Source organism: Acinetobacter sp. ANC 5600, from assembly GCF_002018395.1.
Classification (GTDB): domain Bacteria; phylum Pseudomonadota; class Gammaproteobacteria; order Pseudomonadales; family Moraxellaceae; genus Acinetobacter; species Acinetobacter amyesii.
The window spans coordinates 1-85,728 of record NZ_MVKW01000010.1 but is presented as its reverse complement, the minus strand read 5'-3'; the positions used below and the strand labels follow the sequence as shown (position 1 = coordinate 85,728).

Below are 85,728 nucleotides of genomic sequence, written 5' to 3'. Positions count from 1 at the left end.
CTCAAGAAAAGTATGCCGAGTCGTAAAGCTCAGAAAGTTGTTATTGAACAAAGAAATTTAAATCCTGTACTTGACTCTTGTAGTTAAAAACAGGACATTTTAAATGGTTTATCGCACAGACATTTTAATTGGTGAATAACAGCGCTCATGAAATTGAATTAAATCAATGCATTGATATCCACTAAAAAGCTCAGGTTGAACAAACTGGTTTTTTTAGTAGATTATTCACGTTTCACGCCTATTCTTAGAACAGTGCCCCCACCCTTTTGATTAGCTCAGTTGAATAATATTATTAGCCATTAGGCAAGAAAAAAATACTTAGGAAGTCCCTATTTTTTCATAATCTCTGAGTCAGGAATACGCTTATCTTTTGTTTCTAACAAAATATTCAATCATTCATCTTTAGGCTTTTATTAAAAGTCCTCAAATAGCAACTTATATGTCTCAAGACGCAAGCTATTTTAAGTCAAAGAATTATGTATCCTTAGAGGATACTCTAAAGATACATTAAAGCTTATAAAATACGATAAGTGACTTTTGCAAGATATCTTGTATTCGAATCAGTCATCTTAAAAATGGGTTTGCCTTATGTCTAGAATTTTGGTGGCTATTCACTTTTTAGTTGGAAAAAACTTTGATGTAATTGAATAATGTAAAGATTTACAAGTAAATATCTAATAAAATATGGTTAGCTTTTATCTTATGTATTCCAATGAAATTTTCTAAAAAAGATGTTGTTCGCGCAGGGAAAAATTTAATAGATGATGATCTATTAAATGATCAAGAAAAATTCAACTCAACAATGGGTATCCTTACATATTGGAGAGATAGCCATCTAGTACCTTTAGAAAAATCCAATCAATTACTTAATCGATATATTCACAATATAGATAAAAATGCATTTATAGCGAAAAGAATTAAGCGTTTTGACTCCATTAAAAGAAAGTTAAAACGTTTTGATAAAATGGAACTAAAAAACATGCAAGATATTGGAGGGATTCGAGTAGTCGTATCTTCCCAAAAACAAGTAGACTCAATTTTAAAAATTTTAACCAATGAAATATGTTTTTATAATAAAAATAATGAGTTAATTAAAATTAATAACTATATCAAAAATCCAAAATTTGATGGTTACAGATCAGTCCACATTGTTGGCATTTTCAAGAATAGCGAAGGCGAAGATAGAAAAATAGAATTTCAACTAAGGACTAAACTGCAACATAGTTGGGCTACAACTCTAGAAATTATAGATATCTTTACTCGACAAAATTTAAAAAGTGATAGTGGTTTTCAAAACTATAAAAACTTTTTCAAATATGTCAGTGACTTATTTCAATTGATTGAGAGCTTCAAAAGTTTTCAAAAAAATAATATTGAAGAGTTACGAAAAGATCTCTTAAATCACTTAGAAAAAAATGACGTACTTTTTCAAGAAGCCTATGGAATAATGTCTTTTTTAAGACAAGGTACTAGCAAGACTACTATTAAAGATCAATTACAGTTGTACTGCTTATCACTAAAAGAACTAAATCAAAAGCTAAGTAAAAGTGATAAAAATAGTTTTATTTTAATACGATTAAATATTGCAGCTAGAAAGCTAGAACATGAAAATTTTTCTAAAAAAGAGAGTAAAGAAGCTTTAGAACGTTATTCTTTATATGAGCAAACTCTTTCTCAAAATCCTAATATTATTGTGGCATTACTATCCACAGATGCTATTGGTGGTTTACAAGAAGCTTACCCAAACTACTTTGCAGATTCAGAAATGTTTCTTAAATATATAAATATTATCGAAGCTACAGTACAACTAATAATGATTAAGAAACATCTGAATCATATTAGCTCTCAATCTCAGAGTGTTAAGGATCAACCCGAGATCGTTTAAGTATAAAAGAGACTATAGCTAATTCTATAGGCTCTTCTATACTTTGATTAATATTCTGTAATAGCCCCCAATTAAAACGGACACTTCTGAATTAAGACCTAGTCATAGCACTAGGGTTAGGGAGTGTTTTATGGAACGTATTGAAGTGATTACATCAGTTCAGCGTCGTCGACGTTATTCAGGTCAGGAAAAAGCCCAATTTGTTGCCATGACCATGCAACCAGGCTCATCCGTTTCTTCTGTTGCCAGGCAGTATGGCATCTCGCCAAGTTTGCTGTTTAAATGGAAAAGACTTATGCAGAATGGTGGAGTCACTGCCGTGGAAGCCAATGATCAAGTTGTTAGTGTATCTGACTATAACTCACTGTTAAAAAAGGTCAAACAGCTGGAGCAAATGCTGGGTCGTAAAACTGTAGAGGCTGAAATTCTCAAAGATGCCCTAGAGATTGCCCAGGCAAAAAAGTACATATCGCACATGCCCTTATTACCACCCGACGATACCCAACACAACAAATAGCGCATACCTTGGGGGTGTCGAGATCTAATCTTTATTGGCGATTGAAGCAGCCAGAAGCTGCTTCTCGTTTACGATACTGTAAGACTGATGATAGGGTTTTATTGCCCATCATTCGGGAGATCTGTGATCAACGGCCGAGTAATGGCTATCGGCGTGTGACTGCTCATTTAAACCGTTATCTGAAACAGCATGTGATGAAACTTGCCCGGGTCAACCCTAAACGTATTTACCGGATTATGAAGCAGAATCAGTTGCTTCTCACGCGAGCTGAACCATTAAAGAATGATCGGACGCATGATGGGAAAGTTGCAGTATCTGTTTCAAACAGCCGCTGGTGTTCAGATGGCTTTGAGATCAAGTGCTGGAATGGCGAAAAAGTACGGGTAATCTTTAGCCTGAATTGCTGCGATCGGGAAATCATGAGTTATCTTGCAACCACCACGGGCATCAGTAGTGACATGGTGTGTGATGTACTTGTACAGAGCATGGAAAAACGCTTTGGTGCAGTCAGTTATTTGCCTCAGCCAGTTGAATGGCTGACAGATAATGGCAGTTGTTATATTGCGAAATCGACACGGCAATTTGCACATGCACTTGGCTTTCAGATCTGTACCACACCGATTAGAAGTCCACAGAGCAACGGGATGGCGGAAGCATTTGTGAAGACATTCAAACGGGATTACGTTTATGTGAATGATGTTCCAGATGCTGCAACTGTGCTTAACGCTTTGCCATTATGGATAGAAGATTACAATTGCAATCATCCACATAGTGGATTAAAAATGAAATCCCCTCGGGAATTTCTGTCGCTAAAATTAGCGAGTTAACTGTCCGTTTTTACGGGGGCTAATACATTTACTTTATCAAATACCTTAACTTTTAGATCATAGAGCTGATTTCCTATAATACTTTTATCCACCGATTCGCCAGATTTAAAAGCATGCTGTCCAGCTTTAGACTCATTAATACCACTAGTTTTAGAATAAATTCCTGTATCTTTTATACTGATTTGAGAGCTCCCACCCGTAATCACGACTTCTGTCGGACTTGTAATGTAAACCTTTCCTTCTGTCGATTTAATTGTTAAGTCTTTTCTCGAAATAATATTTAAAGCATTAGAAATTGATTTAATTAAAATTTTACCCACACCTGTGATTAAACTTGCATCTTCTCTTGCTGCAAAGAGACTAATTTTTTTACTCGCTTGAGCAATTAGGCTATTTTGAGTAGAAATATTGATGCTTTCACCTGCACTATGAACCATAAAGCCTTTCGCCACAGTATGGATATTTTCTTCACTATTTATTCCTATACTCTTTGGTGAAGCTAGAACCATCACAGCCGATTTGAATGCATTCGCTTTTTCTAAATCTTCAGTTGAAAGCTGTTCAATAAATTCTTGGAACTTGCTTAAAATTTCTAGCGATGTACTTTCCAACTCTACAGCCGTCTTATTCAATGCTGTTGCTTGGTTCAAGCTCTCTAAAAACTGCTCTTGAGTCATTTTTAGCTGTAGATGATCTTTAGATGCTTTAATTTGCTGATAAGTACTTAGTAGTAAACCTTGTCCAGCTCGTACTGCCCCCCATTGATCGGTACGTAATTCAAAACCTTCACCTCGATCTTCACTTTCAGGCTTGCCTTTCGGATGACTGAGCTTACCCAGATTCAGTTGGCTCGTGCCGTGGCTGCTTTGTAGCTGTGTACTGATTTGCCCTGTGGTGTCATCAAAGCGAAGTTGACCAAAGCCTTCACCCGCCACTTCTTTGGAGCGAATCCCTGAAAGCTTCTTGGTATAGGGAAGTTGTCCTTTTTAATCAAACTTAGTTGGACTACGATGTGCTTCATGAATGCGACCAACGACATATGGTCGGTCGATATTGCCATCAAAGAAATTAATCACCACGATCTCACCAATACGCGGTAAGAACCGTGAACCATAACCTTCTCCTGCCCAAGGGGTGAGTACATCTACCCACGCTGAGTCAGTGTCATTATTATTCGCGCCTGAACCATTGTCATGCATATGGTCATCTGTTCGAGTAAACAGAAAACGGACTTTAATCCGTCCCCATTCATCGACATGAATTTCTTCATCCTCGACGCCTACGACTTTGGCACGTTGTGGGTGGGTCTTAGGGCGATCTTCAAGTGGCCTGTAAGGTGGAACAATGTCAATGTTTCGACGTTGTAAAATAAGGTTATTGGCTTGGCGCTCATCTTGATTGTTGGTATGAATTTCGGGCTGTTGCCAATGGCTTTCTTTGAGTAAGGCGGTGACTTGGTTAGTTAGATCTTTAGGCAAATTATTTTGGTTAGGGTCTGTTGACATTTCATAATGGTAACTAGATAAAGATACAGACTAAAGCAACGGAGTTTTCATAGTTCTTCATTAGCCTGTCATACCGATTGGCTGTTCCTCGTAAATATTTTTAATCTTGTTAATGCATTTTCCATAAAATACCTGTTTTTATATAAACACCAATCCATATGTTTATTACTAGATTCAGACTTACATTTCTTTAATATATTTGCTTTGTTTCGGTTTTCTCAATTTTTCTCTAAATAATTCTGAATCATAACTCCTATCTGCACACAATATTCCTGTTTCTTTTTAATCCAAAACATCAAAAAAATCAGGTGCACTTTCACATCATGGGTCTTGCTATCATTAATAATAAATTCAGTAGGATTTCCATCCGCATCCACAACAAAATAGATTTTAGAACTATTTCCACCAATGTTATTAGAAATTGCTTTGTCTTTCACTCCGAACGTACGTTGATGCTCTCGCATATGAGAGGCATCGATAGAAACCTATTCTGGATTTGCATCATTTGATAATAATTTAAAGACTTAGATCATTGATTATGGGCCAGCATTGTTGGAATGCATAACGAGAAGTAATGTGGTTTGTCGATTGAGTTTTACTTTCTCACTATTTTTTTTATACAGCAAATATCAACAGCACCTAACTTTTATAAATATATATTATAAAAAATTGTTTTTAATTATGATTAATTTTATTACTAGGTATCACAAAGATTATACTATCAGACATATTTTAAAGAAAGGAAGTGTAGCAACTTGCTACACTTCTTGATTTTTCTCTACCAACTCTTTCAATATATTTTCTAATTTTTCTAAACTAGCATCATCAAAATGAGAAATTTTTAGAGAAACCTTTAATAACTTATCATTAAATTTAATATTCCCAGCAACTTTCCCAGCATATTCAATTTTTTTTACAAGCGATGTTGATGGAGAATCGTTATTATCTTGAACTAGATATTTCGTAGCTTGTGTAACAGCCTTAGTTTGCTCAAGTTGGCCATTCTTTACTTTTGTCCAAACAGTTAACAAGGCTTTTTCAGCACGTTGTTTTATTTCATCGTGATCTGCAAGAAATTTTTTAAAAGCTGTTGCAGCAGTTCGACCTAATAATTGGGGTTCATTTACCAAATCATTCAAGATGGCTTTAGGCAACTTTTCAAAAGATAAATATTTATACATGTCTTCGCGATTTAAGCCTAAAGACTTCGCTAAACGTTGTTTATTTTTCTTTAAATTTTCATCCAAGCCTACCAGACCAATATAGATTTCGAAGTCTGTTAAATCCTGGCGTTTTAAATTTTCAGCTAGTGTAAGTAGTGAAGCTTCTTCATTATTTGCATCAATAATAATGGCTTCAATGGTCGATTTTTTTAGAATTTCATGCGCACGTAATCGACGTTCACCTGCAATCAGTTCAAATTTTAAATTTTCAAGTTTACGAACAGTGATGGGTTGCAACAAACCAACTTCATCGATCGATTCAGCCAGTTCTTTGATTTCCTGCTCATCAAATTTTCTACGCGGTTGATAAGGACTCCGTGAAATGTCTTCAATGGGGACATTTCGTCTAAATTCCTTTAATTCCTTGATATTATCTTTTTGAGCTAATTGATGCTTTTGAGTATTTTGTTTCAGCTTTTGAGCTAAAAGTTCTTTTGCAGTTGCCATAAAATTCTCAATCAGTTAACTTTAGCCAAAACTTCTTTAGCTAAACTTTCAAAAGCCTTTCGGACCTTTCCACTTTTGTCTAGCTTAAGTAAAGACTGCTGCATAATTGCGGCTTGATTTACTTTTGTACTTTGTGGAATAGTCGTTTCCATAATATAGCCCACTTGCTTAAATGCTTCATCACGAATGAGTTTACAAACATTTTGTCTCTCATCGTGCTTAATAAGTAGTGCACCTAATAATTGTAGCTCCGGATTGATTCGCTTTATTTTTTCTAAATGATTAAGTAAGTCTGTAACACCATATAAACCATATTGTGAGCCAGATTCAATCGGGATAATTACATGTGTTGAAGATGCTAAAGCATTACTAGTCAATAGTTTTAAACTTGGAGGGCAGTCAATTAAAATAAAATCATAAAGATCTTTTAAAAGTTCTAATTTTGTAGTGAGTTCTTCTGATGGTCTTGGCGCATCTTCTTTTAATTGGTCCTCAGTTTTTCCTAAATTGAGAGAACCATAAATTAGTGAAACATTATCAAAATTAGTATCTTCTTCTAAAGCGTCGGTAAGTAATGAGACATCACCCACTAATAACTCAGCGGTTGTTACTCCAACTTCACTTGGATGTTTTAAACCAATATGCAAGCTAGCATTTGCTTGAGGATCTAAATCGATCACAAGCACTTTTTTTCCTAAGTTTGCTAGCTCAGAGGCTAAATGAACCACTGTTGTTGTTTTACCACAACCACCCTTGTGATTCGCAACAGCAATAATTTTTGCAGACATACTTGTCAAATCATTCTATATTTACAATTACTATTAATATAAATAACTTTGGGCTAAGTTACTACACCTTTTAAATTTAAAACATTCATTTGTATAACGCTAAAGCAATTTTAAATTTAAAGTTTTATATAGCTAGCTTAATTAATAATTAATAGTAATTAATAATTAAGTTAATTAATAATTAAGCTAATATTTTACATTTAAAAACAATATGATATGGAATTTAAGGTGGAGGGTTTGTCATCTTAAAGTGGAAGAGTTGTCTTCTATAAGTGGAAAGATGATCACTTAAAAGTGGAATGTATGTCACCATAAAGTGGAGTAAATGTCACTTAAAAGTGGAGTAAATGTCACTATGGTGGAATGTTTTTCACTGTTAATTATAAAATATATGTATTATCATTTAAAATACATATAAAACAATTATTTATAATGTTGATAACTTATTTAATTTATGTGCAAGAGTGGAAAAAAAATCACTTACAAAAATAATATTGTGGATAAAGTTGCAAGGCTTTTTTTTACTACACCATTTTTTGATATATTCATTGATCTAAGAGTGGAAAGAATTTCACGCACTCACCCTAGAATGCAGATATTTTGTTCTTATGACTAAACTGGATATTTTTTTTCAGTGATCTGCGTTTTTAAAGGTGGAAAACTTGTCATATCGAAATAGGTTAATTGATTATTTAAAATCCATTATGGGTATTTATTCAGCAATCCGTATTTCTATAAAGAATCAAAAAGATCTAAAAGTGGAGTATTTGTCATCTTTGGGTGGAATTTAAAAATATGTTTCCACTTTAATTGATTTTTACCTAAATTTGGTGACAAGTATTCCACCTTAGGTTTTTTAGGTGAAAGAGTTGAATCTTTTTCCACTTTTTTATATAACATGCATAATCAACTTAAGCACATTTAAAATAGTTAATACACCTTATGTCAGAACTAAGCCATAACAAAGAAGAGTTGGATTCAATCCCGTACTGCATAGGTAATATTCGTCACAATGGGGTTGTAAGTACTAGCAATCGTTTGATACGACCTATTGAATTGTCAGCGAATGAATATAAAGCACTTTTATATGCGATGGCTGTTGCCAATTACGGTGAGAAGAATCATATCGATAAAGAGATTAGTGAACAAACATACATCTATCTGTATAAAGATGATTTAGCTGAATTACTGGGATTAAGTAAGCGAAATTCAATTAATGTAGCCATTGATCGAATTTACAAAGAACTTTCATCCCGTGTGGCGCACTTTGTAATTGAAGAACCTGTAGATGATATAAAGAAAAAGACTAAAAGAGTTCACTCGGTTGTCCCTATTATCCGTGAGTTAAGATGGGAAGATGATTCAAAGAATGCACTTCAAATCAGATTTACCAGTGAAGTATTACCTTACTTTACTCAATTAGCTGGTGGTAATTTTACAACATACCAACTTAAACATTTATTTGCTCTAGATTCAGTTGCAAGTATGAGTCTTTATACCTATTTCATAAAAAACGAATTTAAATTTAAGACTCAGGAAATCTACGAAGTTCCATTATTATTAGAGAATCTCAAAGCCCTAATTGATATAAATGAAACTAAATATGACCGTTGGGTTGATTTTCGACGTTATGTATTAGATAAAATTGTAGCTGAAATTAATGAAAACACTGATTTACAATTAGAATATGAAACAATTAAAAAAGGACGGCCTATTGTAGGCGTAAAATTTAAATTACATCATCGTAGCTTTGAGAAACCTGTAATTGAAAATAAAAAGGCCGAAAAATTAAAGATCTACTTAGATGTTCCATTTGAAGATAATGCTGAGGTAAAAGATCTAGGTGCAAAATTCGATACCACTGTACGTTCATGGTATATTTTTAATGATGATGCAAATTACTTACAGCTTGAAAAGTGGTTTAAGACTGAAGGTTGCCTCACAGACTCTCAAGCAAACGTTGTTATTAATGATTCATTATTTCAAATGGATTTTGCTGAAGTAGGAATGAGCTTAAGTGATTTTAAGAGAAAAATGAAGAATAAATTGAAAACAGATAGTAAATTTGTGGAAAACATCAAGGATCGTCTAAATGAAATTTTCGGAAAGGATATTATCTAGGAGTGTAGCAACTTGCTACACTTTTATCGGCTATTCTTAGTTCAAGAAACCACTTATAACTTTTATTAGTTAAACAGTTATATTGAACGTTCATTTCAACTTCATATTATTCAACTTTAACTACTCGTGGATTGAAATCACAAGTGCGACACATTTGTAGTTAGTTGAAAAAGTTAGGTGTATTCATAGAATCATTAGACTTTTTCAACTCGCAATTGGAAAGGTAATCCCCCCTAAAAATAATAGGATCTAAAAGTAGAATTTTCTCTTAAGATACGAGCAGGAGATTCTGCATGAAAACATCTAAATTTACTGATAGCCAGATCATATCCATTTTGAAGCAGGCTGAATCTGGGACACCCGTAGCTGCCCTTTGTCGTGAACACGGTATGAGTAATGCTACTTTCTATAAATGGCGTGCCAAATAAGGCAGAGATCATCCAGGAAGCGATGTCAAAAAAGTGGTAAGCCATCTCACCGGCGTCAGATGGCACAACAGGCAGTAGCACTGCATGCTATTAGCATTCGCCTAGCTTGCCGTGCATTATTAAATATAATTTTGCAAACACCCCTTAAATTAATATTTAAATATATATAAAATACCAAATACATGAATATAGAAAGAAGAATAAATATAAAACCAAAAGCGAACAAGGCAAATATATGATCTGAAACCAATAAGTTGATAATTTTATTCATTTATACTTTCCACTTTATCATACATATATCCCGCACCAACGCCAGCAATTTCTGATGCACCTTTCGTAGCAAGTGCAGCCGATACTGCTACAATTCCAATAACAATTAATCCTGTGCCACCTGTAGCCAAACCGACAATTAATGCTGCTGTAAATGTGCCAGCAACAATTCCAGTTCCTAACTTTGCTGTCTCAACCACTGTTGTTCTTGCTTTATCCTCTAGTGCAGCTTCATACACTTTTATGCTCTAACCTACAATATCCGTAGCAATAGACACATAGCCTGCTATTTTAAGAAAAAAACCGAGACATTAACTCGGTTTGGCTGTGTTGCACAAAGATTTCATAACTATATGATTTTAAAAGTTTTGATTGTTTTTTGATCCAAAATTAAATTTATTTAAATCAGATGCTTACATATTTATGCAACAAAGCCCTCTACCGGTGATACAATTTGGTTGAGTTTTTAAATATATCTTTAGGGTTGTGATGTTATCTTAATGTCAGAGACTCAGCGTGTCTTGAGGAATTCCTCAACAGAGATTTCTTGCTCTACATAGAAAACACCATTTTGGTCTGCTTTCATTTTTTTAATAAAATTACCTTGGAGTTTGTTGATCTCTAGTAGATCTTTAAGTATTTGATCTGCAATTTTATTCTTCCAATTATTTTCTGGATCTAAAGGAATCGACATGAGGTTCTCCTAGTTCGGATGTGGTATGAATTTCATTATCAGTATCGCAGAAAATTTGAAATAAATTGAAGTAGCGGATAAACATGGTCGAATGTATATATGAGCATTTAAGCGTGGATAATGAGCTTTATTTATATGCAAGCTTTTGTAGTTCATCTTTATGTTGATGAATTACACGTTTTATATGATGTGAGACGATACGTTGCGTCGCTTGGCTGTTGTCAAATACCATAGGTATAACTTCAATTATGGGGCGTGATCTTTGCTCAACATTTTTAAAATCGATTAGTCTTTTCATTTTTCCATAAAACTTTAATGGCGTTATATAATTTTATACTAATGAGAAGCATGAGCCGAAGTTTAAAAGTCCTAATTTACTATTAAGTATCAAAAAACCATGTGTCGGTACTTATTTTAGGTTCTGATAGGGCTGATATTTCATCATTAATATGGCAAAAAAATTTAAAATTGAATTATCTGACGCTTTAAAAGGTTTCACAAAAATATGTCTATTTAAACTTCGATGATCAAATTTTCTCTAAAACCATTTTTACCTTGCTCTGGCGGATAACCCAAAGGATTGATCACTAATCTACATCCGTCGACTACAGTATCCACTGATGTATGCGTATGTCCTGCAATCCATAACTTAAAACCTTTTACATCTAGGCTATTAATAAAATAGGGATTGAGGGCCGATGCAACAGGATGCGTACCCCAATATGGATCAAGACAAGCTAAATGAGGCGGGAAGTGCGTAATGACAATCACATTATCTTGATTCTTAAATTGCATTATATTTTGATAATATTTATTAAATAGTTCAATGTAGTCATTAGCAGTTATAGTTCGATGATCATGGCCAATCATGATTTGATCAAAATCATAAATGGATTGTTCAGCATCTTTTTGAGACTGTAAAAGTGCACTAGGAAATGTAAGTGGAGAATTTGAACGAAAGTTCGTAAACAGAGTTCCACCTACAAATATTTTATCTTGTATCCTGATATGATTATCATCAATAAGGGCATTTTCAGGATAATTTTCTTTCAAGAAATCTACGACTAAATTGTAGTTAGAGCTGTAGTAATCATGATTACCTAAAACAAAGATAAATTTTTTATTCAGAGATTTACATTTTTCGGCAAACTCAATTGCACCACTTAAGCGATTAGAAAAATCACCAGCGTGGATAATGACGTCAGCTTGCTCTGATATTGAATATTTAGAATTGTGAGTATCCGATAAAATTTGCAGTTTCAATCTACTTCCTTTATTAAATTATGCTGTTTAAATATATAGAGTTTCATTGCGATCAGTTTACAGCAACTAAATATTGTAGAAATTATAAGATACTAGTCAGAATACTGTGAATATAGACCAAGGTCAGCGTGTAGAAAATTTAATGCTAAAACTTAGAGTTGTGCTGTGTCGTATCGCTACACCAGCAATTAGTATTCGGATTCCAAGTTTGGGCTTACACCCAAAACTATATTTTTATAAAGATCATCGTTTTCAAGTGACATCCTTTTTGGCTTGGTTCTCTATCGTCTGCGAAATTGAACAAGATTGTTTTGAAATACAGAATAAGAAGTTAGATTTTATTGGTTTTACCCGAGCACGCCGTGGTGTTGAAAGTTTAATTGAAAAAATTCCTGTGGCGATCAAAGAAACTGTCGGTAAGTTTGGTAGCGGGATCAGATCACATGAGCGATTGAAAAACGTCTATCAAGCATTTATCTGTATTGGACTCAATATGGATTTAGATTTCGAAGATGAAGTTTGTTTGAACACCGTCATTCTTTCGATGAGTCAATCATTTGATTATATTAATTTTAACGACTTTTACCTTGAACGTTTTGGTGGCGATTATGATGAGAGCATTGTTGATGATGTAGTAAGCTTTGTGAAATCAGTAAGATCATCAAAGAAGAAAAAACCTCTAAATTTTTCACTCGCGGCCAAAAGAAACCTGTATCAACGTGAGGAAAGGAAAACTTGGAGCTATTGCGAAGTATGTGATAGCGCTTTATACCTTGAATCGACTGAAGTAGATCATCGTGAATCGAAAGCAGAAGGTGGTTACGGTGTTTTAGAAAATGGAGCAATTATTCACCCGATATGTAATCGTTTTAAGTCAGATCGTGATTTAGATGAAGTAAGGGCTGATTTATTTTTTTGTTTTTTAGTAGACTGAGTTTAGTTTTTAGCCTAAGCAACCAATATGAAAACAATAGACTATTACAACCAATACGCAGATCAATTTTTACAAGCCACGTTGTATGTGGATATGGAAAGCCTATACCAACCATTTTTAGCTGAGTTGCCAGATTCAGCACGCATCTTGGATTTAGGCTGTGGCTCAGGGCGTGACACTTTGGCTTTTAAAAATAAAGGCTATCAAGTTGATGCTATCGACTATTCTGAAGTATTGGTCGAACGAGCGAGCCAACTGACTGGTATCGCTGTTCAGCAGCAAAGTTTTTATGAGCTTGATATGCACGATGTTTATGATGGGGTATGGGCATGTGCCTCTTTACTACATTGTGCTCGTAATAGACTCCCTGATGTTTTAAAACGTATTCATGCTGCATTACGCCGTGGCGGTGTGTGCTATATGTCTTTTAAATATGGAACAGCAGATAGAGTAAAAGGCGGTAGAGCATTTACTGACTTAAATGAAGAACAGGCTCAGGAATTGTTACATCGGTTGAATGGGGTTAGGGTATTAAAACAGTGGATTACAGTAGATCAGCGACCTGATCGACAAGAAAAATGGCTTAATCTTCTTTGGAAAAAACATGCCTGACTTTATTCCTACTGCACAAGAACAACTTAAATTTCTAAAAAATATTCAGCTGATTTTACAGTCGGGTAGTTTTAGTAGCACCTATAAATTTGCATTGCTGATTAGCCTAAGCCGATTAGCTATTGAAAAAGGTGAAGATTCAGGTGAGAGTCTATCACTCGAATATACGGATATCGCTGAGAAGTTTATCGAGCTGTATTGGAAGCAAGCGGTACCCTATACCTTTAATGATGAAGGGCAGCTGATTTTAAATCAGAACAATGGTAAACAAGCTGCCATTGTGAATCGCATTATACAGCTTCGGCAAAGCTACTCTTCTTTGGGGTTATTAAGACGAGATTCATTGGTGTGGTTGAAGCTAGTTAAAGATGTCGCTCGCACTGTAAAAGACATGCCAGTCCGCTACTTGCAAAACATCAATGGTCAAAATTTTGAGTTTTTATATCAGCTTGATCGGTGTGGAAAGCAGCTCATCCTTTTGCCTCAAGTCATGTTTTGCTTACGACAGTTCAGTGAAATCATCGAAGAGCTTTGCCAGAAACGTTGGATTGACTATATCCGTAAGAACAGCAGCAATGCACCTATTTTGAATCAGTTGCCGAATCTTGAACAATTCTTGTTTGAGCCGAGTCGGAACCAATTAAATGCTGTGGCTAATGTGTTGGTCGAGCTACAGGACTGTAAATGCTTCTACTGCAATAAACCGATGCGCAATGGCAATTACGCCGTTGATCATTTCATTCCATGGTCTATGTATCCATCAGATACAGGGCATAATTTCGTGTTGGCGGATTCAAGCTGTAATTCTAAGAAAAGTAATCTACTCGCATCAGATGAGTTTTTGTATAAGTGGCAGGAACGCAATGAAGAGCAGGATTTGATTATTGTGAATCGAATTTCTGTATTGGGATTTCTGACAGATAAAGAACGCTCACATAAGGTGGCTGAGTGGGCTTATGTACAGGGTAAAGAAAATAATTATTTGATGTGGACGGGTTAAATTTATAAGGAAGTGAAATGGCACGTTATCAATATGCAAAAAGTGAACATGGTGAAATTGTCAAAGCAGTTGATTTAGTCGGACAAGAAGAGAAATCTGAATACATTTGCCTGGGCTGTGATAATCCTTTAATTGCTAAGGTGAATGGCAAAATCAAGAAACCTCATTTTGCCCATAAAACTGTACTAGAGTGCAATGGTGAAACTTATTTACACCGTTTGGGTAAACGTGCTTTTTTTGAAACTTATCAAAGATGTTTAACTAAAAACGAACCATTTTATATTACGTTCTACGTGCCTAGGAGATGCCAAAAATTTAAAAGAACCATTCGAAAACATTGTGATCTTGGTTATACAGAGAAATGCTTTGATCTCACAAATTATTTTTCACAAATACAAGTTGAGAAGAGGCATGACCAGTTTATTCCAGACCTATTGTTAACCCGTCAAAATAATGCCGAAGATTGTATTTATATTGAAATTGCTGTGACTCATTTTTTGAGTGAAAAAAAGGAAAACTCAGGCAAGCGAATTATTGAAATACCATTGGATTGCGAAGAGGATGTCGAAAAAATATATAGGGCAGATTTGAAGCCAAGCGATGCTCTCTTTTTGGGATTCAATCAAGAAAGTGCTCCCATAGTTGATGCTGATTGTAAATGTATGCACAAACGGTATTTTTTATTTCTAGTTTGGGATTCAGGTAAGGCTTGGCTAGGTTTGGAATATTTAGCAGATATAAAAGCTAAGTTATCGAAGTATCAAGATAAAATTGAATATAGCAATATTATTGAAACTGATTTGGAATTTGAGAACTCAAATGTACTGATGGGTTATGCACATGGGGATATGTTTATTTCACAGTTAAAACTTGCGGTTGAAAAGAAAGTACCTGTGAAGAGTTGTTTTTTGTGTAAATATAGTGGTGATAATTATAATTATACAGAAGGTCTACCTATCTATTGCAAAGCGAAGAAGAAGGCCTGTAATTCTAATCAGGCAGCAGAGTGTGATTGGTATCGGCTGGCATAGGAAAAAAATAAATAAATGATGGTTGTTTAATTTTTAACCTAATTTGTTGGATTTTAGGCAAAATTGAGAAATTTCTTTCTTCATAATTCTTACATCGGTCTAGAAACGCCATGACATTCGTATATGTAAGGAGATAAAGATGAGTAAAGCAGGCTGGCCAAGTACCACAGGGAATCCTTCAGTCGGTGGTCGTGATAATAATCCACCACGTAAATAGGGAGCGCTACGAATGCACTTAAGATTGCAAGTATCAGGTTCAAAAGGAGTTGGACTTTTTTCACCTGAAACTGTTGATGAATTGGAAACAATGTTAGGACATAAAGTTGTTCTATTAAAAGAACCACGTTCAGAATTTGGACTCGGTAGTGTTGTGAATGTCTTTAAGACTGCACAGTCTTTGGATATGCATTTAGACATTGGTGATAAAGATGATTCATGGGATTTTCTTTTATTACCTTATAAACCTTTTGATAAATCAATTTTGAAAATTTATAAGAATGATGCGCTTTGGAAAATCAGACGTAGTTATGAAACTTTCCCAAGATGGTCACAAATTGATTATGAAGAAGCTGTGGAGTTCTTTAATGAGATTTCACAAGTAGCAGGCTGGCCTAGCACCACCGGAAATCCTTCAGGTGGTGGTCGTGATAATAATTCACCAGCTAAGTGAGAGATCATATGAAAATTAAATTATTGGTCTCTGAAGCAAATGGCAAATATTTGTACGAACCTAAAACTGTTGCTGAACTTGAGCATATCTTAGGTGCGCCAGTTGTGCTTTTAAAAAAGCCTATCTACGCATTAGGGCTTGGCTGTGTGATTAATGTGTTTAGAACAGTTCAAGCTTTAAACATTAGGCTTGAGGTTGGTACAGAAAAAGATGATTGGAACTTTATCATTCGTCCCGATCATAGCTTTAACCCTAGCATGGGGCGTGCTTTTGAAGACAATGCTTGGCGCCAGATTAGAAAATCACATGTTGACTATCCTTTATGGTCACAGATTGATTATGAAGACGCCGTAGCTTTCTTTGAGGAGTTCCACTTTGGAGGTGGTTGGCCAAGTAAAACAGGCAACCCCTCCGGTTCAGGTCGCTATAACAATATCTAAGTGATCTTAGCGATATCAGTAAACTGTCGAGGCCACTGAAAAGTGGCCTTTTTGCCATTAGGCACATAGAACATTTTCCATAAATCCATAAACTCACGAGTAGCGCTGAGTCCCTGTAAAACCTCAGGAGAATTTGTTTTCTGTGCTTCGTAGACTAGGAATTGGAAGTAGTAGATGAGCCACAGTGCGTTCATATCGTTGAAGGCTACGAAATCCTCATCGTTGATGGTTCTTGAAAGTAGAAAACGAGAATTAGACTCTGTGATTTTTTCATATAGATCATCAAATATTAGCTTAACTTGATCAAATGGTGTCGTAAAAAACTGGTCGATATCGGTTAAATAACAAAACCGATCTTCAGCTCTCATTTTTTTTAGTAATTGGCGCATTGTTTTAATTCGTGGGTGATCTTCATCGTCGTAGTTATTACTGTCATTATCAAGTAATTCCGTATTTAGATATTTATCAAATGAGCTGATTGAAGGAAGCTTTTCTAATGGTTTTTTATTTGCGTGTGAGGCTAGTGAGTAGATGATGAAATCGGAAAAACTACTGGATGGACCATAGGGTTTATTTTTCTTAAAACGAAACTTAAACAACTGCGTAAAGCACAATGGCTCCATATTACTGTCTGAGGTTAGGATTGCATCAAGATGAATGAAGAGCAACATAATCAGATGAATCGGTTGTTGCATTTTTTCTAATGAAAGATAGTTATGTTCATGTTCTGTAACCACAATACTTTGGATAAAGTGATGCAACTCAGTAACACTCTTTTCTGAAAAACCCGTCAATTCAGCTTGGTCGAATAGCGCAACATGCTTATTCCAATTTTGATACATCTCATTTTGCAAAGGGTAGAGCGATAGGCATTTCAAAATATACGCAAATGTGATCTGGATATTTTCACCCTGATCAACCACTTGACTGGAGTTGCTATCTAAAATATCTAACCCAAGAGCTTCACAAAGCATGCCCTTTAATTCAATAGGTGAGAGATCTTCTTCGATGGAATCTGCATTTTTAACCAATCGTTCTATATTGCTTTCAAGCGTTCGATCAAACTTTTTTAGTATTGAAAAATTAAATTGTGTTAAATCCATGAAATACCTTTGAATTAAGTGGTGATCTCAGCGACAAGCTTTGGCGTATTATCCTGAAGTTACCCATATATACACTGCCACAAGACTTTAAAATAGTGTTAAATACGGGCATTAAAATTTAATGCTTTATTTGGGTTCTCATGGATCATTCAGTACATAACAAATTGGTTTCATTTATCTGGTCGATTGCTGATGACTGTCTTCGAGATGTCTATGTACGTGGTAAATATCGTGATGTAATTTTGCCGATGGTGGTATTACGCCGTTTGGACACTTTATTAGAGCCGACTAAAGATGCAGTACTCGAAGAAGTTCGCTACCAACAAGTCGAAATGGAACTCACCGAGTTCGATGATGAGCCACTGAAAGAAGCATCAGGCTATGTGTTCTATAACACCTCTAAATGGACATTACGCTCACTATATACCGCCGCATCAAATAACTCTCAAATATTATTGGCAAACTTTGAAGAATATTTAGAAGGTTTTAGCGACAACGTTAAAGAAATCATTCAATGCTTTAACCTGTACGCTCAAATCCGCCACATGTCACATAAAAATGTGCTGTTAGATGTGGTCGAGAAATTCCTATCGCCGTACATTAACTTAACCCCTGATGATGCAGTCGACCCAGACGGCTATCGTTTACCTGCATTGACCAACTTAGGCATGGGTTATGTCTTTGAAGAATTGATTCGTAAATTTAACGAAGAAAATAACGAAGAGGCAGGTGAACACTTTACTCCACGTGAAGTGATTGAGTTAATGACGCACTTTGTTTTTGACCCAATTCAGGAAAAATTACCTTTAACCATTACGGTATACGACCCTGCATGTGGTTCGGGTGGGATGCTGACCGAAGCACAAAACTTTATTGAAGAGCGTTATAGCGTTGAAAATGGCAACCGTGACGTGATTTTGTATGGTAAAGAGATCAATGACGAGACTTATGCCATCTGTAAGTCAGACATGATGATCAAGGGCAATAACCCTGAAAATATTCGTGTCGGTTCAACACTGACCACTGATGAGTTTGTCGGCACGAAGTTCGACTTTATGCTCTCTAACCCGCCATATGGTAAGAGCTGGGCATCTGAGCAAAAGCATATTAAAGATGGTTCAGATGTAATTGATCCACGCTTTATCGTGAAGTTAAAAGACTATTGGGGCAATGAAGAGAGCTGTGATGCAACACCACGTTCAAGCGATGGTCAGCTTCTATTCCTGATGGAAATGGTTAATAAGATGAAATCGCCCGAGCATAACGGCATTGGTGGTCGTATTGCCTCAGTTCATAATGGTTCAAGCTTATTTACCGGTGATGCAGGTGGCGGTGAAAGTAATATTCGTCGTTATATCATCGAAAATGACTTACTCAATGCGATTGTGCAATTGCCAAACAACTTATTCTATAACACGGGCATTACTACGTATATTTGGTTGTTGTCGAATAACAAGCCACAACAGCGCAAAGGCAAAGTACAACTGATTGACGCAAGTTTGATGTTCCGCAAGTTGCGTAAAAACTTGGGCAATAAAAACTGTGAATTTGCGCCTGAGCATATTGCAGAAATTATGCAGACCTATCTTGCAGGTCAAGATGTAGAGCGTCAGCTTGATGAGCAAAATGATCCTATCGGTATCGCAAGTAAGATTTTTGATAACCAAGATTTTGGTTATTACAAAGTCAATATTGAGCGTCCAGATCGCCGTAGAGCGCAGTTTAGTGCAGAGCGTTTGCAAGGCTTACGTTTTGATAAGTCGTTGTCTGAGCCAATGGAATATATGTATAGCACCTATGGTGATGACATTTATACCGAAGCGAAGCTTGATGCTGTGAAAAAAGAGGTCTTGGCATGGTGTGAAGCGCAAGAGATTACGCTGAACAATAAAGCCCAAGCCAAGCTATTTGATGTAGAACATTGGAATGCTTTAAAAACAGCGTTGGACAGTGCGTTAAGCATCATGCAACAGGTAGGCACAGATGAGTTTTCAGACTTTAATCTGTTTAAGAAAAAAGTCGATGAAGCGATTAAAGCCTTAAAAATTAAGCTGTCGAATTCTGAAAAGAACAACATTTTCAATGCGGTAAGTTGGTATGACGAAAACGCAGAAAAAGTGGTGAAAAAAGTCGTTAAGCTGAATGACGCTGAGCTGGCTGATTTAGTTGCACACTTGGGCTGTACAGAAGCTGATTTGGCGGACTTTGGCTATTATGCAACAGCGAAAAAAGGCGAGTTCACTACTTATGAAAGCAATAGCGATTTGCGTGATAGTGAATCTGTACCGTTAAAAAAGCAGATTCATCAGTATTTCCTAGATGAAGTGAAACAGCATGTGGCTGAGGCGTGGATTAATCTGGATTCTGTGAAGATTGGTTATGAGATTAGCTTTAATAAGTATTTCTACCAGCATAAGCCTTTGCGTTCTTTAGAAGATGTGGCTCAGGATATTTTAAGTCTTGAGAAACAAGCCGATGGTTTGATTGCACAGGTTTTGGGTCTTTAAGGGGAAGCATGATGTTTGAAAAATATGATGCTTATAAAGATTCTGGTGTGGAATGGTTGGGTACGATACCAAGTAACTGGGATATTTTTTCATTAAAAAGATCAATTGATGGTTGTTTTAATGGTCTTTGGGGGAGTGATCCTAAAGAAAATAATGATGATATTGTTGTTTTACGTGTTGCTGATTTTGACAGAAATAAATTAGTTATCGATAACTCAAAACTGACACTTCGCAATATCAAAAAATCAGAAATTGGTAATCGCCTTTTGAAAAAAGGTGATTTACTAATTGAAAAATCAGGTGGTGGTGACAAAACATTAGTTGGTTGTGTGGTTCTTTTCAATGAAAACTATAAGGCACTTACATCTAATTTTGTTGCTAAAATGACACCAAAAAGTAATGTAAATAGTTATTTTTTAAATTACTTTTTTGCAGCCTTGTATGCAAATAATATTAATTACCAATCCATTAAGCAGACAACTGGTATACAAAATTTAGATACAAATTCGTATTTAAATGAAAAGCTTGCATTGCCTAGTTTGCATGAACAAGAAGCAATAGTAAGTTTTCTAAATCAAAAAACATCTGAAATCGACCAAGCGATTGCGATTAAAGAACAACAAATTGCTTTACTGAATGAACGTAAGCAAATTGTCATTCAAAAAGCAGTGACTCAAGGTTTAGATCCAAATGTACCGATGAAAAATTCGGGTGTGGAATGGATTGGTCAAATTCCTGAGTATTGGGAAATTAGTGCAAATAGAACCATATTCAAAGAACGTAATGAACAAGGTAAAGAAGGGTTGCCACTTTTATCTGTTTCAATTCATTCAGGTGTTTCGAACGAAGAAATTTCCGAAGAAGACAATGTACGTGGTCGTGTAAAAATTGAGGATAAATCTAAATATATTCTCGTTAAAAAAGGCGATATCGCTTTTAACATGATGCGAGCTTGGCAAGGTGGTATTGGTGCAGTTTCAGTAGATGGAATGGTTAGCCCTGCATATATTGTTGCCAAACCAAATGATTTGATCAATTCAGAGTTTTTTGAATATCAGTATCGTTGTCCTGAGTTTATTCAACAAATGGATCGTTATTCCAAAGGCATTACAGATTTCCGTAAACGCTTATATTGGGATGGCTTTAAACAATTAGTGACCGTTGTTCCTCCTTTAGAAGAGCAACTTAAAATAGTTGAACAGATTAAAGCCATTGAGCAACAAACAAATTTTGCGATTCAAATTAAGAATCAGCAAATAGAAAAGTTAAAAGAATATAAAACTATACTCATTAATGATGCCGTGACAGGCAAAATTAAAGTGGCATAAAAAATTTAAACCTAGCGAACTTCGATTGGCTAGGTTTTTTAATATTTCGGGGGGAATATGAGCTTATATACAGTAGACACAGCCAATAAAAAACTAAAACCACTAGACATCACACAATTGAAACAACATAACCTGACAGAGCGTTATGACTTACAAGAATGGTTGGTGAGCCATCCTGAAGCATTGGGTGAAGAACTACTGATTATTCAAAAAGAATTTGATGGCTTTGATGGTACAGGTGAACGCCTAGACCTGTTGGCATTAGACACCAAAGGACAACTTGTACTCATTGAAAACAAACGAGATGACAGTGGGCGTGACGCCGTGTGGCAGGCACTCAAATATGCCTCTTATGTTGCGCCATTTACAGCTGAAGATATTATTAATGTTTATGCCAATTACCTAAGTAAGTACAAACCAATTGATGCGGATTTAGATGTCGATGCTTATGAGCCTGAACATGTTCATCACACAGCACGTATATTGATTGAAAAATTCTTAGGTGGAAATGCTGATTTAGATTGGATGAGTCAGCTGAATCCCAAGGCAACTCAACGCATCATTCTCGTTGCAGGTGAATTTAGAAAAGAAGTCACAAATACTGCGCTTTGGCTAATTGAACGTGAGATCGATGTTAAGTGTGTAAAGGTATCGCCATATATATTGAATAGCCAGTTACTGGTCGATATACAGCAAATTATCCCTGTCCCCGAAGCATCTGAATATATGGTTCGCTTAAGCCGAAAGGATGCTGAAGTGAAAACACTCAAAGAAAAAGAGAACTCACTTGAGAAAATGAGGATAGCTTATTGGGCGCAGTTGTTAGAAGATTTTCAAAATAGAAATTTCGACCTTTTTCGCAATGTTAATCCCATTGGTGTTGGCTGGCGTAGTGCAGGGGCAACGATTGCACAATGTAACTACAATTTGATTTTTGCCCAAAAAGAATTACGAGTAGAGCTTGAGTTCGCGACGAGCAATACTGAACACAATAAAAAGCTCTTTGATTTCTTCTACGCACAGAAAGCACAAGTTGAGCAAAGTTATGGTCTACAGTTGACTTGGCTCAGATCAGAAAATCAAAAGCTATCTAAGATTGTCATAAGTACGGCTGTTGAGGGATACAACAAGGAAAAATGGTCAGAGTACATTCAATGGCATTATGAACATGTTCAAAAGTTTGAACAGGTATTTAAGCCTTATATGAAAGATGCGTATCAAGTAATTAAGTAAGAAAGTAAAGATTTAAAAATTGGGGGTAGGGTGGATACAGCAAATTTATTGGCACAGATTAGCCAACTGTTAGAGGATAAGCCTGACTTATCTGAAATTGCAGATGATCGATTAGGGCAACTCATTTCTTATTTAGAACAAAAAGAAAATTCATTGGAATTGAAAACCATTAATGAATTACAGAAGGCTAATTTTTTTGTTGATAGTTACCAACGAGGCTATAAGTGGAAAGAACAACAAGTTTGGGAACTGCTAAATGATATTGATGAGTTTGAACCAAAACTGGACAGTGATTTTTATTGCTTGCAACCTGTAGTCGTGAAAAGAAAGACCGAAGGGACACAACACTATTGGGAACTCATTGATGGTCAGCAACGGATGACCACAATTTTTATTATTTTGACTTATTTAACCAATGAGTCATATTTTACTCTTCGTTATGAGACTAGAGAATCAAGTACAGAGCATTTAAATAACTTAACTGGACTCACTGAAAATAACCTACCAACGATTGATGCTCATTACTTCTATACGGCTTATCAAGCTGTCAAAACGTGGTTTGAAAAAAAGGGCACAGAATTTAACAGGGAGCATTGGAAGGATAAGCTCTTACATCATACAAAAGTCATTTGGTATGCCGTACGTGTAGATCGGGATCAAGATTCAAAAAAACAATCTATTGAAATCTTTAGTCGATTAAACCAAGGCAAGATTCCACTCACTGATGCAGAACTGATAAAAGCTTTATTTTTACAAAAAATTGCGAATGCCTATGGAAATGATCATCTTGCAGTTCAGAAGCAAACTGAAATGGCGAATCAATGGGATGCGATTGAACAGGCCTTACAAAATGATGAATTTTGGGCATTCTTGAGTCCGGCACAACAAACCAATAAACACACACGGATTGAACTTATTTTTGATCTGATTGCGAATAAAAAGACGGATAAAAAAGTACTAAAACTGAAAGTAGATCATCAAACTTTTATCTATTACGCAAATGAGTTTAAAAAAGCTCATAATGTGAAAGATTTAATTGAAAAAGAGTGGCTAAAGGTTCTCACAGGATTTCAGTATTTAAATGAGTGGTATGAAAATGATCGTTTATACCATCTTATCGGCTATTTGGTAGGTCAAGAATATAAAACTATTCAGGATATCTGGACTATAGCTCAAGATTGTAAACGAGATGAATTTGAAGCGAAGCTAAAAAACTTTATCCAAATTGAATTAAGTCATCTTTTTAAGAAAGACAAAAATGCCAAAGAATTAGATTTTGAGCATGTCTTTTATGATGCAGATGACACTTCATGTCGATCAAAAATTAAATCAATACTCGTACTATTTAATATTTTTAGATATGAGCGACACAATACACGTTTTTCTTTTAAACGCTATAACCAAGTAAAGTGGGATATTGAGCATATCCATGCCCAGCAAAGTGAGGAGTTGTCTAGCAAGGATGATCAAATCAAGGTTTGGGTATCTGAGCAAAAGGCATTGTTGGAGGAAATAACAGATAGCATTTCTAAGGAAAAGCTTGGAGAAATATTAACTCAATATGAGACAGTCACAGATCCTACGCAAAAAGAGCATTTGTATAATCAATATAATGAAATTTTAGAAACGCTGATCGGCAGTTTCTCTGAAAATATTCAAACACTTGATAATTTATGCCTTTTACCAGAAAGTGATAATCGCTCTATAGGAAATGATCCATTTTTTATTAAGAGAAAGAAAGTTTTACAAGCCGAAAAAGAGCTTTATGAATTAGGTAAGACTGACAAAGCCAACTTTATTCCTTTAGCATCACAACAGGTATTTTCTAAGTATTTTAGTGACGATGTAAATCACATGCTGAAGTGGGATACTGCAGATAGGAAAAACTATAAACAAGCATTATTAGACTGCTTTAAACAATTTGGTATTGAATTTCACGATGAAAATGAGGGGTGATGAAAAATGGCTAAATTGACATTGTGGAAAGCATTGGAACAATATCATATTGTTATACCTACAATTCAGCGTGATTACGCACAGGGTCGAAAGAATGATCCAAAGATTGCACAAATCCGTAAAACATTTTTGCAAGCTTTAGTACAAAGTTTGACTGAAAATCAAGAGCTTGAACTAGATTTTGTTTATGGATCTTTAAATTACAAAACACTTGAATTATTAGATGGGCAACAACGTCTAACGACTTTGTTCCTTTTACATTGTTATCTTGTGAATAAAAATAAGGCAAATATAAATGAAATTGATTTAATTAAAAAACAATTACAGAAATTCAGCTATCAAACACGTACAAGTTCTAAGCTGTTCATCTCTCAATTAGTTGAGAAGTTAGTCGAAATGGAATGGAGTGATAAGCCTTCCGTGGCGATTGAAAACGAAGCGTGGTTTCTAGCAGTATGGCGTAAAGATCCAACCATTATTGCAATATTAACGATGTTAGATGAATTAGAAACATTGCTGGGATCCAAGCATACGGATGAGCTTGATGAATTATGGGTGAGATTGAGTAGTCATTCGATTCTGAATTTTTATCTGTTACCAATGAATGAATTTTCATTAACCGATGAGCTATATATCAAAATGAATGCCAGAGGTGTTCAACTAACAGAATTTGAAAACTTTAAAGCATGGCTTCAGGGTTTTCTTGAAAATAAAATTGATACCAGCAAGGCAAATACTTTTTTTCAGAGTATTGACACAAAGTGGACCGATTTAATTTGGACTACGAGTAAAGACTGGAATAAATCTTTTGATGCGAGTTTTATTCATTTCTTTAAAATTTGTTTGCTATGTGAGCATCAAAAGTATTTATCCAAAAATCAAAAATCTGATTACACGGATGAAAAAGATATTGAGAGTTTAGTGAGCCGTTTGAGACTTAATTTATTTATTTCGCAAAAGCAATATATGGATTTATTCTCAAATGAAGTTAGCAATACGATTGATAACTTAACAGCGCTATTAGATTTTGCTGTAGTGCATCAAAGCAAACACAATGTCTTCAAAATATTAAGTACAGATAAGCCTTCCTATGAAGAGCAAGCAAACTTCGCAACCGCTTATTATTTTACCAAGTATATTCAAAACATTGATCAATTTGAGGATTGGAAAAGAATCAGTGGTTGGTTGGTAAAAAATGCTAAGGGTTACTATAACTCTGAAAAGTTAATGCTTTCAGTACTCGAAGCACTGGAACAATTAGCGATGTATATTGGTCATGAAAGTGTCCTGTATAAAATTAGCACTTTGCACCAACATCAAAACATTATAGAACTTTGTAGTAAAACTGCTTTTGAAAAATCACATATTGAGCATGAAATTGAAAAAGCCAAGCTCATTCTTCAAGATCAAGCGTGGAAAGAGTTATTAAAGAAATACGAAGAGCATAATTATTTCTATGGGCGAGTTGATTTCTTACTTGATTATGCAAAGGCAGATGATCAGAGCATTTGCATTGAAAAGTTTACTTATTACGCTGAAACTGCAAAAAAATTATTTGACGATGTATTTATAAAAGACAAGGAATATCGACTCCATAGGTCATTATTAAGCTTAGGTGACAGCTTAAACAACTATTTCGTTAAACGCGGAAGAAATTTAAGTTTTTGTTCGGCTACCTATAACTCATATCGTGATAGAGCAGAAAATTGGCGAGATGTATTTGATCACAATAGAGTCTCTGCAAATAATAAATACCCTCAGCTTAAAATCCTATTAGATATGTTAGAGGGTGATGTTAGTTTTGAAAAACTGAATGCTATTAGGAATCAAAAGTTGGCTCAAATCTATGATTGGAGAAAATATTTTATTCTTGATGCAAAGATTTTTAAGTATTGTTCTGGTACGCAGATTAGAAAGGACAGTGATGATCTTATCTTTTTACTCAAAAAGTCAAAGCTTAGTGGGACACATGCTGAGTTAAGAAGTTATGTTTTATATCACACCTTGCAGACAGCAGAATACGGTTTAATAGATACAGACCTTGATTATTTATCTGTTTCTAGCAGAGAGATTATGCCAAGTTTAAAAGTTCAAAATAGGCTTAGAGTTACATTTAAAAATGGTGTATTTATCAATGAAATCATTGAAAAAAATGTAGAAGAGATTGACGTTTTTAGACCAATCACAAGTGAAGAAATGCAAGAGTTTAAAAATATCATAGAAGCACAACAGCAAGTATTAGATGAAATTAAATACCCAGAAATAGTAGAGGTTGCTTAATGGTCAGTTTAACCGATGAACGTGCTTTAGAAATGGCAATTGAAAAAGCGCTGACTGGAACATGCCTTGAAAATGTCAAAGCTGGGTTAACCGATATGGTGATACCTCATCATGGCTTTGTATCAGGTTCACCTTCAAATTTTGACATGCTGTATGCCTTAGATATCCAATATTTTTGGCAGTTTCTTGAACAAACACAAGCAGATGAACTAGCGAAAATTCAGAAATTCAACCCACACGATTGGCAACGAAAAATCTATGAGCGCTTTGATCGAATGATCAGAAAGCATGGGGTGGTTCATCTACTTAAAAAAGGTCTTGCCGTAGATCAAGCGCATTTTCAGTTGATGTACCCAGCGCCGTTGGCAAGTAGTTCTCAGAAGATTAAAGACCGCTTCAAGCAGAACATTTTCAGTGTGACTCGCCAATTACGTTACTCAAAAGCCAATCCATTACAAGAAATTGATATGGTGGTATTTGTAAATGGTATTCCCATTATTACCTTTGAATTAAAGAACGAATGGACAGGGCAGAATGCTCGTCATCATGGACAGAAGCAATATAAACAAGATCGAGATATTACTCAGCCCTTATTGAGCTTTGCTCGTTGTATCGTGCATATGGCTGTCGATACCGATGAAGTCTATATGACTACGAAGCTTGCTGGAGCGAATACCTTCTTCTTGCCTTTTAATAAAGGTCATAATGCAGGTGCAGGAAATCCGCCAAATGCAGAGGGGCATAAAACGGCATACCTTTGGAAAGAACTCCTTTCAAAAGAAAGTCTAGCGAATATCATTCAGCACTTCGTACGACTAGATGGTGATGAGAAAACCTTATTAGACAAAAGGAATCTCTATTTCCCTCGTTATCATCAGCTCAGTGTAGTTCGTCGTCTTATTCATGATGTTTCAACTAAAGGGGTGGGTCAAACTTACCTCATTCAGCATTCGGCAGGCTCAGGTAAGTCAAATTCAATTACATGGGCGGCATTTCAGTTGATCGAAGCTTACCCTGCAGAAAAAGATATTCCTGGAAGTAGAGGACTGGAACATCCCTTATTTGATTCCGTCATTGTGGTGACAGATCGCCGTATTCTTGATAAACAGCTTAAAGAGAACATTAAGGAGTTTTCTGAGGTCAAGAATATTATGGCACATGCCCATAAGTCATCAGAGCTGAAATCTGCTTTAGAAAATGGCAAAAAAATTATCATTACCACGATCCAAAAATTCCCTTTCATTATTGATGGGATTGCAGATTTAAGTGATAAGCGTTTTGCTGTGATCATTGATGAAGCACATAGTTCTCAGTCAGGTGTTGCTCATGACAAAATGAATGAAGTTATGGGTAAAGCCAATGAAGACAGTGATGGTATAGATGCACAAGATAAAATCTTAAGTGCAATGTTGGCACGTAAGATGAAAGGCAATGCCTCCTATTTTGCCTTTACTGCAACGCCAAAGAACACGACTTTAGAAAAGTTTGGTGAAAAGCAAGCAGATGGCTCGTTTAAACCTTTTGATCTGTATTCGATGAAACAGGCGATTGAAGAAGGGTTTATTCTAGATGTCTTGTCAAATTACACGACATATAAGAGCTTCTATGAAATTGAGAAATCAATTCTAGAGAACCCATTATTTGATACGAAGAAAGCGCAGAAAACCTTACGAAGCTATGTGGAGAAAACACAACAGACCATTGATATCAAAGCTGAAGTAATGTTGGATCATTTCATTCAACATGTGGTAAATACCAAGAAATTAAAAGGCAAGGCCAAAGGGATGATTGTGACTCAAAATATTGAGTCTGCAATCCGTTATTACAAAGCGATTGACCGACTGCTTGAGCAAGCAGGATATCTATTTAAAGCCATCATTGCTTTCTCTGGTGAGAAGAAAGTAGATGGTATTGAATATTCAGAAGCGATTCTCAATGGATTCTCTGATAATGACACTAAAGATATGTTCGATCGTGGCTATGTGGGTGACAAGAAGCCTGTAGGCGTGAATGAAGATCAGTATCGCTTACTGATTGTTGCCAATAAATACCTCACTGGATTCGATCAACCAAAGCTTTGCACGATGTACGTTGATAAAAAGTTGGCGGACGTCCTGTGCGTTCAGGCACTTTCTCGTTTAAACCGTTCTGCCCCTAAATTGGGTAAGAGAACAGAAGATCTATTTGTGCTCGATTTCTTCAATGAGATAGAAGATATCAAACAATCATTTGATCGTTTCTACACGTCGACTACGTTGTCACAAGCGACCGATATTAATGTACTCAACGAACTAAAAGATGAGCTAGATACTGTTGGAGTATATGAATCATCGGAAGTCGAAGACTTTGCCACAAAATATTTTGATTCAGTAGATGCAGAAAAATTAAGTCCAATTATTGATACTGCCGTTGCACGTTTTGATGCTGAGTTAGAGCTTAGCGCTGAAGATAAAGCTGATTTCAAGATCAAGGCAAAGCAGTTTGTGAAGATTTACGGACAGATGGCTTCAATTTTGCCATACGAGGTTGCAGCTTGGGAAAAGTTATATTGGTTCTTAAAATTCTTGATTCCTAAACTCAAAATTGAAGATCCAGAAGCAGATGCTTTAGACGAGTTGTTAAATTCAGTTGATTTAAACTCCTATGGTTTACAGCGTAAAAAACTGAATGAGCAAATTGAGTTAGATGCTGAAGAAACAGTTCTAGATCCGACAAATTCGAATCCTCGTGGTGCTCATGGCGGTGAAACTGAAGAAGACCCATTAGATGAAATCATTAAAACGTTTAATGAACGTTGGTTCGGTGGTTGGGCTGCAACGCCTGAAGAGCAAAAAGTAAAATTTGTGAATATCTTAAAACAGATAAAAGAACATGCTGATTTTGAGAGTAAGTATTTGAATAACCCTGATCCGCATACCAAAGATTTGGCTTTTGACAAGATTATGAATGAAGTGATGTTACGTCAAAGAAAGATTGATATGGATATGTATAAGCAATATTCAAAAGATACTGCCTTTAGAATGTCGTGGAAATATAGCCTGCAACAGGGTGTAATGCGATAAAGGGTTGAGATATGTGGAATTGGATACAAGAGGAGTTCTATAAGTTACTGATAGTGCTAGAGCGCTATCCAAAGGTCTGGATACTTCCTTGTGTCTTTTTTATATTTTGTATCGCTGTTATCACATGGCTGAATGCTCAACTCGGTCATTATTTTGAGACACGAAGCGTGACGCAGATGATGCCTTATATAGATCAATTCATTGTTAATTTTTACGATAAAATTCGTGGGAAATTAGTGAATCGGTATTTGATATTAGGCTCTATTTTTCTGTTTTTTATAGGGTATTTAAAGTATAGAAAAAAATGTGTTTTTTGAGTTAGAGAAGCAACTAAAGATTACAGTAGTAATCTTTAGTTCATATATTTTTTATACATTCATTTTTAAAGAAAGTATAGAAAAAATCAATTTCAATTTAATGCTCTACATGGCTTTGTTGCACAAATACCTAACACTATAATTTTATTATGTTTATTTTTATTGAAATTCAACAAAAACATTAAAATCAGTAACTTTCAAAATATTTATGCAATAAAGCCTAAGGAAGTTACCATACTTTTTTATATGCTTAACTTCCTAAGCCCCTTATTTAATTATTTTATGTTGTTCGGACAAGTTTACGTGAAGTGATGTGTGACTGAATTTTTTGCCCTAATAAATGCACCATCAAACCCAGCATAACAATACAAGAACCCAGCCACTGCAAAGTATTTAATTTTTCATCTAAAAATAAATAGGCAAAAATCATACTTATAACAGGTACCCAGAGTGATAACGGGCTAATTATAGCAGCAGGATAACGTGTCAGTAGGTAGATCCATAAGCCATATCCAATAATCGTTGCAAAGTAAGCGAGAAATGCTGCAGCACCAAATCCTTTCCAAGTCAGTGCATGCCAATCCGCAACCACACCTTGCCAGCCAATATTCTGCACCGCTAAAAGTAAAAACCATAATGGGGTAAGAATATTGCCCCATATGACTAAACCAATTGGGTGAACAGGCCCCATTTTTTTGACTACGATATTACCGCAGGCCCATGAAATTGCTGAGCATAATACCAATGCTAAACCCATTAATGGAACATGACTATGTTGTTGACCAAAGGCAATCAGCATTAAGCCCATAAAGGCAATCACGATAGTCAGCCACTGGTTCCAAAAGGCTTGTTCGCGTAATAAAAATGCTGCAATCATGACAGTAAAAAAGGCTTGGGATTGCACAACTAAAGCGACTAAACCTGTAGGCATTCCTGTCGCAATTGCACTGAACATAAAAGCAAATTGAGAAAAGTTACTAATAAAGCCATATAGTAATAACCATTTCCACCCGACACTTGGAATACGGATGAAAAATAGGGCAGGTAATAAAACCAGTAGATAGCGTAAACATCCGAGGAGCATAGGGTGTATCTCACTGACCCCAACTTTCATAAAATAAAAGTTAATACCCCAGATGAACACGACTGCGAAGGCAGCTAGTTTATCTTTTAAATGCATATGTAATTTCCTAAAGACGTGGATGACCTGTACTTGGTACAGGTCATTGTGTTTGAGGATTAAATTTTGGTTTGTTTGGCAGGGATGAGCGTATTCAGTTGTGTACTTTGATGACGTAATTTAATCAGCTCTACATAATCTCGAATAATGAAGATACAGAATAAGATGCCTGCACTTGCGATACCAAACCAGAACGCTTTTTGAAGACTCGGAATGAAGGCCATTGCAGCAAAGATTGAAAGCATGCCGATGATTGCAAAATAACTCAGGTATGGGAAACACCACATACGAACTTTCAAACGTTCAGTAGCAACACGTTCTAAGTAGCGACGCAAACGGATTTGCGAGAATGCAATCACGATATAGACAAATAAGGCTACAGTTCCATAAGATTCGACCAAGAAAGGGAAAACAGCATCTGGTGAGAAGTATGAAGCTAGAATTGATAGATAACCAAACAATGTGCTGAATAGGATGGCACGAATTGGAACGCCATTTTTTGAAAGTTTAGTTAAGCTACGAGGTGCATCACCATTTTGGGTTAACGCAAACAACATACGGCTCGCAGCATAAACACCAGAATTTAAGCAACTAAGCACCGCTACGAGAATTACGACATTCATAATGTCTGCAAAAAACGGAATATTAAGAACTTTTAATGCACTTACATAAGGCGTCGCAATTTCTGGACTATTCCAAGGGACGATACATACCACTAATAAAATTGAGCAAACATAGAAAATAAGTACGCGTGAAATTACAGATTGAGTTGCTTTGGCAACAGATTTTTCGGGGTCTTTGGTTTCTGCAGCAGCAATCGTAACGATCTCAGCACCAAAGTAAAATCCAGTTGCGGCAACAGCCCCAGATAAAACTGGTCCCCAACCATTTGGCATAAAACCACCATGATTTAACAATTCACCAAATCCAGCAGCTTGATGGTTTGGCCAAAGTCCGAACATATATAAAGTGCAAAGGAAAATGAAAAGACCAATCGCAGCAACTTTAATAGATGAGAACCAAAACTCGAATTCACCAAAGGATTTGACTGAGAATAAGTTCGTTGCTGTTAATAGGGCGAGTAAAACCAGACTGACGATCCATTGTGGTGTATCAGGTAACCAATAAGCAAATAGTTTTGCACCAACAATCGCTTCTAATGCAATCACGATGACCCAGAAATACCAATACATCCATCCTGTCATGAAGCCTGCGAGTCTAGATAAATAAGGCGAATCTTGGAAAGCATGGCGTGCATATGCATAGAAGGAGCCTGATACAGGAGAGGCGGTTGCAAGTTCACCAAGCATTCGCATCACTAAAATAATCAACACACCCGTAATCAGAAAGGACAAAATTGCGGCTGGACCTGCAGCTTGAATCACTACTGAACTACCTACAAATAGTCCCATTCCAATAACACCGCCAAGTGCCATCATTTGGACATGACGAGGTTTTAAAGCACTTTTTAAACTTTGATTTGAATCTGAATCATACATGATGGATTCCCTCTTATATTTTTATAACCGAATCATTACAGATGACTGAATGTGTGCTTAAAGCACTTCATCTCTTAAGTGGTACCAGCGATATAACAATGCTTGCCCGAGTCGACGGAATGGTCGAAACAGATGTGAAGGCAAAGGGGATTGATAAATCGGAAGCTCAAATTGAGGGCGGTGTATTCCCATCACTCGTTCCGCGAGACGGAGTCCTGCCATCGCGGAGAAAGACACACCATTACCACCATAACCAATAGCGTAATAAATGCTTTCCTCAGGGTTGGGTTGTACGATACGAGGCATCATGTCATGACTCACATCGACCCAACCCCACCAAGAATAAGCAATAGGTATGCCACGTAGGCTTGGAAATTTGCGATAAAGCCCTTCTTTTAAACGTTCGAGATGGACTGGATTATCTGCATCTGCACCGGTTAAGGAACTTCTACTGCCACATTGCATGGATCCATCAGGGAGTAGGCGATAATAGTGACGTAAAGTTCGAGTATCCGTAATAAATGTGGTGCTGTATAAGCCTGCCTCAGCACGTTCCGCTTCTGTTAAAGGGCGCGTCACAATAGAGTTGGATAAAATCGGCATGATTTTTCCAGAAAGATGAGGGTGTAAGCCGTTAGGCGTATAGCCACCTGTTGCAACCGCCACACGTTTTGCTTTGACAATACCATTTGGAGTACGTAAATAATGGATGCCATTGTGCGTTTCCCATCCAAGTACCGGACTTGAAGTGTGTACTTTGGCACCAGCAGCACGGGCACGTTTTAAATAGCCAAAAGCTAATTTTAATGGGTGTACGCCAACTCCATCGGGTTCCAACAAAGCACCTGCAGCTTCCTGATCCGCAACATATTCCTCATGTAGTTGTTCACGGCTCAACATACGAGTTTGATAGCCAAACACCTCTTTCATAACTCGGCCTTCATTTTCGAGGAAAGCCATTTTTTTTGCGCGATGAGCAATATAAAGATGTCCACCATCTTGAGCATCACATTCAATGCCGCTCACAAGGTCTTTGAAGTAATCAAAACCTTCCCGAATTTCAGCATCAAGACGTTTGGCGGTGTCTAATCCCCATTTTTCAATCCATTGGGATCGGTACAAACGACCTGAGGCATTTTGACCTTGCCCACCGTTACGGCTAGTACAGCCCCACGCTGTACGGTTTGCTTCAAGGACAAGTGGGGCAGCACCAAATTGTTCAGCTAGTGTTAGTGCTGTAGATAACCCAGTGAATCCTCCACCAATAATCACGATGTCCGCTTCGGTGTCACCCATTAATGGACCATCATCTTCAGGTGGTGTACCTGCTGTGCCGACCCAATAAGTTGGCGCATAATTTTCATTTCCCTGTAGGACAGGAGAGGTTAATGGGTCAAACTGTGCGTTGTAACTTTTAAAACTATGTGACGGTATAGATTTATGCAGTTCTAAGTGTTCGCGAAATGAACTTGCATGTTGGACAGATTGATTCATTGAATGACTCCTTACGCGATTGCTTGAACAGGTCTATTTTTACGGAATGCATTTTTGACGAGAATTTTTCCATCTTTAAATGTAAAGACATCAACCATATTGGCTTCAATCCAGCCACCATCAGCAGTTGTCGCAGTAAAGGTTGTTTCTGAAATACCAAATTCAGCGTTATCACTGATCCAGTGTTTACCGTTTCGCCACTGAGCATCTGGAAAACTTTTGAAGGTATTGCTAAATGCTTGACGAACAGCATCTAAGCCTTCAATTCGGGTTCCATGAACATCCTCACCAGCTACAGTTTCAAAACGGCAATCTGGATGCATGCATGCCATGAGTTGTTCGACATCATGTTGATTCCATGCTGTAGAAAAATCTGTAAGTAGTTGGATTAATTGTGCTTGCTGCATTTGTTTTGCTCCAAAACAAGGTTTATTTAGCTGTTGAATTGAATTTACGGAAATAGTGAAAAATGGCGTAGTACCAGATTTGGGGTTTTGATGGAGCCAGTAATAAATTAACTTAAATTATTGTTTTAATAGATTTAATTTAAATATTGAAGAGTGGAATACCTTTTGCTTTATATTGAGTAAGTCCAGTTTTAACTTAAAGATGGGCTGAAACTATGAACTTTGCACCAGTTTGATTTGGGACGCATCAAAATGGATCGCAGTAATGCACAGATATAAGGATTGAGTAGTGAATACAGCGATTTCAGCTACAGTTTGGCAGGCATTATTTTCTAATACTGCAAAAAGTGGTTTGAATTTACAGGGCAGAATCTGTCGTATGATGTTTTCGGCTTTGGTACAGGGTTATTTAAAGCCAGGTATGGCTGTACCTTCTAGCCGTGATTTAGCTGATCAACTAGGTGTTGGAAGAAATACGGTCACCATTGCGTATCAACAATTGGTTGCTGAGCGAATTTTAGAATCTAAACAGCGGAGTGGACATTTTGTCTGTTTAAATTTCCAGATTGATAGTAGCGAGAGTAAAACCATTCGTACTACGTCAAAAGCGACGACTTGGGGGGCTCGCTTTTGTATACGACCTTCAGCACAAAGGCATTTGACGAAACCAAGTGATTGGATGAATTATTCATATCCCTTTATTTATGGTCAACCTGATGCGGAAAGCTTTCCTGCTTCAGCTTGGCGGGAATGTGCATTACGTGCCTTATCTGCAAAAGATGCCTCAATATGGTCACGAGATATGACTCAGCAAGGGGACGACGCCTATCTCATTAATGCAATCCGTCAGCATATTTTGCCTACGAGAGGCATCATGGCTCAAGAGAATGAAATCTTACTGACTGTGGGAAGCCAGCATGGCTTATATATGTTGGCAACGTTGTTAATGCGGCAGAATCATGTGATCGGTGTTGAGGAACCTGGTTATCCAGATGCGCGTAATATATTTATGCTACAAACTCAGAATATTGTTCCTTTAGCTGTAGATCATGAGGGGGTAACTTTAACTAGAGCAAGCGAGTGCGATTATTTATTTGTTACGCCAGGACGGCAATGTCCAACAGGTGTAACAATGTCACCACAGCGCCGACAAAATTTATTGCAGTTAGCAGAACAAAACGACAGTATTATTATTGAAGATGAATATGACGCTCAAGTGTTGGTGCAAAATACGACAATTCCCGCGCTAAAAAGTTTAGATCGACATGGGCGAGTCATTTATCTTGGAAGTCTATCTAAGCCATTGGCACCGGGGTTACGTTTAGGATATATCGTTGCTGCACCCGAATTAATACAAGAACTTCGACATTTACGCCGTCTGATGTTGCGACATCCAAATGTATTCAATCAACGTGTCTTTGCTTTGTTTATCGATCAAGGCTATTACCATAGCATGCTTCGCCGTCAGTACCAGTTACACCGGCAACGGGGTGAAATACTCAACAAGGCATTAAAACAATATCTTCCAACATGGAAACCTTATGCTTTGAATGGTGGTTCAGCATGTTGGATTGATACCGCAGCGGATATTGATACTATGGTTTTGTCTCATTATGCCGCAAATTTAGGCGTATTCATTGAATCGGGGCAGTCTTTCTTTTTAGATGATCACAAACACAAACATTTCCTTCGTTTAGGGTTTGGGTCAATCAGTGCAGATAAAATTGATGAGGGGATAAGAAGGCTGGCTCAAGCCACTGAAGAATATTGTTTATATAATTGGGCAGACTAGCATTCCGCGACACTGTATTATTGAGGCGTGCTGAAAAAACAGGACACATCAGTTGCCGCTTTTTTTAGAAATTCTTTTTCCATTTCAGCAATTTTGAGTTGTTGTTTGAATTTCTTGTTTTCTTCGAGTAGAGCACCGAGATCGGGCAAAAATTGTTGTGTTCCTGCTAATGTCCCAACCTTTGCTTTCTTGTATCAATTTGATAAGGTTTTCATGGAAATACCGAGTTGTCGTTATTTAAGTGATGTGCTGCAAAAGCTGCCGACACACAAAGTGACCCAAATTGAAGAATTGCTGCCGCACTGCTGGAAACCTAAATCGAATTAAAAATTGGTATGGGATTCAGCGGACGCTTACTTCACGAATCCATTTATCTAAAGTTGAATAACCCACACCTAATTTCCGGGCGATTGCAGCTATAGGCTCGTGTGAGTTTGAAAGTGCATAATCAATCGCTTGCTGTTTAAATTCAGGACGGCTTTGTTGCACAAAGCTATTCTTGAAGGCTTTTTCAGCAATATAATTTCCAGATGAAGAAGCCTACGCCTAAAATCTATCGTACAACCAATTGGTCCTCGTATAACCAAGCTTTAATCAAGCGAGGAAATATTTCAATCTGGTTTGATCCTAAGACGCAATGGTATGCACAACCACAAGGCAAGCACGAACGAAATCAAACTTATTCCGATACAGCGATTCAATGCTGTTTAATGATCAAATCTCTATTAAATTTGAATGGATTGGGGAAAACTCAGCTTTTGAATGTTTATGCAACAAAGCCCTTCATGATTAATTTAAGTTTTTTTATAATAAATAGTAAATGCATAGAGGCTGTTTTTTTAAAGGGCTGATACCACTGAAAAGTAAAATATGGGTGCCCCTGCACACATGATGAGCAATTGAAAATTAAAAGCGTGCAGTATGTGATCAAGTTATCAATCCTTTATTTTTTTGATAATTAAGAAGAAAAACGGATTGAGCAGCTGTGCTATAAAAATTATAAAAGATAATAAGCTGAGACAGTGTCATGTTAAAAAATATCGCAATAATTTTGATATCTGTGTGTGCGGCTTCAGCTGTTTTTGCTCAAGAAGCGATTAATCTGAATTTCAGCGGAGAAATTTATGAAAACACATGTGATTTAAATTATTCTGATAATAAAAAAAAATGTGAAGTTTTAGAAAATCAATTTGCAAACGCCATTGAGCGCATGAAGACTGAAGATCGTTCAATTGTACAAATTCAATCCTATCTGCTGCAGCAGGCCGAAACACGTTCCACTTTTTTTACGGTAAATTTAAAGCAACTTCCTGAAAAAAAATCCTTAAATCTTGAAATCAATTATAAATGACTTCTTTTTAATAACTGATCTATTAGACCTCTTGCGAAAGTATCATTTTTGACTATTTTAGATTTTGATATTTATTTAAAAATCAACTCTTATCACGGATTAAATTTTGACTAAAGCAAGAGATACCGTCTGAAACGTCAAGTAAATTATCGAAAATTCATGCTCAATAATCTGCTTGATAAGGCTGTTGGTGTTTGAGTACACCATAACAAAGATGAACCAACTTTCTCATTGCAGCTCCAATCGCCATCATTTTGGTTTTACCATTAGTTAATAATCTTTCATTCATCCCTTTAATATGAGGATTATGCCGAGTTGCGACAATGGCTGCCATATATAAACCGGCACATATTTTGGAAGAGCCCGCTTTGGATAAATGGCTTCTGCCATGAATGGAGCTACCTGACTGCTTTTGAGTGGGCACCAATCCAACAAAGGCAGCCGCTTGACTAGCTCTTTCAAAAGTATGACTGCGCAAGAAACTGAGCATTAATAAACTAGTTCGATCTGCAATGGCTGGAATACTGCTGAGCAGTTCTTTATCATTTTTTAAATCAGGATTCTGATCAATGTGATCATCAATTTGTTGGTCGATACCCTGAATATGTTTGTTTTAACTGTTCAATACTCTTGTGGAGAGACTGAAGTACAGGTTCCATCGTGAAGGTAGACTCTGCTTTTTCCAAACGATTCTTTTCACGTTGTAAATCTTCACAGAGAACAGCTCTTCTATCCAGTAAAGCATTCAGCAATTGAATATGTTTGGGTAAAGGTTGCCAAAAATGTAGATTGGCAGTCATCGCAAATCGAGCTAGAACCTCACTATCTACCTTATCTGTTTTATTCAGCTTAGACATACTCTGAGCAAAATATCGAGCTCTGGCAGGATTGGTTACAGAGACTTGATAGCCCTCACCAAATAAATATTTAGCCAAGAGTTCATGATAAATAGATGTTGCTTCCATTAAGATAATGGTCTGCGTAGAAGTTGCAGCATGCTGGTTTAGCCAGATTTGAAGTTGCTCAAAACCTTTTGGTGTATTTGAAAAAGTTTTGGTTTTCTTTTTATTTGCAGAATTTTCTAAAATTAAAACAGCAATCAATTTTAGCTTTAGCAACATCAATACCAAGATAAAACATAATCTTTACCTGCTTTAATTATTCAATTATTGTTTTAGCATAACCACCGTCTTTTCTTGTGAATGCAGCATCAAAGTGCTTAGTTACCGTCCAGAGTTGTGCAAGTGGTTAGGGCAAATTGTAGGTTTTATCTCTTGCACAGACTAAAAGTCTTAGGTCTATTACAAACTCTACAATTTGCATATAGTGGAAGCTAATCACTACAACCTCCAAGATCTAATATATCAAAAATTTAGTAAAGCGATTTTGAGCTGTTTCGTTGATATTTCCCTGTCTTGTTTACAAAAAATGTATCAAAGGAGTTTTCAAATATTTTTTTTCTGCTATGATTTAAAAAATGTAAGATATGTCACATTTTGTATTTTCTTTGTGTTTGTGATCGTATTTTAGCAAGTTCCGCAATAAGCGGAAAAAAAATTATTGATTATCTTTAGGTTAAGTAAATGAAAACACAAATTTCATTGGCATTCGCAGCAGTTTCAGCCTTGGCTTTCACAACTTCAGCATTTGCTGCGGGTCAAATTAACTTTACTGGCGAAATTGTGAATGCCGCATGTGATATTAAAATCAACAACAGCAGCAGCAATGAAGTTGTTTTAGGCAAATGGCCAACGTCTATGTTTAAAGCAGCTGGCGATAAATCAACTCCAGCAAATTTTACGATTGATGTAGCCAACTGTGTTGCCGGCAACTATCAAGTTAACTTTGCAGGCACTGCAGATGCAACGAACGCTAAGCTGCTGAAAGCATCGGCTGCAACAGGTGTCGGCATTGCAATTGCAAACGCAAACAGTACATCAAATTTAGTGAATTTAAATACAGTCGTGGGTGCTGATTCTAACGCTGCTTTAACTGCGTCTGGCACTGGCGCAACTGCTGCAGGAACTTTGCCATTGCAGGCGTTCTATCAAGCGACTGGCAGTACTGTGACTGCAGGTAAAGCAGACGCAACTGTAAGCATTACATTGCAGCAAAAATAATTTAGCACCCTGAGGAACAGTCATGCGCCTGAATCCATCTTTATTCGCCATTGTTTTGTCCGGCCTTGCGTTTGCATCGCCAAGCAATGCTGCGATTCAGGCCATGGCTAGCCGCGTGATTTATCACAGTGACAGCAAAGCTGCCACGCTAAATCTGAAAAATAACGCGTCTAAACCTTATATTGTGCAAACTTGGCTGGAAGCTGGTGAAGATAAAACAGCTTCAGCTAAAGTGCCTTTTATTGTGACGCCGCCATTAATCAAAATTGAACCGCAAAAAGAATCTGTTTTACGATTTATTTATTCGGGTTCAGGCTTGCCGACAGACCGCGAAAGCCAAGTTTGGATTAATGTGCAGGAAATACCGCCAAAGCCGGAAGAGGAAAACACTTTACAACTGGCAGTGCGTTCAAAACTCAAATTATTCTACCGTCCGCAGCAAATTGAAGATGATTTGCCGGCAGCGGTGAAAAAACTTCAGTGGTCTGTTGAACATGGCACATTGAAGCTGAAAAATAATAGCCCGTTATTTATCACGATCGGCGATTTGGCTTTAGGCAAAAATGGCCAGCCGATCACCCATATGAATCAGGATATGGCGCCGCCATTCCAAAGCATTGATGTGCTGCGCAACGTGCCAGAAAATGTAAAAAGCCTTAAATTTACCTATATCAATGACTATGGCAGCAATATTGAGATCCCCGAAGTTATTTTGAAATAATGATTTGAACTGCAGTTGGATTTGAACTTGCATTATTTAAAACTGTCTTTGCTTAGTCTGAGCCTTGCTGCATTAAATACACAGGCAGAAGATTCAGCGTTCAATACAGCATTTCTTAAAGATGTTACCGACCAAGTGGTTTTTGATGCTGTCACCAAAGGCTACAGCATTTTGCCGGGTGATTATGATTTCAGCATTTATCTGAATAATCAGCGCATAGAAAAAAGAAAAGTAAAATTCTATCAAAAAGATCAGAATGTTGTTCCTTGTGTTGATGCCAGTTTTATTGAAGACTATCAAATACTTTTAGACACTCAAACGGATGCGCAGCCATCTACGGCCTGTTATGACCTGACGGCATTGTCCGGCGCAAAACTGAATTTTGATGCTGGCCTGCAAACCTTGAATTTATCCATTCCACAGGTTTTTTTACAGCAGAATGCGCGCGGCTATATTTCACCAAAGCTGTATGATCAGGGCATCAATGCGCTGATCTTAAATTACAACGCCAATACGAATACCTATAAAAGCCAGTCAGGTCCGGATACCAGCAGCAGCCTATTACTGAACGGCGGCTTTAACTGGGGCGCGTGGCGTTACCGCAATCAGAGCAGCTTTTTAAAGAGCACGGGGCAGTCTGCCTCTTGGGACAATGCCATCAATAAGCTTGAACGCGACATTATTCCATTAAAGGCGCGCCTAGAATTGGGCGATGCCAATACCCGCGGCGATGTTTTTGAAAGCATTAATTTCCGCGGCCTGCAATTCAGCAGTGATGAGGCGCAATTGCCAATCGGCTTGCAAAGCTATGCGCCAGTGATCCGCGGCACCGCGCGCAGCAATGCGCTGGTCGAAATCCGTCAAAATAATTACTTGGTGTACAGCATGAATGTTGCGCCGGGCAATTTTGAAATCGCCGATTTATCTGGCGTGAACGACAGCGGCGATTTGGAAATCAAAATTATTGAAAGTGACGGCTCCATCCGTACTTATACGCAGCCGTATGCATCTATACCGAATATGGTGCGCGCTGGGCAGCATAAATATCAGATCACTACAGGGCAATACCGCAGCGGTTCAGGCGCGGAGCTGCCGTATTTTGGCCAGCTGACCTATACGCTGGGCTTCAACAATTTTCTGACGCCGTATGTAGGCGTGCTGGCTGCAGAGGATTATCACTCCGTTGCAGGAGGCACCGCGTGGTCATTGGGAAATTGGGGCGCCGTTTCTGCCGACCTGAGCTATGCCCGCAATACCTTGTTCAGCGGCCGTCAAGAAGACGGCTTAGCTGTACGTGTGAACTATGCAAAATCCATCAATACACTGGGAACTGATATTCACCTGACCGGGTCTCATTACAGTGAGCAGTATTTCAGCTTTGCAGATGCTGTACAAGAAAAAGCGCAGTGGCAGAATGGCGCGTATAAGTATCAGTACCAAAACTCATCGGCAGTCAATGACCCCGAAAATTCTGCTGATATTCAAACACAGTCCTATTATTCGCCTGTGTTTTTCAATAGAAAAACTCAGTATCAAATTTCACTGAATCAGCGTCTTGGCAAATGGGGGCAGCTGTATGCCAATGTGTCCGACACTCAGTTTTGGCAAAAGGAATACAATCAGCACAATTGGCAGATTGGCTATAATAACAATATTCATCGTTTGACCTATGGCCTGTATTACCAAAACAGCAAAAGCCTTTTCAGCGGTTCCGATTATTCGGTTGGGCTGAATTTGAGCCTGCTGCTTGATACGCCGAAATCCTTTAAGCAGCATGATGTTATTGCCAATAACAGCGCGCTCTATTCTGAAAGCTCGGGCGCAACCCTGCAAAGCGCGCTGTCTGCAAGCTTTTTGAAGGATAAAAACCTGCAGGCGCAGTTGCTGGCGGGGCATTCTGAAAAAAGCGGCGATCATTTTAATGTGAATGCAGCATATCGGGGAATCAAAGGCAATGCCAATGTCGGATATGCTTATGCAGATCAATACCAGCAGCTGTATGCAGGGGTGAGCGGCGGCCTGCTTATGCATTCTCAAGGGGCAGTCTTCGGGCAGCAAATGTATAATTCGCCGATTTTGATTGAAGCCAAAGGCGCCAGCGATATCCGTATTGAAAATCAAACCGGTTTAAAATTGGATAAGCATGGCTATGCTATTATCAGCAGCAGCAATCCTTATGCAAAAAACCGTGTGGCGCTGCAGGCGGAAGATTTAGGGCAAAATATCTTTATTGATGAATTGGTGAAGAATGATATTGTTCCTACTAAATATGCGATTGTGAAAGTAAAATTTGATGTGAAGACAGGCCACAGCTTGCTGGTCAATTTGAATTATAAAGACCGTGAATTAGCGGCCGGCACGGAAATCAGCGATGTGAAAGGTCTTAACCGTTATGGCCTGGTGGGACTGAACAGTCAGGCTTACCTGACCAATGTTGAGTCAGGGCAGGTTTTGACCGCAAAATGGGGCAGTGCTGAAAACCAGCAGTGTCATTTTACTTTACCGCAGCTCAGTAGCCGTGATATTGGTTACGATGAACTGGCATTAACATGTGAAGCTGGAGAATCTAAATGAAGAGCAAATGGCTTCCGCTGTTTTTGAATGCATTTTTAATCGCCATCAGTTTAACCGCTGCGCAAAGCGCATCTGCTATGCGCTGCCTGTCCGGCGGCCAGGCGACCAGCAATTTTAATATTGATACAGCAAAAAATACCACCAATACCACAAATGTCGGCACGATTACGGTCACCAGTTTTAATAGTGCAACCAATGCATTATTGTGGGAGTCGCAAACTTATTCATCGACGTTTACCTGTTATGATGATGCAACGACCAACTCCAGTGAAGATGCTTATTTATATGTCGATGACGCTGCGAAAAAATTAGCGACCGATTTTGGCAATTCTAATTTAATTATGGGCATCCGTTTTAATGGCCAAGAATATCCCATTACAAAAACCACCGATAAAATCGCGACCGGCAAGCGCGCGCTCAGCTATCAATCTGATAACTACTGGTCTACCTCAAGAGCTTCTCAAAATTGTAATTTGATTGGTAAAAATAATTGGTTAAGTTCAAAGCGTTGTGCAGATCCTCAAACCATTACCTTAACCTATTCTTTATATATTAAGGCGCGCGGTTCAGGCAGCAATTTTCCTGCAACGGTGAAAAACTATGATGTTTTCCAGCTTGACGGTATTGGCGGACGCAACGGCAACGGCAATTTTCAGGAAAAAGTCAGCGGGGTTCAAATCAATTATGTGGAATGTGTCCCTGTGCTGAGCACGCAGAGTGTGTATTTGGGCAAATACTATGCTTATCAGGACTTAAATACCGTTCTAAGGAAAACGCCATTTACCATTAATGTCACCACCAATGGCAAAGACTGCGCAAAATATCCTTTTGTTGGCGTGTTCAGTTCGGCATATAAAGTGGATGATCAAACGGTTACTGCCATAGAAACAGGCATGAAAGATGTGGTGGGAATCCGCCTGTTTGAATCGGGAAACAGCGCGCCTTTGAGCTTAAATGACACGGTTGATTTTGGCTACAGTACAGGAACGCAGCTGAGTAAAAACTTTGAAGCGGGCGTATTGTTTCTGAAAAAGCCTGTAAATGCTGGAAAATTCACCTCTGTCATTAATTATGAAGTCTATTTTAAATAGCGGCTGAACCGCTGTAGCCTCGGTATTTATCAGGCTGAGGCAGTTTCCTGTGATGTTTACAATCTTGGAAATGAGCAGGAGCTTGAGCCTAAATTCATTCGGCCTGTTTGAGTCTAAGGTTTGGATTGACTGTGCAAAATATAGCGGATTGCATCTATGTATTTAGGATGCATGTGGCTGGCATCCATACCCAGAAAATATGGCGCAGCCATCCAGAAAAAACTGAAGGCATAGCCATAATTATCTAAGGTTTGATATTGCCACTGTTCCACTAAGCTTAGAGCCTATCCAGTATTAATTTTATTCTTTTTTAGCAATTGAAAAAATAATTTGTTAAATTTCCCCCATGAGAAAACCATATCCCAGCGACATTAGTCGAGAAGCCTTTAAAGAAATTAAACCGTTACTATTGAGCGGAAGAAAACAAACACGTCCAAGAGTCGTTGATGTCTATGAAGTATTTTGCGCATTGCTCTATATTCTAAAAAGTGGATGCCAATGGAGTATGCTTCCTCGAGACTTCTCACCTAAAAGCGCTGTGCATTATTACTTCTCGATTTGGAATAAAAAGTCTTCAGAAACTGAACCTAGCATACTTGAGCAAGCTTTAAAAAATGTAGTTGGCGAGGCCCGTATCAGCATTGGACGGAAAGAACAAACGAGCTTTATCATGATTGATTCACAAAGTGTAAAAAACACAGATACTGCACGTGATAAAGGGTATGTGCTGGTAAAAAAGTTTCAGGCATTAAAAGACATATTATTGTTGATACTGAAGGTCTCCCGCATGGAATATTGGTTACGACAGCAGATAAAACAGATCGTCAAGGTGCGTTAGATACTATAACTTTGCATAAAGATAGCTTACAAAATGTAGAGGTTGTACTTGTTGATGGCGGTTATACAGGTGAACGCTTTTCTTTGGCTGTTAATGATTTAATCGAATCCCGAGTTGATGTAGCTAAACGAAGTGAATTGCATAAATTTGCAGTCATTCTACAACGCTGGGTTGTGGAAAGATCATTTGCTTGGTTAGAAAAGTGTAGAAGGCTCTGGAAAAACTGTGAAAAGCACCTAAATACGAGCCTTCAGTTCATTAATTTAGCCTTTTTAAGGCTACTTTTGCATAGAAAATATTCTGGATAGGTTCTTAGAGAATATTCCTCCACCTTCAGGTAACTATGTATATCCATACTTATTTGGAGGTGATCGATTATAGGTATAATTTTTTTTATATTTCATATAATTCTTATTATTTTATTAGGGTCTGTTGACATTTACTGTTCATAATTAACCCTATAAAGGTAGCCATAAAAATATACAGGCTAAAGCAACAGAACTTTGATAATTCCTTTTGAGCTTGTCATATCGAGTAGCTATTCCTCTAAATTGCTTTAATCTACAAAACATATTTTCAACTCAATGCCTGATTTTATATAAATACCAGTCCATATGGTCATTGTTCGATTGGCTATTCATTTTCCTTGGTATATTCGCTTTAGTCCTTGTTTTCCTGATCTGTTCACGCAGTGATTCTGAATCATAGCCTTTATCTGCGCATACCACTTTTGTCTCTTTTAAATCTAATGTTGATATTAAATCAGGTGCAACTTTAACATCATGTGTGGTTCCATCGGTAATCATGAAATCAATAGGATTGCCATGTGCATCAACAATCAAATGTATTTTTGAGGAGTTTCCTCCGACACTTTTAGAAATAGATTGGTTCGCTATGCCGGCAGAATGTTGATGAGCACGTACATGAGAGCCATCAATAAAAATCCACTGCATATCGGGGCATGAGGCTAGTAATTTGAATAATCTAAGTAACTTACCGCTGCTTGACCAACGATTAAACCGTTTGAAAATAGAGTTTGAATGACCAAAACAAGAAGGAATATCTCGCCACGGACAGCCTGTTCTAATTCTATAGAGAATAGCTTCAATAAAATTGCGTAAATTTGAGTTGTGGTGAATGGATAAATTACGCAGAATAACTTTCAACTTTTGCCAGTGTTGATCTGTCAGCATGGTACGAGGCATAGCGAATAGTAAAATTGGGTTTGGCGATTTGATTTTACTACTTCGTTATTTTTTTAAGCTAAAAGTGTCAACACACCCTAACTATATTATTCCTAAAATAACTTGATACGGTTTAAATCCCTCAAGTACAGCTTCAGAAACTAACCGGATAAAAGCTTCAGTTTTTCCATAAGCCATCCATTGATCTAAAGCCTCATAATAAGCCAATTGAACCGTACCGGGTTTGTCGGAGACTTTTTTATTTAAGTTAGGCCACCTGACCTAACGGGTTAATCTTATCATAGTACATTGCTTCAAACTCAAAAGGCGATACATAACCCAGTGCACTGTGTACACGCTATTTATTGAACCAATCTACCCAGTTTAGTGTCGCAAGTTGTACATCTCCTAAACCTTGCCAATCTGCTTTTAGATATTCAATCACCTCTGTTTTGTATAAGCCATTCACCGTTTCAGCCAAAGCATTATCGTAAGCGTCCGCTGAACACACCTTATGAATTCATTCTATAAGCCTTAATTTAGTCCCCACTTAAAAACAAGTGGGGACTAAATTTATGACTACAAATAATCAGACATTCATCGCATATCTTGTGAAAAAACGAAGACCTCACACCCAAGTTGTTACTTAAATTTGAATATATTAGGGGGAAATTAGCTGTTGAATGTTTATGCAACAAAGCCATTTTCATATATATTTAACTAAGAATTAATTATTCGATTAAAAAACTTTCTTTTAATCTGGCTTGGAGAATGGAATTGCTTGTTACCCATTATAAGCCTTGGATCATGATCATACTACTGGTTTTAGCTGTCAGTTTTGCTACATATCGCTGGTGGCAAGGACCATTGCTGCCTAGTTATGAAGTCGTATCTAGTCCATTGATTCAAACAGTTGTCGCTTCAGGACGGGTAGAGAAAGTATCTCGGACTCAGATTGGTAGTGAAATTACAGGGGTTGTTCTTGAGCGATTGGTTCAAGAGGGAGATCGGGTCTCTCGAGGGGATATTCTTTTAGTACTGAAATCTGATGAAATTTCAGCGCAAGTGCGGCAGGCAGAAGCTGAATTAAAAGAACTCGAAACCACTAGACGCCCGCAAGCAGAAGTTGATTTAGCGAATGCCAAAGTACAATTAGAACAGGCTCAAAGAGAGGCGTTACGCAGACGAAATACCGAATCAGGAATATTATCAGCAGAGGAAAGGGAGAAATCGATAGAGGCAGAAAGACTCGCCCGTAATAATTTGGAATCAGCTCGATTAAAAGTTGCTTCACTTGCCCCAAATAAAGTTGAAGAGACAAAATTACGCGAACGAATCGCTGCACTACAAGCGCAACTTGCCAAGACCAAAATTCGTGCAGAAGTTTCAGGTATTATTTTAACGCGTAATGTTGAGCCAGGGGATCTGGTACAACCGAGTCAGACTCTCTTCACTATTGCACTGGATGGTGCGACTGAAATACGAGTGCCATTTGATGAACGAAATTTACCACTGCTGGCTTTACAACAAAAAGCCGCAGTGATTGCAGATGCCTATCCAAATCAATCTTTTCCTGCCCATATTAATTTTATTGCTCCAAGTATTGATGCTCAACGTGGCACAGTAGACGTCCGATTAACAGTTGATCCAGTCCCAGGTTTTCTGCGTCAAGACATGACGGTATCGGTAAATGTTGAAACCAACAAGCGCGAGCGAACCTTGGTCATTCCAAATGATGCTTTAAGCAGTATAAGTGGCAACAAGGCTAGGGTTATTTTAGTAAGAGATAGAAAAATTCAACGTCATCCTATCACACTGGGTTTACGTGGTTTGGTTATGTCTGAAGTTGTAGCTGGAGTGAAAGAAGGTGATCACGTCCTTACCGATGCAGAATCAGTGCTTAAAGATGGAACTCGTGTCCGAATAGAGAAAACTAAACGTGTTTTCCAGAGTCAAACGGATCAGAAAAATAGCAAAAATGAATTACCGGTGAAATTCGATTGAAAAACTTTTTTAGGCGACTTTGGACCGAGTGGACCATCGCAATCAGTTTTTTGCGAGAGGGTCGCACACAGTCGATGATGATTACCATTGGCGTCGCGGTGGGGGTAGCGGTCATTGTGTTCATTAGCGCCTTAATTCAGGGTTTACAATCGAATATTGTAGAAAGGACTTTAGGGACACAAGCGCATATTCGTTTGCTCTCACCAGATGAGGTGAATCATATTGTGCCACCAGCAGCAGGAACACTTCAGTTGTTACTAGAAGATCAGCGTGCACAACGCTTACGTTCTATTAATAATTGGCAGCAGATTACTGGGACTTTAGATCATTTACCGGTGTTGACTGCGGTTTCTCCTGTGGTCTCTGGTCCTGCATTTGTACAGCGCGGAGATGCAATTCAATCTGTTGCATTGGTTGGTATCAACCTTGAACGTTATCAACAGATTATTCCGTTAAAGCAATATATGGTGAGTGGTGAATTACGGGTCAGTGCGGATAATGTATTAATTGGGCGTCAATTAGCCAAAGATTTGGGTGTGCAAGTCGGGAGCAAATTAAGATTAGATACTGGGCAACAGAAAAATGCAGTGGTGAATATCTCTGGAATATTTGAACTGGGCGTGCGTGAATTGGATGCGCGCTATGTCTATCTGGATTTGAAACAGGCGCAATCTTTACTTAATTTGCCTGGTGGGGTCACAGTGATTGATCTGACGATCCAAGATATTTTTCAGGCGGAGCAAATTGCCTCACAAGTTGGACGCCTGGCTGGATTAAAAGCAGAAAGCTGGATTGAAACCAATGCTCAATTAATGAATGCGATTACCGCTCAAAGTCTTTCGACCAACATGATTATTGTTTTTGTAGGGATTTCAGTCGCTTTTGGAATTGCCAGTGTGATGTCGGTGAGTGTGGTGCAACGGACTCGGGAAATCGGTATTTTACGTGCAACTGGGGCTACACAAACGCAAATTTTAAGAGTTTTCTTATTTCAGGGAGCAATTTTTGGTCTGCTTGGTTCGATGCTTGGTAGTGTTGTCAGTTATTGTCTAATTTGGGGGTTTAATCAGTTTGGTCCCGGCTTGTTTTATATTTCGATTTCAATCAAGCTTATCTTGTCAGCATTATTCTTGGCGACTTTAACGGGAGTTTTGGCTGCTGCAATACCATCCCGTCGGGCTGCTGCACTCGATCCTGTGGAGGCAATTCGTCATGTCTGATTCATCTGAGGAAGTACTACGTTTAGAAGCATTGCGAAAGTCCTATAATGTTGGGCAACCTAATGAAGTGGAGGTATTACATGGGATTGATCTGTGTATTCAACGGAATGACTTTGCTGCATTAATTGGTCCTTCTGGTTCAGGCAAAAGTACTTTACTGAATATTCTTGGCTTATTAGATCAGCCTAGCTGTGGTGAGTTGTACTTGTTGGGTCAGGCAACAAGTCGTATGGATGATATGGCTCGGACAGCATTACGTGGCAACAGTATAGGTTTTGTGTTTCAATTTCATCATCTTATACAGGCCTTTACTGCCTTAAATAATGTGCTTATGCCATTAATGCTGAAGCAAGGTAAGCCAGATCAATCTGCGTTGCAATATGCCCATGAATTATTGGCCGCTGTAGGGTTAGATAAGTTCGCTGACCGTAAACCCAATGAGCTTTCTGGAGGGCAACAGCAACGCATAGCGATTGCACGTGCACTGATTACTCAGCCTGCACTATTGTTGGCCGATGAACCGACAGGTAATCTTGATACTCAAACTGCTGCGGAAATGTTTGAATTATTTCGTAAAGTTCATCGCGAACATGGCTGTGCAGTATTATTGGTGACTCATGATCCTAGATTATCGGCAACCTGTGATCGAACCATTAATTTGGTGGATGGGAGAATTCAGAGTGATTCCAAAAAATGATATAAGCTCAGTGTGAATGTGAATCACGTATCTGGGAAAAGCAGTTCAAAGCATATACCTTCTGCGCTATTAATCGCCTGATACATCCCTTGATGAAGCGTCATAATAGATGCCACAATGGATAGTCCCAAACCACCTGTTTGATGATAACTTTGTCTACTGGAACTGCATTGATAAAATCGCTCAAAGATATGCGGCAAATGTTCCGGGGCAATTTCTAAACCACTGGTCACGACCGATAGCGCAATCATAGGCAGTTTGTTGATGATCTTTCGATAGCTATGCACATAAATAGTCCGGCGCTTGCCGCCATGAATCAGGGCATTGGAGAGCAGATTATACAGAGCTTGTTGTAACTGTTCTGGATCTGCCAATAGCTCAGTTGCCTCAAGCTTTAAAACAAAATTGCAGTGTTGTTCTTCGGCTTGATACTCAAAAATGCTGAAGATATTTTCTATAAAGGATTGAAGTTGGATTTTTTGTCTGTTTAAGCAAACCTTCTGCGCATCTGCACGTGCCAGAAATAACATGCTGTCAATCATTCTTTTTAAGCGTTGATAGTCCTCTAGGTTGGAAATCAGCACTTCCTGATATTGTACGGGACTGCGTTCACTCATGAGTAAAATTTCGGTTTGTCCTATTAAATTATTCAATGGTGTTCTAAATTCATGCGCAATGTCTTCTGAAAAACGATTCAGCTGGCTATATCCCAGCTCAATACGGTCGAGCATGGCATTGATATCGGAGGCTAGTTGTGCAATCTCTTGAGGGGGATAGGGCAGATTGAGTCGCTGTTCAAGTTGCTGAATATTTATCGCATGGGTTTGTTCTCGCAGGATTCTTAATACTTTTAATCCCAGATGGCTAGCAATAGCACAAAGGATGAAAATCGCCAAGATACCTGTGAAAACATAAATGACAAGGCTCTTTTGAAAAGGTGCAATGATGCCTAAACGTTCAGACCACTGTTTGCCTGCAATTAACAGATACGGCTGGCGATTAATTTGAATAGTTTTCCAGGCAATGCGGGTGGGATAAGCATGCGCCGATAAATCTTGGAATTGAATTTGGGGCTGATGGGTAAATTCAGGTAGAGGAATGCCAAGAGGATTAATGCTGATCAGCGCCTGATCACCCTGAATCAATAAAAACAAATTATCCTGATTTCCCAACATGTTTTGATACAGCTTCGGGCGAGCGATGATCTGTTCAATATTGCTACTGTCTTGTAGTAATATTTCCAGTCGCTCAATTCGCTCAATCAAAGCCCTATCTTGCTGAGCAATTAAAATCTGGTTGATACCCAGATAGGTCATAAATGCTACACCGCACAAGACCATTGCAGCACACCCTGTAACCAAGAGTGTTAATCGGAGTTCTAGCGAACGAATCGGTTTCAACATTATTTCTCTGCCGAAATTTTATAGCCCAAACCGCGAACAGTATGAATTAACTTTATATCATGTCCCTCATCAATTTTACTACGTAAACGCCTTACCGCTACATCAATAAAATTGGTATCGGTATCAAAATTGATCTGCCAGACTTCAGAAGCTATTTGCCTGCGCGTAATAATTTCATTCGGATGGCGCAGCAGAAAGCGCAGAAGATTAAATTCTTTTTTACTGAGTTCTATCAACTGCTCATTACGCCAAACTTTATGATGGATCAGATCCATTTTTAAATTACCAATTTCTAATTGGTTTTCCTGTGCATACTGCTGGCGCCTAAGTAGACTTTTAATTCGGGCCAGTAATTCAATATAAGAAAAAGGCTTGGCCAGATAATCATCGGCGCCCAGTTCCAAACCTTTGACCCGATCAATCACCTGATCTTTTGCTGTAAGAAAAATGACCGGAATTTGGGAAAATTGTCGCAAGACTTTCAGGACTGCCCAGCCATCAATATCGGGCAACATTACATCTAATATGACTAGGCTATATGCATGCATCTTTAACTTTTCCAAACCTTCTAGTCCTGAATGGACGCATTGCGCCTCATAGCCAGATTCATTTAACCCTTTAACCAGATATGAGGCGATCTTCGCTTCATCTTCGATAATTAGAATACACATTTTGTTCAGACTCATTTTAAAGATGACAACTTTGTAATGTGATTGTCATCCTTCAAATCATTCAGGTTGTATAAGATTTTTAAAACTTAATTCAGGGCAATCATGATGAACAAACTCAAAGGGCTTATTGCAACAGTAATGCTGATGAGTAGCAGTACTTTTGCACAATCCGTTCAATTCAATCAAGTTTATTCACTTGATTCTCAGTCAGCACGAACTCTTACGGATGCTGCGGTGACTGCGTGTCAAAAAATACAGCACAATATCGCTGTGGTGGTGGTGGATCGGGGCGGAAATACGTTAATGGCAAACAGGCATGAAACTGTCGGACCGCATAATTTGGGCGCAGCTGAAAAGAAAGCCTATACCGCCTTATCGACCAAAACGGCGACTATGTTGTTAAGTCAAAATGCCAATGAAAACAAGGATGCAAAAAATTTAACCACCTTATCTAATCTACTGCTGTTGGGTGGCGGCCTACCTGTGAGTTATGAAAATCAGGTGGTCGGTGCCATTGGCGTTGCCGGAGCAGGGGGTGCAAAAAATGACCATTACTGCGCTGAAACAGCTGTTAAGTCTATTTTCAATCCTTAAGGAATTCATCATGTTTAAAAAATTATTGCCACTTTCAACACTATTGTTGACCTCAATGACTTTCGCACAAACTAACCCTTTAAGTGTGCATGTGTTGAATCTAGAAAATGGTCTACCCTCAGCTCAAGTCGAAGTGGTACTCGAAAAAAGTACTGGGAATAAATGGGTGAAGTTAAATCAGCAATATACTGGTCCTAATGGCCGTATTACTGGATTGTTTCCTGAAAATCAGAAGCTTGAAGCCGGTATTTATAAAGTTACTTTTAAAACTGAGGACTGGTTTAAAAAAAATAAGCAAGATACTTTCTTTCCTGAAGTTCCTGTAATTTTTAAGGTAGATGGAAGTGTCAGCCATTATCATATTCCTCTACTTTTAAGTCCTTATGGATATTCGACTTATAGAGGTAACTAAGACTTAACAGGGCTAGTTTAACTAGCCCTTTTATTCGTGCTGAGTCCGTAAACTAGAGAAAAATCACAAAAAATTCATGATTGTATTGTTATTCTTTTAGTCAGATTAAAGTCGATAAAGCTTATTGACGCTTCGTGATGATTAAAAACGAGAATGGTATGAATCAATTTTCTGAAGAGGACTTATCCAGAATTATAGAAATGGCTTGGGAAGATAGAACTCCTTTTGAAGCTATTTTATGTGAGTATGGTTTAAATGAAGCGGCGGTGATCCGCTTGATGCGGCAAAATATGAAAGCATCGAGTTTTAAAATGTGGCGTGGACGCGTCACCGGCCGAAAAACCAAACATCTGCAACTGCGTTCACCCGACGTGATACGGGCCTATTGTTCACGGCAATACAAGCGTTTCTAAGCGTTTGATTTTGACCGCTGTCTGGACTCACGTTTACATCGTTCAGAACAGTATCTGACTTCCTCCCAGCAGCGTTGCCATTTTTTGCGCCAAGTAAAAGGACGCAAACAGTGCATACAGATTTTTTCAGGAAAATGCTGTTTTTTCATGGTTTATAACTCATCAATCCGGCTAAGAAGTTGCTGGGCATGGCTGATAATCTGAGGCCGATCTTTAAGCTTGTCCAGCTGTCGATAGATCATGCACATACGTGGATGAGTACGGAATGTCGCTTCATGCCGGATCATGAAATACCAGTACAGGCTGTTGAAAGGACAGCTGTCCGGTTCGGTACGGGTTTTGACATTGTAGCTACAGTGCTTGCAGTAATCCGACATCTTATGGATATAATTGCCCGAAGCCCCATAGGGCTTGCTGGCCATTAAGCCACCATCGGCATGCATTACCATGCCCAAGGTGTTCGGTAGTTCTACCCATTCATAGGCGTCGGCATAGACTGCCAGATACCACTCACTGATCTGCTGCGGGTCTACACCCGTTAACAGGGCAAAATTTCCAGTCACCATCAAACGCTGAATATGATGTGCATACGCATGCTGAAAAGTATTACGGAAACACTCAGCCATGCAGTTCATCTGAGTGCGGCCAGTCCAGTAAAATTGTGGCAACGGGGTTGAGTACTGCAGCGCATTGCGGCTGGCATACTCCGGCATGTACAGCCAGTAAATTCCGCGAACATATTCGCGCCAGCCGAGGATTTGCCTGATAAAACCTTCCACTGCATTCAGTGGTGCATGACCGGCATAGTAGGCCGTTTCTGCGGCATCACAGACTTCTCGCGGCAGCAGCAAGCCACAGTTTAGATAAGGCGAGAGCAGGCTGTGAAACAGCATGTCTGCACCCTGAACCATTGCATCCTGATAATCTCCAAAATGCGGCAAACTGTGGGCAATGAAATGCTCCAATGCAAGCAGGGCATTGCTGCGCGTGGTGGCCCAGTGAAAATCGGCAAGACTGCCAGAGTGATGGGAAAACTCGCGTTCAACCAGTTCCAGTACATCCAGATCAATCTGATCCCGTTCAAAATGAAGTGCTGGAGGCAATGGCGGACTGCCTGACCAGGCCTTGCGATTGGCACTGTCATAGTTCCACTGTTGTCCAAGCGGCTGCTGTCCCTGCATCAAGTAGCCGGTCTGCTTGCGCATTTCCCGATAAAAATATTCCATGCGCAGCGTCTGGTAACGGCTGGCCCAGTACCGGAACTGCTCCGGATTGCAGAAAAAACGCTCATCATTCAGGCACTTTACCGACAGTTGCAGCTGCTGGCTCCAGTGCTGTTCAATCTGCTGCTGCAAGCGGTATTCTCCGCATTGGGTCATGACTAGTTCTGTGACAGGGAACAGCTGTTGCTGTCCCTGCACAAAATCTAGCAGGCTGCGAATCGGACTTCCGGACTGAAAAGCATAATAACGTACACGCCAGCCCTCGGCCTTGAGCTCTTTGGCAAAATGACGCATGGCGCTAAAAATCAGGGCAATTTTCTGCGGATGATGCGCGACATACGTGGCTTCCTCAACCACTTCGGCCATCAGGATCACATCCTGGGTACGGTCCAGCGCTTTGAGCGTAGCAAGCTGATGATGAAGCTGGTCACCTAGAATTAAACCGAAACGCATACCTATCTCAGAACCAGTGAAAGAGAGCGCAGTGTAAAGCCGAACAGTTCAATTTTTTGTGAAAATAAAGATCAACGTGCATGTTGAATCAATTCAACTCGACCAGATGATCAGCTGGCATTGCACAGGAATCATGATTGCTGCAATAAAAGACTGTCCATCTCTGTAATGCTACAGCCCATTGATGAAATTCACATTGCATCATTCCTTAATGCATAGGTGGTGTGAAAATTATGTGATTTTAATCAAAAAGATACAAATTATTATGGTTGTAATTCAGGCAGCTTGCACCTAGTATCTGCTCAGAAGTTACTCCATGTAAGCTTCCTTAGTTTTGTCCCATACACTCCTATGTATGGGATTTTTTTTAATCAGTGGATGTCATGAGCATGCATTCAAAAGCATATATTTTTAGACAGCAACAATTATTAGTGGATGAGCATTTTCAGTTGCCACAGGTAGCAAGATTGCAGCATGATCTAGACCTCTCGGAAAATGGCAAGATCATTGCACGTGATCTTAAAGAAGACGAACCAGTGCCTAAAGGTTATCAATTGGTTCCGATCCGGCAACTGGTGCAAGTCTGGAGCAGACCGCAGTTTGAACAGGCCAGCCGTGCGGTACAGTTGCTAGAATGGCGTCGTAATCACCGCTTTTGCAGTAAATGCGGTCACGCCACCCAGCAGCACGCCAGCCAGTATGCCATGGTCTGTCCATCCTGTGGCTATAACCAGTATCCGCGGGTGAATCCTTGTGTAATTACCATCATTACCCGGGGTGCAGATGAAATTCTGCTGGCAAAAAATGCCCGCAACAAAACCCAGATGTACAGCCTGATTGCCGGCTTTGTTGAAGTCGGGGAAACCCTGGAAGAGGCAGTCCGCCGTGAAACGCTGGAAGAAGTGGGGCTGCAGATCAAGAATATTCAATATCTGGCCAGCCAGCCATGGCCGTTTCCCAGCAACCTGATGATGGCTTTCAAGGCGGAATATCATGCAGGGGACATCCAGATTCAGGAAAATGAACTGAGCGATGCGCAGTTTTTTAAGTTTAATCAGTTACCAGAGATTCCGTTTAAAGGTAGTATCGCTTATGCCATGATTCAGCATGTGATGTATGGAACGCCTGTTGCAGATGACAGCAAAGAGTGGCTTTGAAACAGCAATCCTGTTTGGGGCTCTCAAATAAACTGCGATAACGCACTGGGTCCTGAATATTCAGATGGCATTTCCTGACCAATAGACCCTGAATCGCAGCATTTGATCTTCACACTTTGTTCACATCCAGCTGGGTTTATCTTAAGGCTGTAATTAAACAAGGCTAAAAATGAACATGCGATTCAAATCGGTTTTTGCAGCGACGGCACTGGCCATCATCAGCTTAAGTACCACGACCCGAGCAGAAACTGCTGCGTCTCAGGCAGTCGATCAGGTGGATATCCAGCAGTATGCAGGCAAGTGGTATGAAATTGCGCATTTACCGATGTATTTTCAGCGTAAATGCGTCTCGGATATCACGGCGCAATATAGCCTCAATGCCGATCAGACCATGCGTGTCTTGAATAGTTGCCGGATTGGCAACGGTGAGATGATCAGCTCTGAAGGAGTTGCCTATCCGCAAAATGCGGGCAACAGCAAACTGAAGGTCAGTTTTTTGCCGCAAGGCTTAAGATGGATTCCGTTTACCAAAGGTCATTACTGGGTATTACGAGTGGATCCGGAATATAAAGTGGCGCTGGTGGGTGGACTGAGTAATAAATATCTGTGGATTTTATCGCGTGAACCGCAACTCGATGAAGCCACCTATCAGTCCTATCTGGAAACCGCAAAACATTATGGTTATGACGTGACAAAATTGATCAAATTGCCGCATTAATCTGTTACCCTTTTGCCGAACTGCCTAGTCTCTCTACAGTTCGGCTTTTTTTATTTACTTCACATAAAATTCATATCTGACTGATTACACTCATCAAATAGAATAAAGACAATCGCTTGAAAATAGGATGAGTCCATGTTGAACAGTCTGATGCGATGGATAGACAGCTGGTCTACACCCACAGCGCCCGAAACACTGACGGCTGAAAACAGCAAGATTCAGTGGCTGCGGATTTTGCCCTTTATTCTGTTGCATCTGGCCTGTTTCGCCGTGTTCTGGGTGGGAGTGTCTTGGTTTGCGCTGGGCTTTATGCTGGCGTTCTACCTGATCCGCATGTTTTCCATCACCGCTTTTTTTCATCGTTATCTGTCACATAAAACTTTTCAGACTTCGCGTCCGGTACAGTTCCTGTTTGTGTTGATGGGTACCATGAGTGCGCAGCGTGGCCCGCTCTGGTGGGCGGCGCATCACCGTTATCACCATCGCTATACCGATACCTTGCAAGACCCGCATTCCTCCACGCATGGTTTTTGGTACAGCCACGTTGGCTGGTTTTTAAACGAATATAACTTTGCCACGCGTAAAGAAGTCATTAGAGATTGGCTGAAATATCCGGAACTGATCTGGCTGGACCGTTTCAGTTTAATTGTGGTGGTGCTGACCGCGGGCGGTATTTATGCGCTAGGGGAGTGGCTGGCTATGACCTGGCCGCAACTCGGTACCTCCGGCCTGCAATTGCTGGTCTGGGGATTTGTGGTCTCAACTGTGTTACTGCTCCATGCCACTTTGTGTATTAACTCACTGGCGCATCATTATGGCAGCCGGGATTTTGACACTGAAGATCATAGCCGCAACAACTTATTCTTGTCGATCATTACATTGGGCGAAGGCTGGCACAACAATCACCATTATTATGCCGGCAGTACCCGGCAGGGTTTTTACTGGTGGCAGATTGATGTGACCTATTACCTGCTAAAGCTCATGTCTTGGTTCGGGCTGGTCTGGGGACTCAAGCCGATTCCTGCACGTGTCTATGATGTCAGTAAAATTACCCGGGCTCGAAAACAGAAAAAAGCTGCCAAGACCGGCACTCCGACTATTCATTCAAAGGAATCACCATGAAAATTGCAATTATTGGTTCAGGTATTTCCGGTCTGTATGCCGCCTGGAAACTCAGCAAAGCGCATGAGGTCACGCTGTTTGAAAAGAATAACTACTTTGGCGGCCATACCGACACGCATCAGCTGAATATAGACGGCGAACAGGTGGCCGTCGACAGTGGCTTTATTGTGTTTAACGAGCATAACTATCCACTGTTCTGCGCCATGCTGAAAGAACTCGGGATTCAGTCGCAAAGCAGTGATATGGGCTTCTCAGTGAATAATCAGGTCAGCGGCTTGCAGTACAATCCGTCAAAAAAATTCTCGCTGCTGTTGCGGCCACAAAATTTCCTCAAGACTGATTTTCGCGCGATGTTGTCGGATCTGTTCCGTTTCTATGCGGCCAATAAAGATCTGGATGTGGAACAGGTCGATGCACAGCTCAGTATTGATGAGTATTTAAATCAACATGGTTATAGCGATGCCTTCCGTCAGGAACATCTCTATCCGATGTGTGGAGCGCTGTGGTCCTGTCCGGTGGAACAGGCCGGACAGATTCCCTATAAATTTGTGGTGAGCTTTTTCCAGCACCATCGCATGTTGCAACTGAAAGACCGGCCGTTATGGCTCACGGTCAAGGGTGGATCGGCTCGCTACGTTCGTGCGATTCAGTCCCAGACGAATATTATCTTCCGCAAAACGGGTGTGCTTCATGTATCCCGTAGTTCCAATGATGTACTGGTTGAAACAGCACAGGGCAGTGAGCGTTTTGACTGGGTAATCTTTGCCAGTCATGCTGACGACAGCCTGAAACTACTTAAAGACCCGACCGCGCAGGAGCTGGACGTGCTAGGCAAGTTCCGCTATCAGGATAACCGCATGGTGGTACATTCCGATACCTCTATCATGCCCAAATCCCGTCGCCAGTGGGCCAGCTGGCATGTACACGTCACGCCGACTCAGGCCACTGAACAGACGCCATTCCAGCACAGTGGCACACATTATGGCTTTAGCTACTGGATGAACCAGTTGCAGAACCTGAACTGCAAAACCCAAGTCTTTGCCACCCTGAATCCTAACTTTGCCTTGGATCCGAAAAAGGTCTGGGTCGAACGGCATTACCGTCATCCGGTGTTTGATGCCTCCGCGATTGAAGCACAACAACGCTGGGCCGAGATCAATAGCCAGAACCGCACCTCATACTGTGGCGCTTACTGGGGCTGGGGCTTTCATGAAGATGGTGCCCGTAGCGCTGCATGGGTGGTCGATCAGCTCTTAAAACAGACCGAGCAGGCCGCCTAGGAGGATATGATGCAAATGTTTCCACTGGCGATTGCCTCTGCTGAAATCCGGCATCGTCGTTATTTGCCCCAAGCCCATGCTTTTAAAACCCAGCTAAGCTATCTATGGTTTGATCCAGATCAACTCGCGACGTTTACCCGAAAATCCTGGCTGTGGTCATCTAACCGCTGGAATTTCCTGACCCTAGATGAGCGCGATTTTCTGACTATGGAATGTGGCTCGATTCGGCAGAAGATTGCACGCCTGCTGATCAAGCGGGAAAACTACCTGCTTCCGCATGCCGCGTCTATCCGGGTGCTAGCTTTGCCACGAACACTCGGCTTTCGTTTCAATTCCGTAGTGTTTTATCTGGTCTTTGGTGCCACCGACCAGTTGCTCTTTGTGCTGAGTGAAATCACCAACACACCGTGGAATGAACGACAGGTCTACATTCACGACTGCCGGAACAATGCAGACGAATATGCGTCGTACCAGAGTCACCAGTTTGACTTTAAAAAGGCCTTTCATGTGTCGCCGTTCATGCCGATGGGGCTGGATTATCGCTGGCGCTTCAGCTTTTCGGATCGGCAAAACGTGATTCATATGCAGCTGTTTGAGCAGGGAATCTTGCAATTCGATGCCACCCTGAAATTTTCCTTGCAGGCCATCACGGTTCCTTCACAGCAGTATCGCTATGCTGTACTGAAAGTTCTTGAACCCTTCAGGATGGTCAGCGGAATTTATCTGCACGCCTTTCGTTTATGGAAAAAGAAAATTCCGTTTTACCGACATCCTAAAAAAGAAAAAGGAAACACATTGCGATGAAAACACTATTCATGGGAGAGCAAAGCACACTGCCGGTGGTACTGCGCCACCTGCTGAAATTACGCCATGGTCAGCTGATTTTTAAAGGTGTCTGGAACGGGGCTGTCGGGGAAAATAGCGATTTACAGGCGGTGATACAGGTGCATGATGTCCGTCTGATGGATCTACTGTTCCGTAATGGTGTACTGGGTGCTGCCGAAGGTTTTATCCGTGGCTACTGGAGCAGTGAAGATCTGGTCGATGTGATCCGCATTTTGGCACGTAACCGCGATGTGCTGGATCTGATGAATCAGAATGCAGTGGCCAAAGCCAGCCAGTTACTGTTAAAGGTCTGGTATAAATCGCGCAAGAATTCGATTGATGGCAGCCGCAAAAATATTGCCGAGCATTATGACCTGAGTAATGACTTTTTCAAGCTGTTCCTGGATTACAGCATGATGTATTCCAGTGCGGTGTTTAAAGAGCCGGGCATGAGCCTGGAACAGGCTTCGGATTATAAAAAAGAGCTGATTTGCCAGAAACTGCAACTCAAACCGATGGATCATTTGGTCGAAATTGGCAGCGGCTGGGGTGGTTTTGCCATTTATGCCGCTCAGCAGTATGGCTGCAAGGTCACCACCATCACCATTTCCAGAGCACAGTATGATGAAGCCGTGGCTCGGGTCGCTGCAGCCGGACTGTCACATCGCGTGACTGTGCAGCTGAAAGATTACCGTTTACTGGAAGGCAAATACGACAAGCTGGTGTCGATTGAAATGATCGAAGCCGTAGGTGAGCAGTATTTATCCACCTATTTCCAGAAATGCCGTGAGCTGCTGAAACCGAATGGTCTGGCCCTGATTCAGGCCATCACCATTGAAGATGCACGCTATGCCAAAGCCCTGAATACCGTGGACTATATCAAGCGCTATATTTTCCCAGGCAGTTTTATTCCCTGTATCAGTGTCATGACCCAGACCGCTTCTGAGCAAAAACTTCGTCTCAAACATCTGGAAGATATTGGTCAAAGCTATGCACAAACCCTGAAGTGTTGGCGTCAGCGTTTCTTGCAGCAGCATGATCAGGTACTTGGGCTTGGCTTTGATGAGCGTTTTATCCGCATGTGGGATTTTTATCTGTGTTATTGCGAAGGTGGCTTCCGCGAAGGCGTGATCAGTGATGTACATCTGCTGTTCGAAGCCAGTGCCTACTAAGCCAAGATAAAGCAGGAGGGCCGAAATGCTGCTGAACTTACTGATGCTGAATGTCTTTATCATGCTCTGTAGCTGGGTGTTGGTGACCTATAACCGTAGAGCAGGGCTGGTCGATGTCGCTTGGAGTTTCAGTATTGCCCTCAATGTGATTATTGCCGCTTGGGCGATTGACAGTGCACCGATGTTGGTTCGCTTATTTCTGGGACTGGCGAGTGGGATCTGGTTTTCACGGCTGACTTGGCATCTGTTACGGCGCTATGCCAGTGAAACCCAAGAAGACACGCGTTATGCCAACATGCGCCGAGCGATGGGGGAGTATCAGCATCTTGGTTTTCTGGTGTTTTTTATATTTCAGGCAGGATTGGCTCTACTGTTTTCTTACCCAATGCTGAAGCTGTTAAGTATCTCGACCGAGCAATGGAATGACTGGACTTTGGTCACTGTGATTGTGGCGGGCATGATCATGCTATCCGCTTTGATAGGCGAAAGCACTGCCGATCAGCAACTTTACCGTTTTAAGCTCGATCCGCAAAACCGGGGGAGAACCATGGATCAGGGTTTGTGGAAATATTCGCGCCATCCGAATTATTTCTTTGAATGGCTGCACTGGTTTGCCTATCCGGTCCTTGGTCTGGCAGCAGGTGCCTATGGATTATGGATTTATCCGCTGCTGATGTGGCTGTTTCTGTACTACATCACCGGGATTCCCTTTAGTGAACAACAGGCGCTGGCACATCGCGGCGACAACTATAAAGACTATCAACGACGAACTTCAATGTTTATTCCGTGGCCACCCAAACAGTAGGTAAATACATGGACTTTATGATTCAACAATCTTTAAAACTGGTCGAAAGCGGCAAGCTGCCCGATTCAGTCATTCGCGCCGGCATTCGCAGCCTAAGCAAAAAACGTCTGGCACAGGAAGGACGCTTTGACCCGGCACTGGCAGCTCGGCGCTATATGGATGTGCTGCATATGCTGAAAAACAGCGAGATTGCCATCGAGACCGAAAAGGCCAATCAACAGCACTATGAACTGCCCACCGCATTTTTCCAGGCGGTGCTGGGCAAGCGTCTGAAATACAGCGCTAGCCTGTTTGAACATACTCATACCACCCTGAATCAGGCGGAAGAAGCCGCACTGGCCAGCTATTGCCAGCGTGCACAGTTAAAAGATGGACAGGATATTCTGGAAATTGGCTGTGGCTGGGGATCGTTGAGTCTGTATATGGCCGAGCATTATCCCAAGGCCCGCATTACGGTGGTGTCGAATTCCTCGACCCAGCGCCAGTATATTCAGGAACAGGCGCGTCTGAAAAAACTGCAGAACCTGACGGTGATCACCTGCGACGTCAATGTACTGCAACTGGAACCCGCGTCCTTTGACCGCGTAGTTTCGGTGGAAATGTTTGAACACGTACGTAATTACCAGAAACTGTTTGAAAATATCAGCAGCTGGCTGAAAGCGGATGGTCTGCTCTGGTGCCATATTTTCTGTCACCGTTTCCTGCATTATCCGTTTGAAGTGAAAAATGAATTCGACTGGATGTCGAGATATTTCTTTAGTGGCGGACTGATGCCGGCAGCTTCGACCTTTCTGCATTTCCAGCAGCATTTGCAATTAGAGCAGCACTGGCAATGGGCCGGCACGCAGTATGAACGCACCGCAAATGCCTGGCTGGAGAACATGGACCGGAAACAGGTCGAGCTGCAGCCCCTGTTTGAACAGACCTATGGTGCAGATGCCTCCATCTGGTGGCAACGCTGGCGGATTTTCTTTATGGCCTGTGCCGAGCTGTTCGGTTATGAGCATGGACGCGAGTGGGTGATCGGTCACTTTCTGTTTAAAAAGAAAACCGTATAATTGAATGGCGAATCGGATGGGCCAGCGGGGAATGCACCAATGTTAAAGCTGTTCAGGGACAAACACGATCATCCTCTGGGTGAGGTGTTTAACCGCTATTACTGGCTGCAAATCGGATTCATTGCCCTGTCTGTGGTGATCGGGATTGGCTGTAGTGCTTGGGTAATCAAGGGTTCCCTGCTCAGAACTGCGCTAGAACAGGAAATGTCACACTACTGGCAGCGGCTGGAACGTAATCCGGCTGCTGAACTGCCCGACACCAAAAACCTGTATGGTTACCGCTGGAGCGATGTGCCGCCAGTCCAATTTCGCCACATGCAGCTTGAGCAAGGGGTGAACCGGCATTTTGTCGATGGCAAGGAGCGCATGACCGTGTATGGTGAAAAAGACGGACAGCATGTGCTGCTGGTGTTTGGCGAAAGCAACGTCAACAAGCTGGTCTGGCTGTTTGGTCTGGCACCGCTGATGGTCAGCCTGTTTGTGCTATATAGCGTATTGTGGTGGTGGAACCGTCGGGCCCGACGTTATTTTTCCCCGATTACCCGGTTGGCCAATGCGCTGGAACATATCGACTGGGAACATCAGAAAAATCAGGCTTCGCCTTTTCAGGACATCCGCACCGACTCCAATCTGGAAGCTGAATACCTCAAGCAGGCGCTGGAAAAATATCATCAGGTATTAAGCGAATTTATTCAGCGTGAGCGTGAATTTACCGGAGATGTTAGCCATGAGCTGCGCACGCCACTGACCATTTTAAAAGGCAATGTGCAGCTGTGTCAGGCACGCTATGGCGACAACAAGTCCTTTACCCGCCTGCATAACACCATTGAAGACATGCAGCTGCTGGTCGATACCTTGCTGGCCATTGCCCGCAATACCACCAATACTTTAACTGCTGAACCGACCATGCTTTCAGAATGTCTGGACAATCTGGTGCAGGATCTAGAGAGTGTCAGTCATAACAAAGGCATGCAGATTGACCTGCAAAAAGACCTCGATGAACAGCCGCGTAAACTTTATCCATCCATGACCAAAATGGTGTTTGGTAATATTCTGCGCAATGCGCTGAACTATTCACAGGGCACAGAAATTGATGTGATTCTAGAAAAAAATAAAGTGCTGATTGCTGACAATGGGGTCGGCATGCCTTTACCTAACAATTCTAAGGTTCAGGAACTGTCTGGCCAGCAGCTACAACTGGAAATCAAAGGGCATGGCATTGGATTGCAATTGGTGCAAAAGCTATGCAAACAGCTAGGTTGGCGTGTGGAGCTGTTTGACAGGCAATATTATATTGTCACCCATCAGAATGTTGACCTGGCAATGACCACTGGACTGATTGTCGTTGTGTACCTAAATTAGGCTTCATCTTCGAAAGCAATCTTTAAACCAATCCCGGATATGGTGTGAATCAGCTTTTGTTCAAAGGGTTTATCGACCATTTTGCGTAAATTATAGATATGACTGCGCAGAGCATCACTTTCTGGCTCTTCGTCACCCCAAAGCTCCATCATAATTTCCTGTTTGGTCAGTACTTTAGGAGAGTGACGCATCAGTAGCTTCAAAAGTTTAAACTGAATTGGAGGCAATTCAATGTTCTGGCCAGCTCGAGTTAGCTGCTGTGTTGCGGGGTCCAAAATTAGGTCATGAATTTGCAGACGACTGTTGGATACTTCACCCAGGGAGCGTTTGATCAGGGCCTTGACCCGAACCACCAGCTCGTTAAAGTCAAAGGGCTTGACCAGATAATCATCCGTGCCGGAATTGAAGCCTTTGAGTTTATCATCCAAGGTATCCCGAGCGGTAAGCATCAAGACAGGTAAGTCCAACCCCTCTTCATTGCGTAACCACTCGCACAATTCATAACCAGAACCATCAGGCAAATTAATGTCTAGTAGCAAGATATGGTAGCGTTGCTGTTTCAGTAATTGTCTAGCAGCACTCAGATTGCGGGCATGATCGACCACAAAGCCATGTTCTTCCAGAAACTCGCATAGGGTAGAGGCCAGTTCATAATGGTCTTCAACCATCAGGATAAAATGTTTCGACATAGCGGCAGATACTAATTTAATAATTGCTGTTTTAATTTAGCACTAAATGGCTGGGGACCCAGCCATATATTAAAATATTGTTGTGCCAGAGGATGTCTAAGCTGCCCTAAACCTTGCTGGTTCAAGGATAAGCTCAGGGTCTGTGTAGCATGGTTGTATTTTAAACGGTACAGGTCGCCTGATCTGACCGGACGATACAAATCGGTGATTGGGTTGAATAGAGCATGTATTTTTGCGTCTTTAACATTACGTTTCAGTAAATGTGTGGCCGCACGCTTAAATGCCCATTCCGGAATATTCTGTGTATAGGAAAAGTCCATCTGTATATTTTGTTTTTCCCAGGATTGGCTACAGTTTTGGGCAAAATAACTGGCCATACCGACCTGTTTTTGACCCACCATCAGCGGACCATTGCCGCATTGATTCAGGCTTTGTGCCTGTGCCCATGGACTGAAGCTACATCCCATCACTAAAGCCGTGCTGATCGCTATTTTTTGAAAGGCAGTAGCCATGAGTAGACCCCTCCAACATAAGGCAGGGAACGGTACAGGCCGTTCGCAGGGTCCCAGAAATCCTGCTGGAAAATAATCTTGTTGTTTTCGTTAATCTTGATTTCACTGATACCGTAAGAGTCCATACTGCGGGTCGTGCCGAACATTTTAAAATCATAGATCATATGCCAGTGCACGTAGGCAGAGTCCTGATAATAAGAAGCGTTTAACAGCTTGACGCTGACCTTGCTGACCCGTTTGTTCATGCCTTGAAAGTGCTCGAGTAGATTTTGACGGGATGAAAATTGCGATAGGGTATCGTTAATAAACAGCTGGTCGGCATACAGCGATCCGGCTCTTTCCACAAATTCTGGTGTGCCCAAGGTATTAAAAGCTGAGGTAAAGCGGAGGCCGATATCCTGAGCTTTAGCCTGATCCAGCGCTATCCCCTGAATACCGTTTCTGGATTGGGCGTAATCGGCTGAATAACTGGGAATACTTTTACATCCGGCTAACAACAGAAGCGGCAAGGATAAGGCTGTAGCAATAAGTGTTTTTACAAGTCTCATCATCAGTGTCCGTATGAAGTGTATCTTTATACCTTAGGCAGCACAGCGTGAACAGAATGTGAAATAGACGTTATAGATGAGCAATTGAATAGAATTTTTCAAATCAAAGATTAAATGTTTAACTTTTTTCTTCGGCCATTAACCAATCAATGATATTCATAACATCACGATTTTCGTTATTTTTTCTGACCATTGCATAAAAATTATAGTCACAATAGATAAAACCAAAAGGGGCAATGATCCTTCCATTTAACATTTCTTTTTCTACTAGAATTTGAGGTGCTATGGCAATTCCTAACCCAGACACGGCAGCTTCTATCATTAAATTCAGACTATCAAAATAACGTTCATTCGCTTTTGGGGAAAAGCGTATTTGAAACTGATCGAACCATGTATGCCATGCACTTTTATTTGAGTGGGTATGAAGTAATGGATAGTTTAAAAGATCATTTACGGAATGAAGAAGATTTATTTCACGATTACAAATAGGACCCATGTTATCGGGAAATAACAGATATTTATTCAAAAAGTTGGGAAGTAGATGATGCTCACTGACGCTATTGATAAATATGTCAACTTTCTCTTTTTCTAACAATTTTAAGTCATTACATGTCATTAATTTGATATGGATATTGGGATAAATGACTTCGAGCTTTTCTAATCTCGGAATCAGCCAATTTGCCATAAAACTATGAGAAGCACCTATGACAACTTCTACTTCAGATGTCTTAGTAGTTAACTCAAAGACGCATTGTTCTAAACGATTAAAAAGCTGCGTACAAACGAGCAATAATTCTTCGGCATCCGCCGTCAGAGAGATGGTCGAGGAATGTCGAATAAACAATTTTTTATCCAACCATTCTTCTAACTGCTTTATTTGATGGCTAATCGCGCTATGGGTTACACATAATTCTTCGGCAGCTAAGCTGAAACTTTTATTTCTGGCGACAGCTTCGAAAGCTTTTAAGGCATTAAGCGGAGGTAATGTTCTGCGTTTCATGTTGTAAAATTCTCTAACACCATAAGCTCAAAATATATCAATTATCATAAAAATGAAAATATTTTAAGATCAAACAAGTTTTGATAGTAAAAGAGATATGAGATGACAACCCCTTATACAGGTAATGGTCCTGATGACCTGGGATTTTTTGGTCAATTTGGCGGATGTTACATGCCAGAGATCTTAATGCCAGCACTTCAAGAATTAGAACAAGCCTTTAATACTGTTCGGCACAAACCTGAATTTTGGGCTGAATATCAGCAGATTTTAACGGACTTTGTTGGTCGTCCTAGTCCTCTTTTTTATGCAAAAAACCTAACAGCTTATGCAGGCGGCGCTCGAATATATTTCAAGCGAGAAGATTTGAACCATACGGGTGCGCATAAGATCAATAATTGTGTAGGGCAAATCTTATTAGCCAAATTTATGGGCAAAACCAGAATCATTGCAGAAACGGGTGCTGGGCAACATGGTGTTGCAACAGCAACGGTTTGCGCGCTGTTTAAGATGAAATGTACCATTTTTATGGGAGAAACAGATATTCAGCGGCAACAAATGAATGTTGAACGTATGAAATTACTCGGTGCTGAAGTCAGAAGTGTTCAAAAAGGGCGTGGGACTTTAAAAGATGCCATGAATGAAGCATTACGTGACTGGATTCGTCATGTGGATACAACCTATTACCTATTGGGTACGGGTGCAGGCCCTCATCCATATCCCAACATGGTCAGAGAATTTCAGAAAATTATTGGTTTAGAAGCCAGAAACCAAATACTCCTGAAAGAAAATAAACTGCCTGATGCTCTAGTTGCTTGCGTTGGCGGGGGATCAAATGCATTAGGGTTGATGCATCCTTTTCTAGAAGACCTGAATGTCAAAATGTTTGGCGTTGAAGCGGGTGGAAAAGGAACAAATAGCGGTGAACATGCCGCCTCTATTTGCAAGGGTCAAGTCGGTGTGCTGCATGGCAATTTAACTTATTTATTACAAGATTCAGATGGGCAGATTTTAGAGGGGCACTCTATATCAGCTGGCTTAGATTATCCTGGTGTTGGTCCTGAGCATGGTCTTCTGTTTGAAACAAGACGTGTTACATATACGGCGATCACCGATCAAGAAGCGGTAAATGCCTTTCAGCTTTTAAGCGAACAGGAGGGTATTATTCCTGCTCTTGAGAGTTCTCATGCAATTGCATATGCGATTCAACTTGCTCAAGAAATGCAGCCAGAACAGATCATTATTGTCAATTTAAGTGGCAGAGGAGACAAAGACTTAAACACGGTCAAAAAATATCTTGCAGGAGCTACAGCATGAACCGTCTAGATCAAAAATTAGAGCAATTGAAACTGGAAAATCGAAGCGGTCTGGTCTGTTATTTTACTGCTGGAGATCCTAATTTTACAGAAAGTTGTCGTCTGTTAAGCCAATTGGGTCAAGCAGGGGCTGACATTATTGAAGTGGGTATTCCATTTTCTGATCCAGTGGCAGATGGAGAGATCATTCAGGCAGCGCATCTTCGGGCTTTAGATGCAGGTCAAACGGTAAAACAGACCATTGAGTTGGTAAAAGTAATCAGGCTGCATGATGACAAGACACCAATAATTTTCATGACTTATTTAAATCCGATTATGCAATATGGTTTTGAGACACTTATCGCTGAAACAGAAAATCTTATAGATGGAATATTGATTTTAGATGCTCCATATGGATATCGAGAAAACTTTGAGGTGCTATTAAATGAAAAAAATATGCATTTAATTGCAATGACCGCGCCGACGACCCCAGTTGAAAGGTTAGAGCAAATTTCAGCGCGCGCGACAGGGTTTTTATATCATGTTGCAGAAAATGGATTAACAGGAGGAGACTTCAATTTATCTTATCTTGAGAAAAAGATGACTGAAATTAAGCCGATTTTTAATATACCTGTTGCAATTGGTTTTGGGATCAAAAATGAAAGCCATGTTAAAGCACTAGCCAATAAAGTAGATCTTATTATCATTGGCTCAGCGCTTGTTGATACTTTTTTTAATAAGGGAATGAATGCGACTTTAGAAAAAGTGACGGTTTTTGCACAGATACTGAGACAAAATAAAGAATAGTCAGGCACCTTTCATAAATCTTCTTTAAAACCATAATTGAATATAAAACAATATTTTATCTTGTCCTTCTCCCGAAAGGGAGATGGAACTTTATACGTGGATATTTTTCTAAAAGTGATCGCTTTTTTAAAAATCACTATTATCATATAGATGTGACATGCGTTTTTGCTTTGTTTCAAGATAAGCTTTGTTAAAGATATTTAAACCAACTTTTAAAGGAATACGTTCAACAACATTAATTCCTAAATCAGTTAAAGATTTAATTTTAAGGGGATTATTTGTAATGAGTTTTACATTCTTTATTTTTAAATAATCTAACATAATGGTACACATATCATATTTACGAGCATCTGCTGGTAAATTTAATAATAAATTGGCGTCAAGAGTATCATGTCCTTGGTCTTGAAGGGCGTAAGCTCGAATTTTATTGCTTAGTCCTATGCCGCGACCTTCTTGGCGCAAGTATAAGATCACACCTTGACCTGCATCATTAATCATTTTCATGGTTGAATGTAATTGGGGGCCACAATCACATTTGAGTGATCCAAAAGCGTCACCTGTTAAGCACTCTGAATGAATTCTAACGAGTACAGGTTGATTAGAAATAGTACCCATGCCTTTGGCAAGAGCAATATGTTCTTCACCAGTACTTTGGTCTTGAAATGCTATAATTTCAAAATCGCCAAATGCAGTAGGTAACTTTGATTTGGAAACAAATTCTATAGCCATTTAATTATACCCCTGTATTTTAAGAATTTAGAAACTTTCAACTATTACTTTCCACCTAAAATAGTTCTCAGATAGTGAAATTTATGTGAAAACACAAGATTTTTTAGTGTCTGAAGTAAATTTCAATAAAAAAAGCAATAAGTTACATCTAATTTTATCTTTGGAATTATGTAAGAACTAAAAACAAAAAACTCAAAATTAATACTTAAAAATACTACATAGTCGTATAGAATAAATTACTACAAGGTAGTATAAATACAAGTAATGTATACAATATGTGAAACCCCATTATTTACTAAATACTGTCTTGTTTATTGGGCTCAGGAAGAATTCAAAACATTCTTGGCATTAAATCCTGAAGCAGGAGATGTAGAGCCTAATTCAGGTGGCATTCGTAAAATTAGTTGGACGAGCGGTGGGAGAGGTAAAAGTAGTGGTGTCAGAGTCATCTACTTTAATCGTTTAACAAATGGAGAGATTTGGTAACCCTGTACAGTAAAAAGCAAACTGTACAGCTTAGTAAAAAAACTCTTCAAGCATTGGTGGAGAAATTAAATGACTCGTTTAATGACTGAAAAAGAACTCGAAGCTTTTGAAGGAACCAGAGATATTGAAGCTGAAATCTTGCAAGGTATAGATGATATGTTTGCTAATAATGCAGCTAAAAGAACTGTAATTACTGAGACCGATGTAGCATTAGCTCGTAGAAAGGCTCAACTGACACAAGAGCAATTTGCCAAACTTCTGGGTGTTTCGAGACGTACACTCGAATCTTGGGAACAAGGTACTAGAAGACCTTCAGGAGCAGCAACATCGCTTATTCGATTATTTATTGTTGATCCACAATTTGTAAAAGAAAGCCTGGCTTGATTTATATAGCTCTTGATTGAGGGCTATTGGCCTATTGATTCTAGCCAAAATAATGGAAGTACTTCCCTCTAAAGATAACGTAACGTTAACTTTGGAGATCCAAGAAATGGCTATCTTACGCAGCAATGCTGCTCAAGTCCTGAATTTAAACAGCAAGCGATTGATTATGCACTATTGAGATTTATTACAATCGAAGCAGAAGACATTCTGCAAACGGCTGGTTAAGCCCAGAAGCCTTTGAACAGAAATATTTCAAGAATTTAGAGGGATTTGTTGTCCACGATACTGTCTAGGATCAGCTTGGATTAGTGACATATTCAGCTCCTACAAAATTCAATAGTAGCTGAAGATCGACTTAATGCGACAGAACCGAAATATTACCTCAAATAATTAAGGCTCGCTTGCGAGGTCTTTAAAACAAACCCATTGCAGAGTAATGATTAACTATTACTGATATTTGTTGCTTAATACAGATTTTAACAGTGGTTACTTTTTTGGTTACTTCAACTTATAAACTTAGAATAATATTTATAAAAAACATACATATAAATTATTATGTGATGCGTAATATACGCATCACATAATAATGCTTATTTTTGATATAATTTAGATAATGGGGATCATTATGCTGGTTTATAAAAATTTATGAGTCTTACGGAAACACAAGTACGAAAGTCATATCCAAAAGAAAAAATTTACTTTTTAGCTGATGATGATGGTTTAAGCTTAAAAGTCGATCCTAATGGAAAAAAGTCTTGGAGTTATCGATATTCAGTTGCAGAAACGGGTAAAAGACCACGAGTCACTCTAGGTACATATCCTGAGATGAATCTCAAAGAGGCTAGAGTGGCCAGAGACTCCTATAAGGCAACTAAATTTTCTACACAAAATTTAGTTCAGGAGAAAATTCAAACTTTTAAAGTTGTTTGTGAAGAATGGCTAGAGTTTAAAACAAATAATTCATTTAAAGATCAACCACGTGGTGGTGTAATCCAATTGGCGAATGCATGTTTAATAAATGACATTTATCCCGTTATTGGTGATATAGATTTTAGCAAAATTAAAAGAACTGATTTAGTTAAGGTAATTAAGCAGATTGAAAATAGGGGAGTTAAGGAACCTGTAAAAAAAGCGTATAGCTATTTAAATCAAATCTATGATTTTGCAGTTGCAATGGGATACTGTGATTATAATCAAGCTTATGGTCTCAATAAAATATTATTGAAAGGGAAATTAAAGAAAAATTATCCCTATTTAAAAGATGAAGAAATTTCTAATTTTATTCTTAGAATAACTCAACTAAATACAGATCCAATTATAAAAAAAGCAATCCTATTTAAATTATATACTGGAGTCAGGGGGGCAGAGTTATTGTCTGCAGAACCTCATCATTTTGATTTTGACAACAAAATTTGGAAAATACCTGCTTTACATATCAAGCAATATCGTCGAAAAGTGATAGCAGGTTATGATATTCCAGATTTTTTAGTCCCGTTATCATCGCAAGCGGTGAGCATTGTTAGATCTGCACTAGAGTGGTCACAAGGCGATCGTTATGTTTTTTCCAGCCCAAAAATTAAAGATAAGCCATTGCATTTTAACACAATAAATTCAGCCATTCGTAAGATGGGATACAAAACAAATGAGCTATCCTCACACGGTTTAAGATCAACATTCAGTACTATTTTAAATGATTCTGGCTTATTTCAAGATAGTTGGATTGAGGCTCAGCTTTCACATGTAGATAAGAATAAAACACGTGCTAGTTATAACCATGCAGATTATATTCAACAAAGAGCTGATATGATGCAGTGGTGGGGTGACTATTTAGAAAATAAATCAAAATCTAGTTTATAGGTAATTTAAATTAAACTATTTTGATTTAATAATAAATTTTAAACCAAATGCATTTAACAACTTATTTATAGAATCTAATGTTGGATTACTATCAGGTTGCTCCATTTTCTGTAAAGTCTGTGGTGCTATTTTAGTAATTTTACTCATTTCATTTAATGTTAAATGTAGTTCTTTTCTAATGTATGATGCAATCTGGTAAATTTGCCACTCAGGATTGTTATTTATATTTTCTAATACTTGTAAGCGTTTATTCATTTGCTCGATTGCCGTCATAGGCTTATAACGTTTATCCATTAGAAAGCTCCTGAATCTGTTGGCATATATTCAATATACGATGATGACTATTTTGTAAAATCTCATCATCTATATTTATTTTTTTCATTTCATCGAGCAAATTTTCATACAGTGGCAATTGTTGAATCATTGTATGTTTAATTTCAGTTGAATCTATTCCTGTACATTCTTCTATTTGCGTTATGACAGATCCCCATATAGGCATTCCTCCATGGTCATCTTTTTCCCAACGTGTAGTACGTGCAATTCCGTCAGGATGAAGCCACATTGGTGCAAAATCGAAGAGGGGTGTTAATTGAATTGTACCGTCATTTAAACGTTGAATTGCGGTATTACGGGTATGATTATCTTTATTTCCTAATGCAACATTAGTAATATCTCGTTTCAAATATTCAAAAATTTCAGCTTTTGGTGATGAGCAACATTCCATGATCAATGTACAGATTTGATTATGTGTCATTTTAACGCCGAAGCCAGCTTTACCACTTAAAGAGGCTAGGCTTTCTTGTGCAACTCTTTCGACTTTACCATTGATAATTTGGCGATCAAAACGTGGAATAAATAGCGTTCTCTGGTGAAGTTCCAAGTCCTTGAACACTCTTAGACCTAAATACCGAGCTATTTTCATGTAAATTGCTTCATGTAACAGTATTTTTTCCAGTTTTTGATCATTTCCACGACTAAATTTAACTAGCCAATGCTTTGCTGCTAGTTCATCTGGAAGACTGTGATCTAAATAAAACAGACCATCATATCCTTGTGTTAGTAATAGTTTAGGCCATTCACCTTGAACACCTGAAGAACCAGCAACAAATAAGCCATATGATGCAAGTGACTCAATGAAATCTTCTTTCCTTTCAATTATTTCGCTTAGGCTAAATCCACGAGGTTTCACTGTCGGAAAATGATCTTGAAGCCAGTCATAAGCTTCTTTAATTCGTAGATTACCAATAGGATTACCTGCCCCAGATTTCAGTAGGGGCCAATCAGCTTGTTCTTCTGCATTAATTGAAAAACCCAGCTGATTTAAAAGCTCCTTTCGCCCATAACCTTGAGGTAGCAAGTCCATGAGAAATGCTGGCCATTGGTTTTCTAAGTTGTTTTGTACATTGACTGGAAATTGGAATGATAGAGCATGACCATCCCTTAAATCCATATGTTCAATAGCATATTCAAATAAGTATGACGTTCGTGTAGATGCTCTCCAGCCTTGCTCTTGATTAGCAATTAATTCAACGATAGCGCAATCTTGCCATTCGTTATTTTGAAAAATTTGAAGTGTGCAATATTGATTCATATATGTATTAAAATAAAAAATTAGTATCTATTTTCGGCTATATTTATTTATTATAGTAGATATATATTGAATTTCCTACTCTGATTGGCTTTGTTGCACAAACCTATCTGTAAAGGCTTTTTCAGCGATATAATTTTCAAATGAAGAAGCCTACACAAAATCTATCGCACAACCAATTGGCCCGCATATAACCGAGCACTCATGAGTCGCGGAAATATTGCCATTTGGTTTGATCCTGCTACGCAATGGTATGCTCCATCAAAAGGCAAATAAGGGCGAAATCAGACCTACTCCGACGCAGCTATCCAATGCTGCTTAATGATTAAATCCTTATTCCGTCTATCTTTACGTATGGTCACTGGCTTTGTGCAAAGTCTGATTAAACTTTGTGGATTAAATTGGACCGCACCAGATTACAGTACGCTTTGTAGAAGACAAAAGCATATTGATATTGCAATCAGCTACCAAAAAAGTAGCGATGGGCTGCATCTACTCATAGACTCTACAGGCATGAAGTTTCTAGGTGAGGGCGAATGGAAACGCAAGAAACATGGACCTGAATATCGTCGCCAATGGCGTAAACTTCATATTGGTATAGATGCTGAAACCCTTCAAATACGCGCCATTCAACTCACTACAAATAATGTGAGTGATTCACAAGTGCTTGGTGATTTTAAAATTGAGACATATTCAGTCTGTAAAGTCAGGATATTTTGATGACAATAAGAAGTAGAAGAAGACTTATTGGCATCAATACCAGTGAGAAGGTCAGCAAGCTGTTTATTTCCAGTGCGTTGCAAAATAGTCTGATGTAAAAGAGAGCCAATTCTTATTAGTGATAATTTTGGAATATAAAATTTGGCTCTCAGCTGTTTCAAATGTTGCTGAAGGTCCTCTTCCTTAACGGGGTCACCGTCTCGCAGAGATTCAATAAATGAATTCGGGATCGGGATGTCCAGATGAACTGTTTGGTTGAGCAAGCCCTCTGGATAAGCAAAATCCTTATTTTCAAAAATTGAAAATTTACTTCTCAGATAATATTGTCCATTGCTTTGCTTGATCTGTTGGCGAGCATTTAAATTTTTAGCACGTTTACTTTGTAGACGGAGCCACTCCTGGATTTTATTTCCTGTCAGAAATGACAGCATCAGGATCAAGGATGCCTTCTTTTTTTTGATTTCTTTATCCTTGTCTTTAGAGTCTTCTTTAATCTCAACAATGTAATTTTTATATAGTTCAGTAATTAGGGCACTTATGCTTGTGGTATTAGGAAAGAGGCTGCTGTATGGCAGCAAATGTTCTTTCCGTTGAATATGTTTGGCAACCAGAGGCAGCACATAGCTTTGGCCGGATTCTGAATATGCAGCAAGGGGGGTAACGATGGTTGGGTCTACAAGTATTTGACGTGTATCTTGGTCATCTAATTGTTCTTCTATATTAAGAGCTTTAGACTTTTGACCTTTTTTAATTTCTGAACTTTCTACAATCAGCTGATCTTCATCTAAAAAATCATGTTGAAGTTGAGTCTCGATGCTCGCTTTGGCAATTTTGGCCTTATTGTTTAAAATATAAGTAAATGTAATGCGTAGATTATTCAGTAGATTTTTTTCAAAATCATTGTATGGATCTGTATTGAAATTACTTAAATATTGAACAAATTCAGTTAACGAAAGCGTAGGATCTTTAAGATGCTTTTCCCAAAGGATCATGTATTCGCGTGTATTTTGATATTCTTTATCGGGATTCAGAACCCTATTGGCCACACGGAAGCGTTGAAATAAGCGTTTTACAATATTGAAATGTTCAGTGTAGTCTTCTTTAAAAAGCTCAGGTTTAATGTCTGGAAGGGCAATTAAATAGATTGCTGCTTTTAAGATCAGGATATTCCAGATTAAAGCGTTTTCTTCCGACTCTGCTAATTGTGCAATTGAGTTCACATACCAAGTGACTGGTGTTGTGCTAACAGTATGTTTTCGAGAGGAGACCAAGGCAGCTGGTCTAGCAACAACAGAATTGGTTTCTAGATCAAAATCTAATAGATCGAGATTCAGCCCTTCCAGACATTGATCAGTTGGATGTGAAGTCAGTAAATCAGCAACATATTGAATATGTTTGGTACGTTGGAGCTGCTCGTCACCAAAGAGTTTTTCCAGTGTCTGTTTTAATGATACCCGTGAAATATCAGCAGCATTTTGATGGCTTGGGGTAGAATCTGACATTATGCTTTCCATAGCTGATCTGGTGTTAGAACGAAGTCAGGATTGTTTAGAAGCTGTTGAATAACTTCACTGGTTTGTTCCAGTCGATCAAGAGCCTTCTGTCTTTTTTGATGTATAACTTTATTGCGGTGATTCAGTTGATTTCGAGTGCATGACAGCAGATCGGCAAGCAGATCCAAACTCATTGTACGGTGAGGTTTGAAAGAGTTTTCTTTGTTTAACTTGTAAATAGCCTCGGCAGAAATGTATTCATTTATTAAGTTATGTAACCTTTTGGGATTCAATCGATTAAGATCATGATAAGTAGATGATAGAAATTTTAGAAATTCGGAACTAACCACATTTTTTAATAGTTCGATTTTTTTGTTATCTTTGGGAAGAGAATGGATAATTAGATTAATTTCTTTGGGTGCGTTTTGAGTCCAATATAGGAACCATTGGAAATTACTGGCGATGGTATAACCGGATAGATTAGTATCTTTCCAGACGTGGATCTCGGGACTTGGATTCAAGATACCTAGATCTGTTTTTAAAGCTTTGAAAGCCTCTTGATAGCAAAGATAAATTCCAGAAAAATCAGGATGTATACTGATTTGGATTTTATTGAAATTTTTGCACAACAATTTTTTAGGTGCGCCAAATTCTTCATCGAAATCAAAAGCTTTTCCCATAGTTCTTTACAAGTTTAAAAAATAATCAAGTGAAGATTCTTATAATTTTTTGAAATATTAAACAAGATTGATCTACCCCATATTTTGTGTTTATTTACAATTAATATACAATATATTGTGATTTTTTATATTTTTAAGAACTGGGTCACAACTTATAGCAATGCTATTTATTTTAAAACTTAGAGGTTCTTAATATGGAAATTAAACAACTGAAACAGGTAGAAGTCGTTACAGATGTTGTATGTGATGTATGCAACCAATCAACGAAACTGCAGTTTGGAAATTTATCCGCACATTGGGGGGATGGCTCCAAGCATGATGGGCAAAGATATGAGTTACAGTTATGTGAGAAATGTTTCTTTTATGCCTTGGCGACATTAAAAAAAGAGAGAGCAGATAAATATATGTTTGATAAAAGTTTTGACCCTTCGAATCTGGATGGGTTTGGGTTGAAATGAACCTATCATTATGAGAAATTCTTAGAATCAAACAACATACTGATCTCAATTCAATCTAGCAGTTACCATTTTTAATGATGGGTAGGATATTCAGGAATTTTTCGTTGCTTTGATCTCGTGTGTACATGTGAGAGGATTATTTTCTTATTTTATTTTTCTGAGAAATAGATCTAAGTTTTTTGTGTTTTACAGTTGCCAATATACAGATTCTTGTTTAAATCTGCCGAAGCAGATGCTTATGAGGTAAAAATAAAATTCATAGTGTTTTGGGGTGAAAATACTGCCACCTCAGGAATGATTACAATCTTTGATATTCAGATTGAAGAAAAAACAATACTAAATTATTGATTAAGCCCATTTAATAAAGCAAAAGAGGCATTACACGAAAGGTAACTCTATTAAAACAGGTATAAAAATAAATGTAGATTACTGAACCTAACACTCGATATTTTTGACTAAATGAATAATAAAATATGACAACCAGCTCACATTTTTAAATAAAATAATGTTTTAAATCAAAAGCATGTGTTGAATTTTTATTTAAAAAATAAACTTAAATCGATTACAATTAAACAATTTTAATATTTACGAATAATAAAATGCACATGAATTTTACAATAACGGATGATCAAAAGCATACCGATGCAAGGCCAATACAAGTAGGGTGGTTCTTAATAGATGATAAGACATCAATTCATTTTGAAGCGCCTTATCGCATGAGAGAGGAATCATAAACTAAACATGTCAATTCTGCCAGTCGTTGTCCTGCAGTATTGCAGCTCAAAAGTCGTTACTTTGTCATTAATTGAAAGTTAGCAAATCATGGTACAAGGGTGGATGAAAAGGTAGTGATCTCCCTCGATTACAGCTCTTATATATGTATTGTAAAAATAGACGTAGTCCCTTGAGGGACGCGTTCTGCAAAAGGTTATCTAATGAAAAAAATGCTTAAAGATCTACAGTTATCATTCGAAGCGTGGGTATCTCCTCAGGACATCGCTTTTATTCATCAGGGACAATCTGCTTTTTAGTGAAGCTAACTGCTTATGATTACTCTATCTATGGCGGTTTGGATGGGAAAGTGACGGTAATTTCTCCAGATACCATCCGGGATGAAGTTAAACAAGATCAGTTTTATTATCGTGTTTACATCCGTACTGACCATGATCAGCTGGTAAATAAAGCCGGGCAAAAATTTTCAATTACACCGGGAATGATTACAACCGTTGATATCCGGACTGGAGAAAAGACCATACTAGATTATTTGTTAAAACCGTTTAATAAAGCTAAAGAAGCTTTGCGGGAACGATAATATTAAATTTATATAAAATCCTAAAGGCTCAATTATATTCTAATTTAAAGGAGATATTATGCTTAAGATTTTATTATTTATATTTTTTAGTTTACTTTTGGGAGGGTGTATGAATCATGATGAAAAATTTGATATTGAACTGATTTCTAACAAAGGAAAAAAATTAAAGTTAAGTCTGAAAAAATGTTTTTTTGATATGAAAAGATTAGAAAGTGGTCCTTTTTCATATGTATATTTAAAATTCCCGTTATATACATTTTCTGGGAACTATACAGGAAATTACCAGTGCCTAAAAAAATCAAATGAGTTGAAAGCAATTCTAGAAATATCTCAGAGTCCCAATATAGATTTTGGTGATAATATCATAAAAAATAGTAAGGGTTATTGGCTAAGATCCCTTAACCTTGATGATAAATATCTTTTGGAGAGGAGGGGGAATATATCAATTTATAAGTTTGGGGTTAATAAAAATGTCATTGTAATAGATGATAGTTTCAATAGTGATAAAATTAATATGTTTATTTTTTATGTACCATATTCTAGTTTTTTGAGAGGGCAAAAAAATGGTTTTACTGATAAATTTAATATTCTTTCAATATTAAATGATGATTTTAAAATTAAATATGATGTCTATAGTTCAAATTTTACAAGTGATAATGAAAAAATATACGGTGTTGATGTAAATACAGGTTTTATAGATGATTTTAGAGATTTGATTCAAAATCAAAGAGATATATTGGATAAACCAGAAATTATAAATAAATTTGTAGAAAATAATGAGCGAGTTATTTCTTTTATTAAAGCTCACAATCAAGGGGAACTTAAATGAGTAATTATAGTGTAAATTATAGTCTGACAAATAGTCAAAAATTGGAATTGCAGAATAAAATTGATCAGGGGAAACAAGTTGGTAATTATGCAGAAGCTTATCAGTATTTAAAATCAACTATTCCAAATTTAAGTGAAAATACTTTACCTAGAAGTTGGAATGACCTTAGTCCTAATCAAGCTCAAGAAGTTAATGCATATATTGGTTTGAACTTATGGTTATCAACTGCAATTAGTACAAATGGTCAGTCGGGTGATTTAATTGACACGACTCTACGCCGTGCAACACAAGCTATCATGGAAGATCATGGTATTGGAAATTTGTATGATGATGCGAAATATAATCAATATTCAAATGATATGGCTATAAACTTACTAAGTGAAATAGCGACTACGGGCAATGTGTCTTTAGAGCAATTTATAGAAACGGATGCTCAAAATTTTACTAACTTTGGTGAAAATACTGGATTAATTACAGAGGGTGATTGGCCTGGTGCCATAATGGACGCAGTTCTGTTAGGTGGGGATTGGATAGATGCAAATATACCAACATGGTTTGATGACTATGTATCTGGTTTAATGGAAACTTTACATGATTTATACGTTGATGGGGCATTGACAAATCCTGATCTTTTGAAAGGGTTCGCAGGAGAACTCCTTGAACAATGGTCAAGAAAGTTCTATAGCTGGATGCCAGATGATTGGAATCCTTGGATGGATTTAAATAGGGATGGTAAGTATTTTATTTATGATCCAATTATATTGGATCTTGACGATGATGGAATTGAAACGACTCACGTTGGTGATTTTGAAAGTGCCCTATTTGATCATGATAATGATGGAGTTAGAACCGCAACAGGATGGGTCAGTCCTGATGATGGAATTCTAGTTATAGACAAAAATGGTGATGGTGTTATTAACAACGGATCTGAAATCTTTGGAAATAATTTTATTTTATCTAATGGTAGCATGGCTAAAAATGGATATGAAGCACTAAGCGAGCTCGATACAAATGGTAATGGTATAATTGATAATGAAGATGATTTATTTTCTAAATTAAGATTATGGCGTGATTTTAATCAAGATGGTATTAGTCAAACTAATGAATTTTTTTCTTTGGCAGATTTAGAAATTAAATCACTTAATCTTAAGTATCAAGAAACTAATACTTCTTTAGGGAATGGAAATTTTTTATCTGAAAAAAGTAGTTATCAAAAGTTAGATGGAACAACTCATTTAATGGGAGATATAAATTTTTCATTTAATCCATTATATAGTGATTTTTTAAATCCAATAGATCTTACTGAAGAACAAAAAAAGACAGCTAATTTAAAAGGTATTGGTCGACTTCGTGATTTACAGGAAGCAGCAGCAGTCTCAGAAGATTTAGCGACAATATTAAAACTATATTCAGAGGCTGAAACAAAGGATGCTCAATTACTTTTAATTGATAAATTGATTGAGGAATGGGGTAGAACCGATCCTGATTTTAATCCCAACGATTATTCTATGGCTGTTGCATTTAGAGCTTCTTCAGGTGAAGGTAGTGCATTGACTCCTAGTCAAGCAAATACTGCAACTCTAGGAATTCTTCTTCCAGATTCATTAAAAGAAAGTTTAAATAATGCTAAATTAAAATTAGCAATATTAGATGCATTTTCAGGTCAAAAATCTGGAATTTTGTATTATGGAACTATTGCTCAAGCACAAAATATTATTAATACAATAGATGAAACTTATAAAAATCTTGTACAAGGTGTTTATGAAGGTTTAATTTTTCAAACTAGACTTAAACCTTATTTATACCAATCAGAATATTCATTAATTGATGAATTTCATATTGATTTTTCAAAATATTTTAATGAGGTTTTTGATGAAAATCCTGAAAAGGGTTTTATCGATTTAAGTGAGTTTTTAGCCTATAATAAAACTGGTTTTTGGCCAGGTGGAGTTGTTTTATTAAACGAATATATTCAGCTCGCTAAGGAATTTGGGGAATTTGATGAGTGGTTTAATAAATTAGGAGTTGAAGTACAAGTTAAGCTTAGTTTGCAAATGGGAGGTAGTGGTAATGATACATTAATAGGCACAAATTTAATGGGCGGAGGAAAAGATATTTTATTTGGCGGTGATGGTAATGATATTTTAATAGGCGGTGTAGGTAATGATGAATTAGATGGTGGATCTGGCTCTGATATTTATGAGTTTTCTCGAGGTTTTGGTCAAGATATAATTAAAAGTTATGATAATGGTTTGAATAAAAAAGATGTTATTTACTTTAAAGATAATATCTTGAAATCTGATATAAATATTATAAGAAATGGAGAAGATTTAATATTAAAATTAAAAAATTCTACTGATCAAATTGTAGTAAAAAATTATTTTAACGGAGATGGTTATGGTGGATACCAAGTTGATATAATTAGATTTTCAGATCAGAGTGAATTAACTGTTGAACAAATAAAGTCTTTATTATTGAATCCAACTTTTTTAAATGATGTGTTAATTGGATATGGGACAGATGATGAAATTTCAGGTTTCGAAGGAAATGATAAATTAGAGGGGCGTGAAGGTAATGATTACCTAGATGGTGGTTCGGGTAATGATGACCTAGATGGTGGGAGCGGAAATGATACATTAATTGGCGGTGAAGGTAATGATATTTTATATGGGGGCGATGGTGATGATATTATTATCGGAAGTACTGGTAATGATACATTACAAGGTGGATTGGGGTCAGATACATTTATATTAGGTCAAAATTTTGGTTCAGATATATTAATAGATTTTAATCCTTCATTAAATGATATTAATATTGTGAAATTCATAGAAGGTTGGCAATCATCTTCATTTAATTTCAAACGTGTTAATAATGATCTTTTTATTATTTCTAAAAATACTTCTGATCAATTAATAATTCAAAATTACTTCATTAAAGATGGTCTTGCTGAATATCGAATAGATTTTATTGAGTTTAGTGATGGTGAATCACTTACTGTTGATGATATTAAAAATTTAGTTTTAGTACCTACAAATGATGATGATGTATTGCGTGCCTATGCTGTAGATTCTAATATTAGTGGGTTAGGTGGTAATGATTTAATTTATGGTAATGTAGGAAATGATACTCTATATGGTGGAGTTGGTAATGATCAACTTTATGGTGGTGATGGAAATGACATGCTTATTGGAGGTGATGGTAACGACACTCTAAATGGAGGTATAGGTAGCGATACTTATATCTTTAGTATTGGAGATGGTGTTGACACAATCAATAGTTATGAAGTTGCAACAGGAAAATTAGATAAAATACTCTTCACGGAAGAAATTACTCCAGAACAAGTCAGTTTAAAGCGTTCAGGTAATGATCTTATTATTCAATATTCTGATAATGACCAAATCAAAGTACAGAATTTCTTTAATGAGGAAGGGGCTACTGCTTATCGTATAGACCAAATAGAGTTCGCTGATGAAACTATTTGGGATATTGAATATATCAAACAACAAGTTATTCTTCCTTCAGAAGCAAATGATACAATTAAGGGATATAACAGTAATGATGTGTTATCTGGCTTAGTTGGCAATGACTCATTATATGGAAATGCCGGTAACGATACATTAACTGGTGGAATAGGTAACGATTACCTGGATGGTGGATCAGGTAATGATACTTATCATTTTAGTTTAGGTGATGGGAAGGACACGATCAGCAGTTACGATAATGTATCAAATAAAGTTGATCAGATTGTCTTTACAGAAGGAATTACACCAGATCAGGTTAGCCTAAAACGTTTGGGTAATAATTTAGTTATTAAATATTCAGAAGATGATCAAGTCACTGTTCAGAATTTCTTTGATAGTAATGGTGCAACTGCTTACCGTATAGACCAGATTGTTTTTGCTAATGAGACCGTATGGAGTCTGCAGACTATTAAGCTAAAAGTACTGGAGGCATCTGAAGGTGATGATGTTATTCAGGGCTACAATAGTGCAGACCTTTTAAATGGCGGAGCAGGCAATGATTCTCTTTATGGAAATGAGGGGAATGATATCCTTCAAGGTGAAACTGGTACAGACCAACTTTACGGTGGAGCTGGAAATGACACACTCATTGGTGGCGAAGGCAATGATACCTTAGAAGGTGGAGCTGGCAACGATATCTATATTTTTGCAGCCAACTTCGGTCATGACATTATCAGCAATTATGATAATTCGGCAAATCGTCAAGACATTATTCAGTTTACAGATGGCCAAGTCCAAACTGATTTTACTTTCCGTCGTATCAACAATGATTTAGTGATCCGTACGTTAGATGGTGAAAACAGCATCACTGTGCAGAACTATTTCCAAACAGATGCTTTGGGTGCTTATCGTATTGATCAGATCCAGTTCTCAGATGAGATGATACTTGATGTTGAAGCAGTGAAGGCCTTGGTACTTCTTGGTACTGAAGGCGCAGACATTCTTCAGGCATATGCTTCGGGTAGTACGATTTCCGGTGAAGCGGGTGATGACCAGATTTATGGTAATACTGGCTCTGACCAGCTGTATGGCGGAACTGGGCAGGACAAGCTATATGGTGGAAATGGAGATGATCATTTAGAAGGCGGTGCAGATAATGACCAGCTCTATGGTGGTTCAGGAAATGATGTTCTGGTCGGTGGCACAGGAGATGATCGCCTAGAAGGTGAGGATGGAAATGATATCCTTCAAGGTGAAACTGGTACAGACCAACTTTACGGTGGAGCTGGAAATGACACACTCATTGGTGGCGAAGACAATGATACCTTAGAAGGTGGAGCTGGCAACGATACCTATATTTTTGCAGCCAACTTCGGTCATGACATTATCAGCAATTATGATAATTCGGCAAATCGTCAAGACATTATTCAGTTTACAGATGGCCAAGTCCAAACTGATTTTACTTTCCGTCGTATCAACAATGATTTAGTGATCCGTACGTTAGATGGTGAAAACAGCATCACTGTGCAGAACTATTTCCAAACAGATGCTTTGGGTGCTTATCGTATTGATCAGATCCAGTTCTCAGATGAGATGATACTT

69 protein-coding genes and 14 pseudogenes are annotated in these 85,728 nt (G+C 38.6%); 51 read left to right on the top strand and 32 right to left on the bottom strand.

Features of this window, described 5'->3' with window-relative positions:
• The first annotated feature begins 712 nt into the window (after nucleotides 1-712).
• Together B1201_RS15715 and B1201_RS15710 are read left to right on the top strand one after the other, a co-directional pair.
• Nucleotides 713-1,885 carry a RelA/SpoT domain-containing protein gene (locus tag B1201_RS15715; RefSeq protein WP_078194345.1) on the top strand — a complete coding sequence of 391 codons (1,173 nt, stop codon included), beginning with the start codon at nucleotides 713-715 and terminating at the stop codon, nucleotides 1,883-1,885.
• 130 nt (nucleotides 1,886-2,015) lie between these two features.
• A protein-coding gene (locus B1201_RS15710) for an IS3 family transposase (RefSeq protein WP_416202470.1) occupies nucleotides 2,016-3,229 on the top strand; the annotation gives its coding sequence in 2 pieces (ribosomal slippage) (nucleotides 2,016-2,340 and nucleotides 2,340-3,229; 1,215 coding nt in all).
• Here B1201_RS15710 and vgrG read toward each other — a convergent pair.
• From vgrG to B1201_RS15690, 4 genes and pseudogenes are all read right to left on the bottom strand, one after another.
• A pseudogene (gene vgrG / locus B1201_RS15705) lies at nucleotides 3,226-4,719 on the bottom strand (type VI secretion system tip protein VgrG); the annotation flags it as partial. The gene B1201_RS15710 and the pseudogene vgrG sit on opposite strands and share 4 nt — an antisense overlap.
• Nucleotides 4,720-4,952: 233 nt before the next feature.
• On the bottom strand, nucleotides 4,953-5,171 hold the full coding sequence (locus B1201_RS17015) for a hypothetical protein (protein WP_171263814.1): 219 nt from the start codon (nucleotides 5,169-5,171) through the stop codon (nucleotides 4,953-4,955).
• A gap of 321 nt (nucleotides 5,172-5,492) precedes the next feature.
• Nucleotides 5,493-6,404, bottom strand: coding sequence for a ParB/RepB/Spo0J family partition protein (locus B1201_RS15695; RefSeq protein WP_078194343.1), 912 nt, complete (start codon nucleotides 6,402-6,404; stop codon nucleotides 5,493-5,495).
• An 11-nt stretch (nucleotides 6,405-6,415) separates the two neighbouring features.
• Nucleotides 6,416-7,192, bottom strand: a complete 777-nt coding sequence (locus B1201_RS15690) for a ParA family protein (protein WP_078194342.1) — start codon at nucleotides 7,190-7,192, stop codon at nucleotides 6,416-6,418.
• A 942-nt stretch (nucleotides 7,193-8,134) separates the two neighbouring features.
• Between B1201_RS15690 and B1201_RS15685 the strand changes: the two genes are divergently transcribed.
• Together B1201_RS15685 and tnpA are read left to right on the top strand one after the other, a co-directional pair.
• Nucleotides 8,135-9,313: a replication initiation protein gene (locus B1201_RS15685; protein ID WP_078194341.1), complete on the top strand. Its 1,179-nt coding sequence runs from the start codon at nucleotides 8,135-8,137 to the stop codon at nucleotides 9,311-9,313.
• Between the two features lie 293 nt (nucleotides 9,314-9,606).
• A pseudogene (gene tnpA, locus B1201_RS15680) lies at nucleotides 9,607-9,854 on the top strand (IS66 family insertion sequence element accessory protein TnpA); the annotation flags it as partial.
• 150 nt (nucleotides 9,855-10,004) lie between these two features.
• Here the strand turns inward: tnpA and B1201_RS15675 are convergent.
• From B1201_RS15675 to B1201_RS15665, 3 genes are all read right to left on the bottom strand, one after another.
• The gene (locus tag B1201_RS15675) at nucleotides 10,005-10,250 is read right to left on the bottom strand and encodes a hypothetical protein (RefSeq protein WP_228144797.1); all 246 of its coding nucleotides are present in this window, start codon (nucleotides 10,248-10,250) and stop codon (nucleotides 10,005-10,007) included.
• A 272-nt stretch (nucleotides 10,251-10,522) separates the two neighbouring features.
• The gene (locus B1201_RS15670) at nucleotides 10,523-10,705 is read right to left on the bottom strand and encodes a hypothetical protein (protein ID WP_078194339.1); all 183 of its coding nucleotides are present in this window, start codon (nucleotides 10,703-10,705) and stop codon (nucleotides 10,523-10,525) included.
• 513 nt (nucleotides 10,706-11,218) lie between these two features.
• Entirely contained in the window at nucleotides 11,219-11,968 is a 750-nt protein-coding gene (locus B1201_RS15665; RefSeq protein WP_078194338.1) for a metallophosphoesterase family protein, read from the bottom strand.
• A 106-nt stretch (nucleotides 11,969-12,074) separates the two neighbouring features.
• Here B1201_RS15665 and B1201_RS15660 point away from each other — a divergent pair, with 106 nt between their 5' ends.
• From B1201_RS15660 to B1201_RS15635, 6 genes are all read left to right on the top strand, one after another.
• Nucleotides 12,075-12,902, top strand: coding sequence for an HNH endonuclease (locus B1201_RS15660; protein WP_228144796.1), 828 nt, complete (start codon nucleotides 12,075-12,077; stop codon nucleotides 12,900-12,902).
• 27 nt (nucleotides 12,903-12,929) lie between these two features.
• The gene (locus tag B1201_RS15655) at nucleotides 12,930-13,514 is read left to right on the top strand and encodes a class I SAM-dependent DNA methyltransferase (protein WP_078194337.1); all 585 of its coding nucleotides are present in this window, start codon (nucleotides 12,930-12,932) and stop codon (nucleotides 13,512-13,514) included.
• Entirely contained in the window at nucleotides 13,507-14,514 is a 1,008-nt protein-coding gene (locus B1201_RS15650) for an HNH endonuclease domain-containing protein (protein WP_078194336.1), read from the top strand. The genes B1201_RS15655 and B1201_RS15650 overlap by 8 nt, the downstream gene beginning before the upstream one ends.
• A gap of 17 nt (nucleotides 14,515-14,531) precedes the next feature.
• Nucleotides 14,532-15,545, top strand: coding sequence for a competence protein CoiA family protein (locus B1201_RS15645; RefSeq protein WP_078194335.1), 1,014 nt, complete (start codon nucleotides 14,532-14,534; stop codon nucleotides 15,543-15,545).
• A gap of 229 nt (nucleotides 15,546-15,774) precedes the next feature.
• Nucleotides 15,775-16,215, top strand: a complete 441-nt coding sequence (locus B1201_RS15640) for a hypothetical protein (RefSeq protein ID WP_078194334.1) — start codon at nucleotides 15,775-15,777, stop codon at nucleotides 16,213-16,215.
• Between the two features lie 8 nt (nucleotides 16,216-16,223).
• Nucleotides 16,224-16,655, top strand: coding sequence for a hypothetical protein (locus B1201_RS15635; protein ID WP_078194333.1), 432 nt, complete (start codon nucleotides 16,224-16,226; stop codon nucleotides 16,653-16,655).
• Here the strand turns inward: B1201_RS15635 and B1201_RS15630 are convergent.
• Nucleotides 16,652-17,758 (bottom strand): hypothetical protein, encoded by a 1,107-nt coding sequence (locus B1201_RS15630; protein ID WP_078194332.1) that lies wholly within the window; start codon nucleotides 17,756-17,758, stop codon nucleotides 16,652-16,654. The two genes, B1201_RS15635 and B1201_RS15630, sit on opposite strands and share 4 nt — an antisense overlap.
• A 140-nt stretch (nucleotides 17,759-17,898) precedes the next feature.
• Between B1201_RS15630 and B1201_RS15625 the strand changes: the two genes are divergently transcribed.
• Genes B1201_RS15625 through B1201_RS15600 form a run of 6 tightly spaced genes read left to right on the top strand, consistent with a single transcriptional unit; the run spans nucleotide 17,899 to nucleotide 30,124 of the window.
• Nucleotides 17,899-20,265: a type I restriction-modification system subunit M gene (locus B1201_RS15625; RefSeq protein WP_078194331.1), complete on the top strand. Its 2,367-nt coding sequence runs from the start codon at nucleotides 17,899-17,901 to the stop codon at nucleotides 20,263-20,265.
• Nucleotides 20,266-20,273: 8 nt separating this feature from the next.
• Nucleotides 20,274-21,593, top strand: coding sequence for a restriction endonuclease subunit S (locus tag B1201_RS15620; RefSeq protein ID WP_078194330.1), 1,320 nt, complete (start codon nucleotides 20,274-20,276; stop codon nucleotides 21,591-21,593).
• A gap of 57 nt (nucleotides 21,594-21,650) precedes the next feature.
• A complete protein-coding gene (locus B1201_RS15615) occupies nucleotides 21,651-22,826 on the top strand; it encodes a DUF4268 domain-containing protein (protein ID WP_078194329.1) in 1,176 nt (391 codons plus the stop codon).
• 30 nt (nucleotides 22,827-22,856) lie between these two features.
• Nucleotides 22,857-24,782 carry a DUF262 domain-containing protein gene (locus B1201_RS15610; RefSeq protein WP_078194328.1) on the top strand — a complete coding sequence of 642 codons (1,926 nt, stop codon included), beginning with the start codon at nucleotides 22,857-22,859 and terminating at the stop codon, nucleotides 24,780-24,782.
• Nucleotides 24,783-24,788: 6 nt separating this feature from the next.
• Nucleotides 24,789-27,062: a GmrSD restriction endonuclease domain-containing protein gene (locus tag B1201_RS15605; protein ID WP_078194327.1), complete on the top strand. Its 2,274-nt coding sequence runs from the start codon at nucleotides 24,789-24,791 to the stop codon at nucleotides 27,060-27,062.
• Nucleotides 27,062-30,124, top strand: coding sequence for a type I restriction endonuclease subunit R (locus B1201_RS15600; protein WP_078194326.1), 3,063 nt, complete (start codon nucleotides 27,062-27,064; stop codon nucleotides 30,122-30,124). Before B1201_RS15605 ends, B1201_RS15600 begins: the two co-directional genes overlap by 1 nt.
• Nucleotides 30,125-30,721: 597 nt before the next feature.
• Here the strand turns inward: B1201_RS15600 and B1201_RS15590 are convergent.
• The 4 genes from B1201_RS15590 to B1201_RS15575 are packed head-to-tail and all read right to left on the bottom strand — an operon-like array spanning nucleotide 30,722 to nucleotide 35,021.
• A complete protein-coding gene (locus B1201_RS15590; protein WP_078194324.1) occupies nucleotides 30,722-31,621 on the bottom strand; it encodes an EamA family transporter in 900 nt (299 codons plus the stop codon).
• A 59-nt stretch (nucleotides 31,622-31,680) separates the two neighbouring features.
• Nucleotides 31,681-33,120, bottom strand: coding sequence for an amino acid permease (locus B1201_RS15585; RefSeq protein ID WP_078194323.1), 1,440 nt, complete (start codon nucleotides 33,118-33,120; stop codon nucleotides 31,681-31,683).
• A gap of 57 nt (nucleotides 33,121-33,177) precedes the next feature.
• On the bottom strand, nucleotides 33,178-34,614 hold the full coding sequence (locus B1201_RS15580) for an NAD(P)/FAD-dependent oxidoreductase (RefSeq protein WP_032037831.1): 1,437 nt from the start codon (nucleotides 34,612-34,614) through the stop codon (nucleotides 33,178-33,180).
• An 11-nt stretch (nucleotides 34,615-34,625) separates the two neighbouring features.
• A complete protein-coding gene (locus B1201_RS15575) occupies nucleotides 34,626-35,021 on the bottom strand; it encodes a nuclear transport factor 2 family protein (protein ID WP_032037828.1) in 396 nt (131 codons plus the stop codon).
• Nucleotides 35,022-35,310: 289 nt separating this feature from the next.
• Here B1201_RS15575 and B1201_RS15570 point away from each other — a divergent pair, with 289 nt between their 5' ends.
• Nucleotides 35,311-36,813, top strand: a complete 1,503-nt coding sequence (locus B1201_RS15570; protein ID WP_078194322.1) for a PLP-dependent aminotransferase family protein — start codon at nucleotides 35,311-35,313, stop codon at nucleotides 36,811-36,813.
• A gap of 50 nt (nucleotides 36,814-36,863) precedes the next feature.
• On the opposite strand, the pseudogene B1201_RS15565 reads toward B1201_RS15570, so the two are convergent.
• Nucleotides 36,864-37,046, bottom strand: a pseudogene (locus tag B1201_RS15565) (IS3 family transposase); the annotation flags it as partial.
• Here B1201_RS15565 and B1201_RS16830 point away from each other — a divergent pair.
• On the top strand, nucleotides 37,027-37,140 hold the full coding sequence (locus tag B1201_RS16830) for a transposase domain-containing protein (RefSeq protein WP_143221717.1): 114 nt from the start codon (nucleotides 37,027-37,029) through the stop codon (nucleotides 37,138-37,140). The pseudogene B1201_RS15565 and the gene B1201_RS16830 sit on opposite strands and share 20 nt — an antisense overlap.
• A gap of 24 nt (nucleotides 37,141-37,164) precedes the next feature.
• Here B1201_RS16830 and B1201_RS15560 read toward each other — a convergent pair.
• Nucleotides 37,165-37,302: pseudogene (locus B1201_RS15560) on the bottom strand (transposase); the annotation flags it as partial.
• 41 nt (nucleotides 37,303-37,343) lie between these two features.
• On the opposite strand from B1201_RS15560, the pseudogene B1201_RS15555 reads away from it, so the two are divergent.
• Nucleotides 37,344-37,550, top strand: a pseudogene (locus B1201_RS15555) (transposase); the annotation flags it as partial.
• A 290-nt stretch (nucleotides 37,551-37,840) separates the two neighbouring features.
• Complete coding sequence (locus tag B1201_RS15550) at nucleotides 37,841-38,164, top strand: hypothetical protein (RefSeq protein WP_078194321.1); 324 nt, start codon at nucleotides 37,841-37,843, stop codon at nucleotides 38,162-38,164.
• 163 nt (nucleotides 38,165-38,327) lie between these two features.
• On the opposite strand, the pseudogene B1201_RS15545 reads toward B1201_RS15550, so the two are convergent.
• Nucleotides 38,328-39,304, bottom strand: a pseudogene (locus B1201_RS15545) (IS110 family transposase).
• 443 nt (nucleotides 39,305-39,747) lie between these two features.
• Here B1201_RS15545 and B1201_RS15540 point away from each other — a divergent pair.
• The 4 genes from B1201_RS15540 to B1201_RS15525 are packed head-to-tail and all read left to right on the top strand — an operon-like array spanning nucleotide 39,748 to nucleotide 44,670.
• On the top strand, nucleotides 39,748-40,284 hold the full coding sequence (locus B1201_RS15540) for a fimbrial protein (protein WP_078194320.1): 537 nt from the start codon (nucleotides 39,748-39,750) through the stop codon (nucleotides 40,282-40,284).
• Between the two features lie 22 nt (nucleotides 40,285-40,306).
• Nucleotides 40,307-41,005, top strand: a complete 699-nt coding sequence (locus B1201_RS15535) for a molecular chaperone (protein WP_078194319.1) — start codon at nucleotides 40,307-40,309, stop codon at nucleotides 41,003-41,005.
• Nucleotides 41,006-41,032: 27 nt separating this feature from the next.
• Entirely contained in the window at nucleotides 41,033-43,579 is a 2,547-nt protein-coding gene (locus B1201_RS15530; protein WP_228144795.1) for a fimbria/pilus outer membrane usher protein, read from the top strand.
• Nucleotides 43,576-44,670, top strand: coding sequence for a fimbrial protein (locus B1201_RS15525; protein WP_078194317.1), 1,095 nt, complete (start codon nucleotides 43,576-43,578; stop codon nucleotides 44,668-44,670). The genes B1201_RS15530 and B1201_RS15525 overlap by 4 nt, the downstream gene beginning before the upstream one ends.
• Nucleotides 44,671-44,783: 113 nt before the next feature.
• On the opposite strand, the gene B1201_RS17010 is transcribed toward B1201_RS15525, so the two are convergent.
• Complete coding sequence (locus B1201_RS17010; protein ID WP_171263813.1) at nucleotides 44,784-44,942, bottom strand: hypothetical protein; 159 nt, start codon at nucleotides 44,940-44,942, stop codon at nucleotides 44,784-44,786.
• Nucleotides 44,943-45,016: 74 nt separating this feature from the next.
• Between B1201_RS17010 and B1201_RS15520 the strand changes: the two genes are divergently transcribed.
• Nucleotides 45,017-45,816, top strand: a protein-coding gene (locus B1201_RS15520) for an IS5 family transposase (protein WP_143221716.1) whose coding sequence is annotated in 2 segments (ribosomal slippage) — nucleotides 45,017-45,395 and nucleotides 45,395-45,816 — 801 coding nt in all. Because the reading frame shifts where the segments join, the coding sequence is not laid out codon by codon here.
• Between the two features lie 131 nt (nucleotides 45,817-45,947).
• Here the strand turns inward: B1201_RS15520 and B1201_RS15510 are convergent.
• The 3 pseudogenes from B1201_RS15510 to B1201_RS15500 form a co-directional block, all read right to left on the bottom strand.
• Nucleotides 45,948-46,713, bottom strand: a pseudogene (locus B1201_RS15510) (IS5 family transposase).
• Between the two features lie 81 nt (nucleotides 46,714-46,794).
• Nucleotides 46,795-46,923: pseudogene (locus tag B1201_RS15505) on the bottom strand (Fic family protein); the annotation flags it as partial.
• A 37-nt stretch (nucleotides 46,924-46,960) separates the two neighbouring features.
• Nucleotides 46,961-47,197, bottom strand: a pseudogene (locus tag B1201_RS15500) (integrase core domain-containing protein); the annotation flags it as partial.
• Nucleotides 47,198-47,463: 266 nt separating this feature from the next.
• Here B1201_RS15500 and B1201_RS15495 point away from each other — a divergent pair.
• From B1201_RS15495 to B1201_RS15485, 3 genes are read left to right on the top strand one after another with little or no spacing between them, the layout of a single operon-like run.
• Entirely contained in the window at nucleotides 47,464-48,696 is a 1,233-nt protein-coding gene (locus B1201_RS15495) for an efflux RND transporter periplasmic adaptor subunit (RefSeq protein WP_171263812.1), read from the top strand.
• Complete coding sequence (locus B1201_RS15490) at nucleotides 48,693-49,916, top strand: ABC transporter permease (RefSeq protein ID WP_078194314.1); 1,224 nt, start codon at nucleotides 48,693-48,695, stop codon at nucleotides 49,914-49,916. The genes B1201_RS15495 and B1201_RS15490 overlap by 4 nt, the downstream gene beginning before the upstream one ends.
• On the top strand, nucleotides 49,909-50,613 hold the full coding sequence (locus B1201_RS15485; RefSeq protein ID WP_078194313.1) for an ABC transporter ATP-binding protein: 705 nt from the start codon (nucleotides 49,909-49,911) through the stop codon (nucleotides 50,611-50,613). Before B1201_RS15490 ends, B1201_RS15485 begins: the two co-directional genes overlap by 8 nt.
• Before the next feature lie 23 nt (nucleotides 50,614-50,636).
• Here the strand turns inward: B1201_RS15485 and B1201_RS15480 are convergent, their stop codons facing one another.
• Nucleotides 50,637-52,019 carry a heavy metal sensor histidine kinase gene (locus B1201_RS15480; protein ID WP_143221715.1) on the bottom strand — a complete coding sequence of 461 codons (1,383 nt, stop codon included), beginning with the start codon at nucleotides 52,017-52,019 and terminating at the stop codon, nucleotides 50,637-50,639.
• On the bottom strand, nucleotides 52,016-52,687 hold the full coding sequence (locus B1201_RS15475; RefSeq protein ID WP_078194311.1) for a heavy metal response regulator transcription factor: 672 nt from the start codon (nucleotides 52,685-52,687) through the stop codon (nucleotides 52,016-52,018). Before B1201_RS15475 ends, B1201_RS15480 begins: the two co-directional genes overlap by 4 nt.
• Before the next feature lie 105 nt (nucleotides 52,688-52,792).
• On the opposite strand from B1201_RS15475, the gene B1201_RS15470 reads away from it, so the two are divergent.
• From B1201_RS15470 to B1201_RS15460, 3 genes are all read left to right on the top strand, one after another.
• Complete coding sequence (locus tag B1201_RS15470; protein WP_171263817.1) at nucleotides 52,793-53,281, top strand: GlcG/HbpS family heme-binding protein; 489 nt, start codon at nucleotides 52,793-52,795, stop codon at nucleotides 53,279-53,281.
• A gap of 10 nt (nucleotides 53,282-53,291) precedes the next feature.
• Nucleotides 53,292-53,693: a hydroxyisourate hydrolase gene (gene uraH / locus B1201_RS15465; protein WP_004981585.1), complete on the top strand. Its 402-nt coding sequence runs from the start codon at nucleotides 53,292-53,294 to the stop codon at nucleotides 53,691-53,693.
• A gap of 158 nt (nucleotides 53,694-53,851) precedes the next feature.
• On the top strand, nucleotides 53,852-54,106 hold the full coding sequence (locus B1201_RS15460; protein WP_078194347.1) for a TIGR03643 family protein: 255 nt from the start codon (nucleotides 53,852-53,854) through the stop codon (nucleotides 54,104-54,106).
• Here the strand turns inward: B1201_RS15460 and B1201_RS15455 are convergent.
• Nucleotides 54,103-54,222, bottom strand: coding sequence for a DUF2256 domain-containing protein (locus tag B1201_RS15455; protein WP_236162469.1), 120 nt, complete (start codon nucleotides 54,220-54,222; stop codon nucleotides 54,103-54,105). The two genes, B1201_RS15460 and B1201_RS15455, sit on opposite strands and share 4 nt — an antisense overlap.
• Nucleotides 54,223-54,258: 36 nt before the next feature.
• The gene (locus tag B1201_RS15450; protein WP_078194308.1) at nucleotides 54,259-55,782 is read right to left on the bottom strand and encodes a cryptochrome/photolyase family protein; all 1,524 of its coding nucleotides are present in this window, start codon (nucleotides 55,780-55,782) and stop codon (nucleotides 54,259-54,261) included.
• 383 nt (nucleotides 55,783-56,165) lie between these two features.
• On the opposite strand from B1201_RS15450, the gene nudC reads away from it, so the two are divergent.
• From nudC to B1201_RS15405, 9 genes are all read left to right on the top strand, one after another.
• A complete protein-coding gene (nudC, locus tag B1201_RS15445) occupies nucleotides 56,166-56,939 on the top strand; it encodes an NAD(+) diphosphatase (protein ID WP_171263811.1) in 774 nt (257 codons plus the stop codon).
• A 169-nt stretch (nucleotides 56,940-57,108) separates the two neighbouring features.
• Nucleotides 57,109-57,657: a lipocalin family protein gene (locus B1201_RS15440; protein ID WP_078194306.1), complete on the top strand. Its 549-nt coding sequence runs from the start codon at nucleotides 57,109-57,111 to the stop codon at nucleotides 57,655-57,657.
• A gap of 135 nt (nucleotides 57,658-57,792) precedes the next feature.
• Nucleotides 57,793-58,779, top strand: coding sequence for an acyl-CoA desaturase (locus B1201_RS15435; protein ID WP_078194305.1), 987 nt, complete (start codon nucleotides 57,793-57,795; stop codon nucleotides 58,777-58,779).
• Nucleotides 58,776-60,059: an NAD(P)/FAD-dependent oxidoreductase gene (locus tag B1201_RS15430; protein ID WP_078194304.1), complete on the top strand. Its 1,284-nt coding sequence runs from the start codon at nucleotides 58,776-58,778 to the stop codon at nucleotides 60,057-60,059. Before B1201_RS15435 ends, B1201_RS15430 begins: the two co-directional genes overlap by 4 nt.
• Nucleotides 60,060-60,068: 9 nt before the next feature.
• Nucleotides 60,069-60,863 carry a DUF1365 domain-containing protein gene (locus tag B1201_RS15425; RefSeq protein WP_078194303.1) on the top strand — a complete coding sequence of 265 codons (795 nt, stop codon included), beginning with the start codon at nucleotides 60,069-60,071 and terminating at the stop codon, nucleotides 60,861-60,863.
• Entirely contained in the window at nucleotides 60,860-62,056 is a 1,197-nt protein-coding gene (locus tag B1201_RS15420; protein ID WP_078194302.1) for an SAM-dependent methyltransferase, read from the top strand. Before B1201_RS15425 ends, B1201_RS15420 begins: the two co-directional genes overlap by 4 nt.
• Nucleotides 62,057-62,081: 25 nt before the next feature.
• On the top strand, nucleotides 62,082-62,861 hold the full coding sequence (locus tag B1201_RS15415) for a DUF1295 domain-containing protein (protein WP_078194301.1): 780 nt from the start codon (nucleotides 62,082-62,084) through the stop codon (nucleotides 62,859-62,861).
• A gap of 8 nt (nucleotides 62,862-62,869) precedes the next feature.
• Nucleotides 62,870-63,919 carry an SAM-dependent methyltransferase gene (locus B1201_RS15410; RefSeq protein ID WP_078194300.1) on the top strand — a complete coding sequence of 350 codons (1,050 nt, stop codon included), beginning with the start codon at nucleotides 62,870-62,872 and terminating at the stop codon, nucleotides 63,917-63,919.
• A gap of 39 nt (nucleotides 63,920-63,958) precedes the next feature.
• The gene (locus B1201_RS15405; RefSeq protein WP_078194346.1) at nucleotides 63,959-65,281 is read left to right on the top strand and encodes a sensor histidine kinase; all 1,323 of its coding nucleotides are present in this window, start codon (nucleotides 63,959-63,961) and stop codon (nucleotides 65,279-65,281) included.
• On the opposite strand, the gene B1201_RS15400 is transcribed toward B1201_RS15405, so the two are convergent.
• The 4 genes from B1201_RS15400 to B1201_RS15385 all read right to left on the bottom strand — a co-directional run bounded on the left by B1201_RS15400 (nucleotide 65,278) and on the right by B1201_RS15385 (nucleotide 68,030).
• Nucleotides 65,278-65,970: a response regulator transcription factor gene (locus tag B1201_RS15400; RefSeq protein WP_078194299.1), complete on the bottom strand. Its 693-nt coding sequence runs from the start codon at nucleotides 65,968-65,970 to the stop codon at nucleotides 65,278-65,280. The two genes, B1201_RS15405 and B1201_RS15400, sit on opposite strands and share 4 nt — an antisense overlap.
• Nucleotides 65,971-65,981: 11 nt before the next feature.
• Nucleotides 65,982-66,482 carry a chalcone isomerase family protein gene (locus tag B1201_RS15395; protein WP_078194298.1) on the bottom strand — a complete coding sequence of 167 codons (501 nt, stop codon included), beginning with the start codon at nucleotides 66,480-66,482 and terminating at the stop codon, nucleotides 65,982-65,984.
• Nucleotides 66,458-67,030 (bottom strand): nuclear transport factor 2 family protein, encoded by a 573-nt coding sequence (locus B1201_RS15390; RefSeq protein ID WP_171263815.1) that lies wholly within the window; start codon nucleotides 67,028-67,030, stop codon nucleotides 66,458-66,460. The genes B1201_RS15395 and B1201_RS15390 overlap by 25 nt, the downstream gene beginning before the upstream one ends.
• 118 nt (nucleotides 67,031-67,148) lie before the next feature.
• Nucleotides 67,149-68,030, bottom strand: coding sequence for a LysR family transcriptional regulator (locus tag B1201_RS15385; RefSeq protein WP_078194296.1), 882 nt, complete (start codon nucleotides 68,028-68,030; stop codon nucleotides 67,149-67,151).
• Nucleotides 68,031-68,132: 102 nt separating this feature from the next.
• On the opposite strand from B1201_RS15385, the gene trpB reads away from it, so the two are divergent.
• Both trpB and trpA read left to right on the top strand, forming a co-directional pair.
• On the top strand, nucleotides 68,133-69,344 hold the full coding sequence (gene trpB / locus B1201_RS15380; RefSeq protein ID WP_078194295.1) for a tryptophan synthase subunit beta: 1,212 nt from the start codon (nucleotides 68,133-68,135) through the stop codon (nucleotides 69,342-69,344).
• Nucleotides 69,341-70,129, top strand: a complete 789-nt coding sequence (trpA, locus tag B1201_RS15375; protein WP_078194294.1) for a tryptophan synthase subunit alpha — start codon at nucleotides 69,341-69,343, stop codon at nucleotides 70,127-70,129. Before trpB ends, trpA begins: the two co-directional genes overlap by 4 nt.
• A 126-nt stretch (nucleotides 70,130-70,255) precedes the next feature.
• On the opposite strand, the gene ribA is transcribed toward trpA, so the two are convergent.
• Nucleotides 70,256-70,858 carry a GTP cyclohydrolase II gene (gene ribA, locus B1201_RS15370; protein WP_078194293.1) on the bottom strand — a complete coding sequence of 201 codons (603 nt, stop codon included), beginning with the start codon at nucleotides 70,856-70,858 and terminating at the stop codon, nucleotides 70,256-70,258.
• 264 nt (nucleotides 70,859-71,122) lie between these two features.
• On the opposite strand from ribA, the pseudogene B1201_RS17275 reads away from it, so the two are divergent.
• The 4 genes and pseudogenes from B1201_RS17275 to B1201_RS15355 all read left to right on the top strand — a co-directional run bounded on the left by B1201_RS17275 (nucleotide 71,123) and on the right by B1201_RS15355 (nucleotide 73,585).
• Nucleotides 71,123-71,433 (top strand): annotated as a pseudogene (locus B1201_RS17275) (transcriptional regulator).
• Nucleotides 71,414-71,728, top strand: a complete 315-nt coding sequence (locus B1201_RS15360; protein WP_078194292.1) for a helix-turn-helix domain-containing protein — start codon at nucleotides 71,414-71,416, stop codon at nucleotides 71,726-71,728. The pseudogene B1201_RS17275 and the gene B1201_RS15360 overlap by 20 nt, the downstream one beginning before the upstream one ends.
• Nucleotides 71,729-71,901: 173 nt before the next feature.
• Nucleotides 71,902-72,021 (top strand): annotated as a pseudogene (locus B1201_RS16825) (IS3 family transposase); the annotation flags it as partial.
• 352 nt (nucleotides 72,022-72,373) lie between these two features.
• Nucleotides 72,374-73,585: a tyrosine-type recombinase/integrase gene (locus B1201_RS15355; RefSeq protein WP_078194291.1), complete on the top strand. Its 1,212-nt coding sequence runs from the start codon at nucleotides 72,374-72,376 to the stop codon at nucleotides 73,583-73,585.
• A 15-nt stretch (nucleotides 73,586-73,600) separates the two neighbouring features.
• Here the strand turns inward: B1201_RS15355 and B1201_RS15350 are convergent, their stop codons facing one another.
• Nucleotides 73,601-73,879, bottom strand: a complete 279-nt coding sequence (locus tag B1201_RS15350; RefSeq protein WP_004871362.1) for a helix-turn-helix domain-containing protein — start codon at nucleotides 73,877-73,879, stop codon at nucleotides 73,601-73,603.
• The gene (locus B1201_RS15345; protein WP_078194290.1) at nucleotides 73,872-75,176 is read right to left on the bottom strand and encodes a type II toxin-antitoxin system HipA family toxin; all 1,305 of its coding nucleotides are present in this window, start codon (nucleotides 75,174-75,176) and stop codon (nucleotides 73,872-73,874) included. Before B1201_RS15345 ends, B1201_RS15350 begins: the two co-directional genes overlap by 8 nt.
• 140 nt (nucleotides 75,177-75,316) lie before the next feature.
• On the opposite strand from B1201_RS15345, the pseudogene B1201_RS15340 reads away from it, so the two are divergent.
• Nucleotides 75,317-75,848 (top strand): annotated as a pseudogene (locus B1201_RS15340) (IS5 family transposase); the annotation flags it as partial.
• Here the strand turns inward: B1201_RS15340 and B1201_RS15335 are convergent.
• Nucleotides 75,821-77,395: pseudogene (locus B1201_RS15335) on the bottom strand (hypothetical protein); the annotation flags it as partial. The pseudogenes B1201_RS15340 and B1201_RS15335 overlap by 28 nt on opposite strands.
• The gene (locus B1201_RS15330) at nucleotides 77,395-78,066 is read right to left on the bottom strand and encodes a hypothetical protein (RefSeq protein ID WP_078194289.1); all 672 of its coding nucleotides are present in this window, start codon (nucleotides 78,064-78,066) and stop codon (nucleotides 77,395-77,397) included. The pseudogene B1201_RS15335 and the gene B1201_RS15330, both read right to left, overlap by 1 nt.
• Nucleotides 78,067-78,260: 194 nt before the next feature.
• On the opposite strand from B1201_RS15330, the gene B1201_RS15325 reads away from it, so the two are divergent.
• The 4 genes and pseudogenes from B1201_RS15325 to B1201_RS15305 form a co-directional block, all read left to right on the top strand.
• Nucleotides 78,261-78,524, top strand: a complete 264-nt coding sequence (locus B1201_RS15325; protein WP_078194288.1) for a hypothetical protein — start codon at nucleotides 78,261-78,263, stop codon at nucleotides 78,522-78,524.
• Nucleotides 78,525-79,477: 953 nt separating this feature from the next.
• Nucleotides 79,478-79,836: pseudogene (locus B1201_RS15315) on the top strand (HlyD family efflux transporter periplasmic adaptor subunit); the annotation flags it as partial.
• Nucleotides 79,837-79,894: 58 nt separating this feature from the next.
• Nucleotides 79,895-80,665: a hypothetical protein gene (locus tag B1201_RS15310; RefSeq protein ID WP_078194287.1), complete on the top strand. Its 771-nt coding sequence runs from the start codon at nucleotides 79,895-79,897 to the stop codon at nucleotides 80,663-80,665.
• Nucleotides 80,662-85,728: calcium-binding protein (locus B1201_RS15305; protein WP_078194286.1), on the top strand; the 5,067-nt coding region annotated here is incomplete at its 3' end. The genes B1201_RS15310 and B1201_RS15305, both read left to right, overlap by 4 nt.

What these genes read in the sequence shown, in the direction of transcription:
- B1201_RS15715 (WP_078194345.1), top strand. Translation starts at nt 713, where the DNA reads ATGAAATTTTCTAAAAAAGATGTTGTTCGCGCAGGGAAAAATTTAATA.
- B1201_RS15695 (WP_078194343.1), bottom strand. Translation starts at nt 6,404, where the DNA reads ATGGCAACTGCAAAAGAACTTTTAGCTCAAAAGCTGAAACAAAATACT.
- B1201_RS15690 (WP_078194342.1), bottom strand. Translation starts at nt 7,192, where the DNA reads ATGTCTGCAAAAATTATTGCTGTTGCGAATCACAAGGGTGGTTGTGGT.
- B1201_RS15685 (WP_078194341.1), top strand. Translation starts at nt 8,135, where the DNA reads ATGTCAGAACTAAGCCATAACAAAGAAGAGTTGGATTCAATCCCGTAC.
- B1201_RS15670 (WP_078194339.1), bottom strand. Translation starts at nt 10,705, where the DNA reads ATGTCGATTCCTTTAGATCCAGAAAATAATTGGAAGAATAAAATTGCA.
- B1201_RS15655 (WP_078194337.1), top strand. Translation starts at nt 12,930, where the DNA reads ATGAAAACAATAGACTATTACAACCAATACGCAGATCAATTTTTACAA.
- B1201_RS15650 (WP_078194336.1), top strand. Translation starts at nt 13,507, where the DNA reads ATGCCTGACTTTATTCCTACTGCACAAGAACAACTTAAATTTCTAAAA.
- B1201_RS15645 (WP_078194335.1), top strand. Translation starts at nt 14,532, where the DNA reads ATGGCACGTTATCAATATGCAAAAAGTGAACATGGTGAAATTGTCAAA.
- B1201_RS15640 (WP_078194334.1), top strand. Translation starts at nt 15,775, where the DNA reads ATGCACTTAAGATTGCAAGTATCAGGTTCAAAAGGAGTTGGACTTTTT.
- B1201_RS15635 (WP_078194333.1), top strand. Translation starts at nt 16,224, where the DNA reads ATGAAAATTAAATTATTGGTCTCTGAAGCAAATGGCAAATATTTGTAC.
- B1201_RS15630 (WP_078194332.1), bottom strand. Translation starts at nt 17,758, where the DNA reads ATGGATTTAACACAATTTAATTTTTCAATACTAAAAAAGTTTGATCGA.
- B1201_RS15625 (WP_078194331.1), top strand. Translation starts at nt 17,899, where the DNA reads ATGGATCATTCAGTACATAACAAATTGGTTTCATTTATCTGGTCGATT.
- B1201_RS15620 (WP_078194330.1), top strand. Translation starts at nt 20,274, where the DNA reads ATGATGTTTGAAAAATATGATGCTTATAAAGATTCTGGTGTGGAATGG.
- B1201_RS15615 (WP_078194329.1), top strand. Translation starts at nt 21,651, where the DNA reads ATGAGCTTATATACAGTAGACACAGCCAATAAAAAACTAAAACCACTA.
- B1201_RS15605 (WP_078194327.1), top strand. Translation starts at nt 24,789, where the DNA reads ATGGCTAAATTGACATTGTGGAAAGCATTGGAACAATATCATATTGTT.
- B1201_RS15600 (WP_078194326.1), top strand. Translation starts at nt 27,062, where the DNA reads ATGGTCAGTTTAACCGATGAACGTGCTTTAGAAATGGCAATTGAAAAA.
- B1201_RS15590 (WP_078194324.1), bottom strand. Translation starts at nt 31,621, where the DNA reads ATGCATTTAAAAGATAAACTAGCTGCCTTCGCAGTCGTGTTCATCTGG.
- B1201_RS15585 (WP_078194323.1), bottom strand. Translation starts at nt 33,120, where the DNA reads ATGTATGATTCAGATTCAAATCAAAGTTTAAAAAGTGCTTTAAAACCT.
- B1201_RS15580 (WP_032037831.1), bottom strand. Translation starts at nt 34,614, where the DNA reads ATGAATCAATCTGTCCAACATGCAAGTTCATTTCGCGAACACTTAGAA.
- B1201_RS15575 (WP_032037828.1), bottom strand. Translation starts at nt 35,021, where the DNA reads ATGCAGCAAGCACAATTAATCCAACTACTTACAGATTTTTCTACAGCA.
- B1201_RS16830 (WP_143221717.1), top strand. Translation starts at nt 37,027, where the DNA reads ATGGAAATACCGAGTTGTCGTTATTTAAGTGATGTGCTGCAAAAGCTG.
- B1201_RS15550 (WP_078194321.1), top strand. Translation starts at nt 37,841, where the DNA reads ATGTTAAAAAATATCGCAATAATTTTGATATCTGTGTGTGCGGCTTCA.
- B1201_RS15540 (WP_078194320.1), top strand. Translation starts at nt 39,748, where the DNA reads ATGAAAACACAAATTTCATTGGCATTCGCAGCAGTTTCAGCCTTGGCT.
- B1201_RS15535 (WP_078194319.1), top strand. Translation starts at nt 40,307, where the DNA reads ATGCGCCTGAATCCATCTTTATTCGCCATTGTTTTGTCCGGCCTTGCG.
- B1201_RS15525 (WP_078194317.1), top strand. Translation starts at nt 43,576, where the DNA reads ATGAAGAGCAAATGGCTTCCGCTGTTTTTGAATGCATTTTTAATCGCC.
- B1201_RS15495 (WP_171263812.1), top strand. Translation starts at nt 47,464, where the DNA reads ATGGAATTGCTTGTTACCCATTATAAGCCTTGGATCATGATCATACTA.
- B1201_RS15485 (WP_078194313.1), top strand. Translation starts at nt 49,909, where the DNA reads ATGTCTGATTCATCTGAGGAAGTACTACGTTTAGAAGCATTGCGAAAG.
- B1201_RS15475 (WP_078194311.1), bottom strand. Translation starts at nt 52,687, where the DNA reads ATGTGTATTCTAATTATCGAAGATGAAGCGAAGATCGCCTCATATCTG.
- B1201_RS15470 (WP_171263817.1), top strand. Translation starts at nt 52,793, where the DNA reads ATGAACAAACTCAAAGGGCTTATTGCAACAGTAATGCTGATGAGTAGC.
- uraH (WP_004981585.1), top strand. Translation starts at nt 53,292, where the DNA reads ATGTTTAAAAAATTATTGCCACTTTCAACACTATTGTTGACCTCAATG.
- B1201_RS15460 (WP_078194347.1), top strand. Translation starts at nt 53,852, where the DNA reads ATGAATCAATTTTCTGAAGAGGACTTATCCAGAATTATAGAAATGGCT.
- B1201_RS15455 (WP_236162469.1), bottom strand. Translation starts at nt 54,222, where the DNA reads ATGCACTGTTTGCGTCCTTTTACTTGGCGCAAAAAATGGCAACGCTGC.
- B1201_RS15450 (WP_078194308.1), bottom strand. Translation starts at nt 55,782, where the DNA reads ATGCGTTTCGGTTTAATTCTAGGTGACCAGCTTCATCATCAGCTTGCT.
- nudC (WP_171263811.1), top strand. Translation starts at nt 56,166, where the DNA reads ATGAGCATGCATTCAAAAGCATATATTTTTAGACAGCAACAATTATTA.
- B1201_RS15440 (WP_078194306.1), top strand. Translation starts at nt 57,109, where the DNA reads ATGAACATGCGATTCAAATCGGTTTTTGCAGCGACGGCACTGGCCATC.
- B1201_RS15435 (WP_078194305.1), top strand. Translation starts at nt 57,793, where the DNA reads ATGTTGAACAGTCTGATGCGATGGATAGACAGCTGGTCTACACCCACA.
- B1201_RS15430 (WP_078194304.1), top strand. Translation starts at nt 58,776, where the DNA reads ATGAAAATTGCAATTATTGGTTCAGGTATTTCCGGTCTGTATGCCGCC.
- B1201_RS15425 (WP_078194303.1), top strand. Translation starts at nt 60,069, where the DNA reads ATGCAAATGTTTCCACTGGCGATTGCCTCTGCTGAAATCCGGCATCGT.
- B1201_RS15420 (WP_078194302.1), top strand. Translation starts at nt 60,860, where the DNA reads ATGAAAACACTATTCATGGGAGAGCAAAGCACACTGCCGGTGGTACTG.
- B1201_RS15415 (WP_078194301.1), top strand. Translation starts at nt 62,082, where the DNA reads ATGCTGCTGAACTTACTGATGCTGAATGTCTTTATCATGCTCTGTAGC.
- B1201_RS15410 (WP_078194300.1), top strand. Translation starts at nt 62,870, where the DNA reads ATGGACTTTATGATTCAACAATCTTTAAAACTGGTCGAAAGCGGCAAG.
- B1201_RS15405 (WP_078194346.1), top strand. Translation starts at nt 63,959, where the DNA reads ATGTTAAAGCTGTTCAGGGACAAACACGATCATCCTCTGGGTGAGGTG.
- B1201_RS15400 (WP_078194299.1), bottom strand. Translation starts at nt 65,970, where the DNA reads ATGTCGAAACATTTTATCCTGATGGTTGAAGACCATTATGAACTGGCC.
- B1201_RS15395 (WP_078194298.1), bottom strand. Translation starts at nt 66,482, where the DNA reads ATGGCTACTGCCTTTCAAAAAATAGCGATCAGCACGGCTTTAGTGATG.
- B1201_RS15390 (WP_171263815.1), bottom strand. Translation starts at nt 67,030, where the DNA reads ATGAGACTTGTAAAAACACTTATTGCTACAGCCTTATCCTTGCCGCTT.
- B1201_RS15385 (WP_078194296.1), bottom strand. Translation starts at nt 68,030, where the DNA reads ATGAAACGCAGAACATTACCTCCGCTTAATGCCTTAAAAGCTTTCGAA.
- trpB (WP_078194295.1), top strand. Translation starts at nt 68,133, where the DNA reads ATGACAACCCCTTATACAGGTAATGGTCCTGATGACCTGGGATTTTTT.
- trpA (WP_078194294.1), top strand. Translation starts at nt 69,341, where the DNA reads ATGAACCGTCTAGATCAAAAATTAGAGCAATTGAAACTGGAAAATCGA.
- ribA (WP_078194293.1), bottom strand. Translation starts at nt 70,858, where the DNA reads ATGGCTATAGAATTTGTTTCCAAATCAAAGTTACCTACTGCATTTGGC.
- B1201_RS15360 (WP_078194292.1), top strand. Translation starts at nt 71,414, where the DNA reads ATGACTCGTTTAATGACTGAAAAAGAACTCGAAGCTTTTGAAGGAACC.
- B1201_RS15355 (WP_078194291.1), top strand. Translation starts at nt 72,374, where the DNA reads ATGAGTCTTACGGAAACACAAGTACGAAAGTCATATCCAAAAGAAAAA.
- B1201_RS15350 (WP_004871362.1), bottom strand. Translation starts at nt 73,879, where the DNA reads ATGGATAAACGTTATAAGCCTATGACGGCAATCGAGCAAATGAATAAA.
- B1201_RS15345 (WP_078194290.1), bottom strand. Translation starts at nt 75,176, where the DNA reads ATGAATCAATATTGCACACTTCAAATTTTTCAAAATAACGAATGGCAA.
- B1201_RS15330 (WP_078194289.1), bottom strand. Translation starts at nt 78,066, where the DNA reads ATGGGAAAAGCTTTTGATTTCGATGAAGAATTTGGCGCACCTAAAAAA.
- B1201_RS15325 (WP_078194288.1), top strand. Translation starts at nt 78,261, where the DNA reads ATGGAAATTAAACAACTGAAACAGGTAGAAGTCGTTACAGATGTTGTA.
- B1201_RS15310 (WP_078194287.1), top strand. Translation starts at nt 79,895, where the DNA reads ATGCTTAAGATTTTATTATTTATATTTTTTAGTTTACTTTTGGGAGGG.